We start from the raw sequence: 88,280 nt of genomic DNA, 5'->3' as shown, positions 1-88,280 counted from the left end.
CGTTCATGTTTGTAGACATTTCCTGCGCTCAAGAGACTGATTCGAAGAAACGTTTTGCCGATTCGCCCGATTCGACCAGGGCAGCAGAATACGCGCAAAACACGCTATAAATCATCTGTAAGCTTCGTCTACAGAGTAGCATAAATCGGTTCGAATGAACATTTTTTAAGCGGATTGTCTATCCGCTTGTTTGCTGTACACTTTTTTCAGACTGCACCAAAAAAACAAACGGCACAGGGGTTTCCCTCATGCCATTTTGGATTCCATTTCTATTCTCGGTCAATGTCATTGAGTTAACTTAATGACATTGGGCTTTGCCTGCCTTTTTTTGCTGTGAGGAGCTGAGAGATCCAAATTCGCACTCTCGCGTCAGAAACAGGCACATTTAAAGCTGAGAGATCCAAATATGATCTCTCAGTATCACAACCGCCTCGTGCATTAGCGATTTCGCGCGTGAGAGCTCCAAATCCGCACTCTCAGCTCTGAAACCTCCCCGGTCAGCTAGAGCACAAATTTCCAGATGAGCAAGCTGAGCAGTGCTGACGCCCAGGAGATAAAGCCGAATACCATCACGATCGTATTCTCGCTCCAGCCGTATTTTAAGCTGAAATGATAATGGATCGGTGCCATTTTGAACAGACGAAGCTTAGTCCGCTTATAGTACCAGACCTGGAGGATAACCGATAACTGCTCAGCCAGATAGACCAAGAAGAGGATCGGGAGCAAGATTTCGACCTTCTCGATGACCGCCAGGATGGACAGCGAGCCTCCGATGGCGAGCGAGCCCGTATCGCCCATGAATGCTTTTGCCGGGTAGATGTTGTAGATGAATAGCCCGAGCAGACAGCCGATCATGGCGAGCGAGAACGTCTGCACCTCCGGCTTGTCCGAGATCACGAAGAAGAAGAAATAAGTCGGAATGGCGACGTTGATCAGCAGCCCATCCAGTCCATCCGTAAAGTTAATCGCATTCGCTGATCCGACCACGAACAGCAGCATGATTGCAACGTACGCATACACGGGAAGATGCAGCTGGTAGCCTTGAAACACCGCAACATCGCTCGTCAGCCCAAATGAACGGAATAAGAAGAAGAGCAGAATGCCGGTGAAGGCGAATTGGAGCACAAGCTTCATCCGGCCGGAGATTCCCGACGGATCTTGCCATGCTGCTTTTTTGAAATCATCCATAAAGCCGATAAGGCTAAACAAGAGAAACGCAGCACATAGCAAAACCGTCAAAGGCGCAGGGTGAAACTGCAGGGACGCGAATACTCCGATCAGCAGAACGAGTCCCGCCATCAGCGGCGTCCCTCGCTTCGCTTGATGATCCGGAGGCAGCTCAGCTCGAATCGGCTGGGTGAGCTTGAAATAGCGCAGACTCCAGATAAGCACAGGCGTAAATATGGCTACGAGTAAAAAAGAAAGTCCAGCGATACCGAGTTGATGCTGCATGCCGAACACACCTTCCTTTTATTTCCTTAGGCAGAGCCCTAGCTCAAATGTACTGGACGGGCCGTGGCCGATAAAGAGAAGGATTTTTGTAGGTTTTTTCATATTTTGGAAGAACAAGAAACAAGCTGAAGCAAGGAAGTATCCTGGCGTCAGCTTGTTCGTGTTTCCGATTACTATGCGGTCTGGGGAAGGTCCGTTTACTCGTAAACTTCCATCTCCAGCAAGGAGTAGCCGTATTGCGTGTTGCGTTCCGTGCCATAAACTTTCACATAACGAGCATTGGCAGGGCTAAAGAAGATGTTGTCGATATGCTCGTGCTCGCGACCGTTCGTTGTCGAGTAAACCGTTGTCCAACTCGCGCCGTCTTCTGATACTTCAATCGCAAATGCTTTCGCCGAGGCATTCTCCCAGTTCAGCAGAACGCGGCTGATGGTGTGCTTCTCGCCAAGATCGACGCTGATCCATTGCGGATCGCTGAATGCCGATTCGAAACGCGTGCCTTTGTTGCCGTCGACTGCGAGTTGTCCGCCTTGTAGCGGATTATCCGAAGTGGCTGTTTCCTTATGAAGCGCAAGGTTCGTTGCAGCCATTATAGGCTGTACCACGGACACGTCTTCATAACCTGCGGCATGCACGGTTACAACATAAGGGTGAGCTTCCGTAAACAATGCGCGATCAAGATTAATGCTGCCGTCTGTAATCGTGAATTGATTGGAGCCCAGCGTAACGCCGTTCAGTTCAACCGCGTTGATCGCAGTTCTCCACGCCGCGTCATCAGCGAACGCGATATTGATCGACTCTCCGACTACGTTATTCGTCGCATCTGCCGTCAGCGGTTGTCCTGCAAGAGGAGCCGTGTCGCCGGCATAAACCTCAAACTCCCACAGCGAGAAGCCGTAAGGCGATCCGCGTTTGATCGCGTTCATCTTCACGTACTGCGCGCTGACAGGGGCGAAGGAGATATCGTCGATGCCGCCGTTGCCATTGTCAGTGGAGTAGACCGTCGTCCACGTTTTGCCGTCCATGGAGACGTCGATGGTGTACGCTTTGCCGTACGCATTCTCCCAGTTCAGCAGGACGTGATTAATCGTATAGGCCTTGCCGAGGTTCACGCTCATCCATTGGTTGTCTGCGAATGCCGATTCCCAGCGGCGGTCCAAGCGGCCGTCAACCGCGTCGGCGCTTGAGCGGTGATAGTCCGGCGATGAGTCGGTCTCTCTGCCGAACGCAAGGTTCAGCGGGTTCGGATTGGTGCCATGATCCGGCATTTGATTCGGGTCGCCAGGCTGCTGCGGTTGACCGGCGATCGTCTGTAGAACGGATGCATCGCTGTAGCCTTTCGCCTGAACCGAGATCATATACGATTGCGCATTGTTGAACAAGGAGGCACTGAGCACGATTTTACCGGTACTCACTTGATATAGATTGGTGTTGACTGATGCGCCATTGATGCTAACGGACTCAATGGCAGTTCTCCAAGCAGCATCGTCGTTAAACGTAATGTCGATCGGTTGACCGACCGCTGCGTTCGTCGAATCGGATACGAGATCCGGTGCCGATGGCAGGCCCGCGCCGTTGCCGTACACTTCAAATTCCCAGAGGGAGTAGCCGTAGTTGGTCGTACGCTCCGTGCCGTTCATTCTCACATAACGTGCTGCGATTGGCGCGAAGCCGATGTCGTTGATTCCCGGTTTGCCTGTTGTTGTCGCATAGACGGTTGTCCAATCCTTGCCATCCGCGGAAACTTCAACGGTATAGCTCTTGCCTGCTGCATTCTCCCAGTTCAGAAGGACCCGGCTGATTGTTTCCTGCGATCCCAGATCGACCGTGATGGATTGCGGATCGCTGAAGCTGGATTCCCATCTCGTCGCTTTGTTGCCGTCAACTGCGAAGCTGCTCGCTTGGTTCGGAGCAGACGAAGTGCTTGTCACTTTGCGAAGCGCGATGTTGACGTTCGAGTCCGTCACGACGATTTGCTGGGCGCTCTTCGTGAAAAAGCCTTGTGATTCGATCGTGATGTTATAAATGCCGGCCTCAGGGAACAGAGCTTTGTTCAACGTAATAGCGCCTGGCGCAACTTGATATTGATCCGCAGTAAGCGGCGTTCCGTTCACTGCAACCGATTGAATCGCGTTTCTCCAGCCTTCGGCATCATCGAACGTGATATCCATCGGCTGATTGGCACGGTTCATCGTCGTATCTGCGACCAGATCCGGAGCATCCAGGCTGCCTGCAGGCGAACCGAACACTTCCAGCTCCCATATGGAGTAGCCGTAGTTCGTCGTGCGTTCCGTCCCTTCGACCTTCACATATCTAGCGTTCACGGCAGGGAAGGTGATGTCGTCGATGCCTTCGTGACCACGGGTCGTCGAGTAGATAGGAGTCCAGCTTTGGCCGTCTGTCGATACAAGGACTTTGTAGCTCTTGCCGGCTGCATTTTCCCAGTTTAGACGGATATGGCTGAGTCGGTACTCGGATTTCAGGTTGACCCCGATGAATTGCGGATCGCTGAAAGCAGATTCCCAGCGCGTATCCGGCTTGCCGTCAACGGCGTACGAGCCAGGGTTGTTCGGTTTCTCGGAAGTGAAGGTAGGCTTGTTCAGCGCCCGGTTCACCGTCGAGTTCGTAATGACAACCTGCTGGACGCTTATGTCCGGATAGCCGTTAGACTGAACGGTAACCTCGTAGCTGGATTCAACCGGGAACAAGGAGCTGCTCAAAGTGATTTTGCCTGCTTGTACTGTGTATTGCGATGGGTCAAGGACTTGTCCATCCAGACGTACGGCGTCGATCGCTTCGCGCCACTTCAGATGATCGGCGAACGTGATTTCGATCGGTTGACCGATCGTGTTAAGCGTCTTGTCGGACGACAGCGCAGGAGGGACGCTGGCATCCAAATCCGTTACCTTCGTAGGATCCACTTTAACTAGCGATTTCGGACCGACTGTCGCAGAACCCGTCACGCCGTCTGCGTTGTGGAACGTGATGGTGATCGCAGCGTTCGTCGGATTCCATACTTCAGCCGTGTACGTCGTGCCTTTCTTGTAGATGGAAGCGCCGGACCAGCCGGTTGCCCATATATCTTTGGTGCGCGAACCAAGCGTTGCCATGTTGTGCACGAACCAGTACGTGTTGAAGATTTCGTTCTTCTGCGTGTTATCCACCGTGAACTTATTAAGCACGTCTTGCGGATTGCTCAGTGCTTCGATCGGCCATACGATGTGGTACCATGCATTTTCAGGACCTTTGTTATCCTTCACGAGACCGCCATACAAGTCGGCGACTTTCTTCTGATCGAAGCCGTAGCTTGTCAGGTACTCGCCGGTAGGCAGCCAGTGGATACCGTAGATGTTGACCGGATCTCCGCTGAAGAACGTGCCGTAGTTATACGCGCTTCCGTATACTTGGCCAACCGATTTGTGATTGAAGCCAGGCAGCCAGTTGTCGTTGTCATAGTTGAACCAGTACTGCTCGACAGCCTTCAGTTCAGTCGTGAAGCCGTAGATCGAGATGTCGCGCACAGCTTTGTCGCCGGACAGGAGGCTCCACATGTATTCGCCGACCCAGCCGAACAAGGACTCGCCCGCCGCTTCCTGGTTGTTTCCGTTGTTGTTGTCGCCATAACCGCCGGCCCATGAATGGCCTTCGTACGGATCGAAGTTGCGCAGAAACGGATACATCGGATCCGTCTTGGACGGATTCGCATAGTCGCGAATCAGATGCTCGACCATGCCGCCGTAGTTGTCCTTGAAATCTTGATCGTACGTAGCGAGAACGGCAGAAGCGAAGACATAGTACCCATACGTGAAATGATGATCCGTCAGGCCCGTGTTCGCGCCGAATTCGCTGTTCTTGTAGTACATCGTGCCCCAAGCCTTGTCGTAGTACATGAAGTAGTCCGGCTCGCCCTTCGTGTACGTATACCAATCCGTCAGAATCGTTCTCATACGGGAGAGGAACACTTCCTTGTACGCCCCGTCGCCGATTTGATCGGCAATCAATGCGCCCATAGCAAGCGGGTGCAGCACTTTGCCTTGCCAGTAAGCGTCGCCCGACATGATGTTCTTGGACGTTGCTTCGTCCAGGTAGCTCAATTCTTGAAGCAGCTCGTCGCGATTATAAGCAGGATCGCTCGGCTCCGTGAATTGAGGCACGATGCCCTCAAACTTATCCGTTGTCGTGAACGAGTTGCCCTCGCGCAGCTTCAGCGTTCCGCGGATGGAAGGATAAGAGAGTGTCGTCAGCGGAGTAGACGATTGCTTCCATTGGTGCGGGAGCAATGCCATCAGCGTCGTCGAAGCCATATCCGTACGCTTCTGGTCGATCTCTGTATCGAAGCGTGTAACGACATCGGAAGTGTTCTCGTCGAAACTTGGTGTGACGACCGTGTTCTTAACGAATGCATAGGCGTGTGTATAGAAGTAGTTCAGGTCGCTTGCCGCAGGCATCGAGGCTACGGACAAGTAGTTATCGCCGTTTCCGAGGCGGATTTTCACTTTATTGCCGACTTTCATGAAGACGGAGCCTGCCGGAGCAAAGGCGCCGTAGTTGCGGATGACCGCAGCCGCTTGCGGCGAGCCGTCCACGTTCGTTACGGCGAAACCGATATGGTCTCCTGTTACGGTAGCGCCTTCGGATGCGAGAACGGCATTTCCTTGATCATCGTAGAAGCGCGTGGATGCCGGGAAGTACAATTCCGCTGTCGTCGGATCACTGAATTCCGAATACAAGTAAGGCGAGCCTTTAACGAACGTCGTTGTCATCTTCTGCGTATCGTTATCGCTCAGCGCCACGGTCGCAGACCAATCGCCGTAACCGACAACCTTGTTCTTGATGTTGGTCGCGCTGATGTTGCCGGCATGCAGATAGAAGTCCGGACCGCCATCGGCTGCTTGCGAGTTGCCCGTATCATTGACCCAGCCTGCGCCCGGATTCAGAACGCTGAGTCCCAGCGGCGTGTACTTGGATTTGAGCGGAAGCGTGATCAAGCTGTCGCTCAAGTTCTTGATCAGAACCGATTGCCACCAGTCATTGGAAGGAATCGGCGCACCCAGAGTGTCGGACTTGTTAATCGGCGGACGCGGCTGCGGCATGCTGATATCGCTAGTCAGATAGCTGCCTTTGCCCACCTCGACCGCCCCGGCGGTAGGAAGCGAAGGGATCGTGTAAACGGGCTTCGGATCCCCCTGCACATAATCGTAAACGCTGAAATTAAACAAAGAGTAGCCATAGCTTGTCGTACGGCTGATGCCTTTCATTCTCACATATCGGCCCTTTGCATACACTTGCGTATCCTTCCAGCCTTCAGAACCGTTGATTTCACGGTAAATGGTTGTCCAATTCTGCGCATCGTCGGACACTTGCAGATCGTAGATACGTCCGGCGGCATTCTCCCAATTCAGGCGAACGCGGCCGATGTCGTGCACGCTGCCAAGATCGACATAGATCCACTCGTCGCTCGTATGAGCGGAGGACCATCTTGTAGTATCGCTTGCGTCGTTTGCGTTCTCGGGCGGCAAGGCAGGCTTATCTTTGTCGGCTTTCTCATAGGAAGAAGCAAAGACCGGCTTATTCAGCGCGACGTCTTCGCCGAGGACGACCGGAAGCGGGTTTGTGCCGCCTGTACCATAGACTTCGAATTCCTTAATCGACACGCCGTATCCGCCGCTGCGCTCAAGGGACAGCATCCGGACATAACGTCCTTCGCCGGACAAAGCAAAGGTATCTACGCCGCCGTCGCCCTTCGTGTCGGAATAGATGTCTGTCCAATTGGTCTCGTCATCGGACACTTGAATCTTGTACGACTTCGAGTAGGCATTCTCCCAGCGGATAATAGCCTTGTCGATCTTAGCGTGAGCGCCTAAATCGACGTAGATCCATTGCGGATCTGCGCTGAACGCGCTGCCCCACCGAGAATCCGTGTCTCCATCAACTGCTTTGTCAGGCGTCAGGCCGCCTTCAACGGATGAAGCATACGCCGCTCCTTCATACGTAAGCAGGTGCGAAACCTCAGCTCCCTTTGCGCTGGCTGCAGAAACGGTTGTACCGCTCCATGAACCGAGAAGCATGGAAAGAGTGAGCACTGACGGAATTGTCAGCGGCAATTTCTTACGTACCACCTTTCTTGCAGAAAGTACAACGACATAAAGATCCCAAATTAGAACCTTGATATATCAAGGTTCTTTTTCATTTGGGGAGATTTTCATGTCGTTTTTTTTCGCGACATGAAAATCCCGTCATAACATACGAACGACAAAAAAATCCCTCTAATCAGTGCAAAAGTAGTTTGTTTTATCGGCATACGGTCAAGACTGGTAACAAAAAGGTATGGAGGGATTCGAATGTATACTGAACCTCTGATTAGAAAGCGTTATGGACGTTATGGAAATAATCATTGGATGGTCTACAGTTTCAAATTAAAGAGGGATGTAAATCTGTTCAGTGATCTCGAATACGACCATTGGATACTAATTGAATCCGATTATACGATTCAAGTTTTTTGTGAGCAGCCTGCTGAAGCGCATATTGAAGAAGATGGTGTATCTATTTTTGATATGTGGATTAAAAAAGTAGATGGTGACGAGATATTCTTCGAAATTAAATATGAGCAAGATCTGAATGACGAAGCTGTAGCAAAACAAATTAGTATTCAGAAAAAATGGTGCGAACTGCACGGCAAAAAGCATCAGGTTCGGACAGAGAAAGATATAAGAAGTAATGAGAAGTATCTGGAAAATTTGAAAGATCTCCTTCCATATGTACTGAATAACAGTACGATAGTTGAAATTGACCGTTATAAAGTTCTCACACAACTAAAAGAAGGTACAAAAACAGTTGGAGAGTTGAACCAAGAGTTAAATATTGGCTTACCCCGATTGTATGAAGCCGTTGCCTGCATGATCTATTCAGGGGATATTTCTGCAAGTCTTGATAAGGAATATTTCGGTTTTGGGACGGAGGTGAGGATTAATGAGAAGAAAGAGCAAATTTGAAAAGTTGGGGATAGACCCAGAATTGCTTAACCTAGCAGAGTGGCCAATCGTTGATACTACTGGCTGGGATGAAGCAGATTGTGATAAATATCAAGCAAGAAAAACGGCTGTTGAGATGTACCTTCGGGATAGTGCGACCGTTAGAGAAATTTCAGAAGCAACGGGGATCGATAAAAAGGAGATTTCTCGTTATGTTGACCGTTGTTTTTTAGTAGATGTGAATAATCAGATTTTGGGGTTTAGAGCCTTAAACCCAGGCCTTCACGTGAAAATCTATGAGCGAAACGATTTACCTAAAGCAAATGCAGCTAATTTTGCAGGTGCCTTTGATCTCTTGTTGTTGACTTTCCCGGAGTTAAGGAAATTGATTCACGATAAGGCATTAGGAACGGGGAATGGAGCTTCAAAAGCGACGCATTCAGTAAAGTACATTCTTAAGCAATTTGATACAAAGTGTAAAGAACTTGGTATAAAGCCCAATCAATATCCGAGAAATACAGCTGACAAAGGAAGGCGTTCTCTTGAGAGGTATGTAAAAGATTTAAAAGAGAGACATTTCGGGAATGAGCATGTGTTCGGGGAAATTGCAGCAATGATGGCAAAAACCGTAGGCAGAGGGGAAAAAAATTACGCTACAAACTTTAGACCCTTCTCAAAAGTTATTTTTGATGCACATAAGATCGATTTGATGCTAACAATTCGATACACAGATCCTAATGGGAACGTAGTAAAGAAAGTTTTAAAAAGAATTTGGTTGCTTGCTATTATAGATGCTCCTACAAATTCGGTTCTAGGACACTTGTTATGTGTTAAGCCTGAATATTCGCAGATGGATGTGCTGCAATGCATTCAAAATGCGATACATCCACATGAGCCCATGAAATTTACCATTAAAGGTTTGCAATATCCATCTGAAGGTTCTTTTCCATCGATAAGTATCCCTGAAACTCAGTGGGCTGTTTGGAGAGAGTTTTGGATGGACAACGCTAAAGCGAATTTAGCGAAGAATGTGGTAGATAAACTAACGAAGACAGTAGGTTGTTTCGTTAATGCAGGGCCTGTAGCGTCTCCTCTTCGAAGGGGACTCATAGAGAGGTTCTTTCGGACTCTTGAAGTAAACGGATATCACTTACTACCTTCAACGACAGGTAGCAATCCGAACGATCCTAAGAGAAAAAAGGCTGAACTGAAGGCATTGCAACAAGAAATTAACATTGAACATCTAGAGGAATTAACAGAGGCAATGTTAGCACAGTACAATTGTGAGCCACACAGCGGTAACTCGGGTTTGAGTCCACTTAAAGCAATGCGCGATAAGATTGAAGGAGGATTTCTACCAAGAATCTTACCGGAGTATCGGCGTAAAGAACTGGGACTCTTGATTGTGAGTCAGACTGTTACTGTTCAGGGGAATCTGGAGAAAGGACGGAGGCCTTACATTAACTACGAAGGAGCACAATATAGGAACGATGTCCTCTCACAAAGTGCAGGGCTTATCCGTCAGAAACTAACAATCTATATTAACTTAATGGACATTCGTTTCCTTAGAGCTTTCTTGCCAAACGGAAACGAGTTGGGAACACTTAGGGTAGTTGGTAAGTGGTCGAAAGCCCCTCACTCACTTGAGACCAGAAAGTTAATTAATAATTTTATAAGAAGTGAAAAGCGAGACTTTTTCTTAAAGAGTGATGACTATGTACATGCCCTTTCAGAATATCTCGCAAGTAGTAAAAACAAAGGCGACAAAAATCGTTTGGTGCATGAGATAAGATATCAACAATCACAGGCACTAGTAGAGCAAGAAAAATTTTCAGAAGAATATACAGATGAAAATGAAGAAGTAGTTGATACAGAATATTGCGTTGATGAAGTGATTGCGGAAAGAGACCCTATAAACACTATTATTTTTGAGCATACTGTAATAGTGCAAGTAAATAATAACGAAACGCTTGAAGATGGCTGGGAGGATTTCTTCAAGCCAATATCGTTTTAGGAAAAGTGGGATTTAAATGAGTATGGGACAAGTGAGAGAGGCCGAAAGGCCCTCAATACCGGAAGGTACACATCAACTGATACAAGACAAGTATTTGGTACCGACGAATGAGATAATGAGATTATATAGGAAGGTAGATGAATGGATAGAGGATAGATCCCCTGGGGGGATCATATTTGGACGTCAGAGACGAGGTAAGACACAAGCTATAAAATACATCGAGAAAAAACTGACTCTGCGATATGGAGATGAGCTACCCATCTTCGTTATCCCAGCTAAACATAAATTCACGGCTAACGAGGAGGTGTTCTATGAGTGGCTACTACTGTGGGTCGGTCATGCATTCCCATACGCTGGAAAGAAGAATCATAAATTCGATCGGTTAGCAAAATTTCTACTCGAGAAAGGCGAGAAGTCAAAATATAAGCAAATAGTTATGTTTATGGATGAGGCTCAGGCATTGCTCGAGCAACACTATAAATGGCTGATTGATTTATATAATTACTTAAACGCCTTTCAGATTAAGTTAATTATTCTATTGGTTGGTCAGCCGGAGCTTAAATTAACTAAATCATCATTTGTGACACAAGGGATGAATCATATCGTAGGTAGATTTATGATTAACGAGCATGAGTTGTTTGGAGCAAAAACTGTGACAGATTTCCAGGTTTGCCTTAAAGGCTACGATACGATTGAATATCCTGAAGGAAGCGGATGGTCATATACAAGATATTATTATCCTGAAGCGTATGCGGAAGGGAAGAGACTTGAACATTGTGCAAATGATCTCTTTGAAGCTTTTGCTCTTGTGAGACAGGAGAGGGGGTTTGGAGGGAAGATGGAGGTAGGAATGCAAGATCTAACTACTACCATAAAGTACGCACTTGCCAAATATGGCGCTGAGTCGAAAAAGAAAAATCATTGGATTGATCTTGCTACGTGGGTCGAGTGCGTGAAGAAGGCAGGATATGTTGATTCGGAGGTTTCTTTTAATGTTTCAAAGTTAGAATAATGATTGTAAGGTAGCTGTTTTTGTAGAGACGGTTGCCTTTTTACTTCAACGGTCAACTTGAATACCGACTATTCGTTTTAATAATCTATCAAAATATAAGAGTAGGATTAGGTGTGTTGCTAGTGATTTGTTGGGATGAAACATGGGTCAGCAAATACGAATCAGCATGGCCCATTTTCGAGAAAATAAAGTGTGCAAATGCATTCGACAACTCTGCTTTCTTCAAAGCTTTCGGTATTGAGCGAGTAGCACGATTACAATTCATTACTCAAAACCAGAAGCACCGTTGTCCATTATACTTGTACGGCATTGATAAGGCTAAGTTTAAACAATTTACTAATATAGATCTGCAAGTAAACATTGATTTAGTAGAAAGGTTGAGCTCCTTACTCAACAACCCAATACATTGGAAAGAGTTGGGTAAGACTACCGGCTTCAAGTCGCATTTTTCGTACTGCCAAGAATGTATGTCTAGGAATTACCATAGTATCTTAACGCAATTCCTACTTATACATGAATGTCCATTTCATCAAATCAATCTAGTCGAAAAATGTCCTGAATGCAAAGACTATATTAGTTATAGTTTAATGAGTAATTCAGGCTATGTATGTAGATGCGGTTATCGCATTTGTGAGAGCATAGACTCACCACCATGGCAATTATGGGGTGAAGAAAAGATTATCAAAGATCGAGTGGTATCATATTGGGCAGGTTAACAGCTATGCTTACATGGCGAACTATTGGATGATGGGTGCGTTCACGCGTTATATTAACAAGCAATGGGGAACGGTCCTGCAGAATACCTGGGGATACCTATAGTACGTTCTCCGACGCCTAAGTCATATTCAAGCAACGCCTTGCACAATACCGGTGACAGTTATAACGGCATTAGCAACGTTTACTATGAGGCATCAACGCCAGTGTCTTGGAATCTGAACGATCAGCTCTGGCAGATCACGAGTGCAGGTAATGGCTATTATAAGCTGATCAACAAGAAGTGGGGAATGCTGCTTCACAATACGGGCGGCCCACGTATATGGGGATTTCGGGAGCTTATTACGTAGCAGCAGCGACGCAGCCGTCTCTCGTTTCAGACGAACAATTGTGGACGTTTACACAGCAATAATAGCAAGCCGCGACGGCCAGGACTATTTAAGTTCTGGCCTACGTGATCATTTTCACGAGATGGTTCAAGGATTTATAAATGCCATAAGCGATGTGGCACTAAGTTCACCCATGGGATCTAGATGAAATCATCGAAATGTTCTCTATTGGTGAAGTGAACTACGATTACATATTGAGGGTAAGGCTGCGCCAACGCAAACCGTACCTTGCGTCGTTGAGCGTGAAGGGAAGCGGGTCCTGGAGAGTCTGCGTTGGGGATTAATCCCATTCTGGGCTAAAGACGCTAAGATCAGCTATAAGACGATCTGGTATAGTCCGTATAAGCAAATATAATTTCGATGGGATCGGGTGCAACAGCAGCGCTGGGCGCATTCGATTATCTGATCCGGAATTAATTGCGTCTTATACGTCATATAAGGCCGTCCCGTACCCCAGTAGGTGCGGGACGGTTTTTTTTGCTATAATGAGTCCTAACCTAGGCTGGAAGGACGGCGCTGCACCTGTGATCCTCGAATGGCTGTACCCCTATTGGCTGCGCAATCAAGTGATTCGCAACAAAATCATCGCCATATATATTCCGCTCATTATCGTGCCGCTGCTCGTGCTCGGCTTTGCTTCGAATCGAATTTATTCGAATGCGATCGTAGACAAGACGATCAGCAATGTAACGGACAATTCATCGCTCATCATCACACGTATTAATGGGATGCTCAAGAATGCGGAGAGCTGCGCAAACAGTTTGACGATCAACCTCAATCGCGTGATTCAAGACAACCATAACGGCGAGTTGAACGGCGAACGGAGCTTGCAGTTGTCGACGCTCATTACGAACCAGCTCAGCTTCGCGCTGCTTGTTTTCCCGGACGTTGAGAGTGCCGCATTCATTGATAATAATGGCAATATATACGGAACGTCCGCGAACATTGAAGCGAGCTTATCACCCGAGGTGGTGCTGCAAACGCCGATCATTCGCCAGATTGAACAAACAAGCGGCCAGAATATTTGGTTTCCGATGGAACGAAGGTCATATCTCACTGTGAATGGTGCTGCTCCTGTTCTGTCCCTTGGCAAACGCATCAACAATATTAATACTGGTCAAGAGCTTGGGCGGCTTGTCCTTAATATCAAAGAAAGTGCGCTGTCCTCCATCTTCGGCAAGATCGGCACTGGTGAGCAAGGCAGCTACATGCTTACGGATCCTTCTGGGATGGTGGTTTCGACGCCGGACGCGACAAAGCTGCTGAAGCCGATTGAAGATACGGTTCTTCGGGATTGGGTGCAAACGGCGAAGGATCAATCCGTTATTGGCCGTTTTCAGAGCAGCAAACAGCTGGTGGTTAGCTCAGAGATGGATAAGTTCGGATGGAAGATGATCTCCATGGAGCCTTACACGAAGCTAACCGAGGATAGCCGCAAGATTACGATGCTGATCGCCTTCATCGGCTTGTTATGTTTCTTGTTCGCGCTGATGGGTGCGGGCATTCTAAACAGGCTGATCGCAAGACCGATCGTATTGCTAACCAAGAATATGAAGCTCGTGAAAGAAGGAAACCTAAGCCTCCGCCTTCCGGTTCGGACCAATGATGAGCTTGGGCTGCTCGCTTCCGGTTTCAATACGATGATCGCGCGTATCAATCAATTGCTCGACAATGTACGGTTTGAACAGAAGAAGAAACGCGAATATGAACTGGCTCTCATTCAATCCCAGATTAAGCCGCACTTTCTATATAACACGCTTGATGTCATCTACACCTTGGCGGAGTTTGGCCGGGTTAAGGATGTGCAGCGCACAACCAAGTCACTCGCCGATTATTACCGTATCGTCCTGAGTAAGGGGCGTGAGGCAATTGTTCTGCAGGACGAGCTTCAGGGACTGCGGGATTATCTCGGCATTCAGCGGCTTCGCTATGCGGATATTTTCGATTATCAGATTGACGTTCAGCCGGATGTCATGAGCTGTACCGTGCTTAAGCTGACGCTGCAGCCGCTTGTCGAGAATGCGATTTATCACGGGCTCAAGACGAAGGGAAGCTTCGGACATCTGTGGGTGAGCGGATGCAGAGAAGGCGACTATCTGGAGCTTCGCGTACGAGACGACGGTGTTGGAATCCCTCCTGAACGGCTGCCGCTGCTGCTTAAGCCAGGAGGGCTTGATGAAGAAGCTCATATAGGCGCGGTATCTGCGGCTGGAAACTCAGGCAGCTCATTCGGACTGCGAAGTGTGGACAGCCGAATTAAGCTTTATTTTGGCGAAGAATATGGATTAACCATCAATAGCGAGCTTGGAGCAGGCACGGAGATTTTCGTGCGACTCCCCCTTGCGTTCGGCGGCATGCTGAACGAGCCCGATCCTGCCCGGGTTACGGAGGGACGAAGTGAGAAACGAGAAGGAGTCGAATGATATGCTTCAAGTATTAATTGCAGACGACGAATGGATGTTTCGCGAATACCTTCGAACGGCACTAGATTGGGAGCTGTATGGCTTTCGCATTTGCGGCGAGGCCAAGAACGGAGAAGAGGCGCTGGAGCTCGCTAAGGCTGCGCCTCCGGACATCGCTTTGCTAGATATTACGATGCCGTTTATGGATGGCTTGGAGCTGGCAGATCGTCTCAAGAAGCTATACCCGGACATCAGTATTGTGCTAATAACGGGCCATAATGAATTTGATTATGCGCGTCGTGCACTGAAGATTGGCGTCGAGGACTATATCTTAAAACCGTTCTCCAAGGACGAGCTGATGCTCACGATGCTGAAGCTGCAGGAGGAGCACTTGAAACAGCGAGAGGAGCAGTCCACGCTGCAGCATCATCTGCAGCTCATGCGGGAGAGCGTGCTGTTGCGACTGGTGAATGGGGAGCTGACGGAGCGGAACGAAGGATTACGCGAGCTGCTCGCCTCCTACCAGCTGACCCTTGATGCTCCGGTCTATGCGGTGGCAGTCATTGAGATCGATGATATGAACCGCAAGTGGAGCGAGGTCAGCGAACGATTGCTTTGGAAATACGCGGTCACGAACATCCTGACAGAGGCGATGGAGGAATCCGGAGGCGAGCCGATCATCTTTAACGGGCCAGAGGGCAGAATTATCTGTCTCTACGGTATGTCTGATACGGGTGTCAAAGCCGTGGATGCGGGAGCGAGCGCTTTACCTCGACTGGAACCGTTCGAGAAGCTGTGCATGCTCATTAAACGTTACTTGCATTTCTCCATCACCATTGGCGTTGGGGGTATCTATGACAGAAGCGTAACAGGAATCCGCAGCTCTTACTACGAGTCGCTGACTGCGCTTCAGAACAAGTTCGTGCTTGGCAGCGACCGAGTCATTGCCTACGGGGAACAGATGTCGGCTGCCGGATCGGGCGGTGCTCAATATCCGCCAGAGCTTGGCGATGAGCTTCAGCTGTTGCTGCGGGCTCAGGATGACGAGCGCATGAATGCGAAGCTAAGCGAGCTGTTCCAGCATATCCGGGAGCAGAAGCTGTCTATTGACTACACTTATGTTATCTGTATGAGTCTCGTATCCATCTGTCTTGGTTACGTGACGGAAGCAGGGCATCCGATCGAGGATTGCTTCGGCGAGCATTTCTTCCCTTACAAAGAAATCCGCAGCCTAACGTCCATCGACGAGGTGGAAACCTGGATGAAAGCCTTGTTCGCCAAAGCGGTGCAGTATGCGCGGCGCTACAAGAAAACAAGATCCTCAATCATTGCGCAATCCGCGAAAGCCTTCATCGAAGAGCGGTACAGTGACCCTGACCTGGGCGTCGATCTTGTGGCGCAGCAGTCGTACATTAACGCCAGTTATTTGCGGGCTGTATTCAAGAAAGAGATGGGCATGACCGTTACGGACTATATAACGCATATCCGAATGAATCGGGCCAAAGAGCTGCTCGGTGAGGGGAACCGCAAGCTGGCCGATATAGCGGAAGCGATCGGCTACAGCGATGGCAGTTATTTCAGCAAAAGCTTCAAGAAATTCTTCGGCTGGTCGCCTAGCGAGTACGAAAATCACATCAAAACAAACGAAACGATGCGCGGATAGTACAAAACGCCATCGTTTTTTCCATTATCGGGACGCGGGATGCATTTTATAATGAGGAACGTAAAGCACACCAACAGCACAAGGGGAGGTCATTCACCATGAGAAAATGGACGCTAGCGCTCATTTCAGCAACAATGGTGATGGGTCTGGCAGCATGTGGATCCAGCAACGACAATAAAGAGCAGAATTCAGCAAACACAGGTAACCAAGCGGCAGGCAACAACGCGGCAGCTGCTAACGCTGGAGATTCAACGAACTCGAGCAGCACAGAGTCGGTTAAGCTTCGGATCTATGCGCAATACGCAGACGAAGATACGAAAGGCCCTTACGACTATGCGGTTGCAGAGCTTAAGAAAGCAATGCCGAACGTAGAGCTGGAGCTGGATGTGCAAGCACAGGATGATGGCCAGAAGCTGAAGACGTATGCGGCTACAGGCAATCTTCCGGATATTTTCCAAGCAGGACTTGATATCATCAGCACGTTTAAGAAATCGGGCAACATCCTTGAACTTGATAAATACGCAGACGACTTCAAAGCGAAGATTCAGCCAAGCGCAATGAATACGCTTGTGACGGATGATGGTCACATCTACGCGTTCCCTTACGCGGGCAACGAAGTCGCGATGCTGTTCTATAACAAAGAGCTGTTCGCAGCGAATAACGTCAAAGTACCGACAACGTACGATGAAATGATGGCTGCTGTAAATGCGTTCAATGCGAAGGGCATTACGCCGCTTGCATTGTTTGCAAAAGAAAAATGGCCAACGGTTGCGCTGTACGACATGTTCGCATCCCGTAACGATCCAGCGGGTATCACGAAGTTGGACAAGGGCGAGGCGAAAGCAAGCGATCCTGAGTACAAAACAGCTGCGGAAGAAATCGTGAAATTGGTTAAAGCAGGCATGCTGCCAAAAGGCGCAACGAACTTGAACTACGACCAAGCAGCGGCGCTGTTCCACGAAGGCAAAGCAGCGATGTTCCTGAATGGCCAATGGGAAATCGACGCTTCGACGAAAGCGCTTGGCGAAAAGCTCGGCTACATGTACGTGCCGGCGGCGGATGCAGCGGCATACGAAAGCTCGAAGCTGACTTTCAGCGGCGGCGGCGGCCCTGGCGGCTATGCAGTTAACCCGCAAACGAAGGACCCTGAGCTGGCGGCGAAAGTAGCAGCATTCATCTCCTTGAAATATGCGGAGTTCAAGTTTACGCAACGCGGCACGCCGATGGTAGCGACGAAGGTCGATGCGCCTGTCGTGAACAAGTTCCCGCCGGTTATGGAACAACTGAGCAAGGATATTCCGAGCATGAAGACGACTGCCTTCTCATGGGGTCTGAGCAATCCGAAATTCAAAGCAGCGATCGAAGATGCTGCGCAAAGCTTGATGACAGGCGGATACTCGCCGGATGACTTCGTCAGCGATGTAGATGCTGCAATTTCGTCGAAGTAATCGACGCGTTTAACGAATCGTGAGTAGTATTGGAAAACTCATGCCGGCTTCACGACGGTGTGAGTTTTCCTCCTTTATGAGCGCTTAACTGGCAGCAAGTAAACATAAGCAAGCGGATATTCGTATGCAAATAGGCAAGATCTTAATATGCGAAGGAAGTGACGACATGCGAAAATACTTGGGCAATAAGACGGCAATTCTACTGTTCATCTTGCCGGCCCTTCTCTTATATACGGTTGTCGTATTTTACCCGGTCGTTCAAGTGTTCTATCGGAGCTTGTTTGATTGGGACGGGTTGTCCGAGGCGAAATTCATTGCCCTGGATAACTATAAACGGTTATTCCATGACCATGTCTTCTTCACCTCGCTCTACAATAGCGCGGTGTTTGCGGTCATCATTGCCATCGTTCAGATTACGATCGGCACGCTGCTGGCATTCGCTGTTTCTGAAGCAGCGATGCGCGGTCGCAAGTTCGTGCGTATCACTGTATTCATTCCGGTTGTATTGTCCATTACGGTCGTCTGCCAGCTCTGGCTGGCTATGTATAACGGCGAATACGGTCTCATTAACAAACTATTCGAAGCTGTCGGCTTATCCTATCGTCAAGACTGGCTGACTGATCGACATACGGCTATCTTCGCACTGGCGGCGGTTAATGCTTGGCAGTACATGGGTTACCACTTCGCCTTGCTGCTTGCCGGTGTCAAATCGATCCCTGAGAGCTACATGGAAGCAGCACGTATCGATGGAGCAAGCAAAATGAAAGCGCACCTTCGTATCACGATGCCGATGCTCGCGGAGACCTACAAATTCTGTCTGATCCTGGCCTTCACGGGCGGCTTGAACGCATTCGCGAACATGTACATTATGACAAGCGGCGGCCCAGGAACGACAACCTACACACTGACTTATATGATGTTCCGTTCGGCTTTCCGTGTCGGTGAATTCGGTTACGGCAGCGCTTCTGCAGCCTTCCTTGTCATCGAATGCTTGATCGTCACGCTCATCATCAACAAGCTGATCGCGCGCGATCCGATTGTCTACTAGGAAAGGAGCAGATGACTCGTGAAGACATTAAGAATGAAATATCCCATCTCGAATATCCTCATCTGGCTGTACGCGCTGCTCTCCGTCTATCCGCTATTCTGGATGATCGCGTACTCGCTTAAGAATAACGACGAAATCTTCGTTACGAACCCGTTCGGCTTTCCGACGCACTTCCGTTTCGATAATTACAAGACGGCATGGACGAGCTTCAATGTGCCGCAGTATTTTACGAACAGCGTTATCGTATCCGTAGTTACGGTTATATTCAGCCTCACCTTCGCAGTCTTGTTCGCCTATGCGGTTGCGCGAATGAAGTGGCGGCTAAGCGGCGCGGCCCGCATCTACATGACGATCGGTATGTTTGTACCAGTTCAGGTTATCATGATCCCGCTCGCGATTCTGATGCGCGACTTCCATCTGGCTAACTCGTATTTGACGCTAATTGTGCCTTATATCGCGTTTAACCTTTCTTTCGCGACGCTTGTTTTCTACGGTTTCTTCCGCAGCGTTCCGGTTGATCTTGAGGAAGCGGCTTGCATCGATGGCGCATCCATCTATCGGACGTTCTTCAGCGTTATGCTGCCGATCATTCGCCCGTCCATCGCGACGATGATTATCTTCGTATTCCTCGCGGCGTGGAACGAGTTCCCGATTGCGATGATGCTCATTTCCAAAGAATCGCTCAAGACGCTTCCGCTGGGACTTCTGTTCTTCCAAGGGCAGTTCACGACGGATTGGGGCGCAATGGGTGCAGCAATGACGATTGCCAGCTTGCCTACGCTGCTGCTCTACATGCTCTTTAGCGAGCAGGTTGAGAACGCATTGACGGTTGGTTCCGCAGTGAAATAAATAGGATGGCGATCTTCATTCGTTTATGAATATCGCCTATTTTTTTTAGATTTGGGAGAAAAGGACATCAGGGCAGGAGCGTGGAGCAACATGTATTTAGGCGTCGATTATTATCCCGAGTATTGGCCGATTGAGCTGCTCGATGAAGATATTGACGGTATCGTAGGTTTGGGCGCGAATATGGTTCGGATCGGGGAATTCTCTTGGCACAAAATGGAGCCGCAGGAGGGGCAGTTCGATTTCTCGTTCTTCGACCATGCGGTGAAGCGGATTACGGAAAAAGGACTGTCGATCATGTTCGGGACGCCTACGGCAACGTTTCCGGCATGGCTGGCGAAGAAGCATCCCGACATTCTGTCAGTAGATGCTGACGGGCTAGTTCGTGCGTTCGGGGGTCGCAGGCAATATTGCTATAACTCGAGCATCTATCAACGGTATGCAGGGGAGATTACACGCCGGTTGGTAGAGCATTACGCGAATGAAACGGCTATTGTGTCCTGGCAGCTCGATAACGAGTTCGGTCACGAGGGCAGCGACATGTGCTATTGCCAGACTTGCGGCGCGGCGTTTCAACAGTTTCTTAAGCTTAAGTATGAAGGCGACATCGCGCTGCTCAATGAGACGTACGGGACGATCTTCTGGGGGCAAACCTATAATGATTTCAATGAAATTCCGATGCCCCTGCGCACGATAACGACACATAACCCTGCGCTGCAGCTCGACTGGGCGCGGTTTCGTTCGTGGTCTGTGAACATGTTCGCAGCACGGATGGCTGCTATCGTTCGCGAGGCGAAAGGCGATCATCAGACAGTGACGCATAACCTGCCGGGCGGCTTCTTCCAGAAGTGGTACGACCATGCGGAGACGGCACAGCTGCTCGACTTCGTATCGTATGATAACTACCCGGTATGGGGCGGACTTGCGGAGCCGATTACGCCTGCTGCCATTGCGATGGGGCATGATTTCATCCGCGGCTTGAAGGGGCAGAATTTCTGGATCGTTGAGGAGCTGATGGGGGCGCAAGGCCACGATGTCATCGGTTATCTGCCGCGGCCGGGACAAGCTAAGATGTGGTCGATGCAGGCATTCGCCCATGGATGCACGGATATGCTGTACTTCAGCTGGCGGGCGATGACGCGCGGAGCGGAGCAGTTCTGCATGGGCATTGTTGACCATGACAACCGGCGGGGGGCCAAGTACGAGGAAGTCCGCCATGTATTCGAGACGATCAAGCCCCATGGCGAGGCGTTGGCGGCTCCGATTGTCGCCGATATTGCCGTGCTGTACGACTATGACAATGTCTGGTCGTGGAGGTTCCAGCGGCAAAGCGAAGGGTTTGATTTTACAGCAGAATTGCTGAGACTGTATACGCCGTTTCATACGAACAACTGCCGAATTGACGTCATTCCGGCGTATGATGCTGCCCGGGATTGGTCCGGCTACAAAGTGCTGCTCGTGCCTGCGCTGCAGATCGTAGATGAAGCGCTTAGCAAACGGCTTGCGGCATTCGCGGCCGAAGGTGGAACGGTTGTATTCGCCTTCCGTACGGGTATCCGTGATCGGAACAATAATATTCATTTTGGGATTGAAGTACCGGGTTATGCGGCAGAAATGGCCGGTGTTGTTATTCATGGATCCGAGGCGCTGCCTAACGGACGCCATGTGCCGGTTGTTGCTGTGAACGCGTCAAGTAAGAGCGATTCCTCCATGCATGCAACCTGTGAAGTATGGCGTGATATGCTGACCCCGACAACTGCGGAGACGTTGTACCGTTATGACGACAACAATTTCCCGCTGCCTGCGCTGACGCGTAATCGTTATGGAAAGGGCTCGGTTTATTATATCGGCGGAGGCATCGGTGAGAATGTCATGGATGAGCTGGCGAGTTCCATTATCTCGAGCGAGGGCATCTGGCATGTAGAAAGCGAGAAAGGCGTCGAGGTTGTCGTTCGTGAGGATGGAGAAGGCGTACAGCGCTGGTTTATTATGAACCATACAGGTGAAACGCGAGAGTTCCAAGGTAAGACGCTCGCTCCATATGCGAGCTTCGTGAGGGTTAGGCGATGACTGTAGGTACCTATATGCTGGCACTTGACCAGGGGACGACAAGTACAAGGGCACTGCTTGTTGACCATTCGGGAAGCATTGTGGCAATTGCGAGAGAAGATTTGGCACTGTCCTATCCGCAGCCCGGCTGGGTCGAGGCGGATGCTGCTCAAATCTGGACGTCTGCAACCCATGTGATCAGGAACGTGTTGAAAGAACATGGAATAAGCAGTGAGCAGGTGGCCGGGATTGGCATTACGAACCAACGGGAGACGACTGTAGTATGGAATCGTCATACAGGCGAGCCTATTCATCCCGCTGTCGTCTGGCAATCCCGTCAATCGGCTGATGTGTGTGAACGGTTGAGATCACTCGGCTATGCAGAAGGTATTCGTGAACGGACAGGGCTGTTAATCGATCCGTATTTCTCTGGCACAAAGGTTGCGTGGCTATTGGAGCATGTAGCAGGTGCGCGGGAGTTGGCAGAAGCCGGGGATCTACTGTTTGGCACGATAGATACATGGTTGATTTGGCAGCTGACCGGCGGGCAATTGCACGTGACTGATGTTTCGAATGCCTCGCGGACACTGATGTTAAATATTCATGAACGGCAGTGGGATGAGCAGCTGCTGGAGATGCTTGGTGTTCCGGCATCGATGCTGCCTGAAGTTCGTGCGACTTCAGAAGTTTACGGGTATACGCAGCCCGAGCTATTCGGCGGACCGATGGCGATTGCCAGTGCCGTCGGAGATCAGCAGGCAGCGCTGTTCGGGCAAGCCTGCTTCCGTGAAGGGGAAGCCAAGAATACGTACGGAACCGGCTGTTTCATGCTGATGAATACCGGGCAGCATGCCAAGCGATCCATCAATGGACTGCTAACGACGATCGCCTGGGAGATCGAAGGGCAGCTGGAATATGCGCTTGAAGGCAGCGTCTTCGTTGCCGGCGCGGCGATTCAGTGGCTGCGAGACGGGCTTCAGATGATTGGCTCCGCATCGGAGTCTGAGGAAATCGCAGCTCAGACCGAGAGCTCGGAAGGCGTGTATGTCGTGCCAGCCTTTGTCGGACTCGGAACACCGTATTGGATGAGCTATGTTCGCGGCGCTATGTTTGGAATAACGCGCGGTACGACGAAGTCGCATATTGTGCGGGCTGTGCTCGAATCATTAGCCTATCAGACACGAGATGTGCTATCGGTAATGGAAGCAGATTCGGGTATTACGGTGCATCGCTTGGCGGTTGACGGCGGCGCGGTTAGCAATGATCTGCTCATGCAGTTCCAGAGCGATGTGCTTGGCGTACCTGTTGAACGGCCAGACGAGCGGGAGGCGACCGCTCTAGGCGCTGCTTTCCTGGCCGGATTGGCTGTAGGCTTCTGGAAGGATAAAGCGGCCATTCGTTCCATGCGCCATGTTGAGCGCAAATTCGAGCCGACCATGACGGAGGATGTACGAAGCGAATTATATGCAGGCTGGCAAAAAGCAGTTCGGGCCGCGATGGCATTTTAACGGAGGGGGTTGCAGCATGAGTTTAACACAAATAAGAACGCGCGAGTTCTCGGCAGAGGCGCGCTCGGCGTTGCTTGCAGAGATGGAACAGGAGCCGCTTGACCTCCTGATTATCGGCGGCGGAATCACGGGGGCAGGCATCGCATTGGATGCGGCCTCGCGCGGATTGCGTACAGGACAAGTAGAGATGCAGGATTTCGCGGCGGGAACGTCCAGCCGTTCGACCAAGCTCGTTCACGGCGGGCTGCGCTACTTGAAGCAGTTCGAGATCGGCGTCGTAGCAGAGGTCGGCAAGGAGCGGGCGATTGTTTATGAGAACGGGCCGCATGTAACAACGCCGGAATGGATGCTGCTGCCGATGTACAAGGGTGGTACGTTTGGTCCCTTGTCCACGAGCATCGGTCTTCGCGTGTATGACTTTCTAGCCGGCGTGAAACGCGGCGAGCGCAGGAAGATGCTTAGCGATGCGGAAACCTTAGCCAAGGAACCGCTCCTGAAGAAAAAGGGTTTAAGAGGCGGCGGCTATTATGTGGAGTATCGGACGGACGACGCCCGCCTCACGATAGAAGTCATGAAGCAGGCGGCAGCGGAAGGTGCATTAGCGGTCAATTATGCGAAGGTGGAGACGCTTCGTTATGATAAAGAAGGCAAGCTGATTGGCGCAGTGGTGCATGATCGGGTTAGTGGTCGCAACTACGAATTAACCGCAACGAAGGTCGTCAATGCAACCGGACCTTGGGTGGATGATGTGCGCGAGATGGATCAATCCAAGGAAGGCAAGACGCTTCGGCTGACCAAAGGCGTTCATCTGGTGTTTGACGGCGGCCGCTTCCCGCTGCGGCAAGCCATTTACTTCGATACGCCGGATGGACGGATGGTATTCGCGATTCCGCGTGAAGGTAAGACTTATTTCGGGACGACGGACACGAATTATACTAGCGATACAGCGAACCCTCGCGTTACGGAGGAGGATCGCGATTATTTGCTGCGCGCAGTTAACCTCATGTTCCCGGAGTTGTCACTCCGCGCCGATGACGTAGAATCGAGCTGGGCGGGACTTCGCCCGCTCATTCAACAGGAAGGGAAATCACCTTCGGAAATCTCTCGCCGCGACGAAATCTTCGTCTCTCGTTCGGGTTTGATCTCCATCGCCGGAGGCAAGTTAACCGGTTACCGCAAGATGGCGGAGACCGTCGTAGACAAAGCGGTGGAGCTGATGCGCGCTGAGGGTGAGGGCAAAGCACAGGGAATCGGCAGCAGCCGGACGCAGGATATGAAGATCTCAGGCGGCGATGTCGGCGGCTCGGCGAACTTCCAAGCTTTTGTCAATGTTCAGACGACTTTGGGAATGCTTAGAGATGGACTATCAGAATCCGATGCGCGATTCATTGCAGAGAGATACGGCTCGAACGCGGAGCATCTATTCGCGTTGGCAAAGGAAACGCAAGCATGGGCAGATGCACATGGGTTGCCGCTGTCGTTAGCTATTCAGCTCCGATATGCGATCGACTCAGAGATGACCGTCCGTCCGGTCGACTTCTTCATCCGCCGTACGGGTAATTTGTTCTTCCGCATCGCAGATGTTCGTCGGTGGAAACGGGGGGTCATTGCAGCTATGGCTGAGCGACTTGGCTGGAGTGAGGAGCGGCAATTGGGGTATGCCGCTGAGCTTGATGAAGAGCTGCGGCATGCTTCGGAAGTAAGAGCAGTTGTAGGAAGCGCAACTCATTAACGAAATCGGAAATAACGAAATCCATTTAGGCAGCTGCAGCATGGCGTGATTGGGCGAGCATATCACTGCCCTTGGGTGCCGTGCTGCGGCGGTTTTTTACTTTGCGATGACTGTATTGTATTATATTTCCCTTTCTACGATCCGACTCAGATCCTGATCCTTGCGCTCTGCTGAGCAGCCAATTGAAAGCACATGATTCTAATTTAGGGGGCGTTTATTAACTCTGGATTCAGTCGGGCCCTCCACTTGAAAGTAAATGCCCTCCAACTTATCTCCTTGGTTTAGCACGACCTCGTTTTTCTCATAGTTACGCAGCTGAAACTGTTTTGTTATAATGAGAAAAACTGAGGGAGGAATCAAAAATGAAATTCGTATTCGACTTGGATGGGACGAACTGCTTCCTTCCGTTAGTTACGCTGCACTCAGCTTCTGATGATATTGTGCCTTTTGTAAGCTTGTTCAAGTTTCAAGAGTGTTAACTGTCGGAAAGATCAAATTGAAGAGGATTAAAGGAGAAAGCCATAATGGCCCTGGAGATGAGAAATCGCTGTGAGAAGTGTTCAAAGGAACTTCATTATCACTCAATTGCATATATTTGCACACATGAATGTACTTTTTGTGAGGCGTGTACAGAGAGTATGAATCATGTATGTCCGAATTGTGGAGGAGAATTGGTGCGGAGACCAAAGAAAGTGGGACAGCTATCAAGTTAACAACGCAGATTTATGCACAATTACGGGGAGAACGACGGAGAAAACTATGCAGGCATTACTTTTAGGGGGTTGAGCCCCCAATTCAACAAAAAAGCATCATTCCTATTATGAGGACTGCATTCCTATGTATTATGAAAGAAATACGAGGTCACGTACTACGACAAGAAAAGACAAGAGGGCAAGCCCTACAAGGTGACGGTGATTGCTTACTCCAACAAGCTGTTGTATCACATTTACGCCATCTTAAAGAAGGGATTGCCCTAAAACGCATAATCCATATTTAACCAACACCCTCCGCGCTAATGTTTTTGAGTGTTTACTTGAATGGAATAATTCCATTTCACGAAGTCGTGTATGGCTTTTTCAAAATTTCATTCTCCTGCTCGAGATCACGGAGTCGTCTCTGGAGATCACGCATAGCTTTGTCACTAGACTTTAGCTGTACCATTATTGCATGGGAACGAATTAGTACCATCTGCATTAAACTTAGCTGCCTATCGGTACAAGGTATTCTTCATGTATGGCCACCGTCTTCGCTTCATCTTGGATAAGTCGTATGGTGAGCAATATAAAATCTCAGTCCTATTTGTTCATCACGTTGAACACCTCGATTAAGAATGCATTATTGTCGCACAATTAGTTCGATGTGGCTAATTAAAGTCTAGAATCAAAGTTAATCAGAATTTAATTAGAACTTTGTTTTTGCGTGACTTTCCAATTGACTAAAAATACCCCAGTTCCAATAAAAACTCCCCCAAGCCCCACATACCATTTCAGTTGTTCGCCAAGCAATAACCAACTGGAGATTACGCCAAAGAACGGAGCAAGGAATAGGAAAGAGCTGGTTTTTCCTGGATCGCCTTTTTGAAGTAAATAGAACCAGACAGAAAATTGGACAATTGAACACAGGATAACTAGAAACAAAAGAATAAAAACGGAATTTAGTGAAAAAATAAAATATGAATGCTCTAGGAGTAAACTTAAGATAATTAGTACGATTCCACCTGAAAGCATTTGATATGCTGTCAGAACTTGCATTTCAAATACCTGACCCCATCTCTTAACAAGTATAGTTGACAATGCAAAACAAACTGCCCCCATGAAACCAATTATTGTGCCTGTCGAAATATTCATGTTAAAACCGAAAGTAAGGAAGACCCCAACAAAACCGAAGCATACTCCTATCCATACCTGAAACCGGTAATGATTCCCTAAAAGTATGGTGCTTAAAATGATAACTAGGAGTGGGCTCATAAAGGTTAGAATTGCTGACTCACTAGAGCTAATCCACTGCATGCTATAATACACACAACCCATGACTCCAGCAGATTGGAGCAATCCTATAATAAACACTTGTATCCACTGTTTTAGGCTTTTAGGCAATGGTTTTCTTTTTACAATCAACGCAAGTATACCGCCAGCCATTATATAACGGATACCCATTAGAAAAAATGGGGGGGCGTACAAAAGGCCTAATTTTCCAATTGGGAACGCAATGCCCATTAACATTGTTGCCAAAAGGACTAATCCTAAATATTGAAAATTATTCTTCATGGTTGTCTCCTCCGATTGTCTGATGTCTCTATTAATATTGTAATGAGATTCTGTTTTTATGTATAATGATTGTTAACTATAGTTCATATCATAAATAATGATATCAACGGGGGGATCATTGTTGGATAGTTCTGACTTACGTATATTTCGAATAGTTGCTCGAGAGGGCTCAATCACACAAGCTGCTGCACGGCTCGGTTTTGTACAATCAAATGTTACTGCCCGAATCAAACGGTTAGAATCTGAACTTGGGACTACACTCTTCTTTAGGCACAACAGAGGCATGAAGCTTACTTCCACTGGCAAAATCCTTCTTTCATATGCAGATAGAATTGTTGGTCTGCTGGAAGAAGCAACCCAAGCACTTTCCGCTACCCTTGAACCCATCGGTCCTCTTATGATTGGCTCTTCGCAGACAATTGCCTCGATCCACTTACCTAAATTGTTTACTTCGTTTTACAAACAATACCCGGGTGTCATCTTGTCTGTTACGACAGGGGATACACAAACATTAATAAAAAAAGTCCTAGACTATGATCTTGATGGAGCCTTCATAAGTCATCTTTGTGTTCATCCCGATCTTCAATCAATTCCGTGCTTCAACGATGAATTAGTCATTGTTGCGGCAGAAGGAAATTTCGATATAGAAGAAATTACCACAAGACCGATTCTGGTACTGGATATGAATTGTATATACAAAGAAATCATGGAACAGTGGATGCGTGATAAAACCCAAACAAGACCACACTTTATTGTGATGGGGACTGTTGAAGCAATCATTGGCGGAGTGGAAGCTGGGCTAGGAATCTCACTTTTACCTAAAATAATCATAAAGAAAAATGAAAATAGCAGAAAAATGCATATCTTTGCTCTTGATTCCTTAAACTATAATCTTACAACAGAGTTCATAATCCGTCGAGACTCTTTTGTTAGCAGTACTTTGAGTGCTTTTCTTGATTACATCAAATGTGTTTTAGAAATTGATAATTCTCCTGCAATTCCAAAAAATCAAGGGTAGACGTAGAAGGGACGAACCTGTATATCCCGGGATGAGTGTTGCCCCCTTCTTTGAAACGGTAATGAACCCCCTTACCTTTATAGATTGGTGGTGGTGCAAGCTTTTTTTGAATATTTTTCTGGTTGGCATTCCGCCACACACTTTTGAACATCTTTATGTAAACAGGCACAAGTTATTTACCAAATGAAGATAATAGCATATAATTGTGCATGCTAGAGGGTTAATCTGTTGCTTGTGATTAATAGTAATACAATTCGTCAGGCTAGGTATGAAGGGTTTAAATGAGAAGGAGAAATAGCTTAACGTGAAGTATGAGATCTTATATGGCAATACGTTCCCTCTTGTAAAAGTAAAGTTGGAAAGAGACGAAGCGATAAAAGCTGAAATGAATGCGATGATCTCAATGAGTCCCAAAGTTGAGTTAAAAGGTACTTTGGACGGGGGAATACTTCGTGGTTTTGGCCGTCTACTGAGTGGGGAAAAATTCTTTTTCCAGGAGTTGCTTGCTAGTGAATGCCAGGGAGAAGTACTCCTTGCCCCAAATTCTGTTGGTGATGTTCAAGCAGTTGAACTTGATGGCTCGTATACACTTTTGGTCCAAAAGAATGGGTTCCTGGCTGCAACCATGGGAATTAAAGTATCAACAAAAATTCAAAATATTTCTAAGTCTCTTTTTTCAGGTGAAGGTTTCTTTATCCTTGAGGTAAGTGGCAAAGGGACGGTATTCATTTCTTCCTTTGGAGCAATCCACGCCATCAGTCTTTCTGATCATGAAGAAGTTGTTATTGATAGTCAGCATCTTGTCGCATGGCCTAGTTATATGAATTATAAAGTCGAGAAAGCTTCAAAAGGATGGTTTTCTACCTTTACTTCTGGTGAGTTAGCCGTTTGCCGATTTAAAGGGAAAGGCACTGTATTAATTCAGACTCGCAATGGAAAAGGTTTCGGAAGCTGGGTACAACAATTCATACCAAGAGGTAACTAGAAAAGCGTAAGCGTATAGCCCACTCCTTAAAGGTGTGGGCTATTTGACGCTTACAAAATAAATATTTCTTGCATCCTCTACACGTACAGCTGATAGTTATCATTGGAAGCAGCATTCCAAAGCAAGTTACGAACTATATGGCTCATTGACTTCACTTGTAAAAAGTTGATTTTTTACCTAGCAAGTAACGAATCCTCATATCTTTCGTTATTAACGGTAGAGCCGGCTCTTATTTACGGAGGTACATGAATGGATTGGGAAAAGCTATGGAAAGATCATTGGAAGGAGCTATACAATTTTATTTATTTTAAAATGAGTAGTGGAAGGCAGGAAGCGGAGGATCTAACACAAGAGACTTTCATCCGTCTTATGCGGAGCAAACGAAACTACGAATCGTCGAACGTTGTCGCGGTGCTTAAGCGAACAGCTCTACGGCTTATCATTGATCGTTGGCGTAAAATGAGGAAGCAAGGGCAATCCTTACCTATTTTTGAAGAGATTCTCGCAGACAAAGGAATGTATGACCCAGAGCAAATGGTTATCCGTGATGAGCTAATTCGTCAAGCTTTAAAAGCTTTGAACGATGAGCAGCGTATGATTGTTGTTCTGCGCGTTATCCAGGGCTACTCAGTCAAAGAAACGGCGGAGATAACCGGAAAGGCAGAATCATCTGTAAAAACCATGCAATTTAGAGCCATACGCATGATTCAGAAGAAGCTCGGCATTAACAATGAGGAAGGAGAACCAGGCCATGGGACTGAATAGGGAAGAAGTTCTATCACGTTTGATTGATCATTTAGAGAATGGATCGGACAAAAGGGAAGAGTTCGAGATGAATCCGGAGCTTGAGGCGATGATTGAAACCGTGAGGAAATTGAGAGGAGCAGCTCGCATTTATCAAGAGCCTTCAAATGAATTTGCCTATAAGGGCTGGGAGCAGATCACCTATGCTACCAAAGGGAATAAGGTGAAGGCGAGGCTATTCTTACTCAAACGTTTCAGTTGGATAACGGCTGCCGCCGCGCTGCTCCTGGTAATAGGGTTAATCTTTACACCTATCTTGGGGCGGTCTGACGTCAATGCTTCGGAACTTAGCGTTAGTAGTCAAGGACAACTCCTTAGTCTTGGTGTTAAACAAGCAATGTCGCCCAGATATGCAGGCAGTGATCAAAATATTAGCTACGGGGTAGAAGATGAAATTTTTTTATGGGATCGTACATCGGGTCAGTCGATGAAACTTTCTCTGTCTTTCCCTTATATGAGGGATGCGGCATGGTCTCCGGACGGCAAAATGATAGCATTTTCAGGTTACAATCAAGCATTACGTAGAACCTCCGTACCAGGGATTTGGGTTGTTAACCGTAATGGATCTGGGTCAAGGTTAGTGGCTCTTCCTTCAAACGCCGACACTGCATTTGAAGCTCCAGTATGGTCACCGGATGGAAAGCGGATTGCATTTACAGCTGTTCGCGCGCGATTATCTGATGAGACAGGTGTTATGTACGAACGAACTATACACATCGTAAATACAGACGGTACGGAGTTAGGAGTCAGTACGAAGGGGAGCCAGCCTACTTGGTCCCCAGATGGGAAGAAGATTAGCTACACCTTGGATGAAGGCTCTGTTTCGCCGCAAATCTGGATCATGAATCTGTCCGATCATACGCAAAGAAAGCTGGTGGATGGACAAATGCCCGCATGGTCACCGGCAGGACCATTCGTTGCTTATGTGAAGACACGAGTGGAACATCAAGTACTGAACAAGAAGCAAGAGCGTGCTGCTTATTCAGCTGAATTTCAATATCAAGAGCTTTGGGCGATTAATATCGAGAGCGGAACTGAAACCCAACTGACACACAGTGCATATCCCGTTAGGTTAATGAAAGAGCTTCTCACTGAAGCAGACAGCCGAGAGGATCTTCATGCTGCATTTGCCGTAAGCGGAGAGACCTCGGATGGGCACCCGGCTTGGTCTCCGAATGGTAAGAATTTGGTATTTACACGGAATGTCAATGAAGAATCCGGTATTCATTTCTCATTGCAAGAGTTAACAATCGATTATCATTAGGAGTTGGATCCATTGAAACTAAAATACTTGTTCGGCTTAAGTCTAGGTCTGGCTGTCGTTATATTTGCAACAAGTTGTTCATCAGCTCAAGAGATACAGGAGAATCAAAGAAATCAGGAGATGAAAGCAGACAGGTCCGTTAATTCAGGATTGGCTCTAAATTTAAAAGATGCCTCCAAGGCGGCTGATGAAGAGAAGACAGCCGAAGTAAGTGCGCTTCATCTGGTCATACAAATTCCGTCGGAATGGACGCTGCAAAGTGGCGAAGAGTCTTTTAGCTTCCAGAAAGATGAGGTGCCTGTCGGAGGGTTAGATGGACTGGGGTATAACGATTCGAAATCCATTGACTCGTTACTTCCCAACGGGGCAATTGTCAATAAGAAGGAATCATTGAATGGCTTCCCTGTTCCAACGGTACGTGCGCATTTGAAGATCGAGGCTAGTGGAAATGAAGGAGAGAGAGAAGAAATCCATTATTATTATTTCTTGAAGGAATCGCAGGTAATATACGATCTCCGGTTCGATGCCAAACAGATAACTTTAGATGACTCCGAGAAGATTGCAAAAACTGCGAAAGCAATCCATTAATTAAGTAATCTTAAAATGGGACGAAGCTGATAATACCATGCTTCGTCCTGTTTTCGTCTAGGGAAAGCTACAATTACGAGCAGAAAACATAAACAATCACTATGCATAATCTGGCTTGTTTAGCTTGCCGAATAAAAGTAGATTTATTAAAAAATATGATTGACTGGAATCCGTACACTGCTTGTTTTGCTTGCAAATATCGAGAATAGGGTCCTTCTGCGTTTGAAGAGAAATGGGGGGAGGGGAGAGGCGAGGCGAGACGAGACGTTCATTTCTTCTCAGCTTTGTCATGCCGCCGCCTTTGGTCGCGGCACTATTGGTGTGCATGGTACAGCCTCAACGAAGATGAATAAATTAAATCGAGAACAAAGTGACTTCCGCTATTGCTGAAGAAGATCACAACTTGTAACGTGTGTGTACCCCGTTGCCAATAAATTCAATTATTTATACCAGCTCACTGGCGTTGCATTAATGTATATGTAATTTTCACAATTTTCAATATTTATGCCGAATGAGCATAAAAAAATCCTTTAGAACGGAATGGAAGGTAGACCTGTCCAAATCCACTAAAAAGGATCATCGCATGGACAAGAATACGCTATTTTCATCGTTTGGTAAATGGCTTTCGCCAATATGTACAAAAACGTGTCACAGATCAAATTGCACAATCGGGCCAAGACAAATGCGTCAAGAAACTGACAACGACAGCGTACTTCAAGCTGTTCTTACATGCGCAATTACACAATTGTGATGGCCTTCGTGACATCGCCAATCATATGCTGAGCCGTGCTTTTCAGAAGGAACTTGGATTATCCTCTATTTCTGCGTCGCAGCTGAGTCGTAAGCATAATCAAGTGGACTCGGAACTCCTTAAACAAGTTTTCGAGCGCTTGGTGAAGCAAATGCTGATGCGACATGCGCCTGCCAACCATCGTAAAAACATGAAGATCATCGATTCGAGTACCGTCTCCCTTTGCTTGAACACCTACAAGTGGGCGGCGTTTCGCAAGTCAAAGGCCGGAATTAAGCTGCTTTTGCGACTCGCTTTCGTCGGTGAAAACGAGGTCCTACCCGAGAGAGCGACAATTACAGAAGCAAAGAAGAACGATCGGGCACAAATGGATGGCTCATGGATGAACCTGGTGCAACGTACATATTTGACCGCGGTTATGTGAATTACGATGCGTTTGATCGGTATTGCAAGGATGGAATTTTCTTTGTGACGCGGCTGAAAAATAACGCGGTCATCGAACCGCTAATGTCGAATGCGATTCCGCCAGACAGCAAGATTTTGGCTGATGAGATTGTGCGAATTGGATCACCGCAGAAGCGCGTTAAACATGAGCTTCGCATGATTCAAACTGAGGATTCGGAAGGTAACCTACTCTTTTTGGTGACCAACCGATTCGATCTGACAGGCGACGAAATCGGTGAAATGTACCGCAATCGCTGGGCCATTGAGACATTCTTCAAATGGATGAAACAGCATCTTCGGATAAAGCGGTTCTATGGCACGAGTGAGCGAGCTGTACACAACCAAATCTGGATTGCGCTCATCGCCTTTTGCTTGCATGTGCTTGTCAAACTTGAGACGAAGGTTGACCACAGCCTACTTGAGATTTCACGTTGGCTGCACAAGTTGCTGTGGCAACCATATGCGGAGTGGCTTGCACGGATGAAACGAAGGCCGAGCAGAACTTCAGCCGGACGAAGACCAAGAGCAACCTCATAAGGTTGCGCGATCCGATACCAAGCTTACACACGTGAACAGGAATACATAAAATTTCCAAATGGACGAAGCTACCTCTAAGAGCCGATCGACTGTTTGGATTTCAGACGCAGAGCCATGTTCTTAATATTCTGACTAATTACTAGCGGAGAGTTTATGCAACGCTAGTGATACCAGCTATAATTTGAGTCTTATTGTATTGGATTAGTTTCAGAAAAAGTAAAGTCATTGAACAAAATTATAATTCACCAATGATAGATAGTGGAGTAAAGCGGTTAAAAGTTAATTCTCATTCTTGCTTGAAATGATTTAGTTAGAAATGCGTCTACGTTGTTAGAACGCGGTAAGAACCTCCACCTAAAATGAAACTCGAATAGGGAATGTTTTAGTCGTTGCATTAGAGCACATACAAGAGTACGAAGAACATGCAAGAAATTACTTTTAGCGCTTAGTCCAAGAGCATCTTGATGGAGTTGATGGAGCTGTAATCTAGTACTTTTATAAGAAGTCTTGTATAGCTGTGGTCTGAGAACTGTCATAAACTGTGAACGCTTTGCACTATTTCTATACACTGCGCAGGAGTTAGCAACCATACATACATGGTGATTTTTATGATAAAAAAGGGACTGATCTATCTCATGACATGACCTTGTCGTCGTATGACACTTTATCAAATGTGTCTCAACTTCACATCTTGGAAAGAATATATTCAACAGGTGGTAATATTACATGAGTATGTTACTTGGAAAAAAGAATGATCAGGCACCAAAAGAGAGCAATGACCAGGAAATGAATAGAATCCAGACCCTGGTTAAAAGTTTCAAAGAAGGCAATGAGGATGCCTTTAACACCCTTCTAGAAATAAACCTCCGCCATATCAAATCGATTGCAAAACAATATTTCGCACCAAGTTTAACCCAGCGCGACTTAATCCAAGAGGGGTCTCTCGGACTTTACAAAGCCCTAACTCTTTACGACTTTGAGCGGAAAGTCCCTTTTATTGTTTATGCTAAACTGCATGTGAAAACTGCAATAATCAACGCCGTGAAACGGGAAACACGAAAGAAACAGCAGATACTTTCTACCTGCAATTCCCTAGATGAACCATGTTTAAATGCTTGTTTCTATACATCGTATTATGATGTAACTCCATCTAAAGACAAAACGCCTGAAGATATCATACTACAGGAAATAGAAAATCAAGAGGTACGAGTTCAGTTTCAAGCCTTCTTCCGTCGACTAACTTCTCTTGAAAAGGGTGTATTTCTGGGATTATCGTGTGAAAATCTATCGTACAAAGAAATCGCTCTTCAGTTGGAAATTTCACTGAGAGCAGTCGACAACGCAAGAACACGTATCAAGAAAAAGTTGGCGGTTCTATTTTAATCATTACCTTTAATCCATATATATTCGTACTTTCCACGAATATACATTGGATTACATACAAATAAGCGATTCTCAGTCTCCAATGAAGTGATTAGTTAGAATACGTGGGTCTAGTTGTTAGAACACGGTAAGAGCCTCAATTTAAAATGGAACTCCAATAGGGATTGTCTCCTCGCTGATCTCAATCCTGCAAAGCAAATTCATACCAATTGAGAAAGCAGGATTTCCTGACCTGCGGAAATCCAGAAATTACAGCACACGAGGAAAAAATATCTTAGAAACTAAGACTTAATTCAGGGAGAACGACATGCTTAATGAATATGACGTAATATCCAAGGTTGGACAGAATGTATTAGCTGGGTACCTTGGCTTGATTGTTGAGACATCTGAGTTGCAGCAAGGGGCTAATAGCATTGAGAGTAATGGCGTTGGTGTAGCTCTCCAAATTATTGGGCAGATGGAAGGGCAGTTTATTAGTACGATGAGTACGGCTACTGTTAAGGAATTGGTTAGTCGTATGATGGGGGGCTATGAAGTTCAACAACTTGATGAAATGTGTTGGAGCGCATTTCAAGAGTTTGGAAACTGGTTTGTTAGCGGAATTGCTACTGAATTAGCATCCCAAGGAATTCAAGTTAATATTACTCAGCCTCTTCTTCATGAGGGGGACGTTACGTATCATTCCATCAACAATTACACAGTTGTAACAATGACATCTGAGATAGGCAAAATTGATGTGTACATGCAGCTAGAAGAGGCGCAAACAACTAAATAAAACAGAATGGGAAGTGTCTTGAATGGCAAAAATTATGGTTGTTGATGACGCGGCTTTTATGAGAAAGATGATAAAAGAAATTTTAACGGAGGGAGGGCATGAAGTGGTAGCTGAAGCAGCTAACGGTGAAGAAGCTATCTCCTTTTATAAATCTTGCAATCCTGATCTCATTACAATGGATATTACAATGCCGGAGATGGATGGTATAGCAGCGGTCAAAGCCATTAAACAATTGAATTCAGAGGTTAAAGTGATTATGTGCTCAGCAATGGGGCAGCAAGGCATGGTTTTAGATGCAATTACAGCAGGGGCGAAGGATTTTGTTGTGAAGCCCTTTCAAAAAGACCGGGTGTTAGAAGCTGTCAGAAAGGTGCTCTCGGCTTAATAAAATAATCCTTGGGAGAGCTAGATGTATAGTAAGATTTGTCTACGTTGCGGTAGCATTATTATAGTATGGTAGTTCTCTTGAACATGTCGCACACTTTGCTGCAGATTTCAATTGCGTTTATTGTGGGATTTCATTTTATTACTTGACGGCGTTTACTGCGATAAGTGTTTTCTCTTACGCGATTGAATTGCTTGCAAATTACAACCAGATATGGGCGAAGACGCATGCTAAGCCCAAGTGACCGGCTCCTAATTTATTTAAAATGAACAAGATAGGGAAGGGCTGCGTGTCATGTCCTATCTAACCCATAATTTAAAAATGGATGTGTAGAAGTGAAGAATGGAGAATCATAATCTTTTATTGGATAGATACTATATTAGTTTAGAATTAGATAGAGCAGGTAGGAAACCCGAAATCATACAGTTTCCTTTGCTTGTTTCAAAGCAGAAGCTTCCTGACATAAAAGACTACACGAATTTAATCAAAGAAGTGACGGGTCTAAATATGCAATGCATTGATTTTATCAAGATGCGCTTTAAACCGAACTTAGGGCAACATACGGATATACGATATGTTTCTATAACTCGAAGACTAAGAGATGAGACATACGGATCCACATTACAGCGATGAACATTTGGTCGCTAAGAGAATTAGGGAAATACCCGTAACTTACTTTCAACGACCGACATATTAGGCCCTGATTCAACTTGAAATGTATGCTTTGGAAATGATCTCTCTGGGGATGGCAGCAGAATTGCATCAATTCAGAGTCGATCTCGGATAATTGAATAGGAAAACCGGGTAAACCAGCAGGAGGTGCTTGGGGTTGGATATGAATCAATATTTGTCCATGTTTATCGATGAATCTAGAGAGCATTTACAATCGATCAATGAGAATCTCCTTCGTTTAGAGGAAAGCCAGGAGGATTTGAGCTTTGTTCAAGCGATATTTCGTTCAGCGCATACGCTGAAGGGAATGTCAGCGACGATGGGGTTTGAAGATATGGCAGCACTTACACACCAGATGGAAAGCGTTCTGGATCTGGTTCGTAACCAGAAGCTCGAGATGAGCGTCTTTATTTTCGATGCACTATTTAGGAGTACAGACTCACTTGAATCTATGGTCCAAGATATTATGCAGGGAGGCACCGGCCGAGCTGATGTCAAAGAAAATGTGACCATATTGAAATCAATTGTATCAGGCGATTATATAAAAGAGAATGCCGATGGAAAGGATAAATCGGGCCATTTGCCTGCTCATATTGATGAGTTCCAGTTCGCGATCATGCATCAATTGATCGAGTCCGGTCATAATGTGTTTCGCGTAGAAGTAGAGCTTGAAGAGAACTGTATTCTTAAGGCAGCAAGAGCGTATATGGTATTCAAGGCGCTTGAGGGCAGTGGGGAAATTGTTAAATCCTCACCGACTGTAGAAGAGATCGAGCAAGAAAGGTTCGATCGAACTTTCTCTGTCTATTATATATCTCAAGTAGAGGAAAGTGAGCTTTGCAGGATTATAGGGAACGTTTCGGAGATCGAATCGGTGAACGTTATTGGATTGACAAGCGATTCGCTCAAAGAATTGATGGTAGGACAGGAAAATACCCAAAACACTATGGTAACTGTTGCGGATACGCAGGTTGTAGAGCAGTCACGTGGTAAAGCGGAGCCATCGGCCAAAGCAGCTCCACCACCAGGGAATGCTTTACCTGCAACACGAACGATTCGCGTGGATATCGAACGTTTGGATGCATTAATGAACCTGTTTAGCGAGTTACTGTTGGATCGTGTGCGTCTGGAACAGCTAGCATCGGAAATTCGTCGGACAGAGCTGACAGAAACAGTAGAGCATATGTCAAGGGTAAGCAACGATTTGCAGAATGTTGTCATGAAGCTGCGTATGGTATCGGTTGATAACGTATTCAATCGTTTTCCACGTATGATTCGGGATGTGGCTAAATCGATCGGTAAGAAGTTGGAGCTGGTTATTACCGGAGCAGATACCGAGATGGACCGTATCATAGTAGATGAGATCGGCGACCCGCTGGTACACATGCTGCGTAACTCGGCTGACCACGGAATTGAACAATTGGCTGCACGGGTGGCAGCGGGTAAGCTGGAAACCGGAACCATTCAGTTGCGTGCGTTTCATAGCGGGAACCAGGTTTTTATCGAAATTGAAGACGATGGCGCGGGGATTAATGGAGAAAAGGTTCTTAATAGGGCCATGCAGCAAGGGCTTGTTACACAAGACCAAGCATCGAGAATGTCAGAGCATGAAATTTACCAGCTTCTCTTTGCTTCAGGTTTCAGCACAGCTGAACAGATTTCTGATCTTTCGGGCAGAGGCGTAGGTCTCGACGTTGTGAAGACCAAAATCGAATCACTTGGCGGTCGTGTACAGGTGGATTCGAAGCGGGGAGAAGGGACGACATTTTCTGTTCAGTTACCACTAACATTAACAATTATTACCGCAATGCTAATTCAGATTGGTCCCGAGAGATATGCGATTCCGCTAACAACTATTGTCGAAACTGCCTGTGTTAGAAAAGACCAATTGCGGTACGTGAGCGGTATGCGGATGATGGAGTTTCGTAAAAATATTATACCTGTAATTTCTCTTCATGATATCTTACAGATCCCGCAAACTGAACTGGAAATTGCGGAAACGATTAAAATTATCGTCGTTCGCAAAGGCGAAAAACTGTTCGCCATCCCGGTTGATGATTTTCTAGGACAGCAAGAGATTGTCCTTAAATCGTTGGGCAAGTACCTGACCAACATAATTGCCATTTCCGGAGCGACGATATTAGGGGATGGACAAGTAGCGCTGATTGTTGACACAAATGCACTAATCAATTAATCCGGAGGGATTTCCATGGATGAAGAATTAAAAGTTATCGTATTTACGCTTGCAGATGAAAAATACGGCATCGAAATTAAGCGGGTTAAAGGTATAGAACGAGTGATGCCTGTCACTCGTGTACCGAATACCTATGATTTTATTAAAGGTGTAATCAATCTGCGGGGCGTGGTCATTCCTGTTATCGACCTGCGAGGAAGATTTGGGCTGCCGGTAGAAGCATATACGCATAACGCCCGGACAATTATTGTAGAAGTAAACGATATCGAAGTAGGTGTTATCGTAGATTCAGCCAACGATGTTGTTGATATCGATATTAATCACATCGAAGATCCTCCTGAAATTATAGGCGGGATAAAAGCAAAGTATTTGAGAGGTATTGCGAAGATGGACGAGAACAGGTTTGTGGTACTTCTTAATTTGGAGAAAGTGCTTAACAATTGCGAGTTGATTCAATTTAATCATTAAGAAGGTGCGATCGAGTAAGATAGATTTAAAATTCGATCTATATAAATGGACTAAAGTTCTTGGCAATCCTTAAGCACATGGAATTGAACCGATTGTCGAATGATAAACAGATCAACAAACGGACGAGTGGGGAGTGCTATGATTAAGAAGCATAACGAATTGGAAGAAGTAACACAAGCAATGAAACAAGTCAAAGAGCGGCGCATGTATGAACGGTATCAAGCCGTCTATTTGCATTTGAAAGGCACATCTATGACGGAGATCGCTGGCATATTAAATCGATGTCGAATGACGGTGAGCAGTTACATTCATGCGTATGAAAGCGGTGGATTAACAGCCTTGCAGCGTAAATACTCTTCTGGCGCTCCTACCCGGTTGACGAAGCAGCAGCAGCAGCAGTTGAAACATATTATCGCAAATTCGATTCCACATGAGGTCGGCTTCACTTCCAAGTACAACTGGACGCTTGAGCTCATTGCTGCTTATGTGGAACGAGAATGGAGCCACCGCTATTCACTCCCAGGGATATCCAAGGTCTTGGAACGATTAGGTCTCAGTTAGCTATTTCCAAAGTATACACTACAATATAAGTGAAGTACGTAACAGGTTTCAAGAATTTCATGATTTAGAATATGAAGGACTGAAGAATGATATAGAATGGCACAATTTAAAGTAAGTGATGTAAATGCAGTTGTTAAGTGGGAGAAGACGTATTCCATGGTAGCAGGAATGAGGCATTTAAACGTGGCCTTGGGTAATCGATCTGCGGGATATGGACCGTTCGAAGCAGGCGAGAATCTACGCCTTACGAAAGGTGATCATCTTGTGTTTGACAGAGAACGGTTCCCACTGCAGCAGGTGGTGTATTTCGATAACCAGGACTTTCGGATGGTGTTCGCAATTCCGCGGGGGATAAAACGCTTCGTCTTTTTGTTTTTATGTATTTATGTATTTATGTTCTAGTATTGCCTTTTACTTAATTTCCCGGAACTTAGAAGGATCTGCAGTGATCTTTACATACCGACGGTCGGTATGGTATATTTCATTGTAATATACCGTCGGTTGGTTTGAGCGACAAGCGAAAGGACGCGGGGGAATGGCAATAAATAGATCAAGCTTTCAAACAATTATGGATGCCGCTGAGGTGCTTATTCAACAGAAGGAATGCACACAGACGACGCTGCGAGATATTATCCGACAAAGTGGAATGTCGAAGGGAGCGATTTATCATTATGTCTCCAGTAAGGACGAATTGTTCGGTCTCTTGCTTAAATCACGAGTCGAACAAATTAATACACGGTTTACCGAGATTGTAGCAAGTCCGAGTACATCGGGCCTAAGCTATCCACTGCAGTTCATCGCCGAAGGCATGATCCGCTCTACGAGTCATGAAGATGTGACGAACAAAATTTTCATTTACTTGCTGAGTCAGATGGACAATGACAAAGTAGAAGCGATCGTCCGGGATATCTACGGCCATACACTTGAGACCTGCACAAGCTGGATCGAAGTTGGTAAGATGCACAAGGTGATTCCCATAGGGACCGATGGATCGAAGATTGCGGAGATGCTTGTCATGTTCATGTACGGCCTGCGTGTGCAAAACACTGTCTTACAGGAGCAGAGACGAATAATGGTACAGGACTTGATTGCATTCATGTCCAAAGCACTAAGTTAAAGAGAGGAAGTGACTCAGGCCTATGTTGAACCGGAAGATTATTTTACCAGTGTTATATGTGCTTGTTTATCTATTTACCTTCTATGTGGTGCTGCAGTATTTAATCTACAAACCAAGTCAAGCGGGAATGGTGTCCGCCAAGCTGAATGATAGCTCGTTTCCTTACGCCATTTGGAAGCTGTTCTTCTACCCTCACATTCTGCTAGGCATAACCGCACTTCTGATTGGAGCTTACCAATTGACGCAGCGAAGCCGCAAAAAAACACCCAGGCACAAAATGCTGGGTAGAATCTATGGAATAGCCATTCTGCTAAATGTGCTTGTTGTCCCGTACATTTCACTTTACGCAACAGGGGGGACGCCGTCGACGGTTGCATTCTTGTTATTGGATGTCCTCTGGCTGGGAACGACGGTTATAGGCATCCGGCACATTAGGAATAAAAGGCTTCGCCAGCATAGGGAATGGATGCTTCGCAGCTATGCCATTACATTCGTATTTGTCACCTTTCGGATTGTTTTGGGGATCATTCAGTTATCCATCGACGCATCGACTAGCTCCACCTTCCCCTTCGCTGTTTACCTATCTATTGCGCTAAACCTTGCATTCACTGAACTATATCTCCATAAATCAAGCCGTAGTAGCCTAAAATCTATTGAAAGAGTGGTTTGAAATGTCACAAAAGATATATGTCATTCTTACGCTTCTGATTAACGGTATTATTCCTTGGGCATTATATACCGTATTATCGAGTCACATGAGCAGCTTGGCTGCGCTGTCCATCGCGACGTTGATCCCACTGCTTGACAACTTATTTCAACTCGTGAAGCACCGCAAGCTGGATGCTTTCGGTGGTCTTATGCTGTTTACGTTCGTGCTTACAATCGCGCTTGTTTTTTTTGGCGGTGACGAGAAACTGTTGCTCATCCGTGAGTCGTTCATTACCGCAAGTGTGGGCTTGGTGTTTCTTGGCTCTTTGTTCTTTAGCCGACCAATCATGTACCATCTGGCAACACGATTTGTAATCGGTAATGATTTTTCGAGTAGCTGGAGCTATGCTTATTTTCGATTTGTAATGCGGCTGATGACGGTTGTGTGGGGTATTATGCTCACGGGGGAAGCTGCTGTTCGTGTATATATGGTTTACCACATGTCCACTGAGAGATATTTGGTCTTCTCTAACTTTGTGCTCTACGGCTTCATTGGTGCTGCAGTGCTGTGGACGATTGTATACCGCCGACACTCCGCAGTTAAGTTCCTCCAAATAAAGAAAAATGGAACACTATACCTTTAGGGAGTGAAATACGATGGAAATCGTCAGGCTGACAAAGCAAGATAGGAAGGACTTGGTGCAGTTGTACCGCGAGATCACGTTGAGTCTAAGCCAAGCGGGCATTCGCCAATGGGACCGATTCTACCCGAATCGATTCGTTATCGAACAGGATTTGAAGAGAGGAACAGTGTACGGCATTAGAGGTGGGCAGCGGATAATTGGAGCTGTTGTTGTGGACAGCCAGCAGAGCGGAAAGTACGCACGTTTAATATGGAACGATCGGACAGGGAAACCTTCATGCATCCATAGGCTAGCAGTACATCCCGATTATCAAGGGCAGGGAATTGGTAAAAGACTGCTTCAGTTCGCCGAGGAACACGCACGGGAGGCAGGCAGCTCCAGTATCAGGCTCGACGTCTTTACAGGGAATCCCGGCGCAGTCGGCATGTATCGACGGGCGGGATACGTTGAGGTGGGCACGATCAAGTTTCCGATGCGCAAGGTTCCTTATCTATGTTTTGAGAAATTGCTTTAAACACCTCCGAGTGTTGAAAGTCTAAGTTGTGGCGCCCAAAATTGTCGATTTGATAATACCAACGTAACTTGAACATACGGTTGGACAATGGCCTTGGGATAGCAAAGACAAAAGAAGTTGCTAATGTAATTGTGTAAACGGAAACGAATAGGTACAAAAAATTTCAAATCTTATGTGGGTTGTATCTAAAGGGAGAGCAAAAGATCATGTCTGTCGAACAATATGTGGAAAGTTTGCTTGGAGAGAATATTGATCTAGAACGTGTTCATCAGACAATTCGCGACAAGGCAATGCCGGAGATTTCCATCGCTGTGGGATACGGTCGTCTGTTGACCATGCTTGTTCGCATGTGCCGCGCAAGTAGTGTACTTGAGATCGGAGCGCTCGGTGGATACAGCGGGATTTGTTTGGCAAAGGGATTGGCTAATGGCGGACGCTTGACGTCATTGGAATTACTTCAGGAATATGCGGATGTTGCTCGTGGCAGCCTAGAAGCGGCAGGCCTTGGAGAACGCGTTGAATACCGTGTAGGAGACGCAAAGAAAAGTTTAGCCGAACTAGCTGAAGAAGGTCGTAGGTTTGACTTCTTCTTCATCGATGCTGATAAGGAGAATTATCCGCTCTATCTGGAGTGGGCAATCAAGCTCGCAAACCCTGGCGCGGTCATCACAGGTGATAACGCGCTGTTACATGGAAAAACGATCGACCCTGACGAGAACGGCACTTCTGTTTTCGCAATGCGCCAGTTCAACCAAGCAATAGTATGCGACGAGCGACTCATCGGCACACTGTTGCCAGCATATGACGGCTTGGCGGTTGCTATTGTTAAGTAGAATTATATCGTTAAAAAGGGGAGGGGGGAGGATGCACCACCAATGCCCCCTTTTGTTTGATGAGCATCAGCATCTAATATCTGATTCTACTTTCTGCAATCTCTAAAAAATCGAAAATCTGATATACATCATTTTCGAGCGAATTTACGACTTCGAAGACTCGTCCTACTTGGAGCGGGACTACGAGACTGCTTACCCAAGTGTCACGCACCGAGCGCAGGCGGATGGACAAGGTATTGAAGCTGAGTAATAGCGAGGGGGGGACGCGATTAACCTTCTACCACTCCCCCAGGCACAACAGCGACGGCATCTATACGGTCATTTAGCCGCTGGGCCTGCTGTTCGCGGGAGATTACTGGTCGGATATCGAGTTCCCATATATCTACTTCAGCAGCGCAGAGTACTAGGCGAGCATCAGCAAGCTCGATATAGTATATGTTAGTGATCCACCACTTTAATGAGCTCTGGCCGAGTCGGCAATCACTGCGGCAAGTTTGCGGGCAGATTTCCGTCGATACCATACCGTCCAAAGAATCAGGAGGCCAATAGCGATGTAGAATAAAAGGCTGGAGACGGCTAGAAACTGGTCGATCGTCAAGCGATAGACAAGGTATATCCGAAGGAGAGATTCCAAGATCAGACCACTTCCCCAGACAAATGTCATCAAACGCATTACATAGCGGAAATAGGGATACTTCGAATTGGAAACAAAACGTTCCGAGGGAACGAATTTGCGTGCGAGATAATACATAAGGGGCTTATGGAACACCAGGGAGCCGAGAAATATAATACCTACGCCACCACTGATAAAGGATTCCCTCATGAGAATTATCCTCTCTCCTCCTCCTGCAAAAGCGAGTCCCAATGTAAGTAGGAAGGTGAACAGCATAAGTGACCCGAAGACATCCACTTTCCTGTGTCTGGCAAAGTGGATGAGATTGTCAACGAGCGGCACAAGTGTTGCGTAGATTAGTGCTTGCGTGCTACCCATATGGGTATGAAGCAGCTCATATACCCCCCAAGGTAGAAGACCGTTCACTGCAATGCTAAACAAAATTTGGGATCTTGTTCCCATTGGCTTTCCTCCTATTACTGCGAATGATCCATTCAGCTGCGGATAAGTTGATAATCCAGCACAGCCAGGATGATATTTGCATTCCGGTTTGTAAATTAAGAGACAGGCCGTAGGTTAACGGCAGCAGGAGTACCCTAAAGGTGACGAATGCAAATGTGACCGAATAACTGCGAAGCATCCACTCGCGGTGTCGGATGAATCTTTTCGAATATACATGCTTCATCGCTACCGACAGGGTTGAAATCCAGAGTATGTCAAGCATTAGGAAGCCTAGCCCCTCAATTGGCCCGCCGGTCGAATTGTATGCCAGATAAGCGCCGGTTAAAGAGCCGATAATAATCGAAACAGCGTACAAGTAGCCGAGAGCCCGATGGAGAGAAGCTGGTTTCTTCGGCTGAAGTCCAACGAATTGGATGGGACCGATTACGAATGCGATACTGCTGGCCGATATGTGAACAATTAGGAATGCGAGCCAGCAATGGTACGCAAATGAAACGGAGTCTAACTTAGCTTGTACGATTCCTGCCCCACGAGCTCCGACGATAACATATTGAACAACAATGTAAACCATGAAAATTATAATCGCAGCAACAAGCAGCGACCAATACAACCTTTTTTTAAACAAAGCCACAAAGCCCCACCCTTTTGGTCGAACAGAGTAATATCAATTGATATTATTGCTTATTAATTGAAGGAATATGTATTTATTTCTCAACTTCCAGTTTTTGATGTTGCGACTCGTTACTTGGATAACTATTTATTTTGCCATCGTGTCAGAAACCCAATTCATTACGATACAATCGTTTAAAGCGGACTAATGATGAAGTGATAAAAGCAACAAGGAAAGGTGAATCATTTTGGATTTCTACATCATATCGAGATTTACGTATCAGACCTCAAATATTCGGCTGAGTTTTGGGGGTGGTTTCTGTCGGAGCTTGGTTATACGCCATATCAGCAATGGGAAGAGGGTTGACCCTGCCCCGAATAGATAGACACATAGAAAACCTCTATAATATACGTGGAGGGATTTACTATGGGACAGAGGAAGAAATTCGATAAGGCGTTTAAAGAGCAGGTTGTGTTGCGAATCTTAGCCGAGGAATCAACGGTAGCGGATGCAGCTAAGGAACTGGATGTACATTACACCACAGTCCGTGACTGGTGAAATTTTATAAGCGTGATGGAGACAGTTCGTTTCCAGGCAGTGGTCATCTTAAAGCTGAAGATGATGAAATACGTAAGCTTCGCAAGCAATTGGCGGATTTGAAAGAAGAGAATGATATCCTAAAAAAGGCGGCAGCCTACTTCGCGAAAAATCAGAAATAATGAGGTTCAAGTTTATCTTTGAACACCGCTTCGAGTTTCGGATTGCGAAGATGTGCCAGGCCCTTAGCGTCTCAAGAAGCGGCTATTATGCTCATATCAAGCGACCTGAAAGTAAACGCAGCAAAGCGAATCGTGAGCTGCTTCATACGATAAAAGACATTTACTCGAATAGTCGTGGCATCTATGGAGCACCGCAGATTACTAAGAACCTGCCATCAGAGAAGAAGGCGAGTCGCGGCCGCGTTGCCCGATTAATGCGAGCAAACGGGATCCGATCGAAAGTGGTTAAAAAATATAAAGCAACAACCCATTCAAGTCACAATCTACCGGTTGCAGATAACATTGTGAACCAGAACTTTACAACGAGCAAACCCAATGAGAAATGGCTGAGTGACATTACGTATATTCCAACAGCTGAAGGATGGCTATATCTCGCTGGAGTACTGGATTTACACGGTCGAAAACTCGTAGGCTGGGCGATGGATGGTCGTATGAAAACAGAGCTTGTCTGCGCTGCTCTAAAGCAAGCAATTGGCCGCACCGGTGCATCCAAAGGACTTATTGTACATTCTGATCGTGGCGTCCAATACGCCAGCAAAGGCTACCAGAAGCTCCTAAAGAAGCACGAGTTTATCTGCAGCATGAGTCGAAAAGGCAACTGCTATGACAACTCTTAATTATTATGCTCTGTTTTTCGAAGACCCCGACCGAATAAAAGTCGAATTAGTTGCTCCTTAAAGTGTGTCTACGCACTTCACATTATATCAGATAGCAACAATATTCAAGAAAACATCCTTAATTCAACACTAGCTCCCAAGGGACTTAACGATATTGAACAAGCCCGGATATCTAGTTAAAGCTGACATGAAACTAGATAACCACTTAGACGGTAATTTAGCAAACATTAAAGCAGTAATATCGCAATGTAAATATAAAACTATAGGGAGGGAAAGCTGTGCAATTTTTTGTTCATCTTTCAAATAAACAACGCCACTTAATGACGGAAGGTTTGGTGCGAGATCATGTTGAATATTTAAGGAAGCTAAAAGAAAAAGATGTTCTACCGTTTTGTGGTCCTTGTAAAGATGGTACAGCCATAATGATTCTCAGTTGTGGAAACTTAGAAGAAGCTTCTCTATATGTGGAAGAAGACCCCTTCTCAAAAGCAGGCTACTATGAAACAAGGAGCATAGTGGAAGTGGAAGAAGCGAACGCTGCTAATAACTTTCACTTGGATAAAGTTGTCGATTATTTAACCACTCGTACAGTATAAAGAGCGACAAACAGCCGACATCAAGAAACATGATGTCGGCTGTTTGTCGCTGTAGCTCTCGTCCATGGCTGTCGTCGGTTCAATTTCTATTGTTACTTTTCACAAGACAAAGGATTCTTGCAATGGTTATACCAATTACTCTGCAGCATCTATCAATTGAAGGCGGTACGTATAGTTTTTCCCGATGTCTACGCGATTGCTAAAGGTATCTGTAGGATGCATAACGATCTGTCCCTGAAGCTGTCCAGGCTGCGGCTTTTGCACCGAATATTGGATCATCACTACATCATTCGGTTCGAAGGAGATTCCCTTGATTTTCACGGCATATCCTGTAGTTGGTTGTTCCCCCATATCAGCAAAAATGGTAAGATCATCCTGCTTATGCACCATGGTAAACGTGACGCCATTTTCCGTCAATACGATGTCAGTATCCTTCTGATTAGCTTCGAAATTAAAGCGAACATTCGCTCCGGTTCCCGTTTTTATGGAATAGTTGCTTACAACTTCCCCAACATCATTACGATTGGGGTTTGGTTCCGTAATGGTGTAGGACACAGTGATGATGTTACCTTGAATTTTGTGTCCCGTGATGGCGATGCTATATCCATCAATCGGCAACTTATCCAACGTGCCCGTGATCGTATAACCGTTGGTAGTTTTATTGACCTCGAACGTGGCTTCTCCCTCTTTGTATGTCTTATGCGACAACAGGTCAAGATATTTGGAATTCGCAACGTACAGCAATTCAGCTGCCTCTGCTCGGGTCATTTGCCCTTTAAAATCAAACACCTTATGATTCGCGTTATCCAATTTGCCGTTTACCAGTCCCAAATGCGTCAAATAAAGAGCAGCATTGCTTCCTGCTAGTGATGCCTCAGATACATCAGCATAAGGATAATCCTTGATTACGTCGCCTCGGAGATTAAGATCGCTTCCCGATGCATCTGAAAAATATTTGGAAAGGATAATGACTGCTTCTTCCCGCGCGATCGGTTCATTAGGGTTAAACTTTACGGAGGTATCGATGAATCCTCGGTCAAAAGCATCAACTACGGAACCATAGAACCAGTCTGTTTTTTGAACATCTTCATAAGGCTCTGTCGGCTCGGCTACATGTTGTCTCGGCGTTAAGGCACCAGACTTATATCCAAGCTCAATGACCATTTGAATAAACTGTGCTTTGGTCACTTTCTGAAGGGGGGCAAAATGGTTAGCATCAATTCCATGAATGATCCCCAGACTTTGAAGGGCATACACGGCATTGGAAGCCCAATGCTTGTCACTGACATCCACAAAGGAATGATTTGGTGCGACGATAGGCCCAGCAATTAACTTATCAGATGCAATTGCACTTGTGGCCGTCGCCGTGAAGATCGTCATGGCGATCATGGAACTAATCAATGGTTTATTCATAAATATCATCTCTCCTTTTTCTCAGTATTAAAGACGAGGAAGGAGGGAGAATGGTTACAGTTGTTTCTAAATATATTTAAGGAGATATGACAGTAAGTACATTTATTGAGATGACATGTGGATATATTCATCCTCATTAAGAAAATAGATTCATTTTATTTTTTGTTTAGGCTATGTTAAATCTCAATGTTGATTATTAGCCAAAAAATAAACGCCCCCTAAAAGGCGGTTTAATAAGTTATCGTAATTCGTTAGGTGGATGACGTAATAAAAAATTACTCAGCGTGTTTAAAATTTTTATCATCCTTACCTTCCATAGGAGCAACGCCATTTTGAGTTATATCTTTGTTTTCTGATTTATAGTTATATTTATAACCATAAATTACGTTAGGCTCATCGTTAAAAACTACATTAATGGCGTAAGGACCTCCGAACTTGCCTTCTCCTGATTTATAATATTTAACTTCGATATTAAACTCATTTTCTTTGTAGCCTTTTGAAACAAGATGAGCGACCACTTTCTGTTTAACCGATTCTTCAGATTCTGGTGGTCCTGAAAATATATTGCAACCAGTTGAAAGAATACTCATTACCAAGATGATAATTAGCAAAGCAGCTTTTCTCTTAAGTATCATGCATATCTTCTCCCCTAAACATTTTTTTCAGTAAGGGCATGAACACACCTGCCGTTACCTTAACAAGAATAAGCAGAAATCCGAAGTTTGGCGTTCGTATCGGTCACAGTAAACAGGCACGATTTGACCAACATATTTTTCTTATTCGATGCGGTATTCTCATATTCCTTGCTGTCTAAGTAACGAAACCAAGCCAAATAATGTTGCAAATATTTAGTTGCAACACCATTAAAGCGATCCATCCATTTCTTCAAGCGGCTGTGGTAGCTGTTTGCGTTTTGGATATGGTACACGCCTTTTACACGTTGCTTTCCGTCGGACTTGAATCGGTAATGAGCCAAGCCTTTTGAATTGGCATAGGAGCTAAATGCCCTCCACGAATCAGTGCATAGCACGTTTGAGTCGGACAAATGACCGCCGATCGCTTCATCCAATTTCGTTGTACGAATTCGCCCACGTCCAAGAACGCCAGAGTACGTCATTTTCTGACGGTCACGTGCAACAAGTACGCACACTTGATCGTGGCTTATACCACGATATTTAGCTTTGCCTCCACGTTTACGTGGCTTGCGTTCGGCGATATTTCGCTTGCCCTTTTCTGAGTACAGAAAGTAAGTCTCATCCATCTCAACAATATCTTGAAATGCTTCGGTTGGAATCTGTTTTAGAGCAGAGAGAATCTTATGCCGCCAGTAAAACAAGGTGACATGCGTGACTTCACAGTTTAACTTCTCTGCACATTTTCTCAGAGAATATCCTTCAATCATGCATTCAATAAAACGAACCCAAATATGAGGTCTCCTCGTTCGTTGCAGAGGGGTATTTGTAAGGTCATTGAACGTTTGAAGACAGGACTTACAACGGTAACGTTGACGTTTAACCTCTCCAGTACGTGTTTTTACAGCGTACTTTCCAAATCGCACGACAGAATGGGTTTTGCAATTCGGGCAAACAAGTCCGTCTTTATGCTTCTGCTCATGGATTTCATCAATCGCTCGAACTGGAACCGAAACTCCCTTGGCTCGTGACTGCAAAAAGTAGATAAGCTCTCTCTTACCATTATCGTCCAACGTATCAGCAAGCTTTTTCAATTCATTTAACTCCATGGGTAAATATCTCCGAACAGTGTTATTACCCTCATTATAGAACATTCGTTCGTAATTATCAAATATCAACAACAAAGATAAACAAAGCCTTTGTTTAAAACAAACAAAGTTGTGCTTCCTTGAATCTATTTATCTAATATAATTCGTTCTATTAGACAAATAACTAACAATGAGGGGGGCATACTCAACTTATCCATTGTACATCAGCTTCAAAGCATAGGTGGCGAGAAATACTATAAAGTTGATACGGGGTCACGCGTATCTAATTCCTATGACGAAACACCGATGCTGCAAAGCTTGCCGAATGGAGTAATCTAGAATCGAATCCTGTAGGTTGATCTTCGCGATCTTAAATATGGAACAACGAAGGACTACGTTATTGGTCTTGAGGTGTTGTTTTGCCCAATGGCGAAATAATCAGGAACGGTGGTAAATTGATGGAAGATGTTGCAGGTTACGACGTTACAAAACTTCTAGTCGGATCTGAAGGTACGCTTGCGATAATAACCGAAACCACCTTGAAGCTCATTCCCCCGCCACAAAGTGAAAATCGATACTTGTAATATATAAGGACATTTACGGTGCAGCAAGAACCGTATCAAAAATTATAGAATCAAAATGTGTTAAACGAACAAATATTCTGTCTATTGATCTCAAAATAATCCCAACTTATAATGTAAGCTATGAACTGATTGGAGGACGGATATGTCATCTGCGAGTACGAAACGTCAAAGGCAAATTATTAGGCTATTGCAAAGGGATGGAGAAGTAAAGATTACAGAAATGAAAGATTTGTTTTCTGTCACTGATATGACGTTAAGACGAGATCTGGAGAAGCTCGAGCAAAGTGGGGTATTGATTCGCACATACGGTGGTGCAGTTCTTAATAACAAAGATACAGCACTTGCGGAGCGTTCACGCCTCAGGATGGCTGAGAAAGAACTGATTGGACAAACTGCGGCAAAGCTTATATTGCCAGGGGAATCCATCTTTATTGATAGTGGTTCCACGACTCTTCAGATCGCACGTTCATTGCCTGAGGAAGCGTCTATTACGGTCGTCACAAATGCAATTCACGTTGCTGCTGCATTAGGGGAAAAGAAAATTCCCACAGTTGTTATCGGAGGTGTACTTCTGGGTAAAACTAATGCAATGGCTGGGACTTCGGCTATAGAGTCAATTTCTAAACTAGCCTTCGATAAGGTGTTTCTAGGAACGACCGGTGTTAGTTTTCAACATGGATTTAGTAATTCAAACATGCTTGAAGCTGACATAAAGCGTATTGCGATCCAGAAGGCAAAGGATGCCTTTATTGTGATGGACCATACCAAATTTGGTGAAAATGCATTGTTCTCTTTTTCTACGCTTAATGAGGTTTCTGCAATTATTACAGACCTGCGGCCTTCAGAGGATTGGGAATCTGCATTGCATGCTGCAGCAACGGATATTTTAATAGTTTAGTGGTTGTTTCAGGCCCCCATAGTAATTATCAGGGGCATTATAAGGAGGGTATGAATTGAACCATTTGGAAGCACTTAGTCAATATATCAAAGCAACAAACACTCATGATTTTGAAAATGTAAGAAAAGTACTTCATCCCGAAGCCATTTATTGGTTTACAGGTAAAAGATGTACCAATATGGACGAAATACAATATTATTTTGAAAACGCATGGCGAATGATAAAAGATGAGGTGTATTCGATTAATAATGTCCAATGGTTAACAATAGATAATAATTCCGCATCATGTCTTTACAACTATGAATATAAAGGTTATTTGGAAGGGGAATTTGTACAAGGTAGGGGTAGAGCCACAAATGTATTTATTAAGGACAATGAGGGAAACTGGAAGCTAATACACGAGCATTTAAGCAATTGAGATGAGTGTTAAGCCAATATTGTAAAGAATATTAGGTGATTTAAGTTTGTTTTATGTCTAACGATATACTCTTACTGGAATATTATCAATAGCCTTATATTCACTATGCCATAGGAAGAATGAATAAAAGCTGCCGATCAATTCGGCAGCTTTTATTCCGCTTCTTGGTAAAACCTTGAAAATTGTTGCATGCTTACCATCTTGGTTTCGTTTTGGGATGTAATCTAAAATATTTATAGAAAAAGGGTTGTTTTTTCTTCTCAGTCAATAGTTTCTTAGCAGTATCCAGTACTTTTTTCGATCTTTCCTTTTCAGGGTTATAAGCAGTTTTATTAACTACCATTTCGCACTCTCCAATTCCGTGTGAAAAGAACTATTGCACATGAAAAATACTATGCGATACAAAAAAAACTAGGATTATAGTATCACAAAATAGATTATTTTGTCGAATTGTGTGGAAAGCTCAGTGGAGGCCTTGATAAATCAAAATTGACAGGTTAAAAATGAACCTTTTTTCCATTGGAAGTGTATACAGGGCGAAGACGATTAAGAGAGGAGAGAGAGGCTTGAATCAAGAACTCGACAAAGAACGTGCAGAGGAGCTCTTTAACAGCTACTCCGCGTACATCTTTCGCGTTGCCCTATTATTAACTGGATCAGCGGCTTTAGCAGATGATGTGACGCAAGAGACCTTTTTAAAGGTATTCAAACATTTTCACACCTATGATCAAATGAAGCCCATAGAGCCATGGATTCATCGCATAGCCATTAATACGGCTCGTAATTTATTACGAAAGCAAAGGTGGTTATCATTCGTTGGTATTCATCCCGATGGAGCACAAGAAGAGAGTTTAGAAGTCTCAGTTATTCAGGAAGCTGAAAATAAGGAACTATGGAAGGAAGTTGGTCAGCTACCTCTAAAGAGCAGAGAAGTAATCATTATGCATTTCTATTCTGGATTGAAGCTCAGAGAAATTGCAGATTCACTTCAAATTCCTTTAGGAACATGTAAATCACGACTTCATTCGGCATTATCATCACTCCGTAAGCAATTGCCTGAGAACGAAATGTTTCGTAGTCCAATAGGAGGGGAAATGTTATGAAAGCCAAATCAGATTTTGTAGATGCATTAGATAATCTAAAACCTTCGGTTACGTTCGACCAGGTCTGGGGAGTTCATACGAACCGTTTTTTGAATAAACGGAAGAAAAAAAGTGCCGGCAGATTCTACATGACTTGGATTACGTCCGGAGTCGCAGGTATGCTGATTCTTACTTTACTTCTTAGCCCTTCGGTCAGAGCCTCGATCAACACGTTTATTGATACCCACATTGTTAATAGTGAATCTGATGCTGTGGTATATGAAGGTTGGGCTAGTTCAAGAAAATGGGATACAGCAACAAGTTATTCATCCCTTCATGATGCTGAGCAGGCAGTTGGTCAAAAGCTTCCTTTTCCACTAAAAGTTTTAAAAGGCGAACCTACGGCTATGAGACGTGAAATGAGTGTTACCACGGAAAAGGGAGATGTGGTTGGGTATTATTACTCAATAAGAACAAGTAATCGGATGGTATCAATCACGGCCAACTATAGGTCTACAACAAGTCCACATTTTAACTTTAATACTACCGATGCAGTTTCAGATAAGGTGGTTTATGTAAACGGAGTTCCAGTCCATCTTATATCTGTAAAGGAGTTCGATGGGTACTGGATTTATATCTTTCATGGAGAGTGGAAGATTGTCATCGAAGGATTCAATATGGATAACTCGGAAAACGCTGGAAAGATACCGCTCATACATCATTTCACTGAAAGAGAAGCATTGAGTATTGTTAAATCAATTCAGTGGTAAGTCTCATCAACATGCAAGATTACAAACGTCTCCCTGATAACGGGGAGACGTTTGCATTTTACAGAGGGCCATAAAACAGGGAGCACTAAATGGCCTGAATATGTTCTTCAATAAGATGCATACTACAGATTGAGCAATAGGGTTGTACGATTTTCGAGAAACAGTTTGCTGTATAGGATCATTCTTGAAGCCCCTTTTATATAAAGAAAGGACTTTTTCAAACACCATTCAATAAATAATGCGTTTAAGAAGTACAAATATTCATGTCCGAAATCGTAAAATGTCCGAATTTTATGTTCATTAAGAAGTTTTAATTTGTTTAAAACGAACACAATTTAGTGGTTGCAACGTTTTTTTGAATTGTGACGGAAATTAAAAGACATTTTTTGATGTCCATTTCTTAAAGGCTTTTAAAGAAGTTAAATTTTATACTAATCATGTAAGCGATTTCTTGGCACTACTAACGAGGAAGCGCTTCATGATTTAAATCGATTGTGGGAGGTCAAATTTAATGAAGAAAAGTTTCCTGATCGTATTAACGCTCATTCTGTCTATCTCATTGGCGGCATGCAGCGGCAACAAGAATGGTAACGCAAGTAACACCGGAGGTAACACAAGCAATAATAATTCGGAAGGAGAAGTAAAGCAAGAACCCGTAACCATTACGGTAAGCGGCTATCCGGCAGAAACGGATAAAACCGGTAGAGCGAATTTCGATGCACGGATTAAAGCTTTCCAAGAAAAATATCCGAATGTAACAGTAAAACCAGACACATGGCAGTACAATGCGCAGGAGTTTGCGGTTAAGATGGCGGGCAATAGCGCTCCGGACGTTATCGGCGTATTTGCTTCCGAGGGTCGTATCGTCGCGGAACGCGGCTGGGCAGCTGATCTAACAGAGTTGATCCGTAACTGGCAATACAGTGATCAGTATTCGGATGATGCTTTCAAGCTATTCGAATTCAACGGCAAACGTTATGGCTTCCCTAAAGGCAGCTATGTAATGAACATCATGTATAACAAAGCGCTGTTTGACAAAGCTGGCGTACCTTATCCAAAAGCAGGCTGGACGTGGGATCAATTTATCGATACAGCTAAGAAACTTACAAATCGTGAGAAGGGCATATCAGGCTTTGGCACGACAGGCAAAGGCGGAGCAGCCGCTTGGATCTGGTCCAACTTCTTGTACCAGGCAGGCGGAGAAGTCGAGAAATTTGAAGGGAAAAATGTAAAAGCGGCATTCGATTCTGATGCTGGTGTAAAAGCACTCCAATTCTACAAAGATTTGCGCTGGAAATATGATGTCCTTAACCCGAATGCGCTTGCGGACGGGGCTGACATTAATACAGACTTTGGTAACGGCAAAATTGCTATGATTACGCATGGTGATTGGGTTGTTTCCATGATGATGAATCAATTCAAAATGAAGCCTGATCAAGTTGGCATCGTGCCAATGCCAGTTGGACCAAGCGGCAAGAGCCAGGCTGTTCAAGGCGGAAGTTTTGAAATCATTAACGCAAATGTAACAGATAAAGATAAACTTCAAGCCGCATTTGACTGGATAACATTCCTGGAGACGAAAGATGAAGCTGTCAAGAACGAGCAAGAGCGCTTGGCTGAACTAAAGTCTAAAGGAGAAGTATGGGCTCATGTAATGATGAGACCTTACAAAGAAAATTCCGAAATTTACAAGGGTCTGAAAGAAATTTGGGATGCGAATCCCGGCACATTCGTACAATGGCCAACAGAGCTGTATAACCAGCTTTACGCATCCGGCCACCCTGAGCCTCCTGTTGAGGCTCAAGCATGGTACACAGATGTAGCAAGCGTGATCGAATTCGTATTGTCTAACAAGAACGCAAACCCTGAAGAGCTGATGAAGAAAGTTGCGAATGATTTCCAAACACAAGTGCTTGACCCATACAACAGTAAATAATACAAGCTATACTGGATAGCCGTAAGCTAGAAGCCCCGGGGTGCGCAGCAAACCGGGCTTCTAGCTATTAACGGGGAGGAGTGATTAGAGTGGAGATGCGACCAAGCGCGCCCTACGACACGGTTGGACCGTTCAAGAGACGTTTACAACGATCTAGAAAAAAAATTTTAGCCCTGCTGTTTCTAATTCCGGCTGTGGCGATTTTCGGCATTTTCCTTTGGTATCCTATTTATCTGGGAATAAAGATCGGGTTTGTGAATTACGACTTGGTGAAGGATCCTGTATTCGTGGGGATGGACAATTATAAGACAGTTTTAAATGATCCTCTGTTAGGCAAGGCGATTTGGAATACTACAAAATACATGGCATACGGTTTGGTTATTGGTTACTTCCTGCCTATTCTTGTCGCAGTATGGATTGCGGAGATGAGACGGTACCAGAATTTCTTTCGAATGGCGGTTTATATTCCGGCTGTTTTGCCAGGTATCGCAATCTATACCCTTTGGAGATGGATGTATGAGCCACAAGGTCTGCTGAATACTTGGCTTGGTTATATCGGGATTCACGGCATTCCATGGATCACAAGCGGGACATGGTCGATGTTCTCAATGGTGCTTATGGATACCTGGGCCGGTTTTGGTTCGACGGCGATTTTATATATAGCTGCTCTTGGCGCCATATCGGAGGAAACGTATGAAGCTGCTGAGATTGATGGAGCAGGGGTGTGGAAACGTATATTTCATATTACGATTCCAGGTATGAAGAACGTGATGCTCGTGCTGCTTGTCCTGCAATTAATAGGTTCAGCGCAAGCCTTTCAAAGCATGTTTGTTGTCACGGAAGGCGGTCCGAACAACTCGACTCTGACTGTTCTTTATCTCATCTACCGCTACGCATTCGTTTACTTTAAATTTGGACCTGCTGCAGCGCTTGGAACCTTGTTCTTTATTACGTTAGCCTCGCTGTCCGCTATCTATATGCTGCTTAACCGTAAACAGGAGGGATTGTAAAGATGCGCGGACGTTCCATCATATCCGATTTCGACATGAAGAGACCAGCAGTCAAGCTAGGATATGTCTTGTCTGTGTTAAGCTTGGTTGCGGTTGCAATATTCATGATATATCCATTACTCTGGGTTGTTCTTAATGGGTTCAAGACGGAGAAAGAAGCACTTCAGTTTCCGCCTGCTCTACTGCCGTCCGAGTGGCATTTTTCCTATTATATAGAGGCATGGACAAGTCTTAACTTTGCGAAGTACATGGGGAATACTCTATTGCTCTTCAGTGGCTTTATGATCATCAAAATCATTATCATAACGCTGGCTGCTTATTCGTTGGCGGTATTGCAGGTTCCTCTCAAGAAAGGTTTTATTTTGTATTTCCTTGCTACGCTTATGGTACCGGGCATGGTGCTAATGATTCCGAACTATTTGACGCTTCAAAGCCTTCCGATATTGGGCACGAACCTGCTTGGTACGTATTGGGCATATTGGCTGCCAGGAGCTGCCGATGGGTTTGGATTATTTTTGTTATACAGCTTCTTCCTCGGCATACCTAAAGATTTGTTCGAAGCTGCGAGAATCGACGGCGCTTCGGAGTTCAGGGTTTATTGGCAGATTATGCTTCCTCTGACGAAGCCGGTAATTGCTACGCTGATCATCTTTGGCTTTACTTACGTTTGGAAAGATTTCTTCTGGCCCCTTCTGATTCTAAAGAACGAGAACTGGCCGATTGCCACTGCAGTTTACAGTGCAATTTATAAAACAAATATGGGGCGCGTCGGGGTGAATGTTCAGTTCGGGATCCTGACCTTAATCACGATCCCGCCGATGGCTTTATTCCTGTTCTTCCAGCGTTACATTATTCAAGGTATTACGTTCAGTGGGATTAAGGGTTAACGTTGCATTTCTGCAAGACGCAGTTCTTGCGGTGCTGATTCGGGCTGATGCCAAAATGTTTCTTGAACAAGGTATTTAGGTAACTGCCATTGGTAATGCCGCATTCCTGTGCAATCTGTTCAAGTGATTCATCGCTCACTTCAAGTAATTGCCTGGCGCGATTTAGCCGTAGTGCCATCAAATATTCATGGACAGTCCGACCGGTAATCGTTTTAAATACCCTGCCCAAGTGTCTGGGACTGAAGTGAATGGAAGCTGCTGCCTCTTCTAGAGTAATCTGGTTCTGATAATTATCTTCGAGAAACAATATGCAGTGGCGCACGATTGAGTGGTCGGAATGATTCATCGGCAGCTCAATAGGTTCATTTGGTTTATCTCCATGCAAGTTGCGTACGGCGGCTATGAACAGTTCCATCATTCGCTGTTTGATCGCCATAAGATAGCCGATTCGCTTTTCTTGTATTTCTCTCAGCACGCCAAAAAAAATACCGATGCATCCGTTGGTGTCGACATGGTTACTTCCGTTAGGACGGTTCAAAAGTTTCAGGATTCGCTCGGCTTCCTCCAGCTCATGTTTTGGCGCGCTGGCATTCAAGCGAATCTGGCACTGTAAGGAGCATTCGTCCATAGGATCATGCTCGTCCGTTTTTTGAGAATGATAGACATGTGGACCGGTCAAGTAACATTGGTTCTTCGTTACGGTAAACGTCTTGTCTTCGAGCGTGACATACCCTTTGCCTGTGGATATGAAATGGAATTCGTAGGATGAATGCTGGTGATTGGGTACGACCCAGTAAGGCCCGGGAGGCACATATTCAAAGTTGATGATATCGATATGCAAAGCCCCCAGTTCAAACGCGAGCGGACAACGTTGAATTTCTTTGGACAATTGGTGATAGCTTCTAGATTCCGTCATACGATTGCCACCTTTTTAAATATTTTAACATTTGTCTATAGGCTAATTCTATTCGCAACAAGTGCACAGATCAACTTTTATGGAGGACGGAAATGAATAAATCGTTCAAGAAGAAACCACCGAATGGAGACATGATCGTCCATGTCGTTCCCCATACGCACTGGGATCGAGAATGGTATCTATCATATCAGAATTTCCGGATTCGACTCGTTAGGCTCATGGATAGATTGCAGTATTTGTTAGAAAACAAAAATTATCCTTCTTTTCATTTCGACGGTCAAACGATCATCCTTGAAGATTACTTGGAAATTAAGCCAGCCAATAAGGAAATACTAAAGAAGCTTATTACGGAGGAGAAAATCGATGTCGGGCCATGGTACGTCATGCCGGATGAATTTCTCGTAAGCGGGGAGTCGATTATTCGCAACCTTGAGATGGGCTTAAGCATGGCAGACGAATTCGGGAGAGGGGTGAAGCTTGGTTATTTGCCGGATATATTCGGGCACATCAGTCAGATGCCGCAGCTCCTGCAAGGATTCGGAATTGATAACATCGTATTCTGGCGTGGAATTGACGGCGGAGCTGAAGGAACGGAGCAGAAATCATCGGAGTTTATATGGCAGGGAGCAGATGGCAGTAAATTGCTTGCCAATCATTTGCCGATTCATGCTGGCTACAGTAATGCATTGTCTTTGCCTAGTGCCAAAGAAGAGATGCTCGAACGTATAAAGACGGAGTTGGATAAATTAACCGTCCGAAATACAACTAAGCATCTACTTTTAATGAACGGAACGGATCATACGATGCCGGAAGAGAATCTTGTCGAGATGGTGGAGTGGATGAACGAGCATTTCGAAGGGTTCACCTTCATCCACAGCACTGTGGATCAATATGTGCAAGCGGTGAAGGGGGAAGCGCACCGCGAAGAACTGCAATCGTTGCAGGGGGAGCTTCGTAGCACGAACTATTCACCTTTGGGTCATCATAACTTCGTATTGGCAAATGTCATGTCGACGCGCATGTATTTGAAGATGCAGAATGAGCGCGCTCAAGTAATGTTAGAGCGCTGGGCAGAGCCACTATCAGTATGGTCATCACGAATAGGCGGGGTTGATTATCCTTACGAACTGCTTCGCCAGTCATGGAAATATCTGCTGCAGAACCATCCGCATGATAGCATTTGCGGTTGCAGCATTGATGAGGTGCATGATCAGAATGAAACGAGATTCGAATGGTCGTCGGAAATCAGCACCCAACTCGCTTATGAAGCGATGCATGGCATCAGCGCTCAAATTAACACAGAAGGTTTGGATGAAAGTGCGGTACCAATACATGTATTCCATACCGGACTACAGGATGGAGAAGGCATGGTAGAAGCGGACATTTTATTCCCGGACGGAGAGGAAATCAGAAATCTGGAATTGAGGGGTATAGATGGTGCTTTGATTCCCTCGCAGGTGCTGGAGAGCCGCAAACGAGCAGTTGCCAAACATGCTTATGATCATCATCCGCTTATTCCATATTGGCAAGCTGCTAAGGTTCGTTTCTATATGCCGTATGTGCCAGCTCAAGGTTATACAACCATATTGGCAAGACCTACTCGCAGATCGAAGGTTTGGGATAACAGTCTGATCACTCGGCCTAGAACAATGGAGAATGAGTGGATCAAAGTGGACATTCGTTCCGACGGCACATTCGATCTGACAGATAAACACTCCGGTCGTGTATATCCGGGACAACATACGCTCGAGGACGGCGGCGACCGAGGAGATGGATACGTTTACTCCCCTCCGTTGTATGACGAAGTGTTTGTTGGCGGCGGAGAAGAATGCGCGATCTCCGTCATCGCGGATACACCGGATTTTGCTATAATTCGCATTTCACGATCTATGCTCCTTCCTCTGTCGCTGACTGGTGACCGCAACGCCAGAACCAAGGAGAAGAATCGAGTGAGCGTGGAGACAGAAGTGACGCTCTTGCGACATACGAGACGAGTCGAAATAAGAACGACTGTCGTCAATAGCGTAAAGGATCATCGCTTGCGTGTCTTGTTCCCGACGAATGTTCAAACGGATCAATCAAGAGCAGGATCCCAGTTCGACGTTGTGAAGCGTAAGGTGTTTGTCCAGCAACCCAATGATGAAGTGTGGGTGGAGGACGCACCCACGACGTATCCAATGCATGGCTTCGTAGACGTTTCCGAGAATGGCAAGGGCTTTGCTCTCTTGTCAGGCGATCTGACGGAGTATGAGATATGTTCTGATTCTGCCAGAACATTGGCTCTGACGTTGCTGCGTTCCGTCGGGCATCTGGGTTCACCAGATCCGCTGAAGATTAACGCTGGTGCCGGGCCGGCACTCGAAACACCGGGATCGCAGTGCCTGCGCTCGATGACGTATAATTACGCGATCGTTATTCATGAAGGAATATCGGACAGTGAACTTGTCCGACAGGCGGACGCTTACCGCGCCGGCTTACGTTATTATCAAGGAACACCGGGCAAGCAAGGAAAGCTTCCTGTTGAAGCGTGCTCCTTCCTTCGATTGACAGAGGGTAACTTGTCACTTAGTGCTCTGAAGCGGGCTGAAGACGGAAAGGGTTGGATTGTAAGACTGTACAATCCGGCTTCGGAAGCTCAAAAGGCTGTTCTAACATTCAAAGATCCTATTGCGCAAGCAGCAATGACCAACCTGCAAGAAAGGCAATCGGAATCCATTCAACATGCGGGCAAGCACATTACCGTAACATTCGAGCCGAAACAAATTCGGAGTATTCGATTCAGCTTTGCCGGCGAATAGCCTCAAATGATAAAAAAAAGGGAGAGGGACTGGCCATGAAACCAAGCTTTCACGTGATTTCGCATACCCACTGGGACAGGGAATGGTACCTGACCTTTGAACAGTTCCGTTTCAGACTAGTTGACCTGATCAACGGGCTGATTGAGTTACTTGAGTCTGATCCTGAATTCGAAGTATTCCATTTGGACGGTCAGACCATTGTTTTAGAAGACTATTTCGAAATTCATCCGGAAAACAAAGAACGTCTGGAGAAGCTAATTCGCGAAGGAAGGATCCTTATAGGGCCTTGGTATCTGCAAAATGATGAATATTTGACAAGTGGAGAAGCAACTATCCGGAATTTGCAGACAGGCATCACCATGTCTCGTCAAATCGACAAAGAGATGAAGGTAGGTTACTTGCCCGACCAGTTCGGCAATATCTCGCAAATCCCGCAAATTCTTCGCGGTTTCGGCATCGGCAATGTCGTGTTTGGAAGAGGCTACGACAATTTCAAATCCCATCAAGAGCAGGAATTCCTATGGGAGGGTGCAGACGATAGCCGAATAACGGCGATCTTCATGCCGAACTGGTACAACAATGCGCAGCGCATACCCGAAGATCCAGCCAAGGCGCTTAAAACATTAAAGCTAATTCAAGCCAAAATCGACGAACGTAAACAAACCAACAATTATTTGCTGATGAACGGCGTCGACCATTTGGAAGCGCAGGAGAACTTAAGCGGTATTCTGAAGGGACTACGTGAAACACTTGGCGATGAGGTCGAAATTCTCCATACGACTCTGGAAGAACATATCCGGAGAGTAGAGGCGGAGCTCTTGTCGCCAGCCGTTCAGAAAGGCGAGATGAGGGCGGGAGACGATTATCACATCCTGGCAGGCACACTGTCAGCGCGCGTTTATCTTAAGCAGGAAAACGTAAAGGCACAGGATCTGTTGGAGAAGTGGATCGAACCGCTTGCGGTTTGGGCAAGAATGTCCGGTTTAGGCAGCTATCCGGAAGCCTATCTCACGTATTTATGGAAATCGCTGATGAAGAACCATCCCCACGACAGCATTTGTGGATGCAGCCAAGACGAGGTGCATGAACATATGATGGACCGATTTGAGGCTTTGATGGAGGCTGGCGAAGAAACTCTTCGGCGGCAAGCGCTGAGCCTGCTGAGAGGAATCAACCAGGAGGGAATGGGAGATGACGATCAACTGATCGCCGTGTTCAACCCCTCCACATTGCCATTGTCAGGATGGATCGAGCAGTGCATTGATTTTCTGGAGAAAGACAGCGTTCAATCGTTCCGTATCTTTAATGCGAAGGGCGAGGAGGTTCCTTATCAAATTATTAGCCAGACCAAAACGAGAAAACAAAGACTCAGCCCTATTAACTTACCCACGGAACTGCCGGTAGATCGTTATACTATCGGATTTGCCGCGGAGCAGGTGCCGGGGCAGGGCTACACTTCTTATCAGGTTATCCCAAGTCAACTTCCTGCAGCTTTCGAAGCGCCGCAGAATGAAGAAAGCAAGCTGGAGAATGAATTCTTGCGTGTGACGGTAAACCCGAATGGGAGTCTGAATCTGTTTGATAAGATTACTGGAGAGACGTATGAGCAACAGCTTATTTTCGTAGACGATGCGGATGCGGGAGACTTGTACGTATTCAAATATTTGCATGGTGATAAGTCGCTCACGTCCGCCGAGTTAAGGGCACAAGTCCAAGCGACGGTTACGACTGAGGGCTACCAAGCAGTCGAAATTGGCTGGCAATGGGAGCTGCCGGCGAGTCTCGCGACGGGCGGAGCATCAAGGTCGGAAGACAAGGTTGGATATCCCATAAAAGCGATGCTCGGGTTGCTCCGGCATGCAAGACATTTGGATGTCCGCATCGAGCTGGACAACGCGGCGAAGGATCATCGATTACGCGTTCGGTTCCCGATTGCGAATGCGGTGCCAGGCACCTTGGCAGGAGGTCAATTCGACGTGCTTCGCCGAGAAGCTTCATCTGGAAAGGAATACGTTCGCAATGCCAACTCACAGCCAAACTGGAAGTGGGCAGCGGCAGGCTGGGAGCAAGGCATGGCCGTTTACAATAAGGGATTGCACGAATATGAGCTTACTGAAGCTGATACGGCACTCGATTTGACGCTGATCCGAAGCGTTGGAACGATCTTTGGACGTCCAAATCCGCTTCCGCACGAGAATGATGACAATCCGCTTGGGCAATGCCAAGGCATCTATACGTTTGAGCTTGCGCTCAGGCCGTTCGGCGCTTCTGACAATGCGGCAATCCTCGCCAGGGAAGCAGAAGCTTACCATCACGGACTGCGATCATATGTCGTTCCGGTTAGAGAAGATAAATGGGCTTCGGGCAGACCATGGGTGCAGGACAGCGAGATCGGTGATTTGTTCAGCAGACCGGATCCAGACGCAGGCAAGCCGCGACTTCCGAGAGAAGCAAGCTTCGTTATGCTTCAAGGAGATGGCGCTGTCTTGAGCGCTGTCAAGAAACGTCTTGGCGGCTCCGAAATCGCGGTCCGCTTCTACAATGCTCTGGATGTGCCTACATCCGCTTGCTTGACTCTGGCCGCGGGTATCTCGCGAGCCTGGAAAGCTGATTTGATGGAACAGCCGACCGAAGAACTGCAAACTGAAAATAATACTGTTACAGTGCAGGTCAAACCAAAAGAAATCATGACAATACTTGTGCAAACAGGTTAAGGGAGCGGACAAGATATGACCTTCAATGGACTTGGGATGGGACTTGGCAATTTATCTCGTGTATCAAATGCCAAAACAAGATCGATCAGCCCTGAAAACTTTACCGGAGAAAAGGGCAAAGGCGCAATGGCTACAGAAGGCACAGGAGCATCCTGTGCCCGAGACCTAGGAGTTGGATGGAAGATTTCACCTTCTGTCTGGGTGGAGGGCAACCAAACATTTACGATGGCAGAAATTGAAGGTCCTGGCGTCATTCAGCATATATGGCTGACTTGCCCGCCGGAGCGCTGGCGTTCGCTCGTGATCAACATGTATTGGGATGATGAGAAGGAGCCCTCTGTGCGCGTACCGGTCGGTGATTTCTTCGCAAACGGCTGGTGCGAGAGAAGCAACGTGAACTCACTGCCGATTTCGGTGAATCCTGCGGGCGGCTTCAACTGTTATTGGGAAATGCCATTCCGCAAGACAGCCCGAATCGAAATGGAGAATATGAGCCATGAGAATGTGGTGCTCTATTACCAGATTGACTACGCCTTAACGGAAATACCGGAAGATGCTGCTTACTTCCACGCACAGTGGAGACGCAGCAATCCTTTAAAATTCAAAGAGGTTCACACTATACTGGATGGTGTGAAAGGCAGAGGACATTACGTAGGCACTTACTTGGCTTGGCAGGTAAACAGCAACAATTGGTGGGGAGAAGGCGAGGTCAAGTTTTATTTAGACGGCGACGGCGAATACCCTACTATCTGCGGGACAGGAACCGAGGACTATTTCGGAGGGGCTTGGAACTGGGATATGAACAACCAGTACACGACGTATTCGACTCCATTTCTAGGCATGCATCAGGTCATTAAGCCGGACGGCTTGTACCGGGCGAACCAAAGGTTCGGGATGTACAGATGGCATGTCATGGATCCGATTCGTTTCGAAGAAGAGCTGAAAGTAACCATTCAAGCGCTTGGCTGGCGTACGCATGGACGTTACTACCCGCTTCGGGATGATATCAGCTCGACCGCATTCTGGTATCAGCTGGAGCCGCACGCTCCGCATCCAAGCCTGGGCTCTGTAGATGATCTAGAGGTTGTTTAATAGTAGAGTGATTTCGCTCAAGATGGTATTGGATCAGACGACCAAGAGTTAGGGGGAGACAGCATGGAAGAGAAAGTAATCGTTATGGGAGAAGCAGGACGGAAGGCAGTCGATGACGCTTCCGCAGTCCTGAAGCGCCTGTATTACACCGAGAGAGAATGTATGAGAACGCTAGGCGGATATTTGGTCAGCGTATCTGATTGGGAGCTCAAAAAGAAGCTTCCTTACCATATTTGGCAAGACTCACTGCGTGCGGACGCGCTGCGCTCACGCGTATTAGAGCTTCGTTATCCAAGAAGAGATGTCGATCAGGATCATGATGAGGCTTTGACCCAATACCTTCAGCAGCTAATCCGCAGTTTGAATGATGCGGAATTAATCGTTGGAGTCTACTTCGTCACGAAGCAGGCGCTCGCAGAGGCTTATGATACCTACCTGACAGAATCGGATCCTCTTGACGATGCTCCCACCTACGAATTTATGAGAAGATTTTCGTCCGAGATACACGCCCAACTGGACGAAATCCGTGCGATCTATGATGCGCTTCCAGAAGTTATATCGAACGAGGACCATACAAGAACACAGGCGCTGTCTGAGCTTCTGCAAGAAATAGGCGGCTTGTTCGGAACGGAAGCATCGAAAGGGCCAGTAAGTATTTCCGAAGCGCTCGTTCGAGAGCCTTATACCGCTCCGCTCGTTCCAGCACGCGATCCGCGTTTCCGCAAGGCAATCTACCATATGCCCCCGGTTGAATGGAATACGTTCCTCGAACACCAAATTTGGGGCGGTATCAACCATGTCAATGAGATTTGGGCGGCAGAAGTGCCGGGAACGGTGCTTTGGAAGTGGGATGACATGCCTTGGGAGTTCTATCTGGAAACGGCTCGCTGGTGCTTTGACGAATCCCGCCACTGTATGATGGGCGAGCAGCGCATGAAGGCTTGGGGCTTCCGGACGGGCATTGACTTCCCGGTTGTCGGAGACCATTACGAGTCAGTATCGCATATGGGCGAGCTTGCGCTTCTATGCTTGCTTCATGATTTCGAAACGAACGGCCCGGGACTCAAAAGCACGTTCAAGGCCAAGTTTGAAAAAATGGGCGACACAGCCAGCTCGCAAGACTTCGACTATGATTGGGCGGACGAAAGCATCCATCTTCAATATGGTTATAAGTGGTGTTTACACCGTCTTGGAGGAGATAACGATAAGCTCGAGGACTTAAAGGATGAAGTCAGGGAGACATGGAATGCTTGGATCGAGCAAGCTCATCAAAGATGGGATTACGAGCCATTTCTCTCGGAGTTGCGTCAAAAAATCGTGAAATTTGAGGCGATGGCGTGTGAGTGAATATCGGATTACATTGGAATCGGGCGAGAGCTTCATGGCCAAGCAAGGAGAGCTGCTGCTGGATGCAGCTCTACGCCAAGGCGTAACAATTAATCATTCCTGCAGAAACGGAACGTGCCGAACGTGTCTCTTCGAGATAAAAGAAGGCAGCGTGACCCAAGAAGGCGAGGAAATTTGCATGATCAGCCAGCAAGAACGAGAGAATGGCAGGCGACTCCTCTGCATGTCTACGGCGAACAGTGATGCGGTATTAGGGAAGCTGCAACGGCGCAAACGAGCATCAGAAGGCAGTGCTGTGGAATGAGGTTGCTCGTACAGCAAGCCATGTGGTCGATGGAAGGCTTGGGTGAGAATGGCCGGGAATGGAGCTTGGAAGAAAAATTGGAACGAATCTCCGCAGCGGGTTATGGAGGCGTTTATGACAATATGCCCGAGCCGGAACGAGAGAAGGAATATTTCCGACTTCTGGATCGATACAGTCTATCTTTCGCTACGCAAGCCTTTCCTGGTCGCAGAGGTGATATTAGCGAATTGGCGGCCAGGGCGAAACATGCAGGTGCGCTGTACATGAATGCTCAAGTTATGGATTCATTTGTTGTAGGCGATGATGCCTTGCGCCTTCTGGATGGTTTGATGGAGGAGGCGGCCGTCTCCTCCCTTCCTTTCTTTGTGGAAACGCATCGTGGACGCATAACACAGGATTTGCTGCGAACGGTCGAATACGTGAATGCGCTGCCTTCGCTTCGTTTAACTATCGATCTGTCTCATTATGTTCTTTCCGGAGAGATGCAGGAGCCAGGCGCTGAAGCGGAGCAGGCTTTCGCCAAGCTGCTGGAGAGAACCTCTTGTATTCATGGGCGCATATCCAATAGTCAACAGATACAAGTTCCTTGGGAGAAAGATGGAGTTACCAAACTGCCAATTACAAATCATTTTGTCCGTTGGTGGACAACAGGCATGAAGCATAGGCTTCAAGATTTGCAACCTGGCGAGGTATTCCCGTTTGTGACGGAGCTTGGTCCTCCTCCATATGCGATAACTGTAGAGAATGCTACAGGAGTATACACGGAGCCCCTGAATCGTTGGGAAGCGTCGCTCATAATGAAAAAGCTTGCTGAGGAATGTTGGGAAAAGGCGACTGGGGAGGAGAAGAAATGAGGATGATCAATGATAGTGGTATTGCGTTGGACTCGCTGCCTGCCTTTACTCCTGTTTATAAGCCTGATGGTTCCATAGAAATTCGATTTCATCGCAATATCGGGGAAGAGATCACTGTTTCCATGGATGCTCCTTTGCAGATTCTTGGTGAAGGCGGCATGTTCGACCATATTCATAAGGTTCCGATATGGAGAATGTCGTGGGTAAACGAAGACGGCTTGCGCATGTCTTGGGAAAAAGGCGAACGGCATACTATGCTGCCAGGCGACAGTCTGGAGCTGTTTGGAGCCGTATTCAATCCCAACGAAGACGGTGCTGAGGACTGGCACTATACAGCCTCAATCCGCTGCTTGATCGGTTCGAGGACTGTTTACCTGGAAGGGCACGTTAAGCTGGTATACTCTGGAGAGTTTCCTGTCCATGCTACGGCAGGGTTCCAGCTGGAGGTGCAGGACAGCGGTAATCCCCGATGGATGGTGCCAGGCATGTTCTACAAAGACAATCGAGACCCTTCCTGCCATCGTATCTACCCAAGGTATGAGGAGCATTGTTATGATGCGGAATCGATGACAGCCGATGCTTGGTCATTCCGGGCAGACCGCTGCAGTCTTCCTGCTGCTCTCGTTTGGACGGACGGCATGATGACGGCGATATCTACGGAAGAAACCTTTGCCTCAAGCCGTGGTGGTACAAATCAAGCCGGAGTCGCTTTTGGACGAAGGAAGGGACAAACCTTCCTGCGCCTTCATTTTCCTTATACAGAAGAACCGGCTGTTTTCTACGGTTTCCCAACCTCGAAGCCCGCAGATATTCCGGGCATGAAATTCGAGAAGGGAGACGATCTCACGTTCCGTTTCCGCATGTATCTTGCAGGTCCAGAGCTTCATGGCTATGATCCTTTCATTCGTTCATTATATGATGTGAACAAAGAGCAGCATCCGCTCAATCCTTGGATGAGCGACTCTAAGGCAGCTGAATTAACCGCCTATGGTTTGTTTAATTGGCATTACAAACCGGAGTATGATGTGTTGTATGAAACAATCGCATTCGACCGGGAGTTGAATACAGGTGCGCAGGGCAAGGCGGATCGCCCGCATATGCACGTCGCATGGGTAAGCGGTGCGCCCTATGCTTATTCTCTTATGCGTTACGGAGCAGAAAATCGCAACAAAGATTATTACGAAGCGGGAAGAAGAGTGCTGAACAAGATTGCATCGGGGATCGCGCCGCTTGGCACGTTCTGGCCGGAATGGACGCTTGAGAACGGATGGGGCACAGGCTGGAATCCGAAACCGCATTGGGTTCAGGCGAGGACGGTCAGCGAAGCGACTTTGTTCATGATACGTGCGTTGTCGTTTGAACGAAACGCTGGACGAACTCATCCTGCTTGGGAGACGGCCATAAGAAGCAATCTCGAGTTTGCGTGCCGGGCACAGCGAGAAGACGGTCACTTTGGCTCCTATTACCATGTGGAGACAGGCGTTGTCGAAGTTTGGGAAGGAGCCGGAGGTTTATTGTGGATTCCGGCTCTAGTCGAAGCAGCAGAACTGCTAGGCGATTCGCGCTATAAGGAGAAGGCACTGCTCGCGGGGCAAGCTTATATTTCGTACGTGGAAGACGAATACATCTATGGAGCGCCGGAAGACGTGCATCTGACCGCGACTTCGGAGGATGGTTACAACGCGGTGATGGCGTATATGTCACTCTATCGAATCGATGAAAGCGAAGAGAAGGCCAACTGGCTTCGTTGTGCGGCTTCTGCCGCTGATTGGACCATGACCTTCAGGTGGAGCTATAATATCAAATTCCCCGAGCATTCGTTGTTGGCGAGGTATGAATATCACACCAGAGGGGCAGACAATGCATCACCAGCCAATAATCATCTCCATAATTATGGTCTGGTATGCATGCCTGAAATGCTCCAATTATTTGACGCTACGGGAGATTCCTACTACTTCGAACGTATGCGAGATCATCTCTTGTGCTTTCTGCAGTTCATTGCGAGGGAAGATGGTGACTTTAATGCCTATAAGGGCATGGTAACCGAACGTTATTATAATACGAACTGCTTCCAACCGAAGGGCATGATTCTAGGTTTGGCTCACACGTGGTGCTCGGGTCTTATTCTGTACGCGCACCTTGTGCTTCGTGAACGCGGCATTGAGATGAAGTGATTTTAAGAATCCGCAACTGATGCTCTGAATAAAGGAAGCGAAAGGGAGAGAGAAATGACAAAAGCAAGACGAAATCGGATGTTCAGCGCGCAGGGCAAATGTTTTGATGTGGCAATCGACCACGGATTTTTTAACGAATACTCGTTCCTGGGCGGCATCGAGAATATGAAGGAGGCTGTTCAAACCATTGTTGAGGCTGGACCAGACTGTATCCAGCTTAGCCTCGGCCAAGCTAGACATTTGCAGGAAATTCCGGGCAAAGAAAAGCCAGGTCTCGTGCTTCGCACGGACGCAGCTAACATTTATGGCAGCAAGCTGCCAGAGAAGCTGTTTAGCGAATTGATTGATTCTGCAGTGGAGCACGCTGTTCGTATGGATGCTGTGGCGGTATGCGTCAATTTACTGCTGCTTCCAAACCAACCGGAGCTTCACCGTCAATGCGTTAATAACGTAATGAAGCTGAAGACGGCTTGCGAGCAATATGGCATGACGCTTATGGTGGAGCCGCTTGTTATGCTGCCGAATGATAAGAAAGGCGGTTATATGGTAGACGGAGATCTGCATAAAATTATGCCACTCGTTCGTCAAGGCGTTGAATTGGGCGCCGATGTCATTAAAGCAGATCCGACGGACGAGGTGGAGAATTACCACAAGGTCATCGAGGCAGCCTCCGGCATTCCTGTACTCGTGCGCGGCGGCGGCAGAGCTTCTGACGAGGAGATCGTAACACGTACGGTTAAACTGATGGAACAAGGCGCCTCCGGTATCGTTTACGGACGGAACGTCATTCAGCATCCGAATCCTTCCGGCATGACGAAGGCTCTTATGGCGATCGTACATGATGGTGCAGACGCAGGCAGCGCCTTGTCGCTCTTGGAGGGATAATCGATATGAGTAAAAAAACGATTCGGTTTGGCGTAATCGGTTGCGGCTTGATGGGCAAAGAGTTTGCCAGCGCCGTAGCACGATGGTGCCACTTGACAAACGTAAACTTTGAACCTCGAATTGTCGCTGTCTGCGATGCGAACCAGTCGGCAATCAACTGGTTTACGACGAGTGTTCCTTCTGTGAAGCGCTCTTATACGAACTACAAGGATTTGCTTGCTGATGAGGAGGTGGACGCGGTGTATTGCGCGGTTCCGCACAACCTTCATGAACGTATTTATTCAGATATCATCAATGCGGGCAAACATTTGCTTGGCGAGAAGCCATTTGGCATCGACAAAGCAGCCAACGATGCGATTATGGAGGCTATAAACGCAAACCCTGGCGTTGTGGTTCGAAGCTCTTCTGAGTTTCCATTCTTCCCAGGTGCGTTCCAAATTAGCAAGTGGGTCGAGGAAGGACGATTTGGCGACATTATCGAGGTTGAAGCCGGTTTCTGGCATTCCAGTGATTTGAATCCGAACAAACCGATTAACTGGAAACGGATCGTCGCAAGCAATGGTGAATACGGATGCATGGGTGATCTGGGGCTCCACGTGCTTCATCTGCCTCTTCGCTTCGGCTGGAAACCGAACAGCGTGAGAGCTCTGCTGTCCAAGGTTGTTGACAAACGCCCGGATGGCAAAGGTGGCTTTGCTTCCTGCGAGACGTGGGATAATGGGATTCTGGCTTGCGACGTCAAATCGCAGGGTCGCCAGTTCCCGATGATGCTTTCGATGAAGCGCATTGCGCCTGGCCATGCCAATACTTGGTTCATTAGAGTGACCGGCACAAAAATGTCGATGGAGTACAGCACGAAGCAGCCGAAGCAGATTGCGTATCTGAACTATGAACCAGGCGGCAGCCAGGCTTGGCACGTAGAGGATGTAGCTTACGTGTCTGCGTACCCTACTATTACCGGAGGCATCTTCGAATTTGGATTTTCGGATTCCATTCTTCAAATGTGGGCAGCGTTCTGTGATGAGATCGTTAATGGCGATCAGATGTTGCAGTCATTCCGCTGTGCGACGCCTGAGGAAGCGGCGGACAGTCATCGTCTGTTCACGGCAGCACTCGAGTCACAAGCAGAAGGAGAAACAATCAAGCTGAATTGGGAGGGATAATATGGCCTCGCATAATGAGGGCATTGTAGTTGCCGGACATATTTGTCTTGACATCATCCCGGAGCTGAAAGCCACATCGGGAGCTTTGCATGAGCTGCTTGTTCCCGGCAAGCTGGTGGATACCGGACCTGTGATGCTGTCGACTGGTGGTGCCGTGTCCAATACGGGGCTGGCGCTGCACCGGCTTGGTTTCTCCGTACGATTAATGGGGAAAATCGGAGACGATCTGTTCGGCCGCGCCATTCAGGATATTCTTCGCTCCTATTCGCCGGAGCTAGCCGAAACAATGATCGTTGCCGAGGGGGAATCAAGCTCGTACACGATTGTTATTAATCCATTGAACGTAGATCGGGTTTTTCTGCATTGCACCGGTGCCAATGATACGTTCAAGGCAGCAGATGTTGTAGAGGATACAGTCAAGCATGCAGGCATGTTCCACTTTGGTTACCCTCCATTGATGAGAGAGATGTACCTGGAAGGGGGCAAGGAGCTCACGGACGTGCTTCGAAAAGCAAAGTCAAGCGGGGCTACCGTTTCTCTTGACATGGCCAAGCCTGATCCAGCGTCGGATGCCGGAGCAGCTGATTGGGGAACCATATTAAGTCGGGCCCTGCCGCATGTGGATCTATTTCTGCCAAGCTTTGACGAGATTGTTTACATGCTTCGCCGAGATGTTTACGACCATCTTTCTGCCGAAGCCGGCGAAGGGGAATTGATCCCGTTCGCAACTCTGGAGCTGTTGGCATCGCTGACGGATGAGTTGATCTCCATGGGAGCTGCCGTAGTAGCCATTAAGCTTGGTGAGCATGGCTTGTATGCCAAGACAACCGCCGACGCAAGCCGCTTCCGTGAGATCGCAGGAAGAATGCCGGAAAGCTGGCAATCGGAATGGCTGGGACAAGAGTATTATGCGACTTGCTTCAACGTGGAAGTAGCGGGAACGACGGGGGCAGGCGACTGTACGATTGCCGGCTTTCTCGCCGGTTGGCATTCCGGCTTGTCCATGGCGGATACGATGAGAAGCGCCGTCGGTGCCGGGGCTTGCAATGTCGAGAAACTTGACGCGGTAACGGGTATACCTACTTGGCAGCAATTAAGAAACCGGATCGACTCCGGTTGGGCGAGCAGGAAGATGACGCTCGCTTTAGAGGGTTTGGAGCCCGTATCACATGGCTTATATTCGAATTAGATGGGCCGTTAGGGAGATTAGAGAATGAGAAGAAGCGAAGTGAAAGCGGCACAGCAACGAGCAGCCGAACTGTTCGATAAAGCTGGAATCGTGCTCTCGTCGTCCGAGTTTGACAATATTGAGGTTGCTTCCTTTGGTCTGGGAGAGCTAGAAGTGCAAGGTCTTGAGCTGGTTACCTACGTCAATACAGATCGTTATTGTGCGAAGGAGCTTGTGCTGTTCCCGCATCAAACTTGTCCTGAGCATCGTCATCCGCAGGTTGAAGGGGAGGCGGGCAAGATGGAAACGTTCCGATGCCGTTACGGCAAGGTGTTCCTTTATGTAGAAGGACCGCCAGCTGAGGTAATTCAAAGCGCTATTCCAGCGGGCAGCGAGCCCTATTATACAGTGTTTTACGAAATCAGCCTAAATCCGGGAGATCAATATACTATTCCTCCAGATACGCTCCATTGGTTCCAAGCAGGAGCAGAAGGAGCCGTTGTCTCCGAGTTTTCCAGCACAAGCAGGGATGAGTTCGATATTTTTACTGATCCTCGTATCGAACGTATGCCGATTGTTATAGAGGATATCTAACGAAGGATAACATTACAGAACAATTCGAGGCTAAGTCGATAAAATGCTGATATTCGACCGCTTCCATAGGGATGAAGATCCCTTCGAACTATTGGAGGAAGAAACATATGAAAGTATTTTTACTCGGTGGAGGTATGATGGTTACGGAAACCACACCGCTAGTACAACAATATTTATCAGAAGCAGGCTATGAAGTATATTCGACAGAAGTGGCAGAAGATATGGCAACTGAGCACTTCGTCACAAGTGACATTCTTGTAATGAATAGTTGTCAATGGACGGGCAGCGGACATTCGTTAAGCGATATCAGCCGAGCTGCCCTAGAGAAGCATACCCAGGCTGGAAAAGGAATAGTAGTATTGCATTGTTCGATTGGCAATTGGGATGACTGGCCAGAGTATATCCGTTATACAGGCGGAGTCTGGAACTGGGAGCGCTCGAAGCATGGACCGGCTGATCAGAACTTCACTGTTGAAGTTACACGAAGACATCCACTAGTGGAGGGCATCCCTGATCAGTTCTCCGTATCAGATGAAATGTACTACGATCTTGATATGGCAGAAGGGAACACCATACTAGCCAGCACTTCACAGGAAACAGGCAGCCACCCAATGATCTGGTATCGCAGAATCCAACAATCAGATGTGGCTGCTATCATGCTCGGTCATGATGCAGAATCCTGTTTTAATCCGTATTACAAGCAGTTTATTCTGAATGCTTGCAGTTGGGTAACGAGAGGTGAAAGACGACGAATGACATATAAGGTCGGAATTATAGGCTGCGGTCGTCCTCAAGCAGGGGTTAATGCGAATAAGGAAGGATTCTCGGTGGCTTATAATCACGGGAGGGCATTCACGGAGAATCCCAATACCGTTATCGCAGCAATCTCGGATATATCCGAGGAGAACGCACAGGTTTTTGCGGAGGAATATAATGTAACTAGTACGTATTCAGATTATAAGCTCATGTTGAAGCGAGAGAAGCTTGATATAGTGAGCATCTGCACATGGCCAAATCTGCATAAAGAGATGACGATTGAAGCAGCACGGGCAGGAGTCAAGATGATCCTGTGTGAAAAGCCAATGGCTGTCGGAGTAGATGAAATCGATGAAATGATTCAGGAATGCCAAATGCACGGTGCCAGATTATATGTCAATCATCAGCGCCGGTATGAAGGTACTTTCAGCGGCGTGAAGCAGATGATTGATGACGGTCATCTCGGAGCTGTATTGCGTATGGAAGCTTGGGTAGGCGATGGATGGGATCTTATGTCCTGGGGAACGCACTGGGTCGATATGCATCGCTACTTTATGAACGATATGGAAGTGAAGTGGGTATTGGCACAAGGTATATTCTCAGGAAAACAACGATACGGTCATGAGGTAGAAGATCACCTTATGATTCAGATGCAGTACGAGAACGGAGTCTTAGGTCATATCCATCTGGGAAGCCATCTTGAAGGAGCAGGGGTCATCGTGAACTGCGAGAAAGGTACGGTTCGAATCGGGGAACAGGTAACGTTGATTGTTAATGATGAATGTAGATCAGAAGAACTGAAGAAGCAATACCTATTCAGAAGGCCGTCGGGTTATTACGAAGGCTTTGCAGAGATGTTGGGCGAGATTTTGACAGCTTATGAAGAGGGCGCTCTAACCGGGTTGGAAGGAGTGAATGGCCACAAAACGACAGAGATCATCATGGCGGCCTATTATTCTGCGAAGTTTCGAACCATGGTTCACCTGCCCATGAAGGACCGGGATTTTACAATACGCGCCGAAAGGATAGCGAGTTATGTATCTCACTGAGGAAGGGGACTCAAAGCACCATACAACTCTTGTATGATATAGATCAAGAACTGGAAGCTAATCATGGCTGAAGAGATACTGACACTATGGTTTTGCAAATGTTAGTGATTAACCGAACAATGGCATCACCTCAGGGCTAACTAAAGCCGTAAGGTGGTGCTTTTTTTGGGGGATAATCCAATGCAGGTTTTTTTTGCAACCATGAGGGCTTAGATGGTAATAGAAAGGTATGCAGGTGTCATGGCCGATAAAAGGAAGCCTGCTTCTTCGGCTTAGATCCAACCAATTGGATGGGACCGGCATCGATTCCTACATTGCAGACGAATCAGCTCCAGTTTGAGAAAGGCATAAGTCCGTTTACTACTGAACTCATGCCCCAATAGCTACTTAAACGATATGCCTCAGCTTTAAGCGGGACGGTCGCCATCGCAGCACTTTATTCCGTTTTTAATTTCTGGATCATTTGGTCGCACCATTCAATATACATCTGTTCGTGCCTTAACCCGAAGTCGATGATGAAAATGGTCGAATTCAACGGATCTTTACTATTTGAAGCATCGAGGGTCGGCGTAAGCTCAGCAAGCTTCATCTGATACGTCTCTAGAATCTCAACGTGCTTTTTCCTTTCTTCCATAAAGCTCGAAATCATGTTATCCGGTTCAACAAGCCATGCATTATACGTTTTCAGAAGAAATTCATCGCGTAAATTCAGTTCGAAATTTGCGGGAGCAAGCGTCCAATCAATAATCTCACTCTTTCCTTGCGCCGTGATTTCATAAACCTTTCTTGCAGGTCGGTATGAATGCTGTTCGACGGCTTGCCGCTGCACGAGTCCTTCCGCCTCCATCTTTGACAGTTCAGGATACACTTGATTACTGCCAACCTTCCAGAAGGGACCTAGCCTATTATTCATATACTGTTTAATGTCGTATCCGCTGAGCGGCTCCCTCGCCAGGAGAGATAGAATCGCGTATCGAATTGAACTCATCTCAGCACCTCTTTCTTCAAATGTATAGGTATATTCTATTCGAAAATAAATAGAAGTACAATTAAAACTAACATAAGTTAAGTTTAACTTATATTCATATTGATCTTTAAAATTGTTTAGGTTAATATTAACCTATGTTAATTATAACTCATAGAGAAGAGGCGTGAACGTGAAACAGGCATGGAGAGCATATTGGAAGATCGGACAAACGAAGTTAGCGGTTATTGTTGCCTTAATGGCTCAAATGATATTTTGTATTTTTTGGATGACTGCATATCATGGCGTTCTTGATCGTACTGATCAGTTAAAAATAGCCATTGTTAATGAAGATAGTGATTTCGGTGCAAGGATTGCAGACCAGCTGAAGGCTAGCTTGCCGTTCCAAGTTGAAAAATTAACCAAGGAGAAGGCCTTGGCAGAGCTGGAGCAGCGCGACGTTCAATTAATGGTTACGATCCCTTCCGGTTTTGGCCGTGAGATGATGACGCCGGATAAGAAAGCAGAGGTTTCATTTACGCTCAATGAAGCTAATGCGCAATTGCCCAAAGGCATCATGCAAAGCGTATCTGAAAAGATAACGGACAAGCTCGTCTCAAATGCCGAACAAGAAGGCATGACCGCAGTACTGAAGCAGCTTCAGGTGCCAGGGAGCAAAGCTAACGAGCTGGCTGATGAGCTCCACCACAAGGTTGGCTCACATACAACAATTCTTCATCCGGTTAACGGTATGGAAAATCAGATGGTCCCCATGATGTTAATTCTAGGCTCCTTCGTTGGCGCGATGCTGATGGGCATGAACGTCCACCAGGTGTCGCTTCAAATTGGAACAGCATTGACGAAGGTTCAGCACTTTGCGTTTCGTGTGGTGTACGTCATTCCAGCCTCCCTCGTCGTATCACTGGCAGGCACGTCCATTATCGCGGCTTTCGGCGGTCAAATGGAGCACGGCATGTTGACTTTCTGGCTGTTTCACTGGCTGACGGTGATGACATTCATGTTTTTTGCTCAATTATTCTTGATGACCTTCGGTTTGGCAGGCATGTTCATCAATATGTCACTGCTCTCCCTTCAGCTTGTTTCTTCCGGTACGATCGTTCCGAAGCAGATGCTGAGCCATGCTTACCAGGAGCTGTCGGGTTTCCTGCCAGCGACTTATGCGGTCGATGGCTTAATGAACGTACAGTTCGGTGGAGTTCATACGTTACGCGACATCGGAATACTGCTTGCCTTTGCTGGTGGAAGTATCGCAGCGGGCTATGCAGTCACGATGCTGAAGAAGCAGCCGTTTCCAGCGAAGCAGGCAGAGAAGAGCGCTGGACAGCCGGTGTAAATAAACGATTAAGTGATTTGTAAGCACAAAGCCCACAACGCTTTCTTAGCACTTTAGAAGAGAATGTCGCAATATTATGGGGAAGTGATTAAGGTGTTAGATAAAACTTATTTAAATGAAGCACAGATGAAGATGAGAAATTGGGAGCTTGGAAATATTAACAAACATGCATGGATATACTATCAGGTTGAACAGAAGAAGACTAAACGGGGTATGTCACTAATGAAGTGGTTGCGAAGACTTTTTGTGAAGTGATTATTATGATTGTATAGACATGAAAATGCGAGCTCTTGTCGATCATAAAATGTAACTGAAATCTGAAATAAGAACAACAAAATACTTGCATTATTATAAACGATGTTTTCTAATGGTTATTGGATCGTTGATGATTGGTTGGGGAGAAATTATTCCAGGATGTGAAAAAACAGCGCAAGCTGTGCTGAATGAAGCAATGTAGTATTGCATCCAACTGCAGAAGGAAGGGGAAATCGAACGCTTCGAGGTTGTTGCACTTAAGCCGCAAAGCAGTACACATTTGTTAATGATATGAGGGCCTCCTTTCGGCAGGTGGAGTCAGAAATGAACTTTTTACAGACTAACTTGAACAATTTTATTAGAGAGGTAAATCAAATAGGGGGTACAAGTATGAATATTGAACAAAAGTTATTTAAAGCTGCCACTAAACTAATTGAAGAAAGGTTTCCAACTGGTCAGGGTTCTGCAGCTGCAATGTGTACTGAAGATGGAACAATATTGACAAGCATTGCACCTGAAACGATAAATCCATCAACGGAAGTTTGTGTAGAAACGGGATCTATATGTGAAGCACATAAGCTAAATAAAGTTGTGACGCATACAATCTGTGTTATCCGTGAGCATGAAAACAGCGAATATAAAATTCTAACGCCATGTGGAGTATGTCAAGAAAGACTCTTCTTTTGGGGACCGTATTTGAAAGCTGCCGTTTATGATGAAAAGAATATGTATGTTTATAAAACCTTAGAAGAATTGCAACCTTACTATTGGTGGAAAAGCTATGAAAAGCAAGCAGGTATCCAAGGTACGAAGAATAAATAATGATATCACTCAGAATTAACCGCCTTATGATACGACGGTTTTTCTTTTGGTTTGAACAATCAAGAATAACAGAGCCTATTATTAAATTAATGGCGGAAACTTAACGCCACATCATGCACATTAAGCATATATCTGGTCCAATACAACCTCACAATTCAGGGCGAGACATAAAAGAAAGTGGCCTCTCGGCGATGAAACTGTGATAATAAAGAGCGTAAACTGCGCTTTTATCGGTACGAATCTCGAAACCATTTAAAAGACTTAGGAATAAAAAATCTTGTTATATAAGTTACTCAACTATTTTTCTTTTCGACGTAAAACGTCGTATGTTACAATATTACTTAATTTCGCACCGATCGGAGGCAAGGCCGTTGTAATCACTCATTCCTTTTCCATTTGACAACTGAATATAGGGAAGGATGAGGCGCATGTTTACAAAATCATTCCATAGACTCTGGCTAAGCTAGGCACTATCGACTTTAGGAGACGTCTTGTACATCTTGGCGTTGGTAGCAACACTTTACCATCTATCCGGCTCGGCAACCGTTACTGCCCTTTATCCTTTGCTGAGGGTCGCCGGTATGACGGTCGGCAGCACTCTTTCGCCTGTCATCACCCTCAAGCTTCGTTTGAGCCGTCTTCTGGCCACTTGCCTCGGAGGGCAAGCCCTTGGGCTCAGCTTGCTTGCGGTATACATGCTTGTGTTCGGCAATGAACATCCAAATGTCGCACTACTGGTCGGTATAGTGTTCTTGATCTCCATTCTGGAAGGAGTTGCGAGTCCAGTAAGATCGTCGTTGGTTGCGCTAACCGTACCTGAATATTCCTTGCTGAAAGCGAACGGCGTGCTTGCGGGCGTCGTACAGACCTGTTCGCTTTCCGGTTGGACGATTGGTTCTATCGTTGTTTCCTGGCTCGGTGCCGGCCAGGTACTGATCCTTGCGGCTTTACTGCTTTTCGGAGCTTGGGGGGCTTCTTCTTTGATCCGAGAAAATGATGCTGCCCTTTCAGATACCGCTCCAGCCACTTCGTGGCTCTGTTTGATCCAGACCGGATGGCGACAATATTATCGCGTGCCGGAGCTGCGCGTCCTGCTCTGGATGGACATTTGGGAAGGGCTGTTCCGGGCTGTGTTTGCCGGAGCGTTGCTGCTCGTGTTCGTCGGCGATCGTCTCCATGCCGATGAGATATGGTGGGGATGGCTGAACGGTGCTTATTTGGGTGGATTCGTGATCATGAGCCTTTTTATAAGTCGCTTATCGGGGTACATGCAGAAGCTTGGTTTGATGCTCGCAGTAGGCAGCGGATGTTTAGCCTCATTTACATTCGGCTTCGGCTTCTTGTCCACCCCTTTGGCAGCGCTTGGCGTCATGCTCGCTCTAGGAGCCTCGCAATCGGTGAAAGATTTGGCGGAGCGTACGTTATATCAAACCAGCGTCCCCCCATCCGAGTTGCCACCGGTATTTGCCGCCCAATCTTCAATTATCTCTCTCCTCTATGGAGTATCGTTATTATTGTCGGGATGGATCGCGGATACCATGGGTATTCAAGCGTTGTATTTTTTTGCAGCAGCTGCTTTTGCAGTCTCCTCTGCAGGGGCGCTTATATATCGAAAGGCTTTCAGTTCACGACAAAAAGAGACAGGAACGATGGAAGCAGTAGTGGATTAGAATTCGCATTTAAAAAAATCTGACACTAAGTTACTAACCCGGTCCGTAGCAAAGGCCGGGTTTACTGCGTTTTATAAAGCTGGTTTAATTCAGTTCTTGTTATACAGTAAACTGCGGGTCGTTTATTTCTTGCAAATGAATGTTTATTCACCTAATCGCTGTTCTTCCGGGATGGAATAAATAAGCATAAAAGGGGGGAATGTAAAAACATCCAGATTTTTCGAAGGAGGCTTCATAGTGGGAAATCCAATGGCAGGCGATCATTTCCAGTACGAGGATGCACCGGTATCGCAAACTTTGAAGGATAATATCAGTCTGTTGAAGCAACTATACTTTCTTCATGCGGATGATTTAAATATTCAATCCCTTGATTTTAATTGTGCCCTTGCTTATTTAAAAGAACTAATTGATCCGGCTATAATTAATGAAAATGTTTTACCAGCTATCGCACGACAAGCGGAGGGAGTAAGGGATACGCAGAAGCCACTCATGCTGGAAGGCATTCGGTATGCAGACAGCATGAGGGATATCTCGTTATCAATATTAAATGGGGACATCGCTTTTTTCGTAGAAGGGCAGTCGCGTTGTCAGCTGATCCCCTCCTCCAAAGTAAGTAAACGGTCACTTAATGAACCGAGCGGAGAGCCAACGCTTCGCGGTTCTAAAGTGGGATTTGTAGAAGATATCTCTACCAATATCGCCTTAATTCGCCAGCGTCTGAAAACCCCGCGACTAAAACTGCGAAAGATCGAAATAGGGACGCTCACGCGAACGTCGGTTGCCTTTCTTTATATAGAGAGCGTAGCAGATGCCTCGTTAGTGGAAACGGGGTGGATGCGCCTACAAAGCTTGAATGCCATTGCGCTTCAAGCGGAGCAGCAATTGTTCGAAGCGATTCAGAAGCATGACCACAAATATTCGTTGTTTCCCTTACTCGATGTAACCGAAAGGCCGGATCGCATTGTTGGAAATCTACTTAAAGGCCATATTGCGATCCTTGTGGATGGCACACCTTTCGCCATAATCGGTCCAGTCCAGCTTCTGACATTAATCCAATCGCCTGAGGATTACCATTTCTCTCCGTACCTCGGATCCTTCATTCGATTGCTCCGGTTGCTGGCTATTTTCATTTCGCTGCTGCTTCCATCTTTATACATTGCATTGACGAGTTTCCATCAAGAAATGCTTCCGACCAAACTTGCACTTAGCATACAGCAAGGAAGAGTTAGCGTACCGTTTCCCTCCATCATGGAAGCCGTTTTTATGGAAGGGGCGTTTGAAATCTTGAGGGAGGCGGGACTGAGGCTCCCGAAAATGCTTAGCTCCACAACGAGCATCGTAGGCGGACTTATTATTGGCGAAGCCGTTGTCAAAGCGGGTATTATCAGTCCGCAGATGGTTATCGTTGTCGCGATTACGGCTCTTAGTTCATTTATTATTCCCAGCTATAACTTATCCGTAGCGCTACGTTTGTTCAGATTCATGTTCATTATCCTGACCGGCTTCTTTGGGGCATTTGGATTAATGTGGGGAATCATGATGCTTTCCATGCATTTGGTTGGACTTCGCAGCTTAGGTGAACCTTATCTGGATCCTATTGCCCCCATCCGGAAAAATGGCTTCTACGATACGATTATTCGGGCACCATTCAGCTGGCTGCTTAGCCTTGCGAAGAAAAACAGCTGACTCCGGACCAAATCAAACAGGATAAGAGGATGAATGTATGCAGAATAAGTTGACAATAACTCCTTCTCAGACTATTGCTTTGTTATCGCTTTGCATTGCGACAGAGGCTTACTCCTATGCACCTTCCAAAATGGCGGACCTCTCTGGCCAGGATACCTGGATAGCGATAGTGGTTGCGATCATGTTCGGAATGCTTCTCTTGTCGTATTACGCTTGGTTGGCGAAGAAATTCCCTACGCAAACCCTCATCCAATACACGAAAACCTTGTTAGGTCCATTTGTAGGCAGAGTCATCGGGGCTTTATATGTGCTTTATTTCATGCTTATATCTTCCTTGTACATTTGCAGAATTTCCGTGGGGTTTCAAATGACCTTTTTGCCTCACACTCCTGTTTTTGTGCTAATAGTGATGACTCTTACATTCTGTGTCTATAGTGCCTTGCAAGGCTATAACGCGGTTGCAAGGCTCGGCGTATTGGCTGCCTTTCTATTGTTCGGTGTGAATAACATATTCCTAACAGCCTCGGTCATTTCCGATATCAATGCTGCGAATTATTTGCCTTTCTTGGGATCTTCGCTTGGTGATATAGGTACGTCCAGCATCTATTACCTTTTTCCCCATTCGCAATTCATTTTTTTAACAATGCTGTACCCCTTCATTCAAAAGCAACGCAAGATCGGATCCTATATCACTTGGCGGACGACGCTTGTCGTGTTCGTGGCCAGTTTCCTGAATTTAGCCACCGTCGGACTGTTCTCGGCTCGACAATTGGCTATGCTTCATTATCCGCCCGTGGAATTATCCCGAATGGTTGAGTTCGGCGATTTTTTCGAACGAATGGATGTCCTGTTTGTCACCTTTTATGGAGCGGGCATGTTTATCGCGATTGGCACTGTGTTTACTGTTTTTATCTCGTCGCTAAATCAATTGATGGAGCGCAAGAACGGTTATCGTGGTCTATTGCTGCCTGCATCCGTGCTTCTTCTGCTGCTCTCCTTGATCCTGTTTCGATCTGAAAAGCAAATGGTGCAATTTATATTCGGGCAGGGGATTTGGATTGCCATCTGTTTTCAGCTCATCCTTCCCGGCTTGCTCGGTATCGTTTTCCTCATCAGAAAAGAGAGGTTGTGCAATGGGCAAAACGGTTAATATGCTAATTCTTATATGGTGTTGTGCTTTCCTCCTGACAGGATGCTGGGATCGGAAGGAGATTAGCGATATCAATCTGGTTCTCGGGATTGGGATCGACAAGGGAGAACGGAAAAGATTCAAATTTACCGCGCAATGGTTGCCTCCGAAATTAGAGCAAAACGGTCATTCTTCGAGCGAAGTTTATTCCGTTGAAGTCAATTCTTTATCCGAAGCGAAGAACACACTTGCCGAGGTATCCTCCGCTCGTCCGGCATTCTCACATGTCGGTATTGTTGTCATTGGGGAAAAGCAAGCGCGAGAAGGTATCGCCGACCTTCTTGAAGAACTTGGGCGCGAATTCCAAATTCGAAGGACGGTCTACTTCTTCGTTACACCGGGTAAGGGAAGTGAAATACTGGCCGTTAAGACGTCGGCCGGCTCTGCATCTCAAGAATTAAAGCAACTGGATAAGGATTGGAAAAATACCGCAACGATGTATAAAGTTAACTACAACCAGCTCTATCAGCGGGTACTCGACCCGAACCAATTGGCATTCATGCCGGTCGTTCAACGAAATCAACATGGGGACATGCTGGTTCATAGAGTAGGAGGAATGGGGATCTTTCAAAAAGGAATCTTGAAAGCGGAACTGACCGGAAGTTCGGCGAAAGATCTCATGTATTTGCAAGGAAAGATTGCTCAGGGAACGTTTGATGACTGGACGATCGATGGAGAGCTCGTAGTTTCGGAGACGGTCGATGAATCGTGCGCTATGCGGATGAAGGTCGACAATGGAAAGATAGCTGTATTTTTGTCGGTGAAAGAAGAAATAACGATTAAGGATATGTACGGAGAGTGGAATCTCTCCGTTCCCGCTGAGACCAGTCGATTGGAACAGAAAATTGAAAAGGCATTGGCACAAAGATTAAAACTGTTTTTGGATCGAATGCGGCGCCAAAATCTCGATATTTTGAATGTCGCGATTAATTTGCAGCGATACCATAAGAAAGCATGGGGACAGATGAGTGCGCAAGGAAATGAGCATATCCTTAACCATACTGATTTCCATCTCAAAGTACATGTCGACATTAATAATTCCGGAGCATATCGGAAGCACTCGGAATCGGCATCGAAGTAAAGCCTAAGGACGCATAGAAGGGCGCAAAGTTCCGGTTAACGGCTGCTTCAAACCGCTTAGATCGAACAATTCAAGCGTCACCCCGTCCGGATCGAGAAAGTAGACCCATTTCGCGCCGATCACAGGTCCGTCATATTCGATATTGATTGGGCTGACAAATTGAACGCCACGTGCTGCAAACTCGGCATACATTTGCTCAATATTTTCAACTTGAAAGCCTAAATGAGGTGCGGTCGGAGCGTATAACGGCAAAGGGCGGCTATAAGCTGCCACGGGCTCCAAAAATTGCACCAACTCGAGCCAGATATCACCCATGTATAACACGGTATATTGAACCCAGGCGTTTGGGTAGCCTGTTCCGGGGCGGTACAATACACCGGAATAAGGGATTAACACTTCAAATCCAAGCAGGTCCCGATAAAAACATACGGATCTTTCCAAATTGGAAACAGTGATTCCCACTTCTTTGAATGCTTTGATCTTCCCGGTCATCTTCGCTCACCTCGATTTCTAGATAGTTGTTACAAATGTACTCTTCATCATATTCAGTGAAACACTTCTAAATTCCAAATCTCGATACAACGAAGATAGGGAGAGTTTCAATTTCGATGCATGAGCTCTAGGATTGTTTAGGTCGAATCTTCTATTGGACTACCCATTGTACGGAATTTGTAGCAAGTGACAAACAATTTAATGGATTGACAAGCGAACTGTTATTTTTTATAGTTTCGGAGGTAAGCATTTTAAATATTGAAGGGGAGAGGTTAAATGTCATTAGCTTTTGCTATTTTAGGATTGCTTTCTTACAAGCAAATGACGGGATATGATCTGAAAAACGTGTTTGATGCCTCTATAAAAAACATTTGGCCGGCACACTTAAGCCAGATATATCGTGAACTGAGTGGATTAGAAGGCAAGGATCTCGTTGTATCGCATACTGAAACGCAAGAGTCCCGTCCTGACCGAAAAGTTTACTCGTTGACAGACAAGGGTAGGGATGAGCTCAATCAGTGGCTGAATCAGACTCCGCAAAATTTTGTTTCATTTACTCGCGACGAGACTGCTCTGCGTATGTTTTTTGGTTCCAAAATCGATAAGGACGAGATGATCTTTCAATTGAAAACTTTAATCAAGCAAAAAAAAGAAACAATCGATGTGCTGCATGAAATCGACGCTCAAATCCGGAATAGTTCCTCTGAAACAGATAAAAAATTCTGGCTGCTTTCGGTTATGAAGGGTTACAAGATTGCCGAAGCGGAATTGTCATGGGCAGAAGTATGTATCGAAGAATTGGAAAGCATGCATGATAGTTAAGAATAACTTATATAGAGCCGTCCCATATAAATGGATTCAGCTAGCAACCATCGTAGTTCAGAATTTCAATCAGTGAATCGTCTAGCAATCAGATGAAATAGTGCGTAATTTAGTTAAAGTTGAGGATGCTAATGATAAACACAAACTTGGCTAAAGAGCATTGATACCGAAGATGTTTCGCACTAAAAAGTATTAAATATGCAAATCAACAAGTATCCTTCCTTCCGGGATGCTTTTTTAGTTTATAGCTGTTCCTTCTTACGAACTGTCGAAAACATTGAAAGTAAAGCTCTTTTAGAATTCAAGGTACCTTCACGAACTGAATCCAAAAATTTAATTTGGCTACTGTTGTGATGGAAGTAGCTTTATACCTAAAAATTTATATATAACTATGCATATACAGATTATTTATATATAATTGCACTGTATGAAAGAATGCAGGAGGAGGAAAGTTGAAGTTGATATCTAAAATTAAACGAATGATGGCTTTAACAACTGCGATTTTGTTGCTGGGTATCTGTATCCCGCAATATGCGGGCACAGTCTCCGCAGCAACAAGTACCTGGACTACGAAAACATCCAGCGGTATTGACGGGGATTTCTACGCCGCAGCATATGATGGTACCTCATTGCTGGCCGTTTCGTTCTCCTCGTTTAACAGCGGGCATCTCTACAAATTGAACGGCATGGGTAATTGGGTGCAGCAGACGATTAGCTTTACCCCTGCATTGGCTGACAATACCTATACGTTGTCCTACATTATGTATACGGGTACGAAGTGGGTCTTAACCGGAATGAAACTGGGAACAGGCGGCTATGATTCATTTCTTGCTACATCATCAGATGGAATCCTCTGGAATATCGCGAGCAACTGTTCAATCGTTAATACGTCATATGGACAAGGGAACTTATTTGGGGCTTCTTTTCATGGCAATACATATGTTGCGGTTGGAGGGATAAACGGCTCGGTGGACGGTCAAATCATGACTTCCACTGATGGCGGGGCGACATGTACATCAACACAATCAGACAACAGCATGTTTTATGGCGTCACTTATGCGAACAACCTCTTTGTTGCAGTAGGTAATAACGGGATCATCTATACATCGTCCGACGGATTGAACTGGACTCTGCGAGACTCCCACATAAGTGGTCCATTGGACGGCATCGCTTACGGGAATGGTCATTTTGTTGCCGTCGGTGCCAATGGTGACGTCGCAGTGTCAGCTGATGGCACAACGTGGACGGCCAGCAAAATAAGCGGAGCGGTTCTATATGCCATCACTTATGCCAATGGATTGTTTGTGGCAGGTGGTGAGTCGCAATTTTACTCCTCTTCAGATGACGGATCAAACTGGGAGGCGGAAGCGGCATCGCCTAGCCTCGGATCTCACTATATCAATATGATGATGTATAATAACGGTCAATTCCTCGCATTTGGAAGTGGTGGAGTAAGTGCGACCCGCATTTCCGTTTCGACGGATTCTACAATCAGTCCAGCCACGGGCAGCTTTGACAAAAACCCGGCGAACCAGGCGGATATAAGCACGACAATGACGCTGAACGGCAATACGCTCAGCGGGATCGCGAACGGAGCTGCGCCGCTTGTTTCCGGTACGGACTACAGCGTGAGCGG

72 protein-coding genes and 4 pseudogenes are annotated in these 88,280 nt (G+C 46.3%); 65 read left to right on the top strand and 11 right to left on the bottom strand.

The window, feature by feature from the left end:
- Positions 1-501: 501 nt before the first annotated feature.
- Together mraY and A8990_RS20625 are read right to left on the bottom strand one after the other, a co-directional pair.
- The gene (mraY, locus tag A8990_RS20630; protein ID WP_116190937.1) at positions 502-1,452 is read right to left on the bottom strand and encodes a phospho-N-acetylmuramoyl-pentapeptide-transferase; all 951 of its coding nucleotides are present in this window, start codon (positions 1,450-1,452) and stop codon (positions 502-504) included.
- A gap of 197 nt (positions 1,453-1,649) precedes the next feature.
- Positions 1,650-7,556 carry a galactose-binding domain-containing protein gene (locus tag A8990_RS20625; protein WP_116190936.1) on the bottom strand — a complete coding sequence of 1,969 codons (5,907 nt, stop codon included), beginning with the start codon at positions 7,554-7,556 and terminating at the stop codon, positions 1,650-1,652.
- A 237-nt stretch (positions 7,557-7,793) separates the two neighbouring features.
- Here A8990_RS20625 and A8990_RS20620 point away from each other — a divergent pair, with 237 nt between their 5' ends.
- The 15 genes and pseudogenes from A8990_RS20620 to A8990_RS20560 all read left to right on the top strand — a co-directional run bounded on the left by A8990_RS20620 (position 7,794) and on the right by A8990_RS20560 (position 25,961).
- Positions 7,794-8,444 carry a TnsA endonuclease N-terminal domain-containing protein gene (locus A8990_RS20620; RefSeq protein ID WP_116190935.1) on the top strand — a complete coding sequence of 217 codons (651 nt, stop codon included), beginning with the start codon at positions 7,794-7,796 and terminating at the stop codon, positions 8,442-8,444.
- A complete protein-coding gene (locus tag A8990_RS20615; protein ID WP_116190934.1) occupies positions 8,422-10,437 on the top strand; it encodes a hypothetical protein in 2,016 nt (671 codons plus the stop codon). The genes A8990_RS20620 and A8990_RS20615 overlap by 23 nt, the downstream gene beginning before the upstream one ends.
- A gap of 16 nt (positions 10,438-10,453) precedes the next feature.
- The gene (locus tag A8990_RS20610) at positions 10,454-11,449 is read left to right on the top strand and encodes an ATP-binding protein (protein ID WP_116190933.1); all 996 of its coding nucleotides are present in this window, start codon (positions 10,454-10,456) and stop codon (positions 11,447-11,449) included.
- A 920-nt stretch (positions 11,450-12,369) separates the two neighbouring features.
- Entirely contained in the window at positions 12,370-12,513 is a 144-nt protein-coding gene (locus tag A8990_RS31295; RefSeq protein WP_147306841.1) for an RICIN domain-containing protein, read from the top strand.
- Between the two features lie 232 nt (positions 12,514-12,745).
- Positions 12,746-12,907: an SOS response-associated peptidase family protein gene (locus A8990_RS32515; RefSeq protein WP_116190941.1), complete on the top strand. Its 162-nt coding sequence runs from the start codon at positions 12,746-12,748 to the stop codon at positions 12,905-12,907.
- Positions 12,904-12,969 (top strand): annotated as a pseudogene (locus A8990_RS32800) (hypothetical protein); the annotation flags it as partial. The gene A8990_RS32515 and the pseudogene A8990_RS32800, both read left to right, overlap by 4 nt.
- A gap of 68 nt (positions 12,970-13,037) precedes the next feature.
- Positions 13,038-14,975, top strand: coding sequence for a cache domain-containing sensor histidine kinase (locus A8990_RS20600; protein WP_116190932.1), 1,938 nt, complete (start codon positions 13,038-13,040; stop codon positions 14,973-14,975).
- Complete coding sequence (locus A8990_RS20595) at positions 14,950-16,617, top strand: response regulator (RefSeq protein WP_147306840.1); 1,668 nt, start codon at positions 14,950-14,952, stop codon at positions 16,615-16,617. The genes A8990_RS20600 and A8990_RS20595 overlap by 26 nt, the downstream gene beginning before the upstream one ends.
- A gap of 98 nt (positions 16,618-16,715) precedes the next feature.
- Positions 16,716-18,065: an ABC transporter substrate-binding protein gene (locus A8990_RS20590; RefSeq protein WP_116190930.1), complete on the top strand. Its 1,350-nt coding sequence runs from the start codon at positions 16,716-16,718 to the stop codon at positions 18,063-18,065.
- Positions 18,066-18,231: 166 nt separating this feature from the next.
- Positions 18,232-19,113 carry a carbohydrate ABC transporter permease gene (locus A8990_RS20585; RefSeq protein ID WP_116190929.1) on the top strand — a complete coding sequence of 294 codons (882 nt, stop codon included), beginning with the start codon at positions 18,232-18,234 and terminating at the stop codon, positions 19,111-19,113.
- An 18-nt stretch (positions 19,114-19,131) separates the two neighbouring features.
- The gene (locus A8990_RS20580) at positions 19,132-19,962 is read left to right on the top strand and encodes a carbohydrate ABC transporter permease (protein ID WP_245996125.1); all 831 of its coding nucleotides are present in this window, start codon (positions 19,132-19,134) and stop codon (positions 19,960-19,962) included.
- 90 nt (positions 19,963-20,052) lie between these two features.
- Positions 20,053-22,029 (top strand): beta-galactosidase, encoded by a 1,977-nt coding sequence (locus tag A8990_RS20575; RefSeq protein WP_116190928.1) that lies wholly within the window; start codon positions 20,053-20,055, stop codon positions 22,027-22,029.
- Entirely contained in the window at positions 22,026-23,516 is a 1,491-nt protein-coding gene (gene glpK / locus A8990_RS20570) for a glycerol kinase GlpK (RefSeq protein ID WP_116190927.1), read from the top strand. The genes A8990_RS20575 and glpK overlap by 4 nt, the downstream gene beginning before the upstream one ends.
- Positions 23,517-23,532: 16 nt before the next feature.
- Positions 23,533-25,248: a glycerol-3-phosphate dehydrogenase/oxidase gene (locus tag A8990_RS20565; RefSeq protein WP_116190926.1), complete on the top strand. Its 1,716-nt coding sequence runs from the start codon at positions 23,533-23,535 to the stop codon at positions 25,246-25,248.
- Positions 25,249-25,772: 524 nt separating this feature from the next.
- Positions 25,773-25,961, top strand: a complete 189-nt coding sequence (locus tag A8990_RS20560; protein WP_116190925.1) for a DUF1272 domain-containing protein — start codon at positions 25,773-25,775, stop codon at positions 25,959-25,961.
- A gap of 684 nt (positions 25,962-26,645) precedes the next feature.
- Here A8990_RS20560 and A8990_RS20555 read toward each other — a convergent pair.
- Entirely contained in the window at positions 26,646-27,515 is an 870-nt protein-coding gene (locus A8990_RS20555) for a DMT family transporter (protein ID WP_116190924.1), read from the bottom strand.
- Positions 27,516-27,636: 121 nt separating this feature from the next.
- On the opposite strand from A8990_RS20555, the gene A8990_RS20550 reads away from it, so the two are divergent.
- The 18 genes from A8990_RS20550 to A8990_RS20460 all read left to right on the top strand — a co-directional run bounded on the left by A8990_RS20550 (position 27,637) and on the right by A8990_RS20460 (position 44,100).
- Complete coding sequence (locus tag A8990_RS20550) at positions 27,637-28,533, top strand: LysR family transcriptional regulator (RefSeq protein WP_116190923.1); 897 nt, start codon at positions 27,637-27,639, stop codon at positions 28,531-28,533.
- A 304-nt stretch (positions 28,534-28,837) separates the two neighbouring features.
- Entirely contained in the window at positions 28,838-29,518 is a 681-nt protein-coding gene (locus A8990_RS20545; RefSeq protein ID WP_116190922.1) for a TIGR00266 family protein, read from the top strand.
- Between the two features lie 249 nt (positions 29,519-29,767).
- Entirely contained in the window at positions 29,768-30,283 is a 516-nt protein-coding gene (locus tag A8990_RS20540) for an RNA polymerase sigma factor (protein WP_116190921.1), read from the top strand.
- Positions 30,270-31,586: a TolB family protein gene (locus A8990_RS20535; protein ID WP_181909692.1), complete on the top strand. Its 1,317-nt coding sequence runs from the start codon at positions 30,270-30,272 to the stop codon at positions 31,584-31,586. The genes A8990_RS20540 and A8990_RS20535 overlap by 14 nt, the downstream gene beginning before the upstream one ends.
- Before the next feature lie 12 nt (positions 31,587-31,598).
- The gene (locus tag A8990_RS20530; protein WP_116190919.1) at positions 31,599-32,174 is read left to right on the top strand and encodes a hypothetical protein; all 576 of its coding nucleotides are present in this window, start codon (positions 31,599-31,601) and stop codon (positions 32,172-32,174) included.
- A gap of 611 nt (positions 32,175-32,785) precedes the next feature.
- The gene (locus A8990_RS32225; protein ID WP_245996124.1) at positions 32,786-33,349 is read left to right on the top strand and encodes a DUF4372 domain-containing protein; all 564 of its coding nucleotides are present in this window, start codon (positions 32,786-32,788) and stop codon (positions 33,347-33,349) included.
- Positions 33,304-33,906, top strand: a complete 603-nt coding sequence (locus A8990_RS32220) for an IS4 family transposase (protein ID WP_245996123.1) — start codon at positions 33,304-33,306, stop codon at positions 33,904-33,906. Before A8990_RS32225 ends, A8990_RS32220 begins: the two co-directional genes overlap by 46 nt.
- 726 nt (positions 33,907-34,632) lie before the next feature.
- Positions 34,633-35,289 carry a sigma-70 family RNA polymerase sigma factor gene (locus tag A8990_RS20520; protein WP_116190918.1) on the top strand — a complete coding sequence of 219 codons (657 nt, stop codon included), beginning with the start codon at positions 34,633-34,635 and terminating at the stop codon, positions 35,287-35,289.
- A 307-nt stretch (positions 35,290-35,596) separates the two neighbouring features.
- Positions 35,597-36,064, top strand: a complete 468-nt coding sequence (locus A8990_RS20515; protein ID WP_116190917.1) for a chemotaxis protein CheX — start codon at positions 35,597-35,599, stop codon at positions 36,062-36,064.
- 22 nt (positions 36,065-36,086) lie between these two features.
- On the top strand, positions 36,087-36,449 hold the full coding sequence (locus A8990_RS20510; protein WP_116190916.1) for a response regulator: 363 nt from the start codon (positions 36,087-36,089) through the stop codon (positions 36,447-36,449).
- An 829-nt stretch (positions 36,450-37,278) separates the two neighbouring features.
- Entirely contained in the window at positions 37,279-39,315 is a 2,037-nt protein-coding gene (locus tag A8990_RS20500) for a chemotaxis protein CheA (RefSeq protein WP_116190914.1), read from the top strand.
- A 15-nt stretch (positions 39,316-39,330) separates the two neighbouring features.
- Positions 39,331-39,783, top strand: coding sequence for a chemotaxis protein CheW (locus A8990_RS20495; protein WP_116190913.1), 453 nt, complete (start codon positions 39,331-39,333; stop codon positions 39,781-39,783).
- Positions 39,784-39,921: 138 nt separating this feature from the next.
- Complete coding sequence (locus tag A8990_RS20490; RefSeq protein WP_181909691.1) at positions 39,922-40,344, top strand: helix-turn-helix domain-containing protein; 423 nt, start codon at positions 39,922-39,924, stop codon at positions 40,342-40,344.
- 535 nt (positions 40,345-40,879) lie between these two features.
- Positions 40,880-41,461 carry a TetR/AcrR family transcriptional regulator gene (locus A8990_RS20480; RefSeq protein ID WP_116190910.1) on the top strand — a complete coding sequence of 194 codons (582 nt, stop codon included), beginning with the start codon at positions 40,880-40,882 and terminating at the stop codon, positions 41,459-41,461.
- Positions 41,462-41,483: 22 nt separating this feature from the next.
- Positions 41,484-42,131, top strand: coding sequence for a DUF2306 domain-containing protein (locus A8990_RS20475; RefSeq protein WP_116190909.1), 648 nt, complete (start codon positions 41,484-41,486; stop codon positions 42,129-42,131).
- Position 42,132: 1 nt separating this feature from the next.
- Positions 42,133-42,753, top strand: a complete 621-nt coding sequence (locus A8990_RS20470; protein ID WP_116190908.1) for a VC0807 family protein — start codon at positions 42,133-42,135, stop codon at positions 42,751-42,753.
- 13 nt (positions 42,754-42,766) lie between these two features.
- Complete coding sequence (locus A8990_RS20465) at positions 42,767-43,267, top strand: GNAT family N-acetyltransferase (protein ID WP_116190907.1); 501 nt, start codon at positions 42,767-42,769, stop codon at positions 43,265-43,267.
- 206 nt (positions 43,268-43,473) lie between these two features.
- Positions 43,474-44,100, top strand: a complete 627-nt coding sequence (locus tag A8990_RS20460) for an O-methyltransferase (protein ID WP_116190906.1) — start codon at positions 43,474-43,476, stop codon at positions 44,098-44,100.
- Positions 44,101-44,554: 454 nt separating this feature from the next.
- On the opposite strand, the gene A8990_RS20455 is transcribed toward A8990_RS20460, so the two are convergent.
- Both A8990_RS20455 and A8990_RS32795 read right to left on the bottom strand, forming a co-directional pair.
- A complete protein-coding gene (locus tag A8990_RS20455; protein WP_116190905.1) occupies positions 44,555-45,175 on the bottom strand; it encodes a VC0807 family protein in 621 nt (206 codons plus the stop codon).
- Positions 45,147-45,746 (bottom strand): DUF2306 domain-containing protein, encoded by a 600-nt coding sequence (locus tag A8990_RS32795; protein WP_425463920.1) that lies wholly within the window; start codon positions 45,744-45,746, stop codon positions 45,147-45,149. Before A8990_RS32795 ends, A8990_RS20455 begins: the two co-directional genes overlap by 29 nt.
- 276 nt (positions 45,747-46,022) lie before the next feature.
- Between A8990_RS32795 and A8990_RS32790 the strand changes: the two are divergent.
- The 4 genes and pseudogenes from A8990_RS32790 to A8990_RS20430 all read left to right on the top strand — a co-directional run.
- Positions 46,023-46,148 (top strand): annotated as a pseudogene (locus A8990_RS32790) (VOC family protein); the annotation flags it as partial.
- Positions 46,149-46,211: 63 nt separating this feature from the next.
- Positions 46,212-46,343 carry a transposase gene (locus tag A8990_RS32785; RefSeq protein WP_116190903.1) on the top strand — a complete coding sequence of 44 codons (132 nt, stop codon included), beginning with the start codon at positions 46,212-46,214 and terminating at the stop codon, positions 46,341-46,343.
- Positions 46,344-46,476: 133 nt separating this feature from the next.
- Positions 46,477-47,181 (top strand): annotated as a pseudogene (locus tag A8990_RS20435) (IS3 family transposase); the annotation flags it as partial.
- Positions 47,182-47,459: 278 nt separating this feature from the next.
- Entirely contained in the window at positions 47,460-47,777 is a 318-nt protein-coding gene (locus A8990_RS20430) for a YciI family protein (protein ID WP_245996122.1), read from the top strand.
- A 135-nt stretch (positions 47,778-47,912) separates the two neighbouring features.
- Here A8990_RS20430 and A8990_RS20425 read toward each other — a convergent pair whose 3' ends face one another.
- The 3 genes from A8990_RS20425 to A8990_RS20415 all read right to left on the bottom strand — a co-directional run bounded on the left by A8990_RS20425 (position 47,913) and on the right by A8990_RS20415 (position 50,931).
- Positions 47,913-49,190 (bottom strand): S-layer homology domain-containing protein, encoded by a 1,278-nt coding sequence (locus tag A8990_RS20425; protein WP_181909690.1) that lies wholly within the window; start codon positions 49,188-49,190, stop codon positions 47,913-47,915.
- A gap of 275 nt (positions 49,191-49,465) precedes the next feature.
- Positions 49,466-49,825, bottom strand: coding sequence for a DUF3139 domain-containing protein (locus tag A8990_RS20420; RefSeq protein WP_116190899.1), 360 nt, complete (start codon positions 49,823-49,825; stop codon positions 49,466-49,468).
- 59 nt (positions 49,826-49,884) lie between these two features.
- Entirely contained in the window at positions 49,885-50,931 is a 1,047-nt protein-coding gene (locus tag A8990_RS20415) for an IS1595 family transposase (RefSeq protein ID WP_116190898.1), read from the bottom strand.
- Between the two features lie 339 nt (positions 50,932-51,270).
- Between A8990_RS20415 and A8990_RS32780 the strand changes: the two are divergent.
- The 8 genes and pseudogenes from A8990_RS32780 to A8990_RS20375 all read left to right on the top strand — a co-directional run.
- Positions 51,271-51,565, top strand: a pseudogene (locus A8990_RS32780) (FAD-binding oxidoreductase); the annotation flags it as partial.
- Between the two features lie 71 nt (positions 51,566-51,636).
- Positions 51,637-52,392, top strand: a complete 756-nt coding sequence (locus tag A8990_RS20405) for a DeoR/GlpR family DNA-binding transcription regulator (protein WP_116190897.1) — start codon at positions 51,637-51,639, stop codon at positions 52,390-52,392.
- Between the two features lie 55 nt (positions 52,393-52,447).
- Positions 52,448-52,810 (top strand): YybH family protein, encoded by a 363-nt coding sequence (locus A8990_RS20400; protein WP_116190896.1) that lies wholly within the window; start codon positions 52,448-52,450, stop codon positions 52,808-52,810.
- Positions 52,811-53,376: 566 nt separating this feature from the next.
- Positions 53,377-53,913 carry an RNA polymerase sigma factor gene (locus tag A8990_RS20395; RefSeq protein ID WP_245996121.1) on the top strand — a complete coding sequence of 179 codons (537 nt, stop codon included), beginning with the start codon at positions 53,377-53,379 and terminating at the stop codon, positions 53,911-53,913.
- The gene (locus A8990_RS20390) at positions 53,910-54,662 is read left to right on the top strand and encodes a hypothetical protein (RefSeq protein ID WP_116190894.1); all 753 of its coding nucleotides are present in this window, start codon (positions 53,910-53,912) and stop codon (positions 54,660-54,662) included. Before A8990_RS20395 ends, A8990_RS20390 begins: the two co-directional genes overlap by 4 nt.
- A 511-nt stretch (positions 54,663-55,173) precedes the next feature.
- Positions 55,174-56,598: an ABC transporter substrate-binding protein gene (locus A8990_RS20385; protein ID WP_116190893.1), complete on the top strand. Its 1,425-nt coding sequence runs from the start codon at positions 55,174-55,176 to the stop codon at positions 56,596-56,598.
- A 95-nt stretch (positions 56,599-56,693) separates the two neighbouring features.
- The gene (locus A8990_RS20380) at positions 56,694-57,608 is read left to right on the top strand and encodes a carbohydrate ABC transporter permease (protein ID WP_245996127.1); all 915 of its coding nucleotides are present in this window, start codon (positions 56,694-56,696) and stop codon (positions 57,606-57,608) included.
- 2 nt (positions 57,609-57,610) lie between these two features.
- Complete coding sequence (locus A8990_RS20375; RefSeq protein WP_116190891.1) at positions 57,611-58,495, top strand: carbohydrate ABC transporter permease; 885 nt, start codon at positions 57,611-57,613, stop codon at positions 58,493-58,495.
- Here the strand turns inward: A8990_RS20375 and A8990_RS20370 are convergent.
- Positions 58,485-59,411, bottom strand: coding sequence for an AraC family transcriptional regulator (locus A8990_RS20370; protein ID WP_116190890.1), 927 nt, complete (start codon positions 59,409-59,411; stop codon positions 58,485-58,487). The two genes, A8990_RS20375 and A8990_RS20370, sit on opposite strands and share 11 nt — an antisense overlap.
- Positions 59,412-59,503: 92 nt before the next feature.
- On the opposite strand from A8990_RS20370, the gene A8990_RS20365 reads away from it, so the two are divergent.
- The 12 genes from A8990_RS20365 (at position 59,504) to A8990_RS20310 (ending at position 76,309) form a co-directional block, all read left to right on the top strand.
- Positions 59,504-62,209: an alpha-mannosidase gene (locus A8990_RS20365; protein WP_116190889.1), complete on the top strand. Its 2,706-nt coding sequence runs from the start codon at positions 59,504-59,506 to the stop codon at positions 62,207-62,209.
- Positions 62,210-62,244: 35 nt separating this feature from the next.
- Entirely contained in the window at positions 62,245-64,923 is a 2,679-nt protein-coding gene (locus A8990_RS20360) for an alpha-mannosidase (RefSeq protein WP_116190888.1), read from the top strand.
- Between the two features lie 15 nt (positions 64,924-64,938).
- A complete protein-coding gene (locus A8990_RS20355; RefSeq protein ID WP_116190887.1) occupies positions 64,939-66,015 on the top strand; it encodes a glycoside hydrolase family 172 protein in 1,077 nt (358 codons plus the stop codon).
- Between the two features lie 63 nt (positions 66,016-66,078).
- The gene (locus A8990_RS20350; RefSeq protein ID WP_116190886.1) at positions 66,079-67,362 is read left to right on the top strand and encodes a DUF455 family protein; all 1,284 of its coding nucleotides are present in this window, start codon (positions 66,079-66,081) and stop codon (positions 67,360-67,362) included.
- Entirely contained in the window at positions 67,355-67,666 is a 312-nt protein-coding gene (locus A8990_RS20345) for a 2Fe-2S iron-sulfur cluster-binding protein (protein ID WP_116190885.1), read from the top strand. Before A8990_RS20350 ends, A8990_RS20345 begins: the two co-directional genes overlap by 8 nt.
- Before the next feature lie 29 nt (positions 67,667-67,695).
- Positions 67,696-68,520 (top strand): sugar phosphate isomerase/epimerase family protein, encoded by an 825-nt coding sequence (locus A8990_RS20340; RefSeq protein WP_245996120.1) that lies wholly within the window; start codon positions 67,696-67,698, stop codon positions 68,518-68,520.
- A 2-nt stretch (positions 68,521-68,522) separates the two neighbouring features.
- The gene (locus A8990_RS20335) at positions 68,523-70,694 is read left to right on the top strand and encodes a hypothetical protein (protein WP_116190883.1); all 2,172 of its coding nucleotides are present in this window, start codon (positions 68,523-68,525) and stop codon (positions 70,692-70,694) included.
- A gap of 54 nt (positions 70,695-70,748) precedes the next feature.
- Positions 70,749-71,579: a class I fructose-bisphosphate aldolase gene (locus tag A8990_RS20330; RefSeq protein ID WP_116190882.1), complete on the top strand. Its 831-nt coding sequence runs from the start codon at positions 70,749-70,751 to the stop codon at positions 71,577-71,579.
- Positions 71,580-71,584: 5 nt separating this feature from the next.
- Positions 71,585-72,742, top strand: a complete 1,158-nt coding sequence (locus A8990_RS20325; protein ID WP_116190881.1) for a Gfo/Idh/MocA family protein — start codon at positions 71,585-71,587, stop codon at positions 72,740-72,742.
- 1 nt (position 72,743) lies between these two features.
- Entirely contained in the window at positions 72,744-73,931 is a 1,188-nt protein-coding gene (locus A8990_RS20320) for a carbohydrate kinase family protein (protein WP_116190880.1), read from the top strand.
- A gap of 24 nt (positions 73,932-73,955) precedes the next feature.
- Positions 73,956-74,504, top strand: coding sequence for a D-lyxose/D-mannose family sugar isomerase (locus tag A8990_RS20315; RefSeq protein WP_116190879.1), 549 nt, complete (start codon positions 73,956-73,958; stop codon positions 74,502-74,504).
- Positions 74,505-74,611: 107 nt separating this feature from the next.
- A complete protein-coding gene (locus A8990_RS20310) occupies positions 74,612-76,309 on the top strand; it encodes a ThuA domain-containing protein (RefSeq protein ID WP_181909689.1) in 1,698 nt (565 codons plus the stop codon).
- 436 nt (positions 76,310-76,745) lie between these two features.
- On the opposite strand, the gene A8990_RS20305 is transcribed toward A8990_RS20310, so the two are convergent.
- On the bottom strand, positions 76,746-77,297 hold the full coding sequence (locus A8990_RS20305; protein WP_116190877.1) for a PadR family transcriptional regulator: 552 nt from the start codon (positions 77,295-77,297) through the stop codon (positions 76,746-76,748).
- 169 nt (positions 77,298-77,466) lie between these two features.
- Between A8990_RS20305 and A8990_RS20300 the strand changes: the two genes are divergently transcribed.
- The 6 genes from A8990_RS20300 (at position 77,467) to A8990_RS20270 (ending at position 85,330) form a co-directional block, all read left to right on the top strand.
- Entirely contained in the window at positions 77,467-78,627 is a 1,161-nt protein-coding gene (locus A8990_RS20300) for a YhgE/Pip domain-containing protein (RefSeq protein WP_116190876.1), read from the top strand.
- Between the two features lie 645 nt (positions 78,628-79,272).
- Entirely contained in the window at positions 79,273-79,704 is a 432-nt protein-coding gene (locus A8990_RS20290) for a cytidine deaminase (protein ID WP_116190938.1), read from the top strand.
- A 500-nt stretch (positions 79,705-80,204) separates the two neighbouring features.
- Complete coding sequence (locus A8990_RS20285) at positions 80,205-81,374, top strand: MFS transporter (RefSeq protein WP_116190874.1); 1,170 nt, start codon at positions 80,205-80,207, stop codon at positions 81,372-81,374.
- A gap of 237 nt (positions 81,375-81,611) precedes the next feature.
- The gene (locus A8990_RS20280; protein WP_116190873.1) at positions 81,612-83,060 is read left to right on the top strand and encodes a spore germination protein; all 1,449 of its coding nucleotides are present in this window, start codon (positions 81,612-81,614) and stop codon (positions 83,058-83,060) included.
- Between the two features lie 37 nt (positions 83,061-83,097).
- Positions 83,098-84,210: a GerAB/ArcD/ProY family transporter gene (locus A8990_RS20275; RefSeq protein WP_116190872.1), complete on the top strand. Its 1,113-nt coding sequence runs from the start codon at positions 83,098-83,100 to the stop codon at positions 84,208-84,210.
- Positions 84,194-85,330 carry a Ger(x)C family spore germination protein gene (locus A8990_RS20270; RefSeq protein WP_116190871.1) on the top strand — a complete coding sequence of 379 codons (1,137 nt, stop codon included), beginning with the start codon at positions 84,194-84,196 and terminating at the stop codon, positions 85,328-85,330. The genes A8990_RS20275 and A8990_RS20270 overlap by 17 nt, the downstream gene beginning before the upstream one ends.
- Before the next feature lie 3 nt (positions 85,331-85,333).
- On the opposite strand, the gene A8990_RS20265 is transcribed toward A8990_RS20270, so the two are convergent.
- The gene (locus tag A8990_RS20265) at positions 85,334-85,822 is read right to left on the bottom strand and encodes a VOC family protein (RefSeq protein ID WP_116190870.1); all 489 of its coding nucleotides are present in this window, start codon (positions 85,820-85,822) and stop codon (positions 85,334-85,336) included.
- A 276-nt stretch (positions 85,823-86,098) separates the two neighbouring features.
- Between A8990_RS20265 and A8990_RS20260 the strand changes: the two genes are divergently transcribed.
- Positions 86,099-86,644 carry a PadR family transcriptional regulator gene (locus tag A8990_RS20260; protein WP_116190869.1) on the top strand — a complete coding sequence of 182 codons (546 nt, stop codon included), beginning with the start codon at positions 86,099-86,101 and terminating at the stop codon, positions 86,642-86,644.
- Between the two features lie 458 nt (positions 86,645-87,102).
- Positions 87,103-88,280, top strand: a 1,178-nt coding sequence (locus tag A8990_RS20255) for a X2-like carbohydrate binding domain-containing protein (protein WP_245996119.1), incomplete at its 3' end; no start/stop codon positions are given.

It is taken from the genome of Paenibacillus taihuensis, assembly GCF_003386535.1.
GTDB classification, from domain to species: Bacteria; Bacillota; Bacilli; order Paenibacillales; family Paenibacillaceae; genus Paenibacillus_Z; species Paenibacillus_Z taihuensis.
Note: the sequence above shows the minus strand (reverse complement) of the source record. Positions and strands in the feature narration are given on the sequence as shown.

Coding starts and splice junctions, on each gene's coding strand:
- mraY (WP_116190937.1), bottom strand. CDS start 1,452: ATGCAGCATCAACTCGGTATCGCTGGACTTTCTTTTTTACTCGTAGCC.
- A8990_RS20620 (WP_116190935.1), top strand. CDS start 7,794: ATGTATACTGAACCTCTGATTAGAAAGCGTTATGGACGTTATGGAAAT.
- A8990_RS20615 (WP_116190934.1), top strand. CDS start 8,422: ATGAGAAGAAAGAGCAAATTTGAAAAGTTGGGGATAGACCCAGAATTG.
- A8990_RS20610 (WP_116190933.1), top strand. CDS start 10,454: ATGAGTATGGGACAAGTGAGAGAGGCCGAAAGGCCCTCAATACCGGAA.
- A8990_RS20600 (WP_116190932.1), top strand. CDS start 13,038: ATGAGTCCTAACCTAGGCTGGAAGGACGGCGCTGCACCTGTGATCCTC.
- A8990_RS20590 (WP_116190930.1), top strand. CDS start 16,716: ATGAGAAAATGGACGCTAGCGCTCATTTCAGCAACAATGGTGATGGGT.
- A8990_RS20585 (WP_116190929.1), top strand. CDS start 18,232: ATGCGAAAATACTTGGGCAATAAGACGGCAATTCTACTGTTCATCTTG.
- A8990_RS20575 (WP_116190928.1), top strand. CDS start 20,053: ATGTATTTAGGCGTCGATTATTATCCCGAGTATTGGCCGATTGAGCTG.
- glpK (WP_116190927.1), top strand. CDS start 22,026: ATGACTGTAGGTACCTATATGCTGGCACTTGACCAGGGGACGACAAGT.
- A8990_RS20565 (WP_116190926.1), top strand. CDS start 23,533: ATGAGTTTAACACAAATAAGAACGCGCGAGTTCTCGGCAGAGGCGCGC.
- A8990_RS20560 (WP_116190925.1), top strand. CDS start 25,773: ATGGCCCTGGAGATGAGAAATCGCTGTGAGAAGTGTTCAAAGGAACTT.
- A8990_RS20555 (WP_116190924.1), bottom strand. CDS start 27,515: ATGAAGAATAATTTTCAATATTTAGGATTAGTCCTTTTGGCAACAATG.
- A8990_RS20540 (WP_116190921.1), top strand. CDS start 29,768: ATGGATTGGGAAAAGCTATGGAAAGATCATTGGAAGGAGCTATACAAT.
- A8990_RS20535 (WP_181909692.1), top strand. CDS start 30,270: ATGGGACTGAATAGGGAAGAAGTTCTATCACGTTTGATTGATCATTTA.
- A8990_RS32220 (WP_245996123.1), top strand. CDS start 33,304: ATGGATGAACCTGGTGCAACGTACATATTTGACCGCGGTTATGTGAAT.
- A8990_RS20520 (WP_116190918.1), top strand. CDS start 34,633: ATGAGTATGTTACTTGGAAAAAAGAATGATCAGGCACCAAAAGAGAGC.
- A8990_RS20515 (WP_116190917.1), top strand. CDS start 35,597: ATGCTTAATGAATATGACGTAATATCCAAGGTTGGACAGAATGTATTA.
- A8990_RS20510 (WP_116190916.1), top strand. CDS start 36,087: ATGGCAAAAATTATGGTTGTTGATGACGCGGCTTTTATGAGAAAGATG.
- A8990_RS20495 (WP_116190913.1), top strand. CDS start 39,331: ATGGATGAAGAATTAAAAGTTATCGTATTTACGCTTGCAGATGAAAAA.
- A8990_RS20490 (WP_181909691.1), top strand. CDS start 39,922: ATGATTAAGAAGCATAACGAATTGGAAGAAGTAACACAAGCAATGAAA.
- A8990_RS20480 (WP_116190910.1), top strand. CDS start 40,880: ATGGCAATAAATAGATCAAGCTTTCAAACAATTATGGATGCCGCTGAG.
- A8990_RS20475 (WP_116190909.1), top strand. CDS start 41,484: ATGTTGAACCGGAAGATTATTTTACCAGTGTTATATGTGCTTGTTTAT.
- A8990_RS20470 (WP_116190908.1), top strand. CDS start 42,133: ATGTCACAAAAGATATATGTCATTCTTACGCTTCTGATTAACGGTATT.
- A8990_RS20465 (WP_116190907.1), top strand. CDS start 42,767: ATGGAAATCGTCAGGCTGACAAAGCAAGATAGGAAGGACTTGGTGCAG.
- A8990_RS20460 (WP_116190906.1), top strand. CDS start 43,474: ATGTCTGTCGAACAATATGTGGAAAGTTTGCTTGGAGAGAATATTGAT.
- A8990_RS20455 (WP_116190905.1), bottom strand. CDS start 45,175: ATGGGAACAAGATCCCAAATTTTGTTTAGCATTGCAGTGAACGGTCTT.
- A8990_RS32795 (WP_425463920.1), bottom strand. CDS start 45,746: ATGGTTTACATTGTTGTTCAATATGTTATCGTCGGAGCTCGTGGGGCA.
- A8990_RS32785 (WP_116190903.1), top strand. CDS start 46,212: ATGGGACAGAGGAAGAAATTCGATAAGGCGTTTAAAGAGCAGGTTGTG.
- A8990_RS20425 (WP_181909690.1), bottom strand. CDS start 49,190: ATGAATAAACCATTGATTAGTTCCATGATCGCCATGACGATCTTCACG.
- A8990_RS20420 (WP_116190899.1), bottom strand. CDS start 49,825: ATGATACTTAAGAGAAAAGCTGCTTTGCTAATTATCATCTTGGTAATG.
- A8990_RS20415 (WP_116190898.1), bottom strand. CDS start 50,931: ATGGAGTTAAATGAATTGAAAAAGCTTGCTGATACGTTGGACGATAAT.
- A8990_RS20405 (WP_116190897.1), top strand. CDS start 51,637: ATGTCATCTGCGAGTACGAAACGTCAAAGGCAAATTATTAGGCTATTG.
- A8990_RS20390 (WP_116190894.1), top strand. CDS start 53,910: ATGAAAGCCAAATCAGATTTTGTAGATGCATTAGATAATCTAAAACCT.
- A8990_RS20385 (WP_116190893.1), top strand. CDS start 55,174: ATGAAGAAAAGTTTCCTGATCGTATTAACGCTCATTCTGTCTATCTCA.
- A8990_RS20380 (WP_245996127.1), top strand. CDS start 56,694: ATGCGACCAAGCGCGCCCTACGACACGGTTGGACCGTTCAAGAGACGT.
- A8990_RS20375 (WP_116190891.1), top strand. CDS start 57,611: ATGCGCGGACGTTCCATCATATCCGATTTCGACATGAAGAGACCAGCA.
- A8990_RS20370 (WP_116190890.1), bottom strand. CDS start 59,411: ATGACGGAATCTAGAAGCTATCACCAATTGTCCAAAGAAATTCAACGT.
- A8990_RS20365 (WP_116190889.1), top strand. CDS start 59,504: ATGAATAAATCGTTCAAGAAGAAACCACCGAATGGAGACATGATCGTC.
- A8990_RS20360 (WP_116190888.1), top strand. CDS start 62,245: ATGAAACCAAGCTTTCACGTGATTTCGCATACCCACTGGGACAGGGAA.
- A8990_RS20355 (WP_116190887.1), top strand. CDS start 64,939: ATGACCTTCAATGGACTTGGGATGGGACTTGGCAATTTATCTCGTGTA.
- A8990_RS20350 (WP_116190886.1), top strand. CDS start 66,079: ATGGAAGAGAAAGTAATCGTTATGGGAGAAGCAGGACGGAAGGCAGTC.
- A8990_RS20340 (WP_245996120.1), top strand. CDS start 67,696: ATGGAAGGCTTGGGTGAGAATGGCCGGGAATGGAGCTTGGAAGAAAAA.
- A8990_RS20335 (WP_116190883.1), top strand. CDS start 68,523: ATGATCAATGATAGTGGTATTGCGTTGGACTCGCTGCCTGCCTTTACT.
- A8990_RS20330 (WP_116190882.1), top strand. CDS start 70,749: ATGACAAAAGCAAGACGAAATCGGATGTTCAGCGCGCAGGGCAAATGT.
- A8990_RS20325 (WP_116190881.1), top strand. CDS start 71,585: ATGAGTAAAAAAACGATTCGGTTTGGCGTAATCGGTTGCGGCTTGATG.
- A8990_RS20320 (WP_116190880.1), top strand. CDS start 72,744: ATGGCCTCGCATAATGAGGGCATTGTAGTTGCCGGACATATTTGTCTT.
- A8990_RS20315 (WP_116190879.1), top strand. CDS start 73,956: ATGAGAAGAAGCGAAGTGAAAGCGGCACAGCAACGAGCAGCCGAACTG.
- A8990_RS20310 (WP_181909689.1), top strand. CDS start 74,612: ATGAAAGTATTTTTACTCGGTGGAGGTATGATGGTTACGGAAACCACA.
- A8990_RS20305 (WP_116190877.1), bottom strand. CDS start 77,297: ATGAGTTCAATTCGATACGCGATTCTATCTCTCCTGGCGAGGGAGCCG.
- A8990_RS20290 (WP_116190938.1), top strand. CDS start 79,273: ATGAATATTGAACAAAAGTTATTTAAAGCTGCCACTAAACTAATTGAA.
- A8990_RS20275 (WP_116190872.1), top strand. CDS start 83,098: ATGCAGAATAAGTTGACAATAACTCCTTCTCAGACTATTGCTTTGTTA.
- A8990_RS20270 (WP_116190871.1), top strand. CDS start 84,194: ATGGGCAAAACGGTTAATATGCTAATTCTTATATGGTGTTGTGCTTTC.
- A8990_RS20265 (WP_116190870.1), bottom strand. CDS start 85,822: ATGACCGGGAAGATCAAAGCATTCAAAGAAGTGGGAATCACTGTTTCC.
- A8990_RS20260 (WP_116190869.1), top strand. CDS start 86,099: ATGTCATTAGCTTTTGCTATTTTAGGATTGCTTTCTTACAAGCAAATG.